The organism is Kitasatospora sp. NPDC089913, from assembly GCF_044748625.1.
Classification (GTDB): domain Bacteria; phylum Actinomycetota; class Actinomycetes; order Streptomycetales; family Streptomycetaceae; genus Kitasatospora.
Map to the genome: position 1 here is coordinate 7,431 of NZ_JBIVGI010000002.1, position 113,644 is coordinate 121,074.

Below are 113,644 nucleotides of genomic sequence, written 5' to 3' on the forward strand. Positions count from 1 at the left end.
GCGGCCGGGGACGGGTTCCCGGCCCGCCGCCCCCCCCCCCGCCCCCCCCCCCCGGGGGGGGGGGGGGGGGCCCCCCCGGCCGACGGCCCCCCCCGGGGGGGGGCCGTCGGTCGGTCGCCCAGCACGCGGACCGGCGTCCGAGGGTCATCGGTCGCCCAGCACGCGGACCGGCGTCCGAGGGTCATCGGTCGCCCAGCACGCGGACCGGCGTCCGAGGGTCGTCAGTCGCCCAGCACGCGGACCGGCGCCCCGGCCAGGAAGGCCGCGATGTCCTCCACCGCCTCGCCGTAGTAGCGCCGGTAGTTGTCCCGCGACACGTACCCCAGGTGCGGGGTCGCCAGCAGCCGGGGCGCCGTCCGCACCGGGTCGTCCGCCGGCAGCGGCTCCTGGTCGAACACGTCCACCGCCGCGCCCGCGATCCGCCCCGCCGCCAGTGCCGCCAGCAGCGCCCCCTGGTCCACGATCGCCGCCCGGGAGGTGTTGACCAGGTACGCGTCCGGCCGCATCAGCGCCAGCTCCGGCGCGCCGAGCAGCCCCCGGGTGCGGTCCCCGAGCGCGAGGTGCACGGAGACGAAGTCGCTCTCCCGCAGCAGCTCCTCCTTCGACCCCGCCCGGCGCACGCCCACCTCGGCCGCCCGCTCCCCGGTGAGGTTGCTGCTCCAGGCCAGTACGTCCATGTCGAAGGCGAGCCCCACCCGGGCGACCCGGGCGCCGATCTTCCCCAGGCCCAGCAGGCCCAGCCGGCGTCCCGCCAGATCCGCGCCCACCGTGCTCTGCCACGGCCCGCCGTTCCGCAGCGCCGTGCTCTCCTCGACCAGGCCGCGGGCCAGCCCGAGCAGCAGCGCCCAGGTCAGCTCCACCGGCGGCGTGGACGAACTGGCCGTCCCGCACACGGTGACCCCGTGGGCGCGGGCCGCCGCGTGGTCGATCACCGAGTTCCGCATCCCCGAGGCGACCAGCAGCCGCAGCCGGGGCAGCCGCTCGAACACCTCCGCCGGAAAGGCGATCCGCTCCCGCAGCGTCACCACGATGTCGAAATCGGCGACCGCCGCGACGAGTTCCGCCACCGAGGCCGGATGCTCGCGGAACGTCACGACCTCCACCCGGTCGGCCACGGGGGACCAGTCGGCGATCGTGGTGGCGACGCCCTGGAAGTCGTCGAGTACGGCGCAGCGGAGTGTCATGCCCGCACTCTTCCAGACCCGCCCGGCACCGCCCGGCCCGGCTCCCCCGTTCCGTCACCGCCTCCCCCGTTCCGTCACCGGCTCTCCCGTTCCGTCACCGTCCCGTTCGACCGGCGCCGTCCGGGCCGGTCCGGGAGACCCCCGGGGGCCGGGCGGCGCCCCGGTGTGAGAGGGTCGGCGGCCGGACGGAGGAGGCGCCGATGCGGACGAGTGGGACCGGGGACACGACTGTCACCGGCGGGCGGGTCCTGGTGGTCGACGACGACGCGGCGATCCGCCGGGGGCTGGAGCGCGGACTTCGGCTGAGCGGCTTCACGGTGTCCCTCGCCGAGGACGGCGGGGCGGCGCTGACCCGGATGGCCACCGAACCGCCCGACGTGCTGGTGCTCGACGTGTCGATGCCCGGCATCGGCGGCGTCGAGGTCTGCCGCCGCCTGCGCGCCCGGGGCGACGACCTCCCGGTGCTGATGCTGTCCGCGCTCGACGAGGCCGCCGACCGGGTCGCCGGACTCCAGGCGGGCGCCGACGACTACCTGGTCAAGCCGTTCGCCCTGGAGGAACTCGTCCTGCGGTTGCGGGCCCTGCTCCGCCGCCGGCCGCCGCAGCCGGACGACCGGGTGCTCGCCGGCCCGCTCAGCCTCGACCCCGGCACCCGCCTGGCCCACCTGGACGGCGAGGAACTCGCCCTCACCCGGCGCGAGTTCGAACTGCTGACGCACCTGGCCCGGAACGCCGGCCTGGTGCTGTCGCGCGAACTGCTGCTGGAGCGCGTCTGGGGCTACGACGTCGAGGTGCGCAGCGACGCCGTCGACACCTTCGTCAGCTACCTGCGGCGCAAGACCGAGGTCGGCGGGCGGCCCCGGCTGATCCACACCGTCCGGGGCGTCGGCTTCGTGCTGCGGACACCCGGCGGACCCGACGGATCGAGGCAGGCCCCGCGGTGAGGCTCTCCACCCGGATCGCGCTCTGGGCGGCGGCCGTGGTGCCGCTGCTGGTGGTGCTCGCGGGTCTGCTGCTGCTGCCGCTGGTCGGCCGGGACCTGCGGCACCAGCAGGACGCCCGGCTCGGGGAACGCGCGGCCGCCCTGCTGCCGAGCGTCCGGGCGCTGGTGGCCGCCGACAGCAAGGGCCGGCCCAAGGTGGAGCAGAACCAGCAGCGCAAGGTGGTGGACGCCGCCCTGGACCTGGGGGTGCGGGTGACCGGCACCGACGGCGGTGTGCTGCTGTCCGTCGGCCCGCAGCCGGACGACGCCGGCGTCCTCCCGGGCGGCGGGCCGGTCACGGTCCGGGACCGCGCCGGCTCCTGGCGGGTCCTCACCCGGGCGGCCGGTGGGGGCGAGAACGGCAAGGGCGCCGGCCTGCTGCAGGTGATCGCCCCCACCGGACCGGCCGACCGGCAGGCGGCCGCGGTGCGGCGGCGGGTCCTGCTCGTGGCCCTGGTGTCGGCCCCGGTCTCCGCGCTGCTCGGCTTCGCGCTCGCCGAGCGGGCCACCGCCCCGCTGCGCCGGCTCAGCCGCCGCGCCGCCGGGCTGGACCCGGCGGCGTCACCCGCCGGCGCTCCGCACGGCCCCGGCGGTCACGGGTTCGTCCCCGAGCGGACCGGGACGGCCGAGGTCGACGAGCTGTCCTCGGCCCTCGCGCTGCTCCTCACCCGCTACGACGAACAGGCCCGGCGGACGGCCCAGGCGCTCGACACCGCACGGGCGTTCTCCGCCGACGCCTCGCACGAGCTGCGCACCCCGCTGATGAGCCTGCGCACCAACCTCGACGTGCTGGCCGCCCACCCGGACCTGCCCGCCGCCGACCGGGACGAGGTGGTGACGGAGCTGCGGCAGGACCACGCGCGACTGCTCGACCTGCTCACCGCGCTCAGCACCCTGGCCCGGGGCGACCTGGTCCAGCTGGACGCGTTCCAGCCGCTCGACCTCGCCGAACTCGTCGACGCGGCGGTCGTGGAGGCCCGCCGCCGCCACCCCGGCACCGAGTTCGCCGTGCACGCCCCGGCCGAACTGCGGTTCTTCGGCTGGGAGTCCGGACTGCGGATCATGCTCGCCAACCTCCTCGGCAACGCCGCCGTGCACGGCGGCGCCGACGGCGTCCCGGCCCGCGTCGCCGTCCGGCTCTCCGCCGAGGGCCCGCAGGCCCGGCTCACCGTGGACGACAACGGTCCCGGGGTGCCGCCGGAGAGCCGGACGGCGGTGTTCCAGCGCTTCCACCGCCGTCGGGACAGTCCCGGTTCGGGCCTCGGGCTCACCCTGGTCGCCCAGCAGGCCGCGCTGCACCGGGGCAGCGCCGCCCTCACCGCGCCGCCCGACGGCGCCGCCGGCTGCCGGGCCGAGGTGCTCCTCCCGCTCCCCCGGCCGGACGCGCCGACCCTCGAACTCCCGGCCCGCCGGGACTGGCTCTCCGGTCCGGGGCACCGAACGGACCCGGGAGGCTGAACGGACCCGGGAAGCCGAACGGACCCGGGAGGCTGAACGGACCCGTTGGAGCCGCGGCCGTTCCACAGGGATTCCACAAGAACGCGCTCTACCGTCCGACCCGACCGCACCGGACCGTCCGGGTCCGGGCCGACGAGAGGACGTCACATGCCCGCAGTCAACCGCCTCCCCTCCGGTCGCCGGGCCGGCGCGCTCGGTGCCCTCGCCCTGGCCGGTGCGCTGCTGGCCACCACGCCCGCCGCCCAGGCCGCTCCGGCGGCCCCGAGCACCGGGCCGGCCGCCGCCACCTCGCCGACCGCCCTGCCGACGCCCACCGGTGACGGGGCCAGGACCATCTGCAAGCGGCTGCCCAGCACCGAGGGGCACCTCACCAACGCGCTCAACCGGCTGAACGGGAACGCCACCGTGGCCGGCTCCGTCGCCCGGCTGGAGCAGCGGGTCGCCAACGCCAAGGCCGCCGGACACACCGAGGTGGAGACCTACCTCAACGGCCGGCTGACCGCCCGCAAGGCCCTGGTCGGCACCCTGAAGTCGCGGCAGGACGACCTCAAGTCCGTGGCGACCTGGTGCGCCGCCCACGGCAAGGGCGCCGGCAAGTGACCCGCCGGCCCGCCGCCGGGGTGCTCGCGGCCGTGCTGCTGGCCGGAGCGGCACTGCTCACCGGCTGCGGCCCCGTCGTCACCCACGGACCGGCCGCACCCGGGAACGCCGCCCCCGGCGCGGCCGCACCCGGTACGGCCGACGACGCGCCGCCCGGGGACCTCCAGCAGAAGCTGGACGCCGCCGAGAGCGCCGCCGCCGCGGCCGACGCCGACACGGCGGCCGAGAACGGCTGACCCGGGGGGCGGGAGGCTGCAACTGGGATGTGGCGGGCCGGTCGTGGGGGCCGGCCCGGCACACCCCGGCCGTCGGACGCCACCGCTCTCAGTGCCTGCGGCGGCCCCACCGCGGCCGCCGGCCGGGCGGCTCCGCCGGCCCCGACAGCCGGGCCGCCAACTCCCGGAGGCCCCGCTGCTCCAGCATCCGCCCGACTTCGGCCACGTCGTCGTCCCGACGGCCCGAGCGGACCATCTCGATCGCCTCCCGGACCGGCGCTCCCCGGCCCGTCGGATCCAGGTGCTGGAGGAAGTCGGCGACGTGCTCCGGAGGCCGGTGGCGGCAGACGGTCACGGTCATCGCGTGGCTGAGTTCCGGCGCCAGATCGACCAGGCTCGCCGCCGCCCGGGCGATCTCCGCACCGGTCCTGTCCCGGGCGGACAGCTCGGTGGCCAGCACCTCGGCGCTCCTCCGCCAGCCCATCCGCAGCAGGCGCCCGATCACATCTGCCACCGAGTCACCCGCCAGCATCCGACCGGCCAGCAGCTCCGCCGTCCCGTTCGACCGTCCGGAGGGGTCACGGTCCGTCGGTCCGACGACCGGCAACGGCGTGTCCAGCAGCGCCGCGACCCGGTCGGCGGGTTCGTCGGCGAGCAGGTGGTCGACGATCCGCTCCGCCTCGGCCGGCCGACCGGCCTCCCGCAGGGCCCGGAGGATCAGGGCGAGTTCCACCGGGGGCCGGGCGGCCGCGAGGATCGCCAACAGCTCGGCCTGCCGCGCCGCCACCGCGGTCCGGGGCGCCGGATCGGGGTACGGCCCCGCGCCGGGCCGCACCGGCGGCCGGTCCGCCAGCGCGGCCAGCAGACCGACCACGTCCGCGGGCTTCCGGTGCAGGGCCGCCGCGGCCAGGGCCGCCCTGACCGGCTCGCCCCGGGCGGCACGGCCGGCGAGTTCCCCGACCGGGCCGTCCGCCCCGACCTCCCGCCGCAGGGCCGCGCGGTCCAGACCGGGCGCCGTCCGGTGCAGCTGCCGGTACCAGGCCACGAGCGGGGCGTCCGGCGGGGCCTCGTCGACCAGGGCGGCCGCGTACCGGAACCAGCCGCGCTCGTTCAGTCCGGCCCAGAAGAGTGGGGTGTGGACCCTCCTCGCGCCGACGCGGAGCAGGGGCATCCCGAGCTGCTCGTCACCGTTCCGGCGCAGGTGGGCGAGGACGCAGTCGGCCTGGTGGGTCGACAGCTCCGGGGCCAGCGTGTCCATCGCGACGCCGCGCGCCTCCTCGCCCCGGGTGGCCAGCGCCGTGAACAGCCGGCCGAGCTCCTCCTCGGAACCGGTCCAGCGGGCGGCCTGCAGCACGGCACCGGCGACCACACCCTGCCGGCCGACGAGCAGTTCCACCAGAAGTTCCGCGAACCGGTCCGGTGGGGTCGCCCGCGCGAGGTGCTCCACGAACCGCTGCACCGCCTGCCCCCGCCGCGGCCGCTCCAGCCGGAAGTTGCGCAGCACCTCGGCAACTTCCGGGACCGGCCGCCCGGCCGCCGCCCGGCACAGCACCTCGAACGCCTCGTCGTCCCGGAGCGCTTCCAGCAGGCCGACGACGACCGGGGGCGGCCGCTCGCTCCCCAGCCGCTCCAGCAGGAGACCGGCCTCCCGTCCGCCGCCGGTCCGGCGCAGTTCGCCGATCAGGGCTCGGAATTCCGGCGGCAGGATCGGCGGCCCGCCGAGGAAGGCGTCCAGCAGGTAGGAGGTGCCCTGCTCGGAGCCGGTCGCCCGGGCCGCCGCGAACAGCCTGGCAGCGTGCGCCCTGAGCGCCTCGACCAGCTGCTCGCCGGGGCGGGATCCACGGTGTTCGGACCCCAGAGCCCCGATCAGCGCTCCGCTCCGCTGCACCGGTCCGGCGTCGAGGAACGTACGGAGCAGCTCGTCGACATCGACCGCCGCACCGGCACCGGGCCCCTGGGCGTCGAGGGCGACGATCAGCTCGGCCACCTCGCCGGGCGATCCTCGCCAGGCCAGGCCGAGCAGGGCGCCCCGGTCCGCGGCCGGGCGGAGGGGAACGGGGTCGGGCCCGGGGGCCGGGGCCGGGGCCGGGCCGGGACCCCGGTGCGGTTCCCGGGGCAGCGGAGGCAGCACCGGCACGGGCTCCCGGGGCGGGGCGGGCGCCGCCGTGCTCGCGACGGGCTCGAGCCGGTCGCGCAGCAGCCGCTCCCCGGCCAGCCCTTTCCGGGCCCGGAGTTCGACCAGCACACCCGCCAGCTCGGCGGCCTCGCACTCGGCCACGACGGCCCGCGCCAGCGGGTCGCCCAGGGACGCGAACCGCTCCTCACCGCAGGCGTCGAGCAGTTCGGCGAGCCGGCCCGGCTCCCGGCGCAGCACGAGGATCCGGCGCAGGAACACATCACGCTCCGTCGACGGCGCCTCCGCCAGCACGGTCAGCAGCTCCAGCGTCGACCGGTCGCGGACCAGGGCGTCCCGGAGCCGGGCCGTGACGGCGGACAGGCGTCGCTGCTCCAGCTCCCCGAGCAGGACGCGCACTTCCTCGGCCGGGTACCGCCGGCCCAGCACCGACACGGCGGCCGTGACCGGGTCGTGGTCCGGCCGCCCCACGGTCGGGAGCTCCCAGACCCGGACCAGGGCGTACGCCACCCGGTCCGGCGGCTCCCCGCACAGCCGCTCCAGGAAGGGGTCGAGCAGTTCTCGCGGCCCGTGACCGCAGAGCAGGACGGTCAGCTCACCCGCGTCCTCCGGCCGCATGAATTCGGCCGCGCGCCGGACGACGGCGACGGCGTCCGCGCGGGCCGGAGCGAGGTCGCGGTCAACGGTGTGCCACAGGACGTCCAGCAGACGATGCAGGGCGCGGGGCTCCCGCTGGGCACACTCCTCACGGAACAGCTGGAGAAACCTCTGCAGGCCGGCCTCGCGGAACACCCTCGGCAGCTTCCGGACCTCGCGGTGACTCACCAGGGCCCGGACGACGGAAGCCGCGTCCCGGTCGAGGCCATCCCGCACCCTCGCGGACCGCAGCCAGTGGGCGACCGACGACACCGGCCACTCCGCCACCGCCGCGAGCGCCGTCGCCCTGGCCTCGACCGCCCCGGCCCGGGACAGCTCCACGAGGAGGCCGTCCACCGCCCCGGAACCGAGCCGGGCCACCCTCGCCCGCACCAACCGCTCGACCTCGGCCGGCAGTTCCTCGGCGTCCAGCGCGGCCAGCAGCGGCGGCAGGTCCTCCACCGGCCTCGGCCCGTCGGACACCCCGGCCGCCTCGGCGGCGAGTCCGGCCCGGTGCAGCTCCACGACGCACGCCGCCCAGCCGTCCACCGGCAGCGCGGCCAGGGCCCGGAGCAGCGTCGACCGCAGCGCCTCGACCGTGTCGGCCGGCAGTCCGGCGGGTCCGGGTTCGTCGACGGGACCGGCGAGCGCGGCCAGTCCGGCGAGCACGAGCGGCAGTTCGGGTACCGGGCGCGCGGCCGCCGCCTCCAGGATCCGGTGCGCGACCTCGCTCCGGCCGGCCGCGCAGAGCGCGCCGACCAGCTCCAGCAGCGGGTCGACGGGGCGGAGGCCGGCCGCCGCGTCCCACATCGCCGCGACCGCTCCGTCCTCCAACCGGGCGGCGAGGTCGAGCAGTTCGCCGGTCGGCCCGAGCGCGGCGTACTCCGCCAGGAGTTCGGTCCGCCCGTAGGACTTCCATTGGAAGAGCGCGCGGCCCACGAGGTCGTGGAGGTGGGGCACGGCCGGCGGGCGGTCCGCCGCGACCGGTTCGTCGTCGACCGGGCCTTCGTCGACCGGGTCGGGGGCGGGCTCCAGCAACGGGCCGGCGACCACGAACGCCGTCCGGTCCGTGTCGGAGAGGACCCGGACCTCCTGCGGGGCGCCCAGCTTGCGGTGCTCCCTGTGGAGCTCCCCGATCCGGTGCTGGACGGCCTCCGCCAGCTGCTCCAGGGTCAACTCGCCGTCGTGCGAACGAAGCGTCTCCAGGACCGCCCGCGAGAACAGGCTGAACGAGCCGCTCCCCGAGGTGGCGAAGTGCGCGAGCCCCCCGGGCGCGCAGGCGTAGAGGCGGGCGACCTGCTGTGCCCTGACGGCCCTGGCCCTCCTGGTCGGCCAGGCCGCCGCTCCGCCCATGGTGTCGTCACCCACCCCCTCCCGGCAGGCGTCGACGAGGAACAGCACCGCCGCGGCACGGCTGCTCTCGATCTCGCGGCGCCAGTCGATGGCGACGCAGCCCTTCCACGGCGGCTTCCGGAACCGGCGCAGGTCCTCCGGCACCAGATAGTCCACGCCCCGGGCGTGCAGGCCGTGTCCGCTCAGGCAGATCAGCAGTGTTGCGCCGGACGGCGCCTCCTCCAGGAAGCGCGTCACCTCGCCGTGCACGAAGTTCCAGCCCGTCCGGCCACTCACTCCAGGCCGCTCGACCCGGAAGCCGCGCGCCCGCAGGGCCCCGTCGAGGCGTTCGAGATCCTGGGGGACGAAGGGCAGTGAGGTGATGAACTCCTCTCCTTCGTAGTCGCTGGCACCGATCAGAAGTGCGGCGAACCCGCCCATCCGGTCCCGCTAGTTGCCGAAGACGAAGGTGATCCCACGGGTGCCCTGGACCTGGGAAGTGCCGACCAGCTGGACGCCGCCCGAGGCGGAGACCTGGAAGCTGAGCTGGACCTCCTTGAGCGGCAACGGGCCGCCGCGGTCGGCGATCTGCTCGAAGAGGGTCTGGAGCGCGTCCACCGTCTCCGTGAGGTTCGAGCGCAGCGCCCCGAGCGGCACCCGGCGCAGGACGGCCTCCCGGTCGCGCCGGAAGACACCCATCGTGTCGCCGTCCTCCTCCTCGTCCTCGGTCACCCAGAACTCCAGGGAGTCCAAGGACTCCGCCTCGTGCGCCACTTCTCCCCCACCCCGCGCGACACACGCGCGTTCCACGCCCCCGGCCGACTCCGGTGTGATCCACCGCAGGGCGAGGATAGCCGCAGGAGACCCGTGATTGAAGGAGATCCGCCGACAGATCACGGCTGTTGACGACGAGTCGGACGGTGACTCCGGTGACGCCGGGGACGACCACGGCAAGGCGCGCCGACGACCCTACTGGCGGGCGGCGAGCCAGCCGGCCAGCTCGGCCGGGCGGTCGGTGATGATGCCGTCCACCCCGAGCGCGTCCAGGGCCTTCCAGCGGGCGGGCGCGTCGACCGTCCAGGCGTTGACCGCGACGCCCGCCGCGTGCAGGGCGGCCACCACCTCGGGGCGGCCGGCGAGGGCTGCGTCGGCGGGATTGTAGACGGACAGGCCGAGGTCCCGCGCGACGGCCACCGGGTCGGCGTCCAGCGAGGCGCGCAGCAGGCCGAGGGGCAGTTCGGGGGCCAGTTCGCGGGTGTAGCGCAGGGCGTCGGTCTCGAAGCTCTGGACGAGAACCCGGCCGGCCATGCCGCGGTCGCGGACGTCCTGGACGATCCGGGCCACCTCGTCGCGGGTGTGCGGGCCCTTGATCTCCAGCAGCAGGCTGCCGCCGCGGGTGCGCAGGTCGTCGAGCTGGGCGGCCAGGGTCGGCACGCGCGCGCCGGCCGCGGCCGGGGCGAACCGGGCACCGGCGTCCAGCGCGGCCAGCTGGGCGGCCGTCAGGTCGCGGACCCGGCCGGTGCCGTTGGTGGTGCGGTCCACCGTGTCGTCGTGCATGACGTGGGGGACGCCGTCCCTGCTGGGCTGGACGTCGTTCTCGATCCAGTCCGCGCCCGCGCGCCGGGCCACCTCGTCGGACAGCAGGGTGTTCTCGGGGGCGGCGGAGGAGGCGCCGCGATGGGCGAACACGGTGAGTGGCGCGCCGGGCTGCCGGAGGAAGGCGCCGGGGGCGAGCGCGGTGACCCTGAGGTCGTCGAAGGACACCCGGGCGCCGTTGACCAGCAGGGCCTGGCCGCCGTCCGCGCTCCGGGCGACCTGGGTGGTGCGCATGACCTCGCGGCCGTCGAGGAGCCACCGGGCCGCGCCGCCGTGCACCTCGACGGCGAGCCGGACGTCCCGGCCGGTGCCCGCCGCGGTGGGCGCGACGGCGGTGTCGGTGACGTTCCAGGCGCCGGCGGGGGTGCGTCGGGCGAACTCCAGACCGTTGGCGGCGGTGGTGCCGGAGCGCACGGTGGCGATCGACCAGGGGGTGGCCCCGTTCGCCGGGACGTCCAGGCCGAGGGCGGTCCAGCGGGCGGCGTCGACGACGCTCTCGAAGCGGGCGGTCACCTCGATGCGGAAGTCGGTGAGGTGGCGGCCGAAGGTGATCCGGCTCTGCTGGTTCCAGTCGGCGGAGGTGCCGACCAGGCGGCCGTTCTCGATCCGCCACGGCCCCTCGACGGCCGTCCAGCCGGTGGGCAGGGCGGGGCCGTCGAAGTGCTCGTCGAGGACGACCTCGCCGGGCGCGGCTCCGGCGGCGGCCTGGGCGGCCCCGGCGGCGGCTTGAGCGGCTCCGGGAGTGGCCGGGGCGGCGCCGGGAGCGGCGGAGGCGGCGTGCGGGGCCGTCAGCGCCACGGTGCCGAGACCGAGCACGGCGGCGAGCAGCGCGGCGAGCGGGCCGGAACGGGCAGTGCGAGCGGCGCGGGCGGTACGTCCGGAACGGGAGGCGCGTCCGGTGCCGGCGGCGCGGGCGGTACGTCCGTTTCGCGGCCCGTCCGGGCCGGCGGAGTGACTGCTGATCATGCGCGGCACGCTAGGGGATCAGGGCCCGGAGCGGAAGCCACGCCGTACGAACAACCGTTCCGACGAGCGGCCGGGGCGACGGAAGGTCACCCCGCCGGCGGCACCCGGCGGCCGGGGGCGAGGTGGCGGGCGAGGGTGGCGAGGGCCTCGGTGACGGCGTGCAGGACGGCCGGGTCCGGGGCGGCACCGTCGGGTCCGGCGAGGGCGGCCGCGAGGGCGTCGTCGACGGTGGCGGTCCGGACCTCGGCGACCCGGACCGAGGGCTCGGCGGCGGGCCGGACGAGCCGTCGGCGGCGGTCGGCGGGGTCGGGCCCGGTCTCGACCGAGCCCGCCTCCACCAGCCGTGCGACGGCGGTGGAGACCTGACTCTGCGGCAGACCGGTGCGCGTGGCGATCTCGCCGACGGTCGTCCCCGGGCTGGCGACGATCTCGCCCAGGGTGACCAGGACCGAGCGGACCGAACCGCGCGAGCCGGTGGCCGGTTCGGGCATGGCCTGCTCGCCGACCTTCATCAGCGTGCGGCCCAGGAGGAACAGCTCGACTCCGTTCATGGCCGCCAGGCTACATCGGCATCGATGCATTGAAGAAGATGCATCAGATTAGATACATCTCTATTGATGCATCTTTCTCGATGCTCTAGTGTCGGTCGGGCCGGCCGAACACCGGCTCCTCCGCTCGAACCGCCGCCGAAGGGACACCCGCCACCATGACCACCACCACCGGTTCCATGACCACCACCGCCGGTTCCGGGACCACCGCCACCGAGGGCACGCTCGACGTCCCCGGCGCCACCCTCCACTACCGGCTCGCGGGCAACGGCCCCGTCCTGCTGCTCTCGCAGAGCGGCGAGGGCGACGCGGACCGCACCGTCGACCTCGTCCCGCACCTCACCGACACCTTCACCGTCGTCACCTACGACCGCCGCGGCCTCTCCCGGAGCACGCTCGACGACCCCGCCCGACCGGTCACCATGGCCGACCACGCCGACGACGTCGCCGCGCTGCTCGCCGAGGCCGCCCGGATCGCGGGCGAGGACGGAACGGTCGGCGGGGCTCCCGAACCCGCCCTGATGGCCGGGTTCAGCATGGGCGCCGCGATCGGCCTCCAGGTGCTGGCCCGTCACCCGGGCGTCCTCGGCACCCTGGTCGCGCACGAGCCCGTGCTGCCGAACCTGCTGCCCCCGCCGGACCGTGCCGAGCACATCGCGGAACTCCTCGCCGTCCGGGCGGCGCACGCCGCCGGAGGCGCGGCGGCGGCCTTCCCCGCGATCGCCCGGCACCTGGGCATCGACCCCCGCCACGACGCCACCGAGGAGGGCCTCACCCCGCAGCCGATGACGCCCCGCCGACTGGCCAACTTCGACTTCTTCATCGGCACCGAGTTCACCGCCGTCACCACGGACGGGCTCGGCCCGGCCGAGCTGGCCGCCGCCGCACGGCACTCCGGCACCCGTGTCCTCCCCGCCACCGGCCGCACCACCCGCCCGGACGTGCACACCTACCGCTGCGCGCTGGCGCTGGCCGAACTGCTCGGCACCGAACCGGTCGCCTTCCCCGGTGGGCACAACGGGAACACCGCCTTCCCCCGTGCCACCGCGCGGACCCTGAAGGCGCTGCTCGGGCGCTGACCGCGCGTCCGCTCGGCGGACACCCCCGATCGGCAGGCGCTCGGCGAACGCTCGGCGAGCGGTCGGCGGACACTCAGCGGGCGCCGTCCGGGCCGGCGGACCGGGACTTCCCCGCCGCATCGGGCCGGGGGACCCCGTCGACGGCGACGCAGATGCCGAAGACCCGGTCGTGTCCGGTCCAGCCGTTGACGCGGCCCCGGTTGTTGCTGATCTGCACCCGCCTCCTGGCGTGGTCGAGGGCCGACACCAGATGCAGACGGACGGTGCCGGCGACCCTGGCCAGCACGATGTCGCCGACCTCCAGCTTCGACGGATCGGCCGGGACCACGCGCACCGACTGCCGACTGCGGATCAGCGGGACCATCGACGAGCCGCTCGGCCGGAACTCCACGTCGGCCCCACCGGCCACCCTCGCCGCCACCGCGTCCAGTGCACCCATCCGGTGATCGTCGCACCCACGCCCCGGACCCGGCCACCGAATTGTCCGCCGGAACAGCCGACCCGGACGGCTCCTGGAGGGCGTGCCCGGCTCCCCCGTCAAGACGCCGCGTCAACGGGCCGCGTCAACATCACACCTGCCGCTCCTCACACCTGCGGTCAGGCTTCACCCGGGTGCCAGGCGGGCCATTCCCAGGGGCGGTCGACCCAGTGGACGCGGTCCGGATCGCGCGGATCGAGGTCGGGGAAGAGCTGGTGGATCCGCGGTTCGAGCTCCTCCGGGGCGAGCGGCTCCCAGCCGTGACCCTCGAAGCGGACCAGCCGGTACCGGCTGTCGGTGCGGAACTCGGCGATCTCGACCAGGGGCTTCGCCGTAGCGGAGGTGCTGTTCGTTTCCATGCCACCCAGCATGTGACGGACCCCCGGGCGGCGCACCCGGGCTGCGGCAGGCAGCGTACGACGACGCCTCGGAGCGCTCCGTGCGCCCGTCGGAACCCTCGGCCGGGTCATGTCCCGCCGTCGGCGGGCTCGTTGGGCAGCGCGAGCGGGGGTCCGCGAAGGCGGCCGCGCGGAGCGGCCCGTCCGGCCCACCCGGCACAGCCCGGCCCTCCCGGCAGGCCACGCGCGGACGGGCGGCGGTGGACGACGGCAGGAGGACGAGGACATGAGCGGACAGGCGGCGGACGGCAGCACCCCGGCGGGCGGCGGACCGACGACCGGCCCGGTCGCGGCGGCGGGCACGGACGCGGCGGCAGGGGCGGGCGCGGGCGCCGGGCCGGCAACGGGCGCCGGGCAGTGGCAGTGGCCGACCCCGGCCTGGCAGCCCCCGCCGGTGCCCGCCCCGCCCCCGGCGCCCGTCCCGACACCGCCCTGGGAGGCGATGGCGGACGCCGCCGCGGCGGAACGGCGACGGCGCCGCCGGACCTGGGCGGCGAGCGCCGCCGGGATCGTGGCCGGGCTCGCGGCGGTGCTGGCGATGTGCGGGCCCGGGTCGGGCGAGGAGTCGTCGGGGGTGGTGGCCTTCCCCGGCCCCTCCACGACACCGCCGCTGGCTCCGTCCCCGGCCGTCTCGCCGACCACCGGCCTGCTGCCGGTCCCGGCGCCCTCCCCGCTGCCGTCACCGACCAGCAACGAGGGCCCGCCGCCGCCCGCACCGGCAGCCGCCGGGACGGACGCGGGCGCGGTCGCGGCGGGCGGTCCGCCGACCGGAGCCGCGCCGGCCCCGGAGGGCGGCGACCCTGCGGGCACCCGGCCGAAGCCCAGCCGTACTCCGCGCCCGGCGCCCACCAGGACGACCCACGCACCCGGCAGCCCGACCCCGGCGGCGCCCGCACCGGCACCCGCGGCCGCCGCCGCGCCCGGCCACTCCCCCACGACCGCGGCACCGCCCACCGCCGCCGCGCCCGCGGCACCCGGCCCGCCCGGGGCGGGCGGAGGCACGATCTGCGACCAGGCCGAGCACTTCGGCCGCTGGCCCGCCGGCTCCGAACAGGCCCGCATCTGCCGGGGCATCTACGGCTGAGCCCGCACCCGCCCACCCGAGCAGCCCAGGACCTGACCACCCGCCCCCGGGGAGTGGGAAGTCGATCCGCCCGACTTCCCACTCCCGGTACGACAGGGCAAGCGGCAGCGGTCATGCCCGTCAACACCCGGTACTGGCACGAGCACGGCCACCCCGTTCCGGTGACCACGCCAGGGGAGAACGACCGGCCCCGGTCCGCTCGAGTGGATCAAGGTCTTCCATCGGGAAATGCCCGATCCGTCCAGCCTCGTGACAGTCCGAGCAGGCCTGACCGCAAGGCCTCGCGCCGGTCGGCGACCCAAAGCTCCACCTGGTCGACGGAGTCCGCGACGGACCGGTCCGTGGTGTCGATCAGGTGGGTGGACCATCGTCGGTCACCGGCGGTCCAGTCGGTCCACCGGTTCCAGACCATCTCGGACCAGCTGCCGTCGGTGATGACATCCGGCCGGTACCGGGGGTCCCGGGCGTGCTGGCGATGCCAGTCGGCCCAGCCGAGGAAGGCCTCGACGGCCGGCGCGTCCCACCGGCCCGGATCGCGTTCGGCGAGTCTGCGACGCCGGATCCCGTCGGACACGTCGACCAGACACACCGCTATTCCCTCCAGCAGTGGTGCCGACGGAACGGCCAGCACCTCACCGAGCGGAGACTGCCCGGTCAGCAGCAGATCGAGTCCGCGCCGCTGGTAGTCCAGTGCACGGCGCACCCACATCTCGGTCGTCCGGTTCCGCCAGATCCGGTCCGCGTCGTCCGGAACACCGACTTCGTCGAAGTCGTGCACGACGACCCCGCCGATCCGTTCACCGACGGCACGGGCGACGGTGGTCTTCCCCGAGCAACTGGAACCCGTCAGTTCGAGCAGCACCCGACCAGAGTTGCAGGTCACCGTCGGCCGTTCCATCTGTTTCCCGGCTCCGCACCGTCCCGCTCACAGCCATTCGTCGACGACCGCGACCAGGACCACCGCCTCGGAGCGCACGGCGAGCTCTTCGCACCGGGTGGCCATCGCACGGGCCGCCGCTCACCCGAACCGAGCGGGCGAAAACCCGTGCACCCCGGGGAGTGGGAAGTCGATCGGCCCGACTTCCCACCCACCGGGTTTCCTCGCCGGAGGCCCCTCACTGCTACGGAGGCCTTCGGGGTGGGGTCGGTCGGGTGATGTGCCTCGGCGTCAGAGCTGCCGTGCGGGAGTCGACGCTCCCGTAGGGCGATCAGGTGTTCAACCGGCTTGAGGTCGGAGTGTTGCCACAGGGGCGGCGGTGGGCTGCCCGGTTGCAGCTGAGGATCGACGGCGAGGACGTGCTCGCGGGCGTGGTCGGAGCCGGTGGCCGCGGCCCGTTCGCGGACGAGGCGTTGCCCGCAGTAGGCCATGGTGCCCTGTGAGCGACCGCGAGGGACAACGCGTGGTGCTCGGGGAACCCGACTGCCCGGGGCGTCCGCCGACGACACCGGGCCGCGCGGTCGCACGACGGCGGCCGTCCGCCCACCGGAGCGGCGGGCGGACGGCCGGGGCGGCGGTGCGGGCGTCAGGAGACGGTGCCCGGGCCGAACAGCGCGTGGTCCAGGCGCGGGGCGAGCACCCGGGCCAGGGTGTCGGTGATGTGGCCGGTGTCCCGGTAGAGGATCACGCCCTCCAGGACGGCCGGGCAGTCCGGGCCGGTGCCGGGGCAGAGCAGCGGGCCGAGGTCCAGGGCCCGGACCCGGTAGCGCTCGGCGAGGCCGCCGTCGAGCAGCGGGTCGCGTTCGAAGGCCGTGGCGCGCGGGAAGAAGCACTCGTCCGAACGGCCGTCGGAGCCGGCCAGGCAGGTCGGGATGTCCTTGCCGGGCATCGGGGTGTCGCCCAGGTAGGCGAGCGGTGCGCCGAGGGCGGTGAGGCGGTCGAGGGTGCGGGTCCAGCCCTCGGTGCGCTCGTCCTGGCCGCCGTACCGGTTGAGGCCCGCCATCAGGACCAGCCGGGGCCTGGGGCCGGAGGTGAGCCGGGTGAAGGTGTTCTCCCGCCAGCGGTCGCACTCCTCGAAGGTGCGGCCGAGCACGTTGTTGCGCACCGTCAGGGTGGCCAGCGGGCAGCCCGGCTTGACCAGTACCTCCAGCGCCCACTGCCGCTGCTCGGCCATCGCCAGGGCGGCGGAGATCCACTGACCGGCGTGCGAGTCGCCGATCAGCACGATCCGGTCGGGGCTGGACTCGGTGCCGAACAGGCAACGCGGGCTGGTCTCGGCGCCGAGCGGGATCTCGCAGCCCTTGCCGGGCGGGAAGTCCTCGCGCGCCCGGGCGAGCGAGGGGGTGAGCGCGAGCACCTTGGTACCGGGGGCGAAGAGGCCGGGGCCGTCCACCGCCCCGGCCGGGGCGACGGTCGCGCGGTCGGGGTCGCCGAGCGCGCGGACCGTGCCGCCGCCCAGGGTGAGGCCGGCGATCAGCGGGATGACCAGGGCGCTGGCGCCGACGGCGAGGCCCCGGCGCGGGGCCGGGCTGCTGCCGTACCGCAGCGGTTGCTCGACCAGCCGCAGGGTGAGCCAGGCCGGGACGGCGGCGGCCGCCGTGAGGGCGACCAGCGTGGTCCAGGGCAGGGCGCCCCAGCGGGCCTGGGCGATGGTCAGCACCGGCCAGTGCCAGAGGTACCAGGCGTAGGAGAGGCGACCGGCGGCGCGCAGCGGGCGGGTGGCGAGCAGTCGGCCGGCGTCACCGGCGCCGAGCGCGCGGTGCGCGGGGCCGGCCAGCAGGAGGGCGGCGGTGCCGAGGACGGGCAGCAGGGCGGCGGTGCCGGGGAAGGGTGTGTCGCGGTCGTACCGGAGGACGGCGGTGAGCAGCGCGGCGGCGCCGGCCCAGCCGAGGACGCGGAGCAGTCCGCCGCCGAGGCGGGCACCGGGGCCGCCGCGGGCGAGCCGGGTGGTCAGGGCCGGCGCGGCGAGGGCGACGCAGCCGCCGACGGCGAACTCCCACAGGCGGCTGGCGGTGGAGAAGTAGCCGAGCGGCGCGGAGCCGGCTGTCCAGCGGACGCAGAGCAGCAGCGAGACGCCCCCGACGGCGAGGGTGGTCAGCGTGGCGGCGGTGACGGTGCGCCGGCGGTGTCCGGCGAACAGCCGGGCGAGGCCGAGCAGCAGGACGCCCCAGAGCAGGTAGAACTGGTTCTCCACCCCCAGCGACCAGAAGTGCTGGAGCGGGCTGGGGTCGTGTTCGGCGGCCAGGTAGTCCGTCTGCCGGCCGACGAAGCGCCAGTTGGAGAACTGTCCGGCGGCGGCGATCAGGTCCCGGGCGAGGTCGGTGCCGCGCAGCGGGTCGAGCAGGGCGCCGCCGGCCAGCGCGGTGGCGACCAGGACCACGGCGGCGGCGGGCAGGATGCGGCGGGCGCGGCGGGCGGCGAAGTCCCACAGGCCGAGGGGGCGGGCGAGGAGGAGTCCGGTGATCAGGAAGCCGGAGACCACGAAGAAGACGTCGACGCCGACGTAGCCGCCGGTGAGGCCGGGGACGGCCGCGTGGAAGGCGAGCACGGAGAGCACGGCGACACCGCGCAGGCCCTCGATGTCGGGGCGGAAGGCGGCCCGCGGCCGCGGGTCGGCGGTGGCGGGTCCGGCCGCGTCGGTGCGCGCGACGGCGGGCTCGGCAGCAGCGGGCCCGGCAACCGCGGGCCCGGAGGAGGACGAGGAGGACAGGACGTCGGTCGGGACGAGGGCGCGCGACGGATCGGCGCCTGGTGGTACGGCCGTGGGCACGGCGAAGCTCCTTGCAGGGGCTGGCAGCGGTGGTCGGGGCCGGCGGGCCGATGGGGCGGCCGGCCGGCAGTCCGCGCCGGTGGGGCGACGCGCAAGGAAGGGTGGAGCGGAACGATCGGGGGAGGAAAGCGATCCGACTCGGCGTCAGAACACCAGCGGGTCGGCCCACCCGGACGCCAGCAGGCCGCAGAGCAGCAGCACCGCGGTGACGGCGACGGCCTCGGCCGGGCCGAAGCGCAGGTCGGACGAGCGGCCGTAGGGACGGTCGGAGGGGAGGGCGGACGAGCGGTTGCCCGAACGGCCGGCGCGCCGGTCCGAGGGCCGGGCGAGGTCCGCGACGGTGGCGCCGTTGCCACCGCGGAGCAGCGGCCGGAGCGCGCCGATCAGCGGAACGACCGTGTAGGTGGTGAGCGCGAGCAGTCCGGCGAGCGCCCAGAAGGGCTGCCAGCCGTAGGAGTTGACGGCGCGGACGAGTCCGACCGCGCCGGCGACGACCACGAGGCCGAGCCAGCCGACGCCGATCCTGGCGACGCTGCGGGCCAGCGCGGTGCCGCCGGAGACGGCGCCGGTGGGCACCCAGTCGGCACTGCGGCGGCGCAGCGCGTGCGCGATCGCGACCACGTGGCAGAGCCCGCCCAGGAGTTGGACCCGGGTGACCTCGAAGCGCCAGTGGGTGCGGGACATCGCGGGGAGCAGGACGAGCGCGACCCAGATCGGCGGCAGGAACGGCAGCACCTGCCACGGGGCGATCTCGTCGGGCCGGAAGAACAGCATGATCAGGGCCGGCAGCGGCACGGCGAAGACGTTCACCGCGCTGGTGAGGTAACCGAGGATGCCGTTCCAGAAGCAGAGCCGGGCCGAGCGGGGAAGCGGGCCGCGCCGGAAGTCGGGGTCCCCGACCAGGGCCAGCGAGCCGAGGCACCAGCGGTACTGCTGGCTGATGAAGGCGGGCAGGCCGGTGGGCGACATGCCCTTGGCGAGCAGCGCGGGCACGTACCGGGTGGTCCACCCGGCGCGGGCGAGCGAGAGGCCGGTGTAGAGGTCCTCGCTGTGGTCGATCTCGGCGAAGCCGCCGACGCGTTCGAGCGCGGCGCGCCGGTAGAGCGCGTTGGTGCCGCAGCAGACGGTGCCGTCCTGGGCGTCCCGGGAGGGCTGGATCCAGCGGTAGAAGATCTCCTGGGTGGCGCCGGCCGCGCGTTCGAGCCAGGACATCCCGGCGTCGGTGTCGAAGCACTGCGGGCTCTGCACGATGCCGATGTCCGGATCGTCGAGGTACGGCACCAGGTGCTGCAGGAAGTCCGGGCGCGGGCAGAAGTCCGCGTCGAGGACGGCGATGATGTCGCCGGTGCCCTCGACCAGGCCGTGGTTGAGGTTGCCGGCCTTCTTGAACCGGCCCCGGTCGGGGCGGCTGCGGTACTCGAAGCCGTAGGACTCGGCGAGTTCGCGCACCTCGGGCCGGGCGGCGTCGTCGAGGACCAGGACGGTCAGTTCGCCGGGCCAGCGGACGGCGGCGGTGTGCCGGTAGGCGTTCTCCAGGACGGCGAGCGGTTCGCCGGCGGTGGGCAGCAGCAGGTCGACGCCCGGGTGCCGGACGGGGCGCCAGGCCCGGACCAGCAGGTCGTGCGAGTCGCGGGTGAAGCGGCGGGAGCGCTGTCCGTCGACGACGGAGAGCAGCCAGGTCGCGGCGTTGAGCACGGTGAGGGCGAGGAACGGCCAGAGCAGTGGGCGGCTGAGCGCGAAGAGGCCGAGCGTCGCGGTGGCGCCGGCGTACGAGAGGGTGGCGCAGAGCAGCACCCAGCGGCGCTGCGGGCCGAAGTACCAGTAGAGCTCCTCGTCGTCGGGCGGACTGGGCAGGCGCGACAGCTCGTCCTCGGCGCGCCGGTCGGCACCAGTACCGGGGGACGCCCCGGGACGGTCGGCACGTGTACCGGGGGACGCCCCCGGACGGTCGGCGAGAAGGCTGTCATGACGGTCGTCGGGCCCGCCGTCGGGTATTCGGCGCCCCGGGTGGTGCGGTTCCCGGTCGGGCGCGGACACGGCGTTGCCATGGTGTGCGGGCATGCGGAATGGCCCCCCTGAGCTGGGACGGAACATGGCCTTTCGCCGGCCAGCCTCTCACGTTGGTCTGGACCAATAGATCATCGGGCCGGACCGTCGGGCATCGTCCCAGGTCAGAGAGTTGACACCACGTCAGATTCGTACACCATCTGACGCCACGTCACCACTACCGAACGGTAATCTCCTTGGTCAGCTTCTCGAACCGGAGGTCGGGGCGGAGCGGGATGCCGAAGCGCTCGTCACCGTACGGGAACGGCGAGAAGTCGCCGGTGCGGCGGAAGCCCCGGCGCTCGTACCAGGCGATCAGCTCCGAACGCTGCTCGATCACCGTCATCTCCATCTCGGCCACGCCCCACTCCTCGGCCGCGTACCGCTCGGCCCGTGCGAGCACGGCCCGCCCGAGGCCGCCGCCCTGACGGCCGGGACGCACCGAGAACATGCCGAAGTAGGCGCGCGCGCCCCGGCGTTCCAGCTGGCAGCAGGCGAGCAGCTCGCCGTCCCGCTCCGCCAGCAGCACCACGCCGTCCGGGTGGGTGACGGCCGCGGTCACTCCCTCGGCGTCGGTGCGCTGCCCGGCCAGCAGGTCGGCCTCGGTGGTCCAGCCGGCCCGGCTGGCGTCCCCGCGGTAGGCGGACTCGACCAGGTACAGCAGGGCGGGCACATCGGCGGAGGTCGCGGCGCGGAAGTCCAGCCGGTCGGTGCCGGCGGCCTCGGAGGCCGCGCCGGTGGTGCTCTCGGGCACAGGGTCCTCGTCTCTGGCGGGCCCGGACCGTGCGGGCCCGGGCGAAGGGGCGGCGGCCGTTCGGCCGATCCCCCGCATCGTGCCACAGCCGCCCCCGGCGCCCACCTGCGCGTACGACCCGGTCCGGCCGCGCGCACCCGGCGCGCACCCCGCCCCCCGGGGGCCAGGACCACCCGCCCCTCCCGACCACCCGGACCGGCCCGGCCCGGAACCGCCCGCCCCCGCCCGACGTCCGCCCGGCCGCCCGACGCCCGTCCGCCCGTCCGTCCATCACCCGGACACCCTCCCCCGAGCGGCACCGCCTCCGGCAGGATGACAGGAGGACCACGAACCCCGCCCGGCACGCCCGGACCGCCCGCCCCGGAGGCCCCATGACGACCGTCGAGATCCCCGGCTCCAAGTCCGTCACCGCACGCGCACTGTTCCTGGCCGCCGCCGCCGAGGGCACCACCACCCTGCTCCGGCCGCTGCGCTCCGACGACACCGAGGGCTTCACCGAGGGGCTGCGGGCGCTCGGTTACCCGCTCACCACCGCCCCGGACCGGTGGACGATCGAGGGCCGCCCGCAGGGCCCCGCGCACGACGCCGAGGTCTACTGCCGCGACGGCGCCACCACCGCCCGCTTCCTGCCCGTGCTCGCCGCCGCCGGCCGCGGCGAGTTCCGCTTCGACGCCTCCGCCCAGATGCGCCGCCGCCCGCTCGGCCCGCTCACCGAGGCGCTGCGCACCCTCGGGGTCGACCTCCGGCACGAGGAGGCCGAGGGCCACCACCCGCTGCGGATCACCGCCGACGGCGTCCGCGGCGGCGCGATCACCCTCGACGCGGGCCTCTCCTCGCAGTACCTCACCGCCCTGCTGCTGCTCGGCCCGCTCACCGAGCAGGGCCTGCGGATCACCGTCACCGACCTGGTCTCCGCGCCGTACGTGGAGATCACCGTCGCCATGATGCGGTCCTTCGGCGCCACGGTGACCCGTACCGGCCGGGTCTTCGAGGTCGCGCCCGGCGGCTACCGGGCCGCCACCTACCCGGTCGAGCCGGACGCCTCGACGGCGAGCTACTTCTTCGCCGCCGCCGCGCTCACCGGCCGCCGGCTGACCGTCCCCGGGCTCGGCAAGGACGCGCTCCAGGGCGACCTGCGGTTCGTCGAGGTGCTGGCCCGGATGGGCGCGCGGGTCGAGGTCGGCACCGACCGGACCACCGTCGAGGGCCCCGCCGGCGGCCGGCTCTCCGGCCTGACCGTCGACATGCGCGACATCTCCGACACCATGCCGACGCTCGCCGCCGTCGCCCCGTTCGCGGACACCCCGGTACGGATCGAGAACGTCGCCAACACCCGGGTCAAGGAGTGCGACCGCCTCGACGCGTCCGCCGAGAACCTCCGCCGGCTCGGCATCGACGTCGCCACCGGGCCCGACTGGATCGAGATCCGCCCCGGCACCCCGCGCGGCGCCGCCCTCGCCTCCCACGGGGACCACCGGATGGTGATGTCCTTCTCCGTCACCGGCCTGCGCACCCCCGGCATCACCTTCGACGACCCCGGCTGCGTACGGAAGACCTTCCCCGCGTTCCACGAGGTCTTCGGCCGACTGCGCGAGGACTGGACCACCACCGGCTGAGCACCACCGGCCGACCCGGGACGCGGCGTCCGGGAGGGGTGCCCTCGCTACCAGAACCGGGCGAGGGCACTCTCCTTGAACGGCTGCGGGGACACACTCAGGTCCCCCGAGAACGGCCGGTCCAGCACGACCACCAGCAGCAGGCTGAAGCCGATCAGCGTGGCCACCGTGCCGACGAACAGCAGCCGGGCCCGCCGGTCGCGCACCCCGTACATCAGGGCGAGCGCGGTCATCACCACGGCACCGCCGAAGATCAACGCCTGCAGCAGCTCGGGCAGGCTCCCCCGGCTGTCGGCGAGGCGGCTGCGCCGCAGGCCCGCGACCTCGTTGAGGCTGTCCAGGGCCTTGCCGTAGAAGGCCTCCTCGGCGGGCGTTTCCGGCTGGTACCCGACGAACACCCGGTACATGCCGTCCACCGCCCGGGTCGTCACCGCCGAGTCCCCCTGCCCCTCCCGCATCAGCGGCCACTGGTCCTCCACCACGGCGTGCACGTAGTCGTGCACGGCCGCGTGCACCGCGTCGCGGGTGGCCGGCGGGAACGCCTCGGCGTCGCGCACGATCTGCGAGACCGCGCTCGCCTCGGTGGCCACGATGTGCCCGGCGTCGTGCAGTTCGGTCCACAGGTTCACCACGACGAACGCCAGGATGATGCCGTAGATCGCCCCGAACATGCCCAGCAGCACCCCGGCCATGTCGTTGTACTCGCCGTCCGCCAGCTCCGGGAACCGGCGCAGCGCCAGCACGCTGCTCCCCAGCGCGACCAGCACGAACCCTCCCACCACCAGTGCGGCCAGCGGCACGGTCGGGACGTGGTTCAGCAGCCACAGATCCACCTGCCTGCACTCCTCGCGGACCGGGCCCCGGCGGGCCACCCGCAGCCATCATGAGCGGTCGACCGCCACCCGCTCGGGATATCCGCCGCTCCGAGCCGCGTGCCGCCCCGGACGACGGGCAACCGTGTGACACCCGGCGTCCCGGCTTCGGGAGGATCCGTGCCCGGGACGCGCCGCGACCGAGGGCTCGGGCCCCTCGGCGCTCCCCCTGCCCGGGTCCGGGTCGCCGGGAGGTGCTCCCGCTTCTGGTAAGCGCTATCCACGCCTCCGCGGGCCCGCCCGTCAGCCCGCGACCGGCCCCGTGCTGCCGCGCACCACCAGGGCCACGCCCAGCGGCGCCTGCCGGGCGGGCGACGCGCCGTCCGCGATCAGCTGGACCGCCCGCTCCCCCGCCTCCTCCAACGGCAGCCGGACGGTGGTCAGCGACGGCCGGAGGTCCACCGCGAACGGGACGTCGTCGAAGCCGACCACCGAGACCTCCGCCGGGACGCTCCGCCCCAGGTCGTCCTGGACGGCGGCCAGCACACCCGCCGCCATCACGTCGTTCAGGGCGAGCACCGCCGTGACCCCCGGCTCGGCCGCGAACAGCCCGAGCGCCGCGTCCCGACCCCCGGCCCGGGTGAAGTCCGCGAACACGACGCGGCGGTCCGGGAGTTCACCACCGAGGCGGGACCACGCCGCCCTGATCCCGGCGAGCCGCCGCCGCACGGTCACCAGGCGCTCCGGACCGGCGACCACGCCGATCCGGCGGTGCCCGAGCTGCCAGAGCTCGGCGGCCGCACGCTCGGCCCCGCCGGTGTGGTCGAGCGGCACGTACGGCTCGACACCCCGCTCGCCGATGCAGGACACCCGGCCGCCGTCGGCCCGGAAGGCGTCCAGCTCGGCCGCCAGCCGTGCCGTGAGGTCCGGATCGGCGACGCCGCTGCCGGCGAGCAGCACCGCCCGCGCCCGCTGGGCCCGCAGGCTCCGCACGTACTCGATCTCCAGCTCGGGGTCGCCGAACGTGGCGGCGATCATCACCATCAGCCGGTGCCGCTTGGCGGCCCGCATCGCCCCGGCGGCGATCGCCGCGAAGTACGGGTCGGCGATGTCGTGGACGACCAGGCCGACGACCGAGGTCGAGGAGCGGGCCAGCGCCTGCGCGGGCGCGTTGGAGACGTAGCCGAGGTCCCGCGCCGCGTCCTCCACCTTGCGGCGCAGCTCCTCCCCCACGGTTCGGGTGCCCCCGTGGAGCACCCGCGAGGCCGTGGCGATCGACACCCCGGCGTGCTCCGCGACGCGCTGCAGCGTCACGGCACCGGTGGAACGGGTGGCACGGGTGGTTGACCTCGGGTTCGGCATGCTCGTAACGTACCCGGCGGAAAGCGCTTACCAAGAATCCCGCGCAGCTCCCCGCGAAAGAAGGTCCACCATGTCCCGCAGGGTGATCGGCATCGTCATGAACGGTGTCACCGGTCGAATGGGCTACCGCCAGCACCTCGTCCGCTCGATCCTCGCCATCCGTGAGCAGGGCGGACTGCCCCTCGGCGACGGCGAGGTGCTGTGGCCCGAACCGATCCTGGTCGGCCGCAGCGCCCGCAAGCTCGAGGAGATCGCCGACCGGCACGCGCTCACCCACTGGACCACCGACCTGGACGAGGCTCTCGCCCACCCGCTGGCCGAGATCTACTTCGACGCCCAGCTCACCCAGGTCCGGGAACAGTCCATCCGCAGGGCCGTCGCCGCCGGCAAGCACGTCTACACCGAGAAGCCCACCGCCGAGTCCCTGGACGCCGCGCTGGAGCTGGCCCGCCTCGCCCGCGACGCCGGGGTCCGCAGCGGCGCCGTCCAGGACAAGCTGTTCCTGCCCGGCCTGCTCAAGCTCAAGCGCCTGGTGGACAGCGGCTTCTTCGGCCGGATCCTGTCCGTGCGGGGCGAGTTCGGCTACTGGGTCTTCGAGGGCGACTGGCAGGAGGCCCAGCGGCCGTCCTGGAACTACCGCGCCCAGGACGGCGGCGGCATGGTCCTCGACATGTTCCCGCACTGGCGCTACGTGCTGGACGGCATCGTCGCCCCGGTCCGCTCCGTCTACGCCCACACCACCACCCACATCCCCACCCGGGTCGACGAGCAGGGCCGCCCCTACGAGGCCACCGCCGACGATGCCGCCTACGGCATCTTCGAGCTCGAGGGCGGCATCACCGCCCAGATCAACTCCTCCTGGGCCGTCCGCGTCGACCGCGACGAGCTGGTCGAGTTCCAGGTCGACGGCACCGAGGGCAGCGCCGTCGCCGGACTGCGCGAGTGCCGCTTCCAGCACCGGGCCGCCACCCCCAAGCCGGTCTGGAACCCCGACCTGGCCGTCACCGAGTCCTTCCGCGACCAGTGGCAGCGGGTGCCGGACAACGCCGAGTTCGACAACGGGTTCAAGGTCCAGTGGGAGCTGTTCCTGCGGCACGTGGTGACCGGCTCCGAGTACCGGTGGGACCTCCTCGAGGGCGCCAAGGGCGTCCAGCTCGCCGAACTCGGCCTGCGCTCCGCCCGCGAGGGCCGCCGCCTGGACGTGCCCGACCTCGCCCTCTGACCCCCGCGCCCGGCTCCCGCCGCCCCGGCTCCTCCCGCTCCCGCCCTGCTCCCACCCGCACCCCGACCCGATTGCTGACACCATGACCGAGATCGACCTGCCCGGCCACGGCCGCCACCGGATGTCCGAGCCGCCCCGCCTCCCGCCCGCCGCCGAGCCGCCGGCCGGCCGCGTCGTGTACGCCGCCGCCCACGTCGTCGCCGACCCGCTCGGCGACAACGCCCCCGGCGCACCCGCGGCCGTCGACTGGGACGCCACCCTCGCCTTCCGCCGCCACCTGTGGTCCCTCGGCCTCGGCGTCGCCGACGCCATGGACACCGCCCAGCGCGGCATGGGCCTCGACTGGCCCGCCACCCGCGAACTGATCACCCGCTCCGGCGCCGAGGCCCGCGCCACCGGCGGACTTCTCGCCTGCGGCGTCGGCACCGACCACCTCGCGCCCGGCACCCACGCCCTCCCCGCCGTCGCCGCCGCCTACGAGGAGCAGCTCGACGTCGTGCAGGCCGCCGGCGCCCGGCCGATCCTGATGGCCAGCCGCGCCCTGGCCGCCGGCGCCCGCGGCCCCGAGGACTACCTGAGCGTCTACAGCGGGATCATCGGCCGGGCCGAGCAGCCGGTCGTCCTGCACTGGCTGGGCGAGATGTTCGACCCGGCCCTGGCCGGCTACTGGGGATCCACCGACCTCGACGCCGCCACCGCCACCGTGCTGGAACTCATCGGGGAGCACGCCGACCGCATCGACGGCATCAAGGTCTCGCTGCTGGACGCCGACCGCGAGATCGCGCTGCGCCGCGCCCTGCCCGCCGGGGTCCGCCTCTACACCGGCGACGACTTCCACTACCCGGAACTGATCCGCGGCGACGAACACGGCCACAGCGACGCCCTGCTGGGCGTCTTCGACCCGATCGCCCCGGTCGCCGCCGCCGCGCTGCACGCCCTGGACGCCGGGGACCTCGACCGCTACGACGCGCTGTTCGCGCCGACCCTGCCGCTGGCCCGGCACCTGTTCGCCGCCCCCACGTACCACTACAAGACCGGGATCGTCCTGCTCGCCTGGCTGGCCGGGCACCAGGACCACTTCACCATGGTCGGCGGCGCACAGAGCGGCCGCTCGGTGCCGCACCTGGTCGAGCTGTTCCGCCTCGCCGACGCCGCCGGGATCCTGCCCGACCCCGATCTCGCGGCCGACCGGATGCGGCGCTACCTCGCCGTGGCGGCCCCGCTCGGCTGAGCGGCGACCGGCCTCCCCTCTCCGCCCTGACCTCTCCGCCCTGACCTCCCGTCCCTCTCCTCCCCTGCCTTCGCCCTCCCCTGCCCGAAAGGAGCCCGGCGCCGTGACCGGACTCTCCCGCCTGTCGCTCAACCAGATCACCACCAAGCGCTGGAGCCTGCCCGAAGCCGTCCAGGGCTGCGTCGACGCCGGGATCCCCGCCATCGGCCTGTGGCGGGACAAGGTCGCCGAGACCGGCCTCGCCCGCTCCGCCAAACTCTGCCGTGATGCCGGACTGACCGTCAGCAGCCTCTGCCGGGGCGGCTTCCTCACCGCCACCGGGCCGGAGGAACGACGGGCCGCGCTCGCCGACAACCTCCGCGCCATCGAGGAGGCCGCCGAACTCGGCACCGACACCCTGGTCATGGTCGTCGGCGGCCTCCCCGACGGCAGCCGGGACCTCGTCGGCGCCCGTCGCGCCGTCTCCGACATGATCGCCGAACTCGCCCCGCACGCCGGCGACTTCGGCGTCCGGATGGCTCTGGAGCCGCTGCACCCGATGTTCTGCGCCGACCGCGCCGTCATCTCCACCCTCGGCCAGGCCCTCGACCTCGCCGCACCCCACCCCGCCACCCAGGTCGGCGTGGTCGTCGACAGCTACCACGTCTGGTGGGACCCGCAGCTCCCCGAACAGATCGCCCGCGCCGGCCGGGAGGGCCGCATCGCCTCCTACCAGGTCTGCGACTGGACCCTGCCGCTCCCGGCCGACGTCCTGCTCGGACGCGGCCACGTCGGCGACGGCCACATCGACTTCCGCACCCTCACCGACCAGGTCTCCGCCGCCGGCTACACCGGCTGGATCGAGGTCGAGATCTTCAACCAGCAGATCTGGGACACCCCCGGCGACCGGACCCTGCGCACCCTCGCCGAACGCCATCTCACCCACGTGGTCCCGGCATGAGGATCGTCCTCGCCCCCGACTCCTTCAAGGGCACCGCCACCGCCGCCGAGGCCGCCCGGGCCCTGGCCGACGGCTGGCACTCGGTACGGCCGGGCGACCAACTCCTGTCGCTGCCCATGGCCGACGGCGGCGAGGGCACCCTCGACGCCGTGGCCACCGCCCACCCCGGCGCGACCGTCCACGAGGTCCCCGGCTGCACCGGCCCCGACGGCCGCCCCGTCCCGGGCCGCTACCTGCTGCTCCCCGACGGCAGCGCCCTCGTCGAACTCGCCACCGCCAGCGGGCTCCCCCTGCTCGAGGGCCGCCCCGCACCGCTCGCGGCCACCACCCGCGGCACCGGCGAGGCGATCGCCGCCGCGCTGGACGCGGGCGCGACCGCGCTGACCGTCGCCCTCGGCGGCTCAGCCTCCACCGACGGCGGGGCCGGGCTGCTCTCCGCACTCGGCCTCCGGGTCCTCGGCCCCTCGGGGGCCCCGCTGCCCGACGGCGGCGGCGCCCTCTCCGCGGCCTGGCGGATCGACACCCGCCGGCTGCGCCCCGGCCCGCCCGGGGGCGTGCGACTGCTCACCGACGTCACCAATCCGCTGCACGGCCCCGACGGCGCGGCGGCCGTCTACGGCCCGCAGAAGGGCGCCGGTCCCGCCGAGATCGGCCTGCTGGAGGACGGACTGCGCCGCTACGCCGGGCTGCTCGGCGGCGACCCGGACCAGCCCGGGGCCGGAGCGGCCGGCGGCACCGCCTACGGCCTCGCCACCGCCTGGGGCGCCCGGATCACCCCGGGCGCGGCAGCCGTCGCCGACCTGCTCGGCCTGGACGCCGCCATCGCCGGGGCCGACCTCGTGGTCACCGGTGAGGGCCGCTTCGACGCCACCAGCCTGCTCGGCAAGGCCGTCGGCGAGGTGATGGCCCGGGCGCGGCGCGCCGCCGTGCCGGTGCGCGTCGTCGCGGGCGACTCCACCGACCACCGGGCGCTCACCCTGCTGTCCCTGGCCGGTGACAGCGGTGACGCACAACGGCGGGCCGCCCACTGGCTCGAGCTGGCCGGGAGGCACCTGGCCCACTCGGTCGGACGCGCGGCGCGCTGACGCACACGGCCGAGGGGGCCCGACGAGGGGGCCGGTGAAGGGGCCCGGCGACGGCGTCGGCGGGGTGGTCGGTGAGGGGGCAGACGTCACCCTGCCGGGCCCGGCTCAGCCGTGCGGGTGTCGGTGGTGGCCGGTTCCGCCGCAGGTCGTAACTTTCCGGACCGCCGTTCTTTGATCCGGACAGCAGTGATTGCAACCGGTTCAGGGCGTGCAGCACCTTCAGCCGGCGCACTGTCGACCACCACCGGGTCGACCAGTGCTTCGAGTTCATCTTGAGAGGAATGCGGAAATGTTCAAGAACACCTTCGCCGCCGCCGCCGGCCTGGCCGCCGCTGCCATCGCGATGTCCGCCGGTTCGGCCTTCGCCATCGCCGACTCGGACGGCGCCGCCGTCTCGTCCCAGGGCAACGGCGGGACCAACCAGACCGGCACCCACGGCGACCACAGCGCCAACTTCCACACCCTCGACAACCCGAACATCTGCCTCCCGGAGGTCCACAACATCGCGGTCGGCGCCGTCATCGGCGTGGCCGTCCCGATCGAGGTCCCGGTCCTGAACAAGACCCCGAAGCAGATCTGCAACGTCGGCCACAACACCCAGTCCTCCGGCGACGGCGGTGTCTCGCACCTGATCGGCTGATCCAGCGGCGTTCCTGGGCCCCGGTGACACGTCCCGGGGTCCGGGTACCGCGCGGGACCGACGCCCGGCCGGGGCTTCCCGGCCGGGCGTCCGGCATCTCCCGTGAGCAGCAGAGGACTTGCGGGCAACGCGAAGAAAGGACGACCAACGTCCGACCTGCGTGCGAAGCCCGGGCGGCGCGGGAGTGCGGACCCGCGCGTCCCCGCACCGCTCGCTGCCCCGGGCCCGGCAGCCCCGCCCCTGGTGGGCACCGGTCCTGCGGATACGAGGCGTCCGGGTGGTCGGAACCATTCCCCTGTGACCCCCGGTCGGAATGTGGCCACCGATACCTGGCGGGCTGGCACGTACATGGCTACCCTGCTGCGGCCGGACACCGTCACCGGCCGTCCCGCAGTCCGCACCCGCCCCACGGGACGTCAGCACCGGACCAGAGGAGTGTCATGCCCAGCACTTCCCGCTCCGCCCGCCCCTCCGGCACCAGCGTCCTCCGGAAGCCCCGGCAGCACCGGCTCGGGGCGTTCGCCGCCGTCGCGACCGCCGTCGCCCTGGCCGTCGGCATCGCCGCCCCCGCGCACGCGGCCGGCGGCCACCTGCCCCCGATCCACCCCGAGCTCGACTTCGCCGGCTCCACCGTGGCCGCCCACGAGGGCCGCGACGGCACCGCCCCGCTCGCCGCCCTCGCCGCCACCCAGACACCCGGGCTCGACGTCGCCAGCTACCAGGGCAACGTCAACTGGCCCTCGGTGCGCGCCAACGGCGCCCGCTTCGCCTACGTCAAGGCCACCGAGGGCACCACCTACACCAACCCGTACTTCACCCAGCAGTACAACGGCTCCTACAACGCCGGGCTGATCCGCGGCGCCTACCACTTCGCCCTGCCGGACCGCTCCTCCGGCACCGCGCAGGCCAACTGGTTCGTCGACCACGGCGGCGGCTGGTCCCGCGACGGCAAGACCCTCCCGCCGGCCCTCGACATCGAGTACAACCCCTACGGTGCCACCTGCTACGGCCTCGGCCAGAGCGCCATGGTGAGCTGGATCCGCGCCTTCAGCAACACCGTCCACTCCCGCACCGGCCGCTATCCCACCATCTACACCACCACCAACTGGTGGGCCACCTGCACCGGCAACAACGCCTCCTTCGGCGCCACCAACCCGCTCTGGATAGCCCGTTACGCCTCCGCCGTCGGCACCCTCCCGGCCGGCTGGAGCTACCAGACCATCTGGCAGCACGCCGACTCCGGCACCTTCCCCGGCGACCAGAACCTCTTCAACGGCGCCTTCGACCGCGTCCAGGCCCTCGCCAACGGCTGAGGCCCGTCCCGGCACCCCTCCCGCTGTGCCGCCCGGACCGGTCCGGGCGGCACAGCGGGAACGCGCAGGGCGCGGCGGTGAGGAGTCAGGGCACGGTGGTGAGGGAGTCGAGGAGGATGCGCCAGGCCTCGGTGTAGGCGGTCGGGTCGTCGGGGGTCGCGTCCGGGGGGCCGAAGGCGACGTGCGGGGCGCCGTGCAGGACGGCGAGCAGGAGTTGGGCCACCAGTTCGGGCGGGCGGGGTGCCATGCTGCCCTCGCCCTGGGCCCGGCGGATCAGGGTGACCAGGCCGCGCTGCACGTCCGAGAAGATGTCCGCCGCCGGGGCGGCCGGGTCCGGGACGTCGGTGGCCAGACGGAGGGCCGCGCGCAGCCGGACGTCCTCCTTCAGCCGCTGGGCGAGGTCCAGGACGAGTGCCTCCAGGACGTCGGCGGCCCCGGCGCCGGGGACGTCGCGGGTCAGCCGCATCTCCTCCCAGACCTGCCGGGACTGCGAGACCAGGGCGCCCGCGAGGGCGCGCTTGGAGTCGAAGTGCCCGTACAGCGCCCCCTTGGTCATGCCGGTGCGCTGCGCCACCGCGTTGAGGGTGGCCCCGCTGTAGCCCTGGGTGGAGAACTCCTCGGCCGCGGCGTCGAGCACCTTCTCCCGCGTACGCCGGGCCCGCTGCTGCTTCATCACGCGGTCCTCCTCGGGGTTCGGAGAACATTCCGTGGCGAGGGAATGTTCCCGGGCCGGCACGGTCACCGCCCGGTTCCGTTCAGGTCCGACCGGGAACATTCATCGGTGCTTCCTCCCCCGAGGTCGCGAACTCCCGCACGGGCCGGCTGCATTGCGGCACCGTCGCGGGCGTCCCGGCTCAGGAACCTACCTTCCGGAAGGATTGGCGTCGAGGCGGGATTCCCGCCGCCCTGTCCAAAACGCCGCCATCGGACGCGGGTCGACGGCCCTGCAGCGGAGCCCCCCACACACCGAACTCCCGCCCCCACCACCGAGGAGCCGAACGTGCCCGAGCCCGATCACCGAAGCAGACCCGGCGCCGGAGCCGAGACCGGAAGCCCGTCCCGGACCGGGACCGGACCCGAACCGCCCGGCCCGTTCCGGGTCCGGCCGATCGTCACCCGGCGGGGTCCCGATCCCCAGCAGGAGCGGGCCACCCGCACCCGGCTGCTCGTCCTCACCGCCGCCGCCGAACTGTTCACGGCCCGGGGCTTCCGGCACACCTCGGTGCAGGAGGTTGCCGACCGGGTGGGGATGACGAAGGGCGCGGTCTACTTCCACTACCCGACCAAGGAGGCGCTGACCGTCGCCGTGGTCGAACAGCACTACGCCCGCTGGCCGTTGCTGCTGGCCGCGGTCACCGCGGAGGGGCACGGACCACTGGAGACCGCGGAACGCCTCTTGGCGGGTGCGGTGCTGGCCTTCCGGGACGACATCCTCGTCCGGGCGGGCACCCGGCTGCAGGTCGAACGCCCGCAGATCGATGCCGAGTTGCCGACGCCGTACGTGGACTGGACCGAGCTGCTGGCCGGACTGCTGGCCCGCGCCGAGGCGCTGGGCGAGCTGCGGGCGGGGATCCGGCCCCGGGCCGCGGCCCGGTCGCTGGTGGCCGCGCTCTTCGGCACCCAGCACATCTCGGACGTCCTGCACGAGCGGGCGGACATCGTCGAACACTGGGCGGAGACGGCCGAGTTACTGTTCCGGGCGATCCGCGCGGACTGACCCGGCCGGGACCGGGGCCGACGACGCGGACGGGACCGGGGCCGGGGCGGGCGACGAGGACGGGGCACCGCCACCGCCTGCCGGCGTCCCGGCACCCGCCACGGCACCGGCCCCGGCCCGGGTACCGGCGTGGGCCGTGGCCGCGGCCACCAGGGCGAGCACGGCCGCCGCGAGCGGGAACCAGCGCCCGCCGAACAGCGCGACGGCCGCGCTGCCGACCGCCCCGCCGGCGGCCGTACCCAGGTACAGGGCGCTGCTGTTGAGCGAGATCAGCAGCTGGGCGCCGCCCGGGTCGAGCGAGGCGAGCCGGTGCGGCAGCGCCACCGACACCGCCCAGCCCGCCAGCGGTGTGACGGCGGCGTAGGCGAGCGCGCCCGGCATCGAGCGCCCCGCCCACGGGAGCGCGGCGAACGCGAGCGCCGCCACCGTGCTGCCGGTGAGCAGCACCCGCCGGACGCCGACGCGGTCGACCAGGCGACCGCCGAGCCAGCTGCCCGCCACCGAGGCGAGGCCCGAGACCAGCAGCACCAGGCTCAGCCGGTCCGCCCGTCCACCGGTGGCCGGGGCGATCGCGGTGGCCAGGTAGATGTAGACGGTCTGGAAGGCGAGGAAGAAGAGCAGGGTGGTGGAGGCGGCGCCGAGCACCCGCCGGTCGCGCAGCGGCGCCAGCCGGTCCCGCAGTCCGGGTGCGGCGACGGGCGCCGGCAGGTCGCGCAGCAGCAGGGCGAGTCCGGCCAGGGCGGCCGCGCCGAGGGCCGTGACCAGCCACATCGTGAGGCGCCAGTCGGTGCGGCCGATCCAGGTGCCGAGCGGGACGCCGAGCGCGGTGGCGACCGTCATGCCGCCGAGCACGGTGGCCAGTGCCCGGCCGCGCCGCTCGGGGGCGACCAGGGTGGTGGCCACGGCGTTGGCCGTCGGGGTGTAGAGCGCGGCGCCCGCGGCGGCCAGGACCCGGGTGGCGAGCAGGGTCCCGTAGGAGGGGGCGAGCGCGCTGAGCGCGTTGGCGGCGGCGAACACGGCGAGCGCGGTGAGCAGCAGCCGGCGGCGCGGCCAGCGCGCGGTGAGCGCGGCGAGCGGCGGGGCGAGCAGCGCGTAGCCGAGGGCGAAGACGGTCACCAGTTGGCCGGCGGCGGCGACCGTGACACCGAGGTCCTCGGCGATCGGACCGAGGATGCCGGCCATGACCATGGTGTCGGTGCCGACGGCGAAGGTGCCGAGGGCCAGCAGGAGCAGTCGGACGGGCACGTGGTTCCCCCCAGGAGCGGACGGCAGCGGAACACTGTTGTTGGACGGATGGGCAACAGTTTGATGCTCGCCAAACAGTACGGATTGGTGGATGATTGTCAAACCGTCCCGTTCGCGTCGCACCAGCGCCGCCCGAGCCCCGAGGAGGCCGCCGGCCATGACCGAAGACGAGCGGCTGCCCCAGCCCACCGCCACCGAGATCGACCTGGTCACCGTGCTGCACGCACTCGGCGACCCGGTCCGGATGCGCCTGCTGACCAGCTACGCCGACGGCGCCGAGCACTCCTGCGACCCGCGCCACCTCGGCCTCGAGCACCTGCACAAATCGACCGTCTCGCACCACATGCGGGTGCTGCGCGAGGCCGGTGTCACCACCACCCGGGTCGCCGGCCGCAACCGCTACGTCTCGCTGCGCCGGGCGGACCTCGACGCGCGCTTCCCCGGGCTGCTCGACGCCCTGCTCACCGCGACCCGGGCCGCCGCCCCGACCGGAGCAGGCTGAGCCCCGCCCGGACCGGGCCGCCGCACGGTCCCGCCACGCGGTCCCGCCGCCCGTCCGGCCGCACCGGACCGGCGCCCGCGCCGCCCGCTCGGTAGCGTGACCGGGACGGCGAGGGCGCGGACCAGCGAAAGGCCGGGCGGGCGCGATGATCGGTGAGGTCGGCGGACAGGCCGGCGGGCGGACCGGCGGACAGGCCGGCAGCGGGCTCGATCTGGAGGGCCTGCGCCGGGTCTACGGCACCACCGGTCACCGGCTCTTCTACACCCTCGTCTGCCGGCGGGCCCGGCACTGGGGCTGGACCGAGCCCGGCCAGTCCAAATGGCGCTGCTGGCGGGCGCAACGGCAGCTGGAGGGGGTGCTCGGCCGCAAGCTCGCCCTGCCGCCCGGCGCCCGGGTACTGGACGCCGGCTGCGGCTCGGGCGTCGTCGCCCGCCAGCTGGCGGCCCGCTTCGGCCTGCGGGTCACCGGCGTCGACCTGATGGACTTCCACGTCCGGGAGGCCCGCCGGCTGAGCGCCCGGGCCGCGCTGGAGGACCGCACCGCCTTCGCCTGGGGCGACTTCCACGAGCTGGACCTGCCCGCCGGCTCCTTCGACGGCGTCTACTCGATGGAGACGCTCTGCCACGCCCACGACCCGGCGCGCGCCCTCGCGGAGTTCCACCGGCTGCTGCGACCGGGCGGGCGGCTGGTCCTGCTCGGCCCCGCCGCCGTCCCGCGCGCGGAGATGCCGAACACCCAACAGGCGCTGCTGGACCCGTACCTGGACGCGATGGTGCTGCCCGGCGCCCGCCGCTACACCACCCGCACCCTGGGCGGACTCGTCACCGGGGCGGGCTTCCGGCTGGAGGAGGAGCTCGACGCCACCCCCTACTACCTGCCCACCACCGAGGCCCTGTACGGGTACTTCCGACTGCCGTACGCCCTGCTGCGCCGCCTCGGCGTGACCGAGCACTGGCTGGGGCTGCGCTCCACCGTGGAGATGTACCAACTGCGCCACCACGTCGCGTGGATGGTGCACACCGCCGTCAAGGACGGCTGACCGGCGCGGCGTTCGCCCTCCGGCGGTCGGGGGTCAGCGCCCGGCGCCCAGCATCCGGAGCACCAGATCGCCGTAGCGGCGGCCGAGTTCCTCGGGCGGCTCACTGCTGCGGTCGGTGTACCAGCGGGACACGTCGATCCCGAGCGAGGTGACCGCGCGCGCCGCGGTCCGTACCTCGGCCACCTCGAACAGGCCGTCCGCGCGCCCCTCCTCGATCAGCGCGGTGACCTCGCGCTCGATGTCCAGCCGCAGTGCCGCGACCGCCGCGTAGTCGTCCTCCGGGAGCGCGTGCAGCTCGTAGTTGACCACCCGGCCGACCGTCCGCGCCCGGGCGTGCCAGGCGGTGAAGTCCTCGACCAGGCGCCGCATCCGGGCCACCGGGTCGCCCTCGCCGGCCGCCGCCGCCCGGACCAGGGAGAGCGCCGCGGCGTGACCGGCCCGGCTGATCTCGGCCAGCAGGGCCGCCTTGGAGGGGTAGTGGATGTAGAGCGCGGCCGGGCTCATCCCGGCGCCGGTGGCGATGTCCCGGGTGGTGGTGGCGTGGAATCCGCGCTCGGCGAAGGACTCGACGGCGGCCCGGAGCAGCCGGTACACCGCCTCCGGGCGGGTGTCGGCGCCGCCGGGCAGGGTGGGCCACAGCTCGGCGATGGGCGTGCTGGTCATGGCGCCATCCTCGCAGATCGGTCGTCCGGGCGGTCGTACGGGCATTCGCCCGGGGCCGGGCCGGCGGAGGACGGGAGACCCAGCCGGGCACCCAGCCGGGAACCCAGCCGGACACCCACCCGGACGCGCTCCCAGGGGCTGTTGACAGGGTGTCGCACCGACACCATGCTGAGCAAGCGCTTAGTCAGCAGTCGCTCCACCGGCAGCCGAGCCACCGGGCCCGTCGGCCGGTCGCCGTCCACGCCGAGAGGATCCCCGTGGTGCACTCCTTCAAGGGCCGGGTGGCCGTCGTCACCGGATCGAGCCGGGGCATCGGCCTCGGCATCGCACGCGAGCTGGTCGCCCGGGGGGCCAGAGTGTGCCTGACCGCGCGCAACGCGGAGCCGCTCGCCGAGGCGGTCCAGGACCTCGGCGGACCCGAGGTCGCCATCGGCGTCGCAGGCCGCGCCGACGACCCGGCCCACCAGGAGGAGGCCGTCGCCCGCACCGTGGCGACCTTCGGGCGGCTCGACCACCTGGTCAACAACACCGGCATCAACCCGGTGTACGGCCCGGTCCTCGACGTCGACGAGGCCGCCGCCGCCAAGATCCTCGCCGTCAACGTGCTCGCGCCGCTCGCCTGGACCCGCCGGGCGCACGCCGCCTGGATGGGCGAGCACGGCGGCTCGGTGGTCAACGTCGCCTCGGTGGCCGGTCTGCGCTCCTCGCTCGGCATCGGCATGTACGGGGTGTCCAAGGCGGCACTGATCCGGCTCACCACCGAACTCGCCGCCGAACTGGGGCCCCAGGGCATCCGGGTCAACGCGGTCGCCCCCGCCGTCGTGAAGACCCGGTTCGCCGAGGCCCTGTACGAGGGCCGGGAGGAGCAGGTCGCCGCCGCCTACCCGCTCGGCCGGCTCGGGCTGCCCGAGGACGTCGCGGGCGCGGTCGCCTTCCTGCTCTCCCCCGACGCGGCCTGGATCACCGGCCAGACCGTGGTGGTGGACGGCGGCGTGACCCTCGGCGGCGGGCTGTGAGCACCCCGAACGGCACCTCGAGCGGCACCCCTGCCGACGCACCGGTCGCCGCCCCCGCCCGGACCGCCTCCGCCCCCGCCGCCCGGCCGTTCGCCGGCCAGGGCGTCGTCGTCACCGGTGCCGGCCGGGGCATCGGCGCCGCCGTGGCCCGCGCCTTCGCGGCCGCCGGCGCCCGGGTGGTGGTGAACGACCTCGACGGTACCGCGGCCCGCGCCGTCGCGGCCGACTGCGGCGGCTCCGCCGTCCCCGGCGACGCCGCCTCCGCCGAAGGGCTGGCCGCCCTGGTCCACTCCGCCCGGGGAGCGCTCGCCCGGCACGGCGCCGAACTCGACATCTGGTGCGCCAACGCGGGCGTCGCCCCGGCCGGCGGCGCGGACGCCGCACCCGAGGCCTGGGCAGCCGCCTGGGAGGTCAACGTCCTCGCCCACGTCCGGGCCGCCGAACTGCTGCTCCCCCACTGGCTGGAGCGCGGCAGCGGCCGGTTCGTCGCCACCGTCTCGGCGGCCGGCCTGCTCACCATGCTCGGCTCGGCCCCCTACGCCGTCACCAAGCACGGCGCGCTCGCCTTCGCCGAGTGGCTCGCCGCCACCTACCGGCACCGCGGGCTCCGGGTGCACGCGCTCTGCCCGCAGGGCGTGCGCACCGCGATGCTGGCGAGCACCGGCGCGGTCGGCGAGACGCTGCTCGCCCCCACCGCGCTGGAGCCGGCGGAGGTCGCGACGGCCCTGCTGGACGCCCTGGCGGCGGACCGCTTCCTGGTCCTGCCGCACGCCGAGGTGGCCGACTACTACACCGCGCGCGCCGGGGAGCCGGACCGCTGGCTGGCCGGGATGAACCGCCTCCAGCGGCAGCTGGAGCAGGAGGGGGCGCTGTGAGGGCCTGGCAGGTACCCGAGCCGGGCGAACCGCGCGCGGTGCTTCGGCTCGCCGAGGACGCGCCGCGCCCGGTCCCGGGCCCGGGACAACTGCTGGTCCGGGTCCGGGCGGCGGCCGTCAACTTCCCGGACGCGCTGCTGGTCCGGGGCCAGTACCAGGTGCGGCCGCCGCTGCCGTTCACCCCCGGGGTGGAGCTGTGCGGCGAGGTGGCCGACCAGGGACCCGTTCCGGAGCAGCCGGGCAACCCCCCGGACGAGCGGTGGCGGCCCGGTGACCGGCTGATCGGCACCCCCGTCCTCCCGCACGGCGCGTTCGCCGAGTACGCGCTGCTGGACGCGGCCGCCGCCTTCCGCGCCCCCGACTCCCTGGACGACGCGGAGGCCGCCGCCCTGCACATCGGCCACCAGACCGCCTGGTTCGCCCTGCACCGGCGCGCCGCGCTGCGCCCCGGCGAGACGCTGCTGGTGCACGCGGCGGCCGGCGGGGTCGGCAGCGCCGCCGTCCAGCTCGGCCGGGCGGCCGGCGCCCGGGTGATCGCCGTGGTCGGCGGCGCGGCGAAGGCGGCCACCGCCCGCGCGCTGGGCGCCGACCTGGTGGTCGACCGCACCACCGAGGACTTCGTCACCGCCGTCCGGACCGCCACCGGCGGCCGCGGCGCGGACGTGGTCTTCGACCCGGTCGGCGGCGCGGCCTACACCGGCTCCACCCGCTGCGTCGCCTTCGAGGGCCGGATCGTGGTGATCGGCTTCGCCGGCGGCGACATCCCGGCACCCACGCTCAACCACGCCCTGGTGAAGAACTACTCGATCCTCGGCCTGCACTGGGGCCTCTATCAGACCCGCGACCCCGAGGCGGTCCGCGCCGTCCACCGGGAGCTCAGCGCGCTCGCCGCCAAGGGCGTCGTGCGGCCCCTGGTGACCGGCCGGCTCCCGTTCGAGGCCGTACCGGACGCCGTGCAGCGGGTCGCCGACGGAACAACCACCGGACGGCTGGTGGTGCTGCCGTGACCCGGCGGGGCCTTCGCCGGCACATCGAGGGACCCCGCCGCACTCCTCGGGTTCTGGGGATCGTCGCAACACCCATGCTGGACCTTTCCCCCGATTACAGCTGCAGACAAGGTTCTTTGACGGTCATTCAGGAAGTCATCATCATGTGAGCAAGTGGACTGCTCACAAGGGGGAGCGAGTGCAACCGACAACGCCGCACGCCGACGGTCAAGAGTCAGGAGCACGAGGTGAGACTCCGGCTGAACGGTCCAGGCGCCCGCTCGGTGACATTGCCGCGCTGATCACGGCGGGCACCGGACTGGTCGGCCTGCTCTTCGGCTACCTGGGCCTCCCGGTCATAGCGAACTCACCGACCGCGGCGCGACCCACCGTGACGAAGACGGTCTCCGTCCCGGAGCCCGCGGTCACCGTGACGGTCACCGCGCCTCCCCCGTCGGTAGCGGCATCCCTGCCGACGGGTTCGCCGAGCGGCGGCCCGGACGGTACGCCGAGCCCGAGCAGCAAACCCCTGCTGCTCACGACGATGAACCCGGTCGCCAAAGGCAAGTACGCATGGCTCAAGGTGGGCAGCGGGACCCTGAACAGCCAGGGATTCGAGACAGCCCTGGTGCCCGACGGTTCCGATTCGAACTGCTCGGGCTCGGCGGAGTACAATCTCGGCCGCCAGTGGGCCACCCTGACGTTGACCGCCGGCATTGACGACTACTCCGCCAATACGGCGTCCCGGCTCGACATCCTGGCCGACGGTGAATCGATCTTCACCGGAGAGGTCAACCTCGGAAAGCCCAAGGAACTCAGCCTGGATGTGAAGGGCCGGTTGCGGCTGTCCATCCGCTTTGCCGACACGGTGACCGGCTGCCACATGGGCAGCCTCGTCCTCGGCAACCCGCTTCTGGCACCCTGAAGCCCGGTTCGGTCGGTATGCCGACGACGAGAACACGCGCTTCCGCGTACTCCTGGCAACCGTCCGACATCCGACGAGCGGGGTCAAGGGTTCATCGGCTCCGTCCGGATCACGACGCTGCCCATTCCGGGGCGAGCCGGAGGACCCTGCCCGCGAGTCGGAGGAACGTCCACAGCTGATCTTGACCGTCGGGACTGTTGGACCGTCCGCCGGACCGGCGGTGCTTCGGGAGCGCTCCGGCGGCGAGGGATGACGTTGTAGCTCGTTCGGAGCAGCGACCGGGACGCGCGGGGTGCGGTTCTCCGTCGAGTCGATTGGATGATTGTGAACCGTCCCGGTTCGCCCCAATGGTGAGGAGCAGTGATGTCCGCTTCCAAGATACGCCGCAGTGTTGCCTCGTCCGTTCTCCTGCTGGCCATGGGCGCTGTCCCGTTGGTCGGTGCGGCCACCACCGCCGACGCCGCGACGGTCGGCAGCTCCAGTTTGCCGAGCACTGGCGCTGCGCGGCCGGCCGACGGTCCCATCCCCTGCGCGACCACCCCGCTTGAGGGTCTTCTTCTGGCGATCGGTCCGGTCGGCGGCCTCGTGAGCGGCATCGTCTGCACCCCCAACTAGCCGGACCCAGCCGGACCGAATCGGCGAAGGTGGCCGGTGCCCGTTCGGGGGCGTCGGCCACCTTTCTGCGTTCGATTGTTGGATCGTGGCCCTGGGCCTACGGGAACGGCCCGGCGGTGAACGCCGGGCCGTCCTGGGGGTTGCGTGTCAGGAGAAGACGACGGAGCGCAGCTTCAGCCTCGGGCCGAGGATCTTGCCGGGGTTCATCACGTAGTAGACGTCGCCCTCGCAGTTGAAGTCGAGGAAGACCGTGGCGGTCGACAGGGTGAGGTTCCGGGGCGAGTGGCCCGGCTCCTCGTCCGTGGCGCCGGGCAGGTTGAGGCACTCCTCGCTCGGCGGGTCGGTCAGCCCGTGGGGCAGGCCGGGGCCGACCTTGTAGAGGAACTCACCGACGGCGGCGTTGGCGGAGGTGGGGAGGGCGACGACGAGGGCGGTGGACGCGGCGGCGGCCAGCATGGCGAGGCGGAGACGACGCATGGGTGCAGCCTTTCGGACGAGCCCCTAGGGACCCGGCGGAGTGAGACGGAAATCGCGCTCAGTTGGCAGTGAAGCACCGAAAGTGAATGCTCGCCTCCGCGCGTTCGGGTGAACGGGAGCGCGTAACGGCGCTCGCCCCACGGCGCGCGCCCTTCGCCGGTCCGCGTGGAATCGACGCACTGACGATGCACGTCAGGGCGGCGACTGTCGGCCGGCGGTGCCGGTCCGGCTGCGGTGACGCGCCCGGGGAACAGCGTGGTTGTGCCCGGGGACGTGGAGTCCTGCGCCCCCGAGGCCCGTTCCACGGAGCTCTGACCGGCCGCCGTCGGCCGGCCGCGTCACCAGGACGCGTCGGTGCCCGCCACGACGACGTCCAGGGCCGGCCGCGGGGCCCGGCCGAGCAGGGCGGCGAGGTCTCCGGGCTTGCCCGGGCCGGCCAGGAAGCCGTGGGCGATCGACGTCAGGGTGCCCACCACCATGGGCACCTGGAAGGACGCCGTGCCCGCGGCGGCGATCCCCGCCCGCGCCTGGGCGAGGGTGCCGGGGCGGTACTCGACCGGAGCGCCGGTGCTCCGGGTGAGTGCCGCGGCGACCTCGGCGCCGCCCACCGCCTCCTCGCCGACCAGCTCGTAGACCCGGCCCGCGTGCTCGGCCGGTGCCGACGCGACCTTCGCCGCGATCTCGGCGAGGTCCTCCCGGGCGACCGCAGCCAGGCGTCCGTCGGCGAGCGGCGCGGTGATCACGCCGTCCGCGTCCGGCCGGGCCAGGACGGCCAGCAGCTCCGCGTAGAGGCCGTTGCGCAGGACGGTCCAGCGCAGGGTGGCGGACTCGCGCAGCCGCCGCTCCGTCCAGCGGTGCGCGAGCGCGTAGGGGAGGTGGTCGCCGTCGCCGGAGAGGCTGGTGTAGACGACGTGCTCCACCCCGGCGCGCTCCGCCGCCTCGATCGCCGCCCGGTGGCGCGCGATCACCACGTCGTCCTCGCCGTAGCCGGCCGAGACGAGCAGCAGGGTCCGCACCCCGGTGAAGGCCTCGGCCAGCGTCTCCGGCCGGTCGAAGTCGACCTCGCGCACCGGCACGCCGGCCGTCCGCACGCGCTCCGGCGTCCGGCTGCCGGCCACCACGCCCTCCGGCCCGCCCGGCCGTTCGGCGAGGCGCTCCAGGACCAGCGAGCCGAGTCCGCCGTTGACACCTGTGACGAGAAGCATGGTTCCTCCGGAAGTCCTGTCGATCCCGTACCGGCCGTGCGGTCCGTCCGCCCGGCCCCGGCCGCCCTGCTCGGCGGCCCGGTCTCCATCCTCGATAACCTGGGCGTTCGACATAAGGAGGCACTTCGATGTCAGTGGGGCACACCGGGGTAACCACCCCGGCCGAGGGAGCGCGGCCGGTGGTCTGGTGCGAGGACGGTGAGGACTGCGGCATCCGTGACCTGCTGAACCGGCTCGGCGACCGCTGGACCGTCCTGGTGGTGGTCGAACTCGCCCAGGGGGTAAGGCGGTTCCGTGAGCTCCAGCGCGGTGTGCCGGGGATCTCGCAGCGGATGCTGACCCTGACGGTCCGCCGGCTGGAACGCGACGGCCTGGTCTCGCGCACCGTCCACCCGACGATCCCGCCCCAGGTGGACTACGAGCTGACTCCGCTCGGACACAGCCTGACCCATCTGGTGCGTGCCATGGCGGACTGGTCGTACGACCACCACGACGCGATCGTCGACTCGCGGCAGAGCTGGGACGACGCCAATCCGGGCTCGGAGATTCGCTGAATCACCGATATGGGGAGCGGAGCTGACGTCGTGTCAGCGCTCGAACCGCATCTCCGGGAAGAGCGGCGAGGGCCCGTCCAGGAGGCGGTCGTCGTGGCCGCGCAGCCAGCGGTCGAGGAACGAGCCGACGTAGGCCCGGGTGGCGAGCACCGCCCGCTCCGGCCGGATGTCGCCGATGTCCGCGCGGACGGCTTCCTCCGGCACGGCCCCCTGGCGGGCGAGCTGGGGCAGCAGCGACTGCGCGTCGGTGTAGGAACCGTGCTGCGAGCCGAGCAGGGTGACATCGGCCTTCCAGCCCCGGGTGTGCTGCCAGAACGCGGCCCAGCCCGGCTGGCCCGGGTAGCCGCCGGAGTCCTCGCTCTCGGTGCCCATCAGCAGGAACGGGCGGTCCAGGCCGTCCTCGGCGACGCTGCTCAGGTGCACCCCGGTGCCGTCGGGGCCGGGGAAGTGCAGTTGGCCGTCCAGGTTGACGCCCGCCTTGATCCGGGGGTCGTCGTGCATGGCCTGGGCGGCCGTGAAGCCGCCGGCGGAGTGGCCGACCATGCCGATCCGGTCGAGGTCCAACGATCCCGCCAGCGCGGGCGGCAGCCGACGGTCGGTGCGCAGCGCGGCCAGCTCGTCCAGCACGAAGCGGGTGTCGGCGACCCTGGTCGCCAGTGCCTTGCGGAGCAACGCGCCGATGTCCAGGCCGGGTTGACCGGCCAGCGCGGGGAGGACGGAGGTGGTCAGCCGGCCGTCCGGGAAGGCCACCTCGGAGGAGTCGGACGGGTGGTCGACGGTGACCACGACGTATCCGCGCGAGACGAGGTCCTCGACCAGCGCGGTTCCCCAGGTGCGGGGGTCGCCGAGCCCCGCCGAGTAGAGCACCACCGGGCGCGGCCGGGCGGCGGGCAGCGCCGGGGCGTCCTGCCCGGCGTGGGTGCGGACCCCGGACCAGTCGGTGCGGCCCGGATCCGTCCGGTAGTTGAAGACGCCGGCGCCGTCCGGGCCGCCGAAGTGCCCGGCGGCGCGCGGCTCCATGTAGCGGGCACGCCCGTCGGCCTGGACGGGGCGGGTGGCGGGGTACCAGACGCTGATCATCAGCTCCCGGTCCCGCCCCGGCTGCCAGGGGTCGTCCCGGCCGTGGTCGACCAGCCGCAGCGCGGTGGTGCCGATCGCGTACGGGCCGGTGGGCTGCGGCAGTCCGGCCCTGGCCAGGCGTTCGGCGACCGCCGGCGCGGCCTCCGCCGGGGCCGTCGCCGCCCCGGCGCCGCCCAGCACGGCCGTGGCCGCCAGGGCGACCGCGACGCCGGTCCGCAGTCCCCGTCCGTGGCCCCGTGCGGCTCGTCCCTGCACCCGCTCGCGCATGCTCCCAGCTCCCCGTGGCGTGCGGCCCGCCGTCCGCCGGCCGGCCCGTACGGCGACAGTACGGGCCGGGGCGGTGCGTGGACGTCATACCGCGGAGCCAACCCGCCGGGTCATACCCGGGTACTACTCGGGCACGACCCGGGCGGGCGTACCGGGGGCGGCGGCCGCCCGGCACCGGAGCGGCGACGGCGCCCCGTCAGCGGTGGCGGCGCCCCGTCAGCGGTAGCGACGCAGCTCGCGCCGGGCGAGCGAGCGCTTGTGCACCTCGTCCGGCCCGTCGGCGATCCGGATCGTGCGGTTGAACGCCCACAGGGCGGCGAGCGGGGTGTCCTGGCTGACACCGGCGGCGCCGTGGGCCTGGACGGCCTTGTCCAGGATCCATTCGACGGTGCGCGGTGTGGCGATCTTGATGGCCTGGATCTCGGTGTGCGCGCCGCGGTTGCCGACGGTGTCCATCAGCCAGGCGGTCTTCAGCACCAGCAGCCGCAACTGCTCGATCCGGACCCGGGATTCGGCGATCCAGTCCTGGACGACACCCTGCTCGGCGAGCGGTCCGCCGAAGGCGCTGCGGTCCAGGACGCGCCGGCAGGTCAGTTCGAGCGCCCGCTCCGCGATGCCGATGGCCCGCATGCAGTGGTGGATCCGGCCGGGGCCGAGGCGGGCCTGGGCGATGGCGAAGCCGGCGCCCTCCTCGCCGAGCAGGTTCCCGGCCGGGACCCGGACACCCTCGAAGGTGACCTCGGCGTGGCCGCCGTGGTCGGCGTCGTCGTAGCCGAAGACGGTCATGCCGCGCCGTACGGTGACACCGGGGGTGTCGCGCGGCACCAGGACCATGCTCTGCTGCCGGTGCGGCTCGGCGCCGGGATCGGTCTTGCCCATCACGATCAGGAGGCGGCAGTCGGGGTTCATCGCGCCGCTGATGTACCACTTGCGGCCGTCGACCACGTACTCGTCGCCGTCGCGCACGATCCGGGTGGCGATGTTGGCGGCGTCGGAGGAGGCGACGTCGGGTTCGGTCATCGCGAAGGCGGAGCGGATCCGGGCGTCGAGCAGCGGTTCCAGCCAGCGTTCGCGCTGCTCGGCGGTGCCGAACCCGGCCAGCAGCTCCATGTTCCCGGTGTCGGGGGCGGCGCAGTTGAGGGCGGGCGGGGCGAGGTGCGGGCTGCGGCCGGTGATCTCGGCGAGCGGCGCGTACTGGAGGTTGGTGAGTCCGGCGCCGTGCTCGCCGGGCAGGAAGAGGTTCCACAGCCCCTGCTTGCGCGCCTCCACCCGCAGGTCGGCGACCACCGGCGGGATCTCCCAGCGCGGCCGGGCCGGGTCGGCGAGCTGGGCGGCCAGCACCGGTTCGGCCGGGTACACCTGCCGGTCCATGAACTCCTCCAGCCGTTCGCGGAGTTCGAGGGTGCGGCGGTCGTAGGAGAAGTCCATCGGTCAGTGTCCCTTCAGCGTGGTGAGGCCGTGCTCGATCAGGACGGGCGCCGCCGTGCCGGCCCGTTCGAACCCGGCGCCGAGGGTTCGGCCCTGGCGGAACCGGTAGTGGATGCCCTCGGCGACGACGGCGAGCTTGTAGGCGGCGAACGCCACGTACCAGTCGAGTTCGGCGGCGTCCCGGCCGGTGGACCGCGCGTAGCGGTCGACGAGTTCGGCGCTGCGCGGGAAGCCGGGCGCGGTGGCCGCGGCCGGGACGAGTCCGCCGCCGACACCGGCCAGTTCGGTGTACATCACCAGCAGTCCGACGTCGGTGAGCGGGTCGCCGAGGGTGGACATCTCCCAGTCCAGGACGGCGCCGATGACGTCCCGCCCGTCGTGCTCCTGGAGCAGCACGTTGTCGAGCCGGTAGTCCCCGTGCACCAGGGCCGGGGCCGGGGAGGCCGGCCGCCGGGCGGTGAGCAGTTCGTGCAGGCGGTCGACGCCGGGCAGGTCACGGCTCCGTGATGCCTCCAACTGCGTCGACCAGCGCCGCAGTTGACGCTCGAGGTAGCCGTCGGGACGGCCGAATCCGGCCAGGCCGACCGCCGCCGGGTCGATCCGGTGCAGGGTCGCGAGGGTGTCCACCAGGGCCTCGCCCACCGCCCGCACCCGGGCCTTGCCGAGCGCGCCGAAGGCCTCGGCGTCCCGGTGCACGACGCCGGGCACGAAGGCCATCAGGTACCAGGGGGCGCCGAGCACCTCCGTACCCGGGTCCAGGTGGACCGTCTCCGGCACCGGCACCCCGGTGCCGCGCAGCGCCGTCATCACCCGGTACTCGCGGCCCATGTCGTGCGCGGTGGCGAGCACGTGCCCGAGCGGCGGCCGGCGCAGCACCCAGTCGTTGACGCCGTCGGTGAGCCGGTAGCTGAGGTTGGAGCGGCCGCCCTCGATCAGCCGCGCCCGCAGCGGACCGGCCACCGTACCGGGCAGGCTGCGCTCCAGGTGGTCGCGCAATCGCCCCAGGTCCAGCCCCTGCGGCGACGCCGAGGCGGGCTCCGGACCTGGCTCCGGTGCGGGCTCCGACCTGCTCTCCGGTGTGCTGTCCGACCTGCTCTCCGGCACGGGCACTCTCCCTCCGTCCGCCGACCGCGTCGTCGACGACCAAGCACTGACCAAGCGCCGGCCAAGCATCGGCCAAGCCCTGACTAAGCGCTTGCTCAGCATTCAGCCGACGGCGGTGCCGTGTCAATGCCGACGGGACGTCACAATGAGCGCCATGAGGTTGATCCACACCGTCGCCGGCGTGCTGCTCCTGCTGCTCACCATCGGCAGCATCCTGCGCACGCTCGTCGTCCCGCGCGGCCTGTACAGCTCCCTGGTGCACGGTCTCTGGCGCGCCCTGCGCACCGCACTGCGACTCGCCGCCGCGCCGTTCGGCACCTACCGCGCGCAGGACCGGGCCCAGACCTGGCTGGCCCCGCTGATGCTGACCGGCATGCTCGCCGTCTGGCTCGGCGGCATGCTGATCTCCTACACGCTGATACTGCACGGCACCTCGGGGCTGGACTGGTCGGTGTCCTTCCGCGAGGCCGGCTCCAGCCTCTTCACCCTCGGCTTCGCCAGCGGCGACCGGCTCCACCTCTCCGTGATCGACTTCATCGCCGCCTCCAGCGGCCCGCTGGTGATCGCCCTGCAGATCGCGTACCTGCCCACCCTCTACGCCGCCTACAACCGGCGCGAACTGGAGGTGACCCTGCTCCAGTCCCGGGCCGGCGAGCCCGCCTGGGGCCCGGAACTGCTCGCCCGGCAGTCCCTGGTGGACACCGAGACCGCCCTCCCCCAGCTCTACCGGGACTGGGAGCGCCTCGCCGCCGACCTCGGCGAGAGCCACTCCAACTACCCGGTGCTGATCTCCTTCCGCTCCCCGCAGCCCAACCGCAGCTGGGTGGTCGGGCTGATCGCCGTCATGGACGCCGCCGCCGTCCACCTGGCGATCAGCCCGCGCAGCGCACCGCCGGAGGCCCGGCTGGTGCTCCGGGCCGGGTTCACCGCGCTGCGCGACATCGGGCGCTCGATGCGGGTCGACTTCGACCCGGATCCGGCCCCGGACACCGCGATCCGCCTCAGCTACACCGAGTTCGACGCCGCCGTGGCCCTCATCACCGCGGCCGGCTTCCCCCACGAACGGCCCGCCCACGAGGCGTGGCCGCACTTCCAGGGGTGGCGGGTGAACTACGAGCCGCTGGCCTACGAGCTGGCCCGCCGCAGCGACGCCGTCCCGGCACTGTGGAGCGGCCCGCGCGACTTCCGGGCCCCGGTCATCCCCCCGGCCCGCCCCGCCGACCGCCGACCGCAGGGCGGCAACACGGGCTGACCCGCGGGCTGACCCGCGGGCTGATCCGCGGGCTGATCTGCGGGCGCGCCGAGGTGCCGAGGCACCTCCCCGTTCGCCGGTCGTCGGGCGAGGAGGGGCGTCGGGGGTGGGCGCCGAGGGCACTTTGCAAAGTGCGCCAGGACTTTGCAAAGTGCCCTCGGGCAGCCTCCGCCCCTCAGCGGGGCACCGTCCTACTTCGGCTTCCGCTGGGTGAACCGCAGCATGTTCCCGGCCGGGTCGCGGAAGGCGCAGTCCCGCACGCCGTACGGCTGGTCGATCGGCTCCTGGAGCACCTCGCCGCCCGCCGCGCGGATCCGCTCGAAGGTCGCGTCGCAGTCCTCGGTGGCGAAGATGACCGCCCGCAGCAGCCCCTTGGCCAGCAGCTCAGCCATGGCCTGCCGGTCGGCCTCCGAGGCGTTCGGGTCCGCCAGCGGCGGTTCGAGCACGATGTCCACCTCGGGCTGCGAGGGCGCGCCGACCGTCACCCAGCGCATGTTCTCGAACCCGACGTCGTTGCGCACCTCCAGGCCGAGGATGTCGCGGTAGAAGGCGAGCGCCTTGTCGTGGTCGTCGACGGCGATGAAGCACTGTGAAAGCTTGATGTCCATGCGCCTCACGCTACGGGCGGGGCGGACGACGCGCTTCTCCGTTCCTGACCGGTCGGGTGTAGAGCTTCGCGTAGCAGGCCGGGATCGCGGCGCCGTCCTCGTGGTCCCGGGCCCGGTAGGCGCTGGGGCTCTCCCCGACCAGCTCGGTGAAGCGCGAACTGAACGACCCCAGCGAGGTGCAGCCCACCGCGAAGCACACCTCCGTCACCGAGAGGTCCCCACGCCGCAGCAGCGCCTTGGCCCGCTCGATCCGCCGGGTCATGAGATAGCTGTACGGGGTCTCCCCGAAGGCGGCCCGGAAGCTGCGCGAGAAGTGGCCCGGCGACATCAGCGCCACCCGCGCCAGCGCCGGCACGTCCAGCGGCAGCGCGTAGTCGCGGTCCATCGCGTCACGAGCCCGGCGCAGCCGGACGAGGTCCTCCAGGATCACCCCTCCACCCTCGCACAGGGCGGCGACAACCGCTCCGACCAGGTCGTTCATGCTCTGCGCCATGTCCTCCGCGCACAGCCCCGCCCACCATGACGCCGCCGCCGGTCACACCTGCGCCTGCTGCGCCGAACAGCACGACGGGCCGCCGCTCTCCTACGGCTCCCCGGCCCCGACGGGCTGGAAGCCGCGTTACGCCCGGCGCCGGGACAGCGAGCTCACCCCCGACCAGTGCGTGATCAAGGGCCGGGAGTTCTACGTCCACGGTCTGATCGAGATACCGGTGCGGGACACCGGCGAGACCTTCTCGTGGGGCGTCTGGGTGTCGCTGAGCGAACCGAACTTCGCCCGGGCCCACGACTCGTGGGAGGACCCGGCCCGGGAGCAGGAGCCCCCGTACTTCGGCTGGCTGGTCACCGAACTGCCGGTCTACCCCGAGTCCACCCTGCTGCTCAAGACGCAGGTGCACACCCGGGCCGTCGGCCTGCGCCCGCTGATCGAGCTGGAGCCGACCGACCACCCGCTGGCGGTGGAACAGCGGGAGGGCATCACGGCGGAGCGGGTGCGCGCGTTCGCGGACCAGCTACTGGGCGGCTGAGCGGTTGGGGGCCGAGAAGCCGAGGGCGGCTCCTCGGCCCCTCGGTCGCCTCAGACGTCGACGGTCGTGCCCGCCGCGAGCGAACGTTCGGCGGCCGCGAGGATCTCCACCGTACGCAGGCCGAACGCGGCCGAGCAGGGGTGGGCCTCGCCGGTGCGGGCGGCGGTCGCGAGCGCGTCCAGCGCGCGGTGGAAGGCCGCGTGCGGGCCCTCCCCGCGCTCCGGCAGCCGGACGGTGCCGGCCTCGCCGCGCAGCTCCATCGCGGTGCCGCCACCGGCGACCGGCGCGGTCAGGCTCAGCGTGAGGGTGCTGGAGGCACCGCCGACGTGGCGCAGCACCAGGTGCACGGTGTCCAGCGGGCCGGGCACGGCGGTGACGGCGGTCGCGTCGCCGAGCACGGGCAGCAGCACCGAGAGGGCGTGCGGGCCGACGTCCCAGAGCGCGCCCTTGTCCTTGCGCCACTGCGAGGCCGCGTACGCGCTGGTGGAGTCGGGGACGAAGACCGAGCCGAGCCAGTCCGAGCGGCCGGTGAACCAGCCGCCGACGGCGGCCTGCTCCTCGATCCACGGCAGCTGCTCGCCACCGAAGCGGACGGTGAAGAACACCACGGAGGCCACCCGGTGCGCCTCGGCCGCCTCGACCACCCGGCGGGCGTCGGGGACGGTGAGCGCGACGGGCTTGTCGAGCAGCAGGTGGCAGCCGGCCTCGGCGGCGCGCACCGCGAGGTCCGCCTGCACGGTCGGCGGCAGGGCGATCGAGACGGCGTCGACCTCGGCGAGCAGCCGGTCGAGCTCGGTGTGGCCGGGGACGCCGTACTTCTCGCCGAGCGCGGCGGCCGCCTCGGGGCGACGGCCCCAGACGCCCGCGAACTCGACGCCGGGGTGCTCCGCGAGGGCGGGCGCGTGCACCCGCTCCGCCCAGGTGCCGGTGCCCAGGAGTCCGATCCGCATGGTGCTCCTACTTTTCTCTTCGCGTGCTGGTGGGGTGTCGGTCGTGCGGTCCCGCGGTCGTGCGGTTCACGGTTCTGCGGTCCACGGGCCTGCGGTTCCGTGCGGGCACGGACGCCGCTGCCCGGAGCAGAAGCTCCGGGCAGCGGCTCGTACGGCTCGTCGGCTCGTACGGCTCACACAGCTCGTACAGCTCGGCGCCGGGCGCCGGCGAGCGGGCGAGCGCGCGAGGCCGTCAGTCGGCGGCGGGCGCGGAAACCGTCGGCGCCGCGTCCACGGTCTTCGCCGCGTCCTCGGCCTCGAGGGCGTGCGCGGCCTTGGCGGCCCGGCGCTTCATGAACCAGGCCGAGAACGCGCCGACGGCGACGGCGAGGAGCAGACCGATCCAGGAGAACTTCGACAGCCACTGCTCGGCGACCTTGCCGACCTGGTAGACCAGCCACGTCGTACCGCCGGCCCAGACCACGCCGCCGAGCACGTTGGCGATCAGGAACTTCCAGTACGGCATCTTCAGGGCGCCCGCCAGCGGGCCGGCGAAGATGCGCAGCAGGGCGATGAAGCGGCCGAAGAAGACGGCCCACATGCCCCACTTCTGGAAGGAGCGCTCGGCGCTGGCCAGGTGGCTGGGGCCGAAGTGCTTGGGGAACTTGCGGCCGAGCTTCTCGAACAGCGGCTTGCCGCCCTTGCGGCCGATCGAGTAGCCGATCGAGTCGCCGATGATCGCGCCGGCGATCGCGCAGACCGCCACCCAGACCGGGCTGACCACGCCGCGCGCGGACAGCAGGGCGGCGGAGACCAGGGCGATCTCCCCGGGGAGCGGGATGCCCAGCGACTCCAGTCCGATGATCAGCGCAACGAGGGCGTACACCGCGCCCGGTGGTACGCCTTCGATCCAGGCGTCGATGTGCAGCAAGGCCAGTACCTCCGTGGCAGGACGAGACCCGCGGCAGGCCCGCCCAGGTCCCGATCAGGTCCCCGCGGCTCGCGCGCCGGTCTCGACAGTCGTCCGAATGGCGGCGCCAGGCCGCTCCCCGAGAGGGCAGCCTAACGTGCCGGGCGGCCCGTCCCCTCGGCCGATCACCCCTGCGTACGACGTGCGGGGCGGCCCGGCGGTTCCGTGCCCGGGGCGATCCGCGGAACCGGGTCTCCGCCGGGGCGTACGCCGGAGCGACCGGCGGCCGCGCGGGCGGGCGAAGCCCGGACCCCGCTTGACGTGCTCGCGCACGCCACCGAATCGGATTGGTCACGGTTCGCCGAACGCCGTCCGAACCGGCTTCCCTCGCCCCCTTCCGGGTCTAACCTCCTTTTCCAACAAGGCAGTTGATATCACTGGGGGACGCCGTGATGATCCGTGCCCGCAACATCCGCAAGCGCGCCGCCCTCACCGCCACGTCCGCCGCCCTGGCCCTGGCCCTCGTCTCCGGGTGCGGCGGCGACGGCGGGAGCCCGGTCGCCGACACCCTCGACACCGCCTCGGCCGGACCGTCGGTGTCCGACACCGCGCCGGCCGTCCCGACGACCGACCCGACCACCCGGGCCCCGGCGCCGACCCCGACCCGTCCTCCGGCCCCCTCCCCGACCGGGCCGGCCGAGCCCGTACCGACCGCGACGGCCGCCCCGAGCCCGGTCCGCCCCAGCAGCAGACCCCCGGCCGCACCGAGCACCACCCGGCCCGCCGCAACGCCCACCACCCGGCCGAGCACCCCCGCGGCCACCAGGCCCGCCACCACCGCCCCGCCCGCCGGGGGCGCGTCCTCGCTCTGGGGCGGCCAGTACCGGGGCACCGCCCGGGTCACGGTCCAGCTGTACGACTACTGCTCGCTCGACGGCGCCCGGCGGCCCGCCGGCTCACAGACGTACTCGATGGCCACCACGCTGTCCGTCGAGCGCCCCCGGGAGGCCGGCGGGCTGCGCGAGAACAACCCCTTCGCGCTGGTTCTCTCCGTCGGCCCGCCGGGGCAGACGGGGGCGGTGGGCCTGGGCACGTCCGTCGCCGTCGCGACCAGCTCGGGACAGCTCCTGCTGACCTACTGGAAGCTGTCCTGGGACAGCGGCACGCTGCGCGGCCAGCTCACCGACAACCACGTGCGCGAGGCCGCCGCCCTCAACCTGATCAACTGGGCCACCCTGCTCGTGCCGTGCCGGCCCGAGCTCGGCACCCTCCCGGGCGGCATGCCGCACTCGGTGGCCGTCGGCGCGAGCCTCTCCGGCAAGCTGACCGCCACCAGCACCTCGCTGACCGCCAAGGGCGCCTCCGACGACGGCCTGGTCGAGTTCACCTTCGAGTTCAGCGGGAGCCGCTGAGTGGACGCGGCCGGGCTGGCCGCCTGGGGGACGCGGGTCGCGGTGATCGCGGCCCCGGACGAGCGGGACCTCGCCCCGTCGATCACCCTCGCCTACGCGGCCGGGGGCAGGGCACGCCGGGACCTCTACCGCCGGGCCGGTCACACCCCGGGCGGCATCGGCGGCGGGCTGGTCACCGTCCTGCCGCAGCTGCTCGACGCGCTGGCCTACGCGGCCCGCGAGGTCGGGGACGTGCTGGGCAGCGCGCAGTTCGGGAACCTGGTCTCGGCGACGGCCCTGCTGGTCAGCCTGCGACGGCGGTCCGACCTCGGCGGGCCGCCCGGCACCGGCCCCGACCCCGGCACCGGTAGCCGTAGCGGCCCCGACCCCGGTGGCGGGCCGGGGGAGCCGACCGCCGCGGCCGTGCACGCCACCGCCCGGCTCGGCGCCCGGCTCCGGTCCCGGGGAGTGCCGCCGCCGGACGCCGACCGCCTGGCCTGCGAGCTGCTGGCCGGACTCCTCAACAGTCCCGACCGGCACGAAGCAGCGGCCTTCCTCGACCGGCTGGTCGCCGCCGAACCCCCCGAGCCCACGGTCCGTCCCCGGCGTCGACCGTTCGGCCGCCGACGCCTGGGACGGGCCACCGACCCGCCGCCCGTGCCGGGGCCCGAACCGGACGACCGCTCCGGCCGCTCCGGCCGCCCCGACAGCCCCGACAGCCCCGACAGCGGGACCGAAGACCCCGGGAACACCCGGTGAGACGTCCGCCCGGGCCGCCGCCCTGGCTGTGGCTGCTGACCGGCCTCTACCTGTCCCAGGTACCGGCGACCGTCACCTGGTGGACCGCCCAGGCCAAGGACCTCCTCGGCCTGGGCGCCTACCCCGAACAGGTCACCACCACCGGCGGCTTCCGCGCGCTGCTGGCACTGTCCGTGGCCCAGCTCGCCCCCACCGCGTTCCTGCTCGCCGGGATCCTCGCCCTGCCGCTGCCCCGGCTGCGGTGCCGGTTCACCGAGTGGCGCCACGACCTGCGACGGCCCCTTCCCGGGGAGCCCTTCGCCGAGATCCAGCGGTTCCTCGCCGACCGGGCGCCCGGCGTCGAACTGCGCGTCAGCCCGACCCGCTCCGACCTGACCGCCCGCGTCTACCCCGCCGGGCCGCGCGCCACCCGGATCGCCGTCTTCGTCCCGCTGACCGTGCTCTGGCGCCGCGACCGGGCGGCCGCCGAGACCCTGCTGCTCCACGAACTCGGCCACCACCGCAACGGGGAGCAGCACGTCGCCGGGCTCGGCAGCCCGTTCGTGGCCCTGCTGCGGAGCTGGCCCTACGTCTTCGCGCTGTGCGGGCTGCTGCCGGCGGGCCTGCTGCTCGTGTCGGGGGAACCGTCCGCGCACCTGATGTTCGCCCAGGTCGTGCTGGTGCTGCTGCGGGTGCCGGAGGTACTGCTGCTGCCGGTCGGCGCGCTGTGGAGCGCCGAGCTCGCGGCCGACCGGCACGCCGCCGCCGCACGGGGCGGGGCGGCACAGGGCGGCGCGGAACTGCTGCGCGTGCTGGCCGCGGTGGAGGAGGCCGACACCGGCCGGCTGGCCGCGCTGCACCACCCGCCCGCGCGGCTCCGCCGCTGGTTCGCGCGCCGGGCCGGGAGCCCGTCGGCGCAGCTGCTGCTGGTGGCGCTGCTGCCCCTGGCGCTCCTCGCCGACCTGCTGCTGACCGTCGCCGGCGCGACGGTCGCGTACCGGCTGCTGGACGTGCCGTGGGAGCGGGCCGCCGGGCGGGCGCTGTCGCTGGCGGACCACCAGGTCACCGCCGGTCCCGAGTGGTGGGCCGTGCTGGCCGTCCTCGCCGTGTGGCCGCTGCTGGCACCGGTCTGGCCCCGGCTCTGGGCACCGGACGGCCGTCCCGGCGGCAGGCTGTCGCCCGGACCCTACGCGACCGCCGTCCTGGTACCGGCGCTGGTCCTGGCCGTGGCCCTGGCGCCGTGGGGCAGCACGGCCGACCCGGTCGCGGCGAAGGCCCCGGCCCCGGCTCCCCCGGCCGACCCGGTCGCGACGGCGGCCCCGCCTCCCGCCACCGACCCGACGGGACAGCCGACCGGCACCGCCATGGCCACCGCCACCGCCTGCCCGACGCCGTCCCCGCCCGCGGCACCGGCCAGGCCGACCGGTCTGCCCGCGCCCGCCACCGCGGCCGGGGAGCTGCCCGCCACCGACCCGGCCGCCGTCCCGCCCGGCACCTTCCGCACCGCCCGGGTGGTGTCCGCCGAACCCCTGCTCGGCACGCCCCGGCAGCTCGTGGACGAGGTCGCCGACCGGCTCTCCGGTGCCCGGTGGACCCTGGCCGCCGACGGCACCCTCACCGACGACACCGGCGAACCGCCCCTGCGGCGCACCGGTGGTCTGCACGGCGAGAAGCACACCACCACCGAGGTGAGCGCGACGGCCGTCTGGACCGACGCCGACCTCCGCCCGGCCCCCGACGCCGACGGCTTGCGGCTGGTCCTGGTCCGGGCGGCCACCGGCGTCAATCACGCGGTGATCGCCTGCCGGGCCTTCGACGCCACCACGACAACCGCCGGCGTCTTCGTCCTGGAGCTCAGCCCGACGCCCTGAACCGCGTTTCCCCGCGCCGCGCCGCCCTGCCCCGCCCCGCGCCGCCCTGCCCCGACGCCCGGGCGGCGGCCGCCGTCTGCCGGAAGTACCTCCAGGACCACCTCGCCGGGCAGGTGCGGGCGAACGAGAACGCCCGGAAGCAGCGGACCTGCCGGAGGATCAGGAACGGTGCGGAGCAGGCCGACCAGTACCTGGAGGGCTTGCGCGCGTCGCGGCGGCGGAACTACGCGCCGCTGTCCCCGGTGTCCCGCGCCGGGCCGTCGGCGAAGTCCAGGACGGTGACCGTCGGACGGTGGGTGGACAGCGGGGGGACGGTGAGGGCCAACGGGAGCAGGGCGGCGGCGAGGCCGCTGCCGCCGGTGGGGCGGACGTCGCGGACGGCGGTGACGGCCGGGCTCGCGGTGCGGAGCTTGTCGCGCTCGCGGGCGTCCATCCCCCACGGCATCGGGGGCGCCTGGTAGCCGGGGGTGCGCATCTTCCCCTCCCGGGTGAGGCGGGCGAACCAGCGCGGGACGGCGTCCAGGACGAGCGAGCCGCCGGGGAAGCGTTCCGCGCAGCCGGCGACGAGGTCGCGGACCTGGGGCGGGGCGAGGTACATCAGCAGGCCCTGGGCGGTGATCAGGACGGCGCGGTCCTGGTCCACCGCCTCGGCCCAGGTGGCGAGGTCGGTGGCGTCGGCGGCCAGGCAGCGCTGTCGCGGCCCGGGGGGCAGGAGGCGTTCGCGCAGCTCCACGGCCTCGGGGAGGTCGACGGAGAGCCACTGCGCGCGGCCGTTGTCGACCCGCCAGTACTGGGTCTCCAGGCCCTCCCCCAGGCAGACGACCGTACCCCGCGGTTCGCGGGCCAGGAAGTCGGCCACCTCGCGGTCGAAACAGCCGACCCGCAGGGCCTGGAGGCGGGACTGCCATCCGCTGGTGCCGAAGCGCTCCGCGAACGGGAAGTCGATCCGGTCGACGAGGGCGACGGCCTCGGGGTCGTGCAGCAGCGCGTCCGGCCGACGGGCCTCGACGGCCCGCTGCCAGAGGGTCCACAGTGCCGTCTCGGGCACCGCCGCCAGGTCCGGACGCTCCGCGCCGCTCATCTCTCGCTCGCTCCCTCGGGTGGTGGGGCCGGCCCCCGACGACCGTGCCCCCTACGACCCGCCGATTCTGACACTGCGGCTGATTCTGACACCGCGGGGGCGTGAAGCCGGGGTGCGTCCGCCCGGCGCGCCGGGCCGCGCTTCCACGCGCCGGTCAGCCGACACTGAACGCGCCGTCCGGCGGGGGCGGGGAGTCGGTGGCGGTGGCGTCGGTGACCGGGGCGGTGCGGCCGGCGAAGGCCGCGAGGTCGGCGCCGTCGGTCAGCCGGGCCGGGAAGATGTCCCCGGCCAGCCGCCGGACGAGGTCCGCGACGGGCAGTGGTCCGGCCGAGCCGACCAGCAGGATGTTCCCGTAGCGGCGACCGCGCAGCACCGGGGGCTCGGCGATCAGGCAGGTCTGCGGGAAGACCGCGCGCAGGGTCGCCGTCTGGGCGCGGGCGAAGGCGAGCGGGGCGCCGTCGGCGAGGTTGGCCGCGTAGAGGCCGCCGGGCCGCAGTACGGCGGCGGCCAGGCGCAGGAACTCCACCGAGGTGAGGTGGCGGGGGGTGCGCGAGCCGTGGAACACGTCCGCGACGACGAGGTCCAGGCTGCCGGGCGCGGTCCGCGCCAGGACGGCCAGGGCCTCGCGGGCGTCGCCGACCTCGGCGGTGATGTCGACGCCGGGCCCCTGCCACGGGAGGTGCTGTTCGACCAGGTCGAGCAGCGGACCGTCCACCTCCACCACGCGCTGGCGCGAGCCGGGGCGGGTGGCGGCGAGGTAGCGGGGCAGGGTCAGGGCGCCGCCGCCGAGGTGGAGGGCGTCCACCGGGCGTCCGGGGCCGCCCGGCCCGTCGCCACGCCCACCACCGGGCCCGTCGTCCGACCCGTCGCCCGACCGGTCCTCGGCCCCGTTCCCGGCCCCGTCCTCGGCTCCGTTCCCGGCCCCGTCGAGCGCGTCGACGAGGTGGCCGAGGCGCCGGGTGTACTCGAACTCCAGGTAGGTCGGGTCGCCGAGGTCGACGTACGACTGCGGGGTGTCGTCCAGGGTCAGCAGCCAGCCGCCGTCGTGGTCGACGTCGGGGAGCAGCTTCGCCCGCCCGAGGTCGGTCTCGCGCAGTACGGGCAGTCGTTCGTCGGCCGGGGAGTCCTCGGACGGTGCGGCGGTCGGGTCGGGCATCTCGGGCATGTCCGCAGCATAGGCGGCGGGCCCGAGTCGCCGTCACGCCCGAGGCTACCGGCCGGTATCGTCAGGGGGTCCGGGCGCCGAGGTCCCGGCGTCCCGCGATTCCGACCGGAGTCCGACCAGAGATTGGGTGCGAGTGGCCATGGAGTTCCGCGAAGACATCCTGGGTGCCCCCTACGAGGCGGCCGAGCTGCCGCTGCGCCCGGACGAGGAGGGCGAGGTCACGGCGACGCTGGTCCGCCGACTGGTCCCCGGCTCGGACCAGGCCGTCCTCTACATCCACGGCTACAACGACTACTGGTTCCAGACCCACCTCGCCGACCACTACGTGGCCGCCGGCTTCTCCTTCTACGCGATCGACCTGCGCAAGTACGGCCGCTCGCTGCGCGCGCACCACTCGCCGAACTTCGTCCGCGACCTCACCGCCTACGACGAGGAGCTGGACCAGGCGGTGCGGATCATCCGCGAGCAGGACGGCCACGGCCGGCTGCTGGTCAACGGGCACTCCACCGGCGGCCTGATCGCCGCGCTGTGGGCGGGCCGCCGGGCCGGGCGCGGCCTGGTCGACGGGCTCTTCCTCAACAGCCCGTTCCTGACCATGCCGGCCTCCCCCGCCGTGCGCACCCTCGGCGCCCCGGCCCTGGAGGCGATCGCCCGCCTCTCGCCCACCCGGGTCCTGCCGTCCGCGCTCAACCCGCACTACGTGCACAGCCTGCACCGGGACTTCCGCGGCGAGTGGGACTTCGACCTGAAGCTCAAGCCGGCCGAGGGCGTGCCGCTGTTCGCCGGCTGGCTGGCCGCGATCCAGCGCGGCCACCGCGAGGTGCGGCGCGGGCTCGGCATCGACGTGCCGGTGCTGCTGATGGCCTCCACCGCCTCGATCGCCACCACCCGCTGGCACGCCGCGCTGCACCACGCGGACGCCGTCCTGCGCGCCGACGACATCGCGGCCGCCGGGCCGCACCTGGGCCGCCATGTGACGATCGTCCGGATCAAGGGCGGGATGCACGACCTGGTGCTGTCCGGCGAGACCGCCCGCACCCAGGTGTTCACCGAGCTCGACCGCTGGCTGGGCGCGTACTTCCCGCTCGCCGTGCACTGACACGACGCACCGGACCGAAGATCCGTTCGGGCCGGACCGAAGATCCGTTCGGGGGGTCGGGGGTGCGCCGCCCCCGGCCCCCCGATCGCTCCCCGTGCGCCTGCTGTGCGCCCGCGAGTCCGTGCAAGGCTACCCGGGCCATTGTCACTTACCTTGCCGAGCAGGCAAGTTGAGGAGCCAGCATGCCGCATGGACACGGCCCGCAGGACGACCGCCCGTCCGGACACAGCGATCCCTCCCTGTACCGCACGCCCGCCGAGGCGATCGCCGCTCCACCGGAGAAGCTCGCCTACGTCGCCGGGTTCGACCGGTCGGCGCAGCGACCGGACGCGCTGATCACCGTCGACACCGACCCGGCGTCGCCGAGCTACGGGCGCGTGCTCAACTTCACCGAGATGCCCGACGTGGGCGACGAACTGCACCACTTCGGCTGGAACGCCTGCTCCAGCGCCCTCGCGCACGCCTGCCACGAGAACCCCGAGCGGCGCTACCTGCTGCTGCCGGGGCTGCGGTCGTCCCGGCTGCACGTCCTGGACACCCGGCCCGACCCGGTCCGGCCCAGACTGGTGAAGACGGTGGCGGCGGAGGAGCTGGCCGCGAGAGCCGGCTACTCGCGCCCCCACACCCTGCACTGCGGGCCGGACGGCGTCTTCCTGTCCTGCCTCGGCGCGGCCGCGGGCGGCGACGGACCCGGCGGGGTCGCCGTGCTCGACCACACCACCTTCGACGTGCTGCGCCCCTGGGAGACGGAGCGCGGCTCGCAGAACTTCTCCTACGACGTGTGGTGGCACCTGGGCAGCAATGTGGGCGTCACCAGCGAGTGGGGCACCCCGTGGATGGTCGAGGACGGGGTCGTGCCGGAGCTGCTGCTCGGCCGCAAGTACGGGCACGCGCTGCACTTCTGGGAGCTGGACACCGGGCGGCACCTGCAGCGGATCGACCTCGGCGACCAGTACCAGATGGTGCTGGAGCTGCGCCCGGCCCACGACCCGCAGGCCGAATGGGGCTTCGCCGGGGTGGTCACCAATGTCGAGGACCTCTCGGCCTCGGTCTGGCTCTGGTACCGGCAGGGCGAGGCGTTCACCGCGCGCAAGGTGATCGAGATACCGGCCGAACCGGCGAAGGCCGAGGACCTGCCGCCGGTGCTCCAGCCCTTCGGCGCCGTGCCGCCGCTCGTGACCGACATCAACCTGTCGGTGGACGACCGCTGGCTGTACGTCTCGGCCTGGGGCACCGGGGAGTTGCTCCAGTACGACGTGTCGGACCCGTTCCACCCGCTGCTCACGGCCTCGGTGCGGCTGGGCGGGGTGACGACCAGGACCCCCCACCCGGCCGAGCCCGGGCGCCCGCTGAGCGGCGCGCCGCAGATGGTCGAGATCAGCCGGGACGGGCGGCGGGTCTACCTCACCAACTCGCTCTACGGCGCGTGGGACGATCAGTTCTACCCGGACGGCATCGAGCCGTGGATCGTCAAGCTGGACGCCGACCCGGAGACCGGCGGGCTGACCGTGGACCCCCGCTTCTTCCCGCACGGCGCGGAGTTCCGGGGGCTGCGGGTGCACCAGACGCACCTGGCGGGCGGCGACGCCTCCTCGGACTCCTACTGCTACCGGTAGCGGCGGCGACGACGGCGGCGGGCAGCACCGGCCGGTCCGAGCGCGGACCGCTGCTCAGAACCGGCCGAGCACCGGGTCGTGGTGGATCCGGGCGGCGGGCAGCCCGGCGGCGGCCAGGCGGGTGCGCACCTCGTCGACCAGGCCCGCCGGTCCGCTGACACAGGCCCGGTGCTCGGACCAGTCGGCGGCCCGGCCGACCGCCTCGGCCAGCCGACCGCCGGGGGCGATCGGGGCCCCGCCGTCCTCGGTGACCGGGACGAGTTCCAACCAGGGCTTGCGGAGGCCGAGTTCGGCCAGCGCCGGCCAGTCGTAGAGCTCGTCCCGGCTCCGCGCGCCGACGAAGAGGTGGACCCGCTGTCCGCGCGGGCGGTGCTCCGCCAGCCGTTCCACGATCGCCTTCATCGGGGCGAGCCCGGTGCCGCCCGCCACCAGCAGGAGGTCCCTGGTGTCGTCCTCCGGCATCAGGGTGCCGCGCGGCGGCCCCAGCCGGAGGCGGTCGCCGACGACGGTGCTCCCGACCAGCGCCGCGCTCACCCCGCCCGGCCCGGTGCGCCGGACGTGGAACTCCAACTCGTTGTCGGCACGCGGCGCGCAGCCCATCGAGTACTGCCGCCAGGTGTGCGGCAGGGCCGGGTGCTCGACCGTCCCGTACTGTCCGGCCCGGTACGGGTAGGGCTCGCCGGTGCGCACCCGGAGCACGGCGAGGTCGTGGCGGCGGCGCTCGTGGCCGACCACCGTGGCGTGCCAGTACGGGGGTTCGGTGAGCGCCGCCTCGGCGCCCGCCACCATCGAGCGGACGGTGAAGCGCAGCATCCGCACCCAGGCCGCCTCCAGCCCGGGGTGCCACCGGGAGCCCGCCCGGTACCGGACCGCCTCGCGGAGCGCCTCTTCGAAGGCCTCGTAGTGGACCGGCCGGACACCGAGCTTCCGGTGGTCGCGGCCGAGCCGGGCGAGGGTCTCGGCGAGTTCGTCCGGCCGGTCCAGCCGCTCGATCACGTACTCGAACATCCGCTCCAGGTGGGCCTGCTGGAACTCCATGGACTCCGGGAACAGCGCGCGCAGGAACGGGCGGTGGCTGAACATGCGGGCGTAGAGGTGGTCGATGAGCTCGTCGAACGGGGCTACCAGGGCCAGGTCCCGGAGGATCAGCCGGCGGTCGGCCGCCCCGTCGTAGCCGCTGCGGCCGTCGGCGCCGGGCGGCGAGGGTGCGTCCTGGGGTGCGGTGGAGAAGGACGGCGCCGGTGCGAGGATCTGTCGGCGCAGCCGCATGGCATGGTGTCGCGCGATCAGCCGGTCGTACTCGGCGGTGGTGCTGGTGGTGTCCATGCCGGGCAGCCTAACGAGCACTGACACCTCGTCAGTCACCCGTCGGACCGGTGCTGTTCACCGTCCCGATGGGCGGCCGGCCGATTCCGGGCAGGCGGCGGCCCGGGGCCGCCGCGGAACCAGTAAACGGCTCCGCCCGGGTGTCGGGACAGGGCCGGTGGTCCCTGGCCGGACGGGACCACCGGCCCCCCGCGGGCTCCGGGAAAAGGACTACCGACCCGTCGACGGGGCTTCCGAACCAGAACCAGAACCAGAACCAGAACCGGAGCCGGCACCCGAGTGCGACTGCGACTGCGCACCGGGGTCGGGCCGGTCCGCGGCCCCCTGCTCGGGGCGGCGCGCGCTCGCGGCGCCCCCGGACGGGCCGGTCGCGATCCAGCTCGCCAGCAGCCGCAGCGACTCGGCCGAGGGCGAGTCCGGCTCGGCGTGGTAGGCGACCAGCACCTGGTCCGGGTCGCCGGCCGGGCGGAAGGTCTCGTAGCGCAGGGTCAGCCGGCCGACCACCGGATGGCGCAGCTCCTTGACCCCGTGCCCCTTGTCCAGGACGTTGTGCGCCGCCCACAGCCGCCGGAAGTCCTCGCTCTTGACCGAGAGTTCGCCGATCAGCGAGGTCAGCCGGGGGTCGTCCGGGTCGCGGCCCGCGTCGAGCCGGAGCATCCCCACCAGGTCCGCCGCCTTGCTCTCCCAGTCCAGGTAGAGCTCCCGGTTGCCCGGTTCGAGGAAGACGTGCCAGGCCAGGTTGCGCCGCTCCGGCGGCAGCGCCGCGACGTCGCCGATCACGGCGTTGCCGAGGCGGTTCCAGGCGAGCACGTCGAGCCGCCGCCCCAGCACGTAGGCCGGGACACCGTCCATCGCGTCCAGCAGCTGCGTCAGCTCGGGCCGGACCTGCTGCGTGCGCGTCGGGCGGCCCCGGCCGGGGCGGCGGCGCACCGGCCGGGTGATCCGCAGCAGGTGCTCGCGCTCGGCCGGTTCGAGCCGCAGCGCGCGGGCTATCGCCTCCAGGACCGCCGTGGAGACGTTGTCGCCGTTCCCCTGCTCCAGCCGGACGTAGTAGGCGGTGCTCACCCCGGCCAGCTGGGCCAGCTCCTCGCGGCGCAGCCCCGGGACCCGGCGGCGGCCGCCGTAGTCGGGCAGGCCGACATCGGCCGGCCGCAGTCGGGCCCGCCGGGACCGCAGGAATTCGCTGAGCTCGGTGCGCTGGTCCATGCCAGCAGTATGGGCCCGCCCGCCGCGGCGGACGGGCGCCGAGGGTGATACTGCCGGTGGTAGGACCGGTGGTCGTACGACGACCACTGGCCTGGCCCGGCCCGAACGACGCGCCGAGGCTTGGGGCATGGCGAACACGACGAACACCACGATCACCGCAGGCACCGCAGGCACCGCAGCCACCGACACCGGCACCGGCACCGGCACCGGCACCGGCACCACCGTCACGGACTCCCCCGACCGGCCCGGCCGGATCGCGGTCTACGCAGCCCCGGCGCCGAAGACTCCGCTGGAGCGCACCACCGTGCCGCGCCGGGCGCTCGGCCCGGAGGACATCCTGATCGACGTCCGCTACGCCGGGATCTGCCACTCGGACATCCACCAGGTCGACGAGGACTGGGGCCCCGGCATCTTCCCGATGGTCCCGGGCCACGAGATCGCCGGAGTGGTCGCGGCGGTCGGCTCCGCCGTCTCGCGCTGGACGGTCGGCGACCGGGTCGGCGTCGGCTGCTTCGTCGACTCCTGCCGGGAGTGCGACAACTGCTCTGCCGGGCTCCAGCAGTACTGCACGGGCGGGGACGGCATCGTGCTCACCTACAACGGCCGCGGCCGGGACGGTTCGCCGACCTATGGCGGCTACGCGAAGCAGCTGGTGGTGGACGAGCGGTACGCCCTGCGCATCCCCGACGCGCTGCCGCTGGACGTGGCCGCGCCGCTGCTCTGCGCGGGCATCACTGTCTACTCGCCGCTCAGCCACTGGGGTGCCGGTCCCGGGCGGAGGGTCGCCGTGGTCGGGCTCGGCGGGCTCGGCCACCTGGGAGTGCGGCTCGCCCGGGCCAAGGGCGCGGAGGTCACCGTGCTCAGCCAGTCGCTGCGCAAGCGGGAGGACGGGCTCCGGCTCGGCGCCCACGACTACCGCGCCACCTCCGACCCGGCGACGTTCACCGAGCTGGCCGGACGGTTCGACCTGATCCTCAACACCGTCTCGGCCGACCTCGACCTGAGCGCCTACCTCGGGCTGCTGCGCACCGACGGCACGCTGGTCCAGCTGGGCGCGCCGGTGAAGCCGGTCGGCCTGGGCGCGCACGCGCTGCTCACGGGGCGGCGGTCGCTCTCGGGCTCGATGATCGGCAGCCTGGCGGAGACCCAGGAGATGCTGGACTTCTGCGCCGAGCACCGGATCGGCGCGGAGATCGAGCTGATCCCGGCCGAGCGGATCAACGAGGCGTACCGGCGGGTCCTGGCGAGCGACGTGCACTACCGCTTCGTCATCGACACGGCGACGATCTGACGCCCGCCGACGGGCTGCCCGGCCGCCGCGGTCCAGCTGCCCGCTCGACGGAACGCACGACGAACGACGCCCCGTCCCCGGCGCTCTCCCTTCGCCGGGGGCGGGGCGCCGGCCCTGTCGGGGGGGGGGGGGGGGGGGGGCCCCCCCCCCCCCCCCCCCCCCCCCCGGCCCCCCCCCCCGGCGGGGGGGGGGGCCCCGGCCCTGTCGGCGGTGGCGGGCGTCGGTCACCGGCCGCGACCGCCGCCCGCCACCGCCTTCTCAGACGCCGGCCGGGTCGGCGGCCTCGCGTCCGGTCCGGTCCCGGCGCAGCCGACGGCGGCGCGGGGGCTGGTCGGGCAGCCACCCGAAGGCGAGGCAGCTGCCGATCACGCCGAACAGCATCCCGAGCAGGAAACCGCCGAGGTTGGAGGTGAGCCAACTGCCCAGCGAGGCCAGTACGGCGAGGATCGAGTAGAACAGCCGCTGGGCCGGGTTGAAGAGGATCAGCAGGCCGCAGAGCGCCATCACCGCCGGCACGAGGTAGCCGGCCAGCCCCTGGATCCCGATGTGCAGGACGACGGGCAGCGGGGCGCGCAGCGTGAAGAGGATCTCGGCGCCGCCGAACAGGACCAGCGCTCCTCCCCAGAACGGCCGCCGGCCCCGCCAGCCGCGCCAGGCCAGCCGGGCCCGGGCGGCCGCACCCGCCCGGGCCTTCGGCGCCGTCCGCGCTCCGGGTCCGGCCGGTGCCCCCGGCTCGCCCCCGGCCTCCGGACCGACCTGTGCGTCCGGCCCGACGTGGGCCTCCGCCTCCGCCGGTGTCCCCGGCTCGGGTCCCGCCACCGTCAGCAGCCCTCGGAGCTGAAGCTCAGCCGGAGGTTGGGCAGCTTGAAGGCGCCCGCGGTGGTGGCGTAGTTGTGCTGCCGGAGATTGCGGATCTTGACCGTGTCGGCCTGCTGGCCGAAGACCCCGGGCAGGCCCTTGACGCCTGCCTTGGTGTAGGTGCTGGCGTCCCCGCCGATCTCGATGTTCTTGAACTCCGCGTCGCCGGAGAGCAGATCGGAGTCGGTGGTGAGGTCGGTGGCGGTGACGGGGGTCCCGGCGTCACCGGCCCGGATCAACAGGTTGATACCGCCGAGCTCGACGCTCTGGCACAGCTTGGTGAGCGAGGCGTCCTTGATCGCCGAGACCGCGACCAGTACCTGTCCGCCGGTGTCACCGGCGTTGGGACTGTCCTCGATCATGTGGTCCAGGCTGCCGAACTGCTCGAAGCCGACGCCGTCCAGGCTGTCGGCGGTGACGACGAACGGCATGCCGGAGATGGCGAACTGGGCGGCGAGCACACCCTGCGCGGTCAGGGCCATCAGCACCGCGCCGGCGGCGACGGCGGGGACGGCCATCAGCGCCGTGCGCCTCAGCCGGACCCGGCCTCTTCCCTGGCCGGGTGACGCGGGTACCTCGGTGTTCTCGGTCGGGTGGGCGGCGTCCTCGGACGTGGCCATGTGTGCTCCCTCGGGTGGTGGGGACGGGCAGGCACTGGCACGTTGTCCTGGCGCGGACAGCGTTCTGCGGCACGGCAGCGCGGGACCACCCCTCGGCAGCGGGGCGGACCGGTCGGGCCGCAGTGGGTAACTGGGAAGCTACTGCCCGGTATTGACCGGGTCAATACGGGTGCACGAAGGATCATCGTCCGCCCCCGGACCGCGTTCCGGGGGCGGTCCGGCCGAGGCCAGGCGGCGTGCGGCCTCGGCCGGACCGAGGAACGGTGCCAGGCAGAACAGGCTCAAGGTGGGCAGCAGGTCAGGGAGTTCGGCGGTGCGGTCGGTGTCGATGCAGCGCTGGAGTGTGGAGTAGACACCGCCGACCACCGCGTCGATCATCGCCTCCACCCCGATGCCGTCCGGGAGTTCGGGGATCTCGGCGAAGAACGCCCGGAACCGGATCAGGAGCTGCTCCCGCTCGCGTCGTCCGGCCGGACCGACCGCGTCCAGTTCGATGACCGCCATGGTCGCGAAGGCCGGCACCCCGGCCAGCAGTCCGAGCATCGCCCGCAGGGCCTCGCGGATCCCGCCGCACCAGTCCGGCGAGGCGGCGAACGCCCGCGCCATCCGCCGGATCACCACCCCGGTGCCGTGCCGGTGGGCGGCGAGGAAGGCGTCCTCCTTGCCGGTGAACAGCTCGTAGAAGACCGGCCTGGTCACCCCGGCCGCGCGACAGATGTCGCTCACCGTGGCGCGCTGGTAGCCGTGTTGCGCCACGGTGTGGACCAGCCCGTCGAGCAGGCGCTCGCGCTGGGTCGCCGCGACCACCCCGGGCGGCAGCCGGCTCGGCCCGGGTTTGATCGATCGGGCCGGGTCGCGCCCGGCGCGCGCACCGGGGATCAGGACCACGTCGGCATTCCTGCGGAGATCCGGGTCCATTGCCATCTTCCGTCCCCAACTCCTGTGCATTGCCTTGACATTGGCGCGACATCAGGTTTACAACACTGGCGGGTTTCCAATCCGCGGCCGAGTCCGCCGGAAGCCCGCACGCGTTCCGACTGCTCAGTATGGCGAACGCATGCCCGGCGGTGGCAGCCGTCGACGTGCACCCTGCACTCCCGCAATCGCGTTGGACCGTTCCACCCCGCCGTACTCAGCCGTACCCGGCCGGTTCCTTCCGGCCGGCCCAGGCCGTGCCGTACCCGCCGCACAACGTCGTGCCGCCGGTACCACGCCGTACGGGCGGGCCCGTGGCGCCGGGCCCGCCGAGTCGCCGTTCGCGGCGCCCCACCTCGCACACCCCCCGTTCCGGCCGGGCGCGGCCGACGATGCCGCGCACCCCCACACCGACCGCACGGGCTCCCCCACCCGACTCGCCCGGAGAGGCACACCCTCATGCGCATCCGCCGTACCCTCGGAGCCACCGCCCTCGCCGCCGCCGCGGTGCTGGCCGCCGGCACCATGACCCCCGCCCAGGCCGCCGGCTCCGCCGTGCTCACCCACACCTCGGTGGGCGGGCCCAACATCGCCGTCGGCGACGTGCTCACCGCCGACCTGGTGCCCGGCAGCTTCGCCACCTTCTACTCCAGCGCCACCGGGACCAGCGGCATCAAGTGCGCCGCCTCCTCCTTCTCGGCGACCGTCACCAGCAACCCGGCCGCGCCCGGCGTGGCCACCGAGCAGCTCAACACCCAGACCTTTGGCTCCTGCACCGCCAACGTCATCGGCGTGACCTCCGTGCAGAGCATCACCGTCAACAACCTGCCCTACACCAACTCGGTCAGCGACGCCCCCGGCAACCCGGTCTCGCTCGACCCCACCTCCGCCGGCCCGCTCCAGACCACGGTGGTGCTGAAGACCATCCTCGGCACCATCACCTGCGTCTACCGGGCCGCCGCCGGCATCAGCGGCACCACCAGCAACGTCGGCCAGACCATCGGTTTCAGCGCCCAGGCCCTGCCCAAGGTCTCCGGCCCGAGCACCTGTTTCGCGACCGGGTACTTCAGCGCCACCTACGGGCCGGTGAAGGACAGCTCGGTGGCCGGCAGCCCGCACGTCTTCATCAACTGACCCTCCCTGACCGTCCCTGTCGTACCGTCCCCCGCCGGGGCCGGTACGACCACCGGGCGGGGTGCGGCCGCCGCCGCACCCCGCCCCACCGGTTCCGCCTGCCCGCCGGGGGCCGGGTGCCGCCGTGTCCGGGACAGCGAAGTGACCCGCGGGTAGGGTGCTCGCGACGGACACCGGAACAGGGACGGCGGGACAGGCATGGTCGGCGAGGGCACGCAGTTCTTCGAGTCGGTGGCCGACACGGCCGCACGACTGGCCGAGGTCGGCTACCTGGCCTCCACGGAGGTCGCCACCACCGTCTTCCTCGCCGACCGGCTCGGCAAGCCGCTCCTGGTCGAAGGCCCGGCCGGCGTCGGCAAGACCGAACTCGCCAAGGCCGTCGCCGCACTCGGCCGGGCCCGGCTGGTCCGGCTCCAGTGCTACGAGGGCATCGACGAGTCCCGCGCCCTCTACGAGTGGAACCACGCCAAGCAGTTGCTGCGGATCACCGCAGGGCGGGACGAGGGCTGGGACGCGGCCCGCACCGACATCTTCGGCGAGGAGTTCCTGCTCACCCGGCCGCTGCTCACCGCCATCCGCGGCGACGAACCGACCGTGCTGCTCATCGACGAGATGGACAAGGCCGACGTCGAGGTCGAGGCGCTGCTGCTCGAAGTGCTCAGCGACTACCAGGTCACCGTGCCCGAACTCGGCACCGTCACGGCGACCCGCCGCCCCTTCGTCCTGCTCACCTCCAACGCCACCCGGGAACTCTCCGAGGCGCTGCGCCGCCGCTGCCTCTTCCTCCACCTCGACTACCCGGAGGCCGAACTGGAGCGCCGGATCGTCCGGCTGCGCGTCCCCGGGTTGGACGCGGCGCTGGCCGAGTCGCTGGTCCGGGTGGTCGGCGCGCTGCGGGCGCTGGAACTGCGCAAGGCCCCCTCGGTGGCCGAGACGGTCGACTGGGCCCGCACCCTGCTCGCGCTCGGCGCCGACACCCTGGACGAGACGGTCGTCCGGGCCACCCTAGGGGTCGTCCTCAAGCACCAGGACGACGTGCTGAAGGCCGCCCAGAAGCTCACTCTCGCATGAGCGTCCCGCCCCCGGCCGCTCCGGGCGGCCCGACCGGTGGGCCGACCGGTGGGCCCACCGCGGGCGCGTCCCCCGGCGCGTCCCCCGGGACCTCGCCCGGCACGTCCGATCCCGCGGACGTGGCCGCCCGGCTGACCGCCTTCGTGCGCGCGCTGCGTGTCCACGGCCTGCGGATCGGGCCTGCCGAGACGGTCGACGCCGCCGCCGTCCTGGCCGTGCTCGGCCTCGCCGAACGCGAGCAGGTCCGGGCCGGACTCGCCGCCGCACTGCTGCGCACCGACGGACAGCGCCCGGTCTTCGACGCCGCCTTCGACCTGTTCTTCCCGCTCGGCGTCGGCGATCCGGAAGCGGTGCGCCGGGCCTCGGCGCACCGCGCCCCGGACCCGGCCGACCCCGCCGACCCCGGCGCTCCGGGTCCCGCTGCACCCGCGGGCCCGGACGCGGACCCGGCCGCGCAGCGCGAGGAGCTCCGGGCGCGGCTCGTGGCGGCGCTCGCCGCCGACGACCGGGCCGCCCTGGCCGGGCTCGCCGGCGAGGCGGTGGCGGCGTTCGGCCGCTACGGCGGCGCCGGCACCGCCGGGCGGCCGGGGAACGACGGCTGGTCGTCCTACCAGACCCTCGGCAGGCTCGCACCGGAGACCCTGCTGGCGCGGGTGCTCGCGGCCCTGCGCGCAGGTGCCGCCGGCATCGGACCGGACCCCACCGCCACCGACCCCACCACCACCGACCTCGCCGACCACGTCCTGCCCGACGAGATCCGCCGCCGCATCCAGGAGTTCCGCGCCATGGTCGCCACCGAGGCGCGCCGACGGGCGGCCGAGATCCGCGGCACCGAACGCCTCGCCGAACGGGCCGTCGCACCGAGCCCCGACCGGATCGACTTCCTCACCGCCGGCCGCGACCAGCTCGCCGAACTGCGCCGCACCGTCCACCCGTTGGCCCGCAAACTGGCCACCCGGCTGGCCGCACGCCGCCGCCGCGCCGCCCGCGGCCGGATCGACCTGCGCCGCACCCTGCGCCGCTCGCTCTCCACCGGCGGCGTCCCGCTGCGCCCCGCCCACCGGCTGCGCCGTCCCGCCCGGCCCGAACTCGTGCTGCTCTGCGACGTGTCCGGCTCGGTGGCGGGCTTCTCCGACTTCACGCTGCTGCTGGTCCAGGCGATGCGCGACCAGTTCAGCAAGGTCCGGGTGTTCGCCTTCGTCAACCGCACCGCCGAGGTGACGGACCTGCTCACCCGCGGCGGCGGCGACCCGGCCGCGCTGGCCCGGCGGATCCTCACCGAGGCCAAGGTGACGGGCCACCACGGCAACAGCGACTACGGCTCGGCCCTCGCCGAGTTCGCCGAACGCCACCTGGACGCCGTGGGACCGCGGACCGCCGTGCTGATCCTCGGCGACGCCCGCAACAACTACCGGGACCCGCACCTGCCCGCGCTGCGGCTGATCGCGGCCCGCGCCCGCCAGGTGCACTGGCTCAACCCGGAGCAGCCCGCCCTCTGGGGCACCGGCGACTCCGCCGCCCCCGCCTACGCCGGGGTGGTGCCGATGCACTGCTGCCGCAACGCCCGCCGGCTGGGCGAGTTCGTCGCCCGGCTGCTGCCGGTCTGAGGCGCGCGACGGACGGCGCCTCGGCGGGCCGGGGCACGGCGGGCGGGGCACAGCGGACGGCGCGCGACGGACGGGGGCGACGGACCGCGCGCGACGGACGGGGGCGGTGCCGAGGCCCCGCCCCCCAGTGCCTCAGCCGTCCAGCTGCCCCAGGAAGTCGAGCAGGGCCTCGTTGACCTCCGCCGGGCTCTCCTGCTGGGTCCAGTGCCCGACGCCCGGCAGCGTCACCCGCCGGTACAGCTTCGGTGCCAGCCGCTCCAGCAGCCCGCGCATCGCCTCCTCCGGGATCAGGGCCATCACCATGTCCTGGTCCCCCGCCACGTAGAGGGCCGGGACCTCCACCGGACGTCCGGCCAGCCCGGCCAGCAGCTCGTTGTTCCGGTCGATGTTGCGGTACCAGTTGAGACCGCCGGTGAAGGCCCGATCGCCGTGCTCGGCGTAGTCGGCGACGAACGCCTCGATGTCCGCCTCGGAGAGCCAGTCCGGCAGCTTCTCCGGCTCGGGGACGCTGCCCAGCAGGGTCTGTCCCTCGCGGATCACCCACGCCCGGGGCCCGCCGCCGTCCGGCCGGGCCCCGGCGCCACTGGACAGCATCCGGCGGAACGTCGAGTGCGGGTCCCGGCCGAGCTCCGCGTCCGCGACACCGGGGCGCTGGAAGTAGATCTGGTAGAAGCCCTCGCCGAACCGCTCCCGGGCCTGGGCCAGCGGCGGCAGACCGAGGGTGGGCAGCGGCGGGACGCTCAGCCCCGCCACGCCGCGCACCAGGTCGGGGCGCAGCGCGGCCGTGCTCCAGGCGACCGGGGCGCCCCAGTCGTGGCCGACCAGGACGGCGCTCTCCTCGCCGAGGGCGCCGATCAGCGCGGTGACGTCGCCGACCAGGTGCAGCAGGGTGTACGCGTCGACCGACTCGGGCTGCTCGCTGCGGGCGTAGCCGCGCTGGTCGACGGCGACGACGCGGTAGCCGGCCTCGGCGAGCGGGGCGAACTGGTGCCGCCAGGAGTACCAGCTCTCCGGGAAGCCGTGCAGCAGCAGGACGAGTGGTCCCTCGCCCTGTTCGGCGACGTGCAGCCGGACTCCGTTCACCTCGACCTGACGGTGCGCGATATGTCCGTACGCCTGCTTGGTCATGCGGCCCTCCTCGTCGACGACGCGTCATCCGGCAGAACGGGCGGCGGCCGACCGTTCGTTCCCCGCGACCGCCGCGTCCGCGCCCTGCCGGGGTCAGTCCCCGCTGTCGCGGCGCGTCCGGCCGCCGCCCTCCCGCCGGTCGAGCAGCGCCGTCGCGGCCGCCAGCAGGGCGCCCACCGCGATCAGTACGAAGTAGCCGGCGGTCCGGTGGTCGGCGGGGACGAGGTAGCTGACGAAACCGAAGACGTGCAGGCCCCACAGGTGGTCGACGAGCAGGCCGTTGATGCCGCCGACGATCAGGACGAAGCTCACGAATCCCAGCAGGTTCTTCATGGTTCCGACGTTAGGCAGCCGGGCCGCCGACCGGATCCGACTTTCGGCGCGACCGGGGCCCACCAAAGTCGCGCATCCGCAGCAGCACGGGCACGGCGGCCAGCGCCGGGGCGGCGGCCAGCGCGAAGCAGAGCGGCAGCGGCAGGTGTCCGACCAGCAGGCCCGCGCCCGCGCCGCCGACGGCCGAACCGGCGTTGAAGGCGGTGTTCACCCAGACGCCGGCCCTGGTCCCGGCCTCCGGGGCGACCGCCTCGTCCGCGACCAGGTAGGAGGTGGTGAGGGCGGGCGAGACGAAGAACCCGGCGACGCCGACGGCCGCGCCGAGCAGGACCGGGCCGGGTGCGAGCCCGGCGCCGGCCAGGGCCAGGCCGAGGCCGGCGGTGAACAGCGGCAGCCGGACGGCGTTCGGCACCGGCCGGTCCAGTGCGCCCAGCCCGAGGCCGCCGACGGCGCTGCCGGCGGACAGTGCGGCCAGGATCCAGCCGACCGCCTCGGGCCGCCCGCGGTCCTCGGCGAAGGCGAGCACCATGAGGTCCAGGGCGCCCAGCGCCAGCCCGGTCACCGCGGAGGCGAGCACGGCGGCGCGCAGCGCCCGTCCGCCGCCGAGCGGTGTCCGGCGGCGGCGGACGGGCGCACCGGGCGCGGCACCGCGGCCACCGTCCGTCCCGCCCGTCCCGCCCGGCGCGTCTGCCGCGTCCGCCGCGTCCGGTGCGTCCGCTCCGGTCGCCGCCACCGGGGAGGCGGCCAGCAGCAGGGCCCCGGCGAGCAGCAGCCCCGCACCCACGGCCACCGCACCACCGGGACCGACGACCGGAAGCAGCAGACCGACCAGCAACGGACCGGTGACGAAGAGCAGTTCCTCCGCGACGCCGTCCAGGCTGAACGCCCGGCGCAGCAGCACCGGGTCGGGAAGGAGCCGCCGCCAGAACGTCCGCATCACCGGACCCAGCGGCGGTGTGCAGGCGCCCGCCGCGACGACGAGCGCGCCGACCGCCGCCGGAGCGGCACCCGGCCGGGCGGTGGCCGCGACCACGGCGAGCAGCAGCGCGCCGTACAGCACGGCCATCGGCGGCAGCACCCGCCGGGGACCGTGGCGGTCGACCAGACCGGCCCGGACCGGTGAGAGGAGCACACTGGCGAGCGCGAACAGGGCCATCGCCGCGCCGGCCGCGGAGAAGGAGCCGGTGGCCTCGCGGACGGTGAGCAGCAGGGCGAGCGGAACCACCCCGTAGGAGAGGCGGCCGAGCAGCGCGGCGGCGAAGGTGCGGCCGGCGTGCGGGGCGCCGAGCACGGCGCGGTAGCCGGGGCGTGCGGACGGGCCGCGCGGAGGCGCGGAAACGGTGGAAGGCACGGTGGACGTCCTCAGGGAGGTCCGGTCCGCGGGCCGGGAGGATCACGGCGGGCGGCACCGGAGGTGCGTACGGGGACACCGGAGGACCGCGCGGACCCTGATCGGTCGGGGCGCGGTCGCGTCGGGCCTGCTACGCACGGAGGAAGGACATGGGCCGCACCGTACCAGGACGCCGCGCCGTGCGGGAGGCCCGGACGGAGCAGCGGGCAGGGCGGGGCGGCGGCCGTCCGGGTACGTTCGCGGTGTGCAGCAGAGGTCACCCCACGTCAGCAGGCGCGCCCGGGCCGGGAGACCGGCGGCGGCCGGTGCCGTCGCCGTCCTGGTCCTCGCGGCCGGCGCGCCCGTCGCCTTCTCGGCCCCTTCTCCGTCGCCCGCCGCGTCCTCGGCGTCTCCCTCCGCGCCCCCGGCGGCGGCCGGAGCCACTGCCGGAGCCACTGCCGCTTCCGGTTCCGGGGCCCGGGCCGGGGCCGGTTCCGCGCAGGACGAGGCCGCCGTGGTCGGCGGCGAGCGGCTGGGCCGGCCCGCCGTCCAGGTCGCCCCCCGGACCGGGGCGCCCGAGCTGCCGGCCACCCTCACCGGGCGGTCCTGGCTGATCGCCGACGCCGCGACCGGCGAGGTGCTCGCCGCGCGCAACGCCCACCTCCCGCTGCCGCCCGCCAGCACCCTCAAGATGCTGTTCGCCGACACCGTGCTGCCGAAGTTCGACCGCGGCCTGGAGCACAAGGTGACTCCCGCCGAGCTGGCCGCGCTGGGCGCGGGCAGCAGCCTGGTCGGCATCAAGGAGAACCTGCCGTACCGGGTCGAGGACCTCTGGCGGGGCGTCTTCCTCGCCTCCGGCAACGACGCCGTGCACGTGCTGTCCCACATGAACGGCGGTCTGGCCCGCACCGTCTCCCAGATGCAGGAACGGGCCACCGCGCTCCAGGCGAAGGACACCCGGGTGGTCTCCCCCGAGGGCTACGACCAGGACGGCCAGGTCTCCTCGGCCTACGACCTCACCCTGTTCGCCCGCGCCGGGCTGCGCAACCCCGACTTCCGCGGCTACTGCGCGACCCGCACCGCCCGCTTCCCCGGCGCGGTGGACAAGGCGACGGGGCAGCGGTCCGCGTTCGACATCGCCAACACCGACCGCCTGCTGGGCAAGTACCCGGGCCTGATCGGGGTGAAGAACGGCTACACCACCAACGCGGGCGCCACCTTCACCGGTGCGGCCGAACGCGACGGCCGCACCCTGCTGGTGACGGTGATGCACCCGGAGCAGCAGGCCAAGGTCTACGACGAGGCGGCCGCGCTGCTGGACTGGGGATTCGCGGCCGCGGGCAAGGTCGAACCGGTCGGACGCCTGGTCGAGGAGGAGGCCGCGCCCGGCGCGTCCGCGGCCCCCGCCACCGAGGCCCCGGCCACCGGCGTCCTGCCGCACGCCATCCAGCAGGCCGACCACGCCCTCGGCCCGGCCGGCTGGACGGCCCTCGCCCTCGGCACCGCCCTGGCCCTCTGGGCCGCCGGCCGGGTGCGCTCGCGCCGCCGTCCGCACCCCGCCGCGGTCCCCGTGCTCCCCGTACTCCCCGGCGGCCTCCCGGTCCCGCCGCGACCGGACTACGCCCCGCACATCGCGTACTCCGTACCCACCGGGACGGCACCGGCCGCTCCCGCCCGCCGCGGCGCCACCGCCGTCGGCGGCGCCACAGCGGTCGGCGGCACCACCCGCCGCCGCCTCACCCGCCGCGCCCGCTCCCTGGCCCGCTCCACCCGCGCCCGCCTCACCGCGACCACCACCCCCCGCCGGGGCCGCCGTTCCTGAGGCCCGTCGGGCACCACCGGTCAGACGGCCACGAGACTGTCCGGCAGATGACCGGCGGCCCAGACCCGCAGGAAGTCCACCAGATCCGCCCACGCCCCCGTCAGCAGCATCACGCCGACGAGCACGAGCATGCCTCCGCCGAACCGCACGACCCCGCGATGGTGGCGCCTCACCCAGCCGAAGGTTCCCATCGCCCGCCGGAAGACCAGGGCCGACACGACGAACGGGATCCCGAGCCCCGCGCAGTAGAAGAGACCCAGCAGGGCCCCCCGGGCCGGATCGCTCTCACTGAGTGCCAGGGTCTGGACGGCGGACGCGGTCGGCCCGATGCACGGCGTCCACCCCACACCGAAGACGATGCCGAGAACCGGCGCCCCCGCCAGCCCGACCGCCGGCCGGTACCGACTGCGGAGCTCCCGCCCGGAGATCCCGGACAGCACTCCGGAGAAGAGTCCGGAGAACACGATTCCCATCAGGATCGTCACCACTCCGGAAGAGATCTCGACCGTACGCCGGTGCTCCACCAGGGTGTTGCCGAAGTAGCCGAACAACGCACCGGCGGAAACGAACACGGCCGTGAAGCCGAGGACGAACAGAACCGTCCCCAGGACCAGCTGTCCGCGCTTCCTCCCGCCGGCGTCCGCAAGGTCGGCCGCCGAGAATCCGGTGACGTAGGACAGATATCCCGGGACCAGCGGAAGAATGCACGGCGAGAGGAACGAGAGCAGCCCCGCCAGCGCGGCGACCGGAATCGCCAGAACCAGAGCCCCCGTGAAAACGGCCTGAGATCCGTCGACGGCCGTTGCGACCGGTTCCATATGCACGTGACACCTTCCCGGACGCACCCCGACCCGATCCGGGCGTTCGTCGGCGACGAACGCCCGTGGCCAGCCTCGCAGAGGCCGTTCCGGCGCTCGGCACCGGCCGGGGCGGCGCGGAGTCGGCCCTGCTCCCGGGGGGTCCGTGCCGGGCGAGCCCTAGAATCCCCCTATGAGCGCCACTCCCCACCCCGACCCGCACCGGCAGGAACGGCTCGAACGCCTGGTCAGCCTCTCCTCCGGCAGCTATCTGCTGGTCACCACCTTCAAGAAGGACGGCACCGCCGTGCCGACGCCGGTGTGGGTGGTGCGCGACGGGGAGGCGCTCGGCGTCTGGACCGTCGCCGACTCGTGGAAGGTCAAGCGGATCCGCAACCGCCCGGACGTGCTGGTCGGCCCCTGCGACGTCCGGGGCAACCCGACCGGCGAGTCCGTCCCGGCGACCGCCGAGATCCTCGGCCCCGAGCGCACCGCCGCCTACCGGACGCTGCTGCGGCAGAAGTACGGGCTGGTGGGCGTCGTCACGGTGCTCGGCAGCCGGCTGCGGCGCGGCGAGCGCGGCACCGTCGGCATCCGGCTGACCCTGACGGACGGCTGACCCTGACGGACGGCTGACCGGGGCGGACGGCTGACCGGGGCGGACGGCTGACCGGGGCGGCCGACGGCCGCCCCTTCCGCCCCGCGTCCCCCACGACGCGTCCGGATCCTCGTCCGGTTCATGCCAGGGAAAACGTTCTTCCGTTGGACGCCTGGTCGTTCGCCGGAGCGCGCGGTACGGCATGGGTGGCGCTGTAGAACACACAGCGCCCGCCCATCCACTGCTGCACGCCCGTCAGGAGGACGCCCATGCGGCGAACCGATCGAGTCCGGCTCCGCGCACTGGCGGTGGCATCGGCCGCCACCGTCGTCGCAGCGCTCACCGCGCTGCCCGCCGGCACCGCGCAGGCCGTGTCCCCGGACCTCGTCATCAGTCAGGTGTACGGGGGCGGCGGCAACTCCGGCGCGCCGTACGCCAATGACTTCGTCGAGCTGTACAACCGGGGCACCACCCCGGTCAGCCTCACCGGCTGGACCGTCCAGTACGCCTCGGCGGCCGGGTCCTCCTGGTCGAAGACCACCCTGTCGGGCACCGTCGCCCCCGGCAAGTACTACCTGGTGCAGGAGGCCGCCGGGGCCGGTGCCGGCGCCGCGCTCCCGACGCCGGACGCCACCGGCACCATCGCGATGGGCGCCAACGCCGGAAAGGTCGCGCTGGTCACCAACTCCACCGCGCTGACCTGCGCCACCGGCTGCGCCGGCCAGCCCGGGGTCAAGGACCTCGTCGGCTACGGCACGACCGCCTCCTCCGCCGAGGGCTCGCCCACCGGGAACCTCGCCAACACCACCGCGGCGGTACGGGCTGGCGGCGGCGCCACCGACACCGACAACAACGCGGCCGACTTCGCCGTCACCGCCCCCACCCCGCGCAACTCGACCTCCGGCGGCGGGACGGGCGGCACCCGCATCCGCGACATCCAGGGCGCGGCCCGCACGTCCCCGCTGGCGGGCCGGCCGGTCACCGGCGTGCCCGGTGTCGTCACCGCGGTCGGCCCGAGCGGCTACTGGTTCCAGGACCCGCAGCCCGACACCGACCCGGCCACCAGCGAGGCGGTCTACGTCTACACGGCGAGCGCCCCCGGCGTGGCGGTCGGGGACTCCGTCCAGGTCGGCGGCACCGTCAGCGAGTACCGCCCCGGCGGCACCGGCGGCACCACCAACCTGACCGTCACCGAGCTCACCTCGCCCAGCACCACCGTGCTCGCCCACAACGCGGCACTGCCCGCCGCCACCCTGGTCGGCTCCGGTGGCCGGGTGCCGCCGGCCGCGGTGATCTCCAGCGTCACCACGGGCGACGTCGAGACCGCCGGCGGGTTCCAGCCGGCCACCGACGGCCTGGACTTCTGGGAGTCGCTGGAGGGCATGCGGGTCCAGCTGAACAACGCCGCCGTGGTCGGGCCGAGGGCTTCCGTCGGCGAGATCCCGGTCGTCCCGCAGGGCTCCGCCACCAGGACCGCCCGCGGCGGCATCCTGCTGCAGGCCGCGGACGGCAACCCCGAGCGGGTCCTGCTGGACGACGTGCTCGCGCCGACCCCGGCCGCCAACGTCGGTGACACCCTCTCCGGCGCCACCGTCGGCGTCCTGGACTACTCCTTCGGCAACTTCAAGCTGCTGGTCACCGCCACCCCGACCGTTCTCCCCGGCGGCCTCGCCCCGGAGACCACCGCCGCACCGGCGGCCGGCGAGCTGTCCACGGCGACCTTCAACGTCGAGAACCTCGCCCCGAGCGACCCGCAGGCCAAGTTCGACGGCCTCGCCGCCGCCGTGGTCACCAACCTGCGCTCGCCCGACCTGGTCGCCCTGGAGGAGATCCAGGACAACTCCGGCGCCACCGACAACGGCGTGGTCGCCGCCGACCAGACCCTGGCCAAGCTCACCGCCGCGATCACCGCGGCCGGCGGCCCGGCCTACTCCTACCGCCAGCTCAACCCGGTCAACGACCAGGACGGCGGCCAGCCGGGCGGCAACATCCGCCAGGTGTTCCTCTACCGCACCGACCGGGGCCTGAGCTTCACCGACCGCCCGGGTGCCGGCTCCACCACCGCCGACTCCGTGGTCAACACCGGCGGGGTCCCCTCCCTCGCCTACTCCCCCGGCCGAATAGACCCGACCAACACCGCCTTCAACGCCAGCCGCAAGCCGCTCGCCGGCGAGTTCCGCTGGAACGGCCGCCCGGTGTTCGTGATCGCCAACCACTTCAACTCCAAGGGCGGCGACCAGCCCCTGTTCGGCCGCTACCAGCAGCCGGCCCGCCCCTCCGAGACCCAGCGCCACGCCCAGGCCACCGCGGTCAAGGCCTTCACCGACCAGATCCTCGCCGTCGACCCGAACGCCGCCGTGATCGTCCTCGGCGACCTCAACGACTTCGAGTTCTCGCAGACCGCCGACCTCCTCACCGCCGGCGGCTCCCTGGTCGACCTCCCCCGCACCCTCCCCCTCGCCGAGCGGTACACCTACGTCTACGAGGGCAACTCCCAGGTGCTCGACCACATCCTGATCTCCCCCGCCCTCGCGGCCCGCGCCTACAGCTACGACATCGTCCACCTCAACAGCGAGTTCGCCACCCAGCTGAGCGACCACGACCCGCAGGTGGTCCGGATTCCGCTGCCGTAACGCGCTCCCCGCACCCGCACGCCCCGCTGCCCCGGCGTCACCTCCCCGACGCCGGGGCAGCGTCGCGTCCGCCGACCCGTGCCCGGAAGGTGACGATCCGATTGCGTGCACACAATCTGCTCGAATTCCGATCACACCAGCAGGTCAAACGGCTAGGCTCCCTGCTGGCCGGACCGGGCACAGACCGACGGCACCACTCGCGGCTGCGCCCACGCCGACGGCACAGCCCTGCTCATCTGGGGGACATCCGTGCAGGAAATGGTCAAGGGCGCCAACGTCGGACTCGCCGCGCTGAGCGAGGGTGACGGGAGCGTCGACGCCGTCACCGTGATCCTGGGCTGGAGCAGCCCGTCCGGCGACGGCGACGCGGACGTCTCGGTCCTCCTCCTGACCGACGAGGGCAAGGTCCGCGACAACGCCGACTTCTTCTTCTACAACAACCCCACCGCCGCGGACGGCAGCGTCCAACTGCTCGGCCAGAGCCCCACCGAGGTCGGCACCGAGGACCGCATCCAGCTCGATCTCACGGCCGTCCCGGACGGCATCGAGCGGCTGGTCATCGCTGCCAGCCGGCACCAGCGGGCGCCGTTCGGACAGTTGGACAACCTCCGGCTCGAACTCGCCGACCTCGGCGGCGAGCGGCTGCTCGGCTTCTCCATCACCGACGCCGACTCCGAGAGCGGCTTCGTGTTCGGCGAGATCTACCGCCGCAACCAGGAGTGGAAGTTCCGCGCCATCGGCCAGGGCTACGACACCGGCCTCGCCGGTCTGGCCACGGACTTCGGCATCGAGATCGAGGACGACGCCGCCGAGGAGGCCGCGGCCGAGCGCCTCGCGGCGGACGGGGCGGACGAGGCAGCGGTAGCGGTGCCGGCTTCGGGCACGGCGGCGGCGGTCGCCGCCGAGGCCGAGGCCGAGGGCGCCCCGTCCGCCCCGACGGCCGGCCCGACCGCCGAGACGCCGGCGACGACCCCCGGTCCGGTTGCCGGCAGCGCCCCGGCCACCGCCGACGCCGCGACCGACTCCACCGCCGCCGACTCCGCCTCGGCCGCGCCCAAGCGGCTGCGCACGGCGCGGAAGAAGGTGACGCTCCCCAAGGCCGCCAAGCCCTCGCTCGCCGAGAACGACGCCTGGAACACCGCCCGGCTCTTCCCCGCCAGCGCGCTCAACCGCGACCGCGAGCGCGAGGTCCGCGCCACCTCCGTGCTGCTCTCCGTGATGGCCCAGGTCCCGGAGTTCGGCCGACGGCTCACCGCCGCCTTCGGCGCCCCGGCCGGCCGGATGGAGACCTTCACCGAGGTCTCGCTCCCGCACGGCGAGACGCCCAAGCGGCCCGACGGCGTGATCCGCGTCGAGCGCGCCGGACGGCTCTGGACCGCCCTGGTCGAGAGCAAGACCAACGGCAACCCGCTGAAGGCCGAGCAGGTCCAGGACTACATGGACATCGCCGCCCGGCGCGGCTACGAGGCGGTCATCACCCTCTCCAACGACGTCGCCCTCGAAGGCAGCCCGCTCGTCCAGGTCAAGATCGACGGTCGGCGCAAGCACAAGGTCCTGCTCGCCCACCTGTCCTGGGCCGAGGTCGCGTACCAGGCGAAGATGCTGATCCGGCACGAGGGCGTCGGCAATCCCGCCCACGCCTGGCTGCTCCAGGAACTGCTGCACTACCTCCAGCACGACAACTCCGGCTGCCACGGCTTCCAGAACATGGGCCCCGCCTGGGTGCCCGTCCGCAAGGGCATCGACGACGAGACGCTCGCCGCGGGCGACGAGCGCGCCACCCTGGTGGTGGAGAGCTGGGAGCGGCTGGTCCGCCAGGTCTGTCTCCAGCTCGGCGGCGAACTCGGGGTCAAGGTGCTGCCGGTCCAGCGCACCCGTCGCGGCGAGGACGCCCGGGCCCGGCGGACGGCGCTGGCCGACCGGCTGTGCGCGGACGGGCGGCTGGACGCGGAGATCAGGATCGAGGACGCGCCCGGCACCATCGTGATCGCGGCGGACCTGCGGGTCGGGAAGCTGCGGACCTCCGCCGAGATCCCGGCCCCGGAGCAGGGCTACCCGCTCAGCTGGGCCAAGCGGCTGGTCCGCCAGCTCGCCGAGGCGCCGGCCGACCTGCACATCGAGACCCTCACGGACGGCGCCGCCGCGGGCCCGCGCGGCACCCTGGAGAAGCTGCGGCCGGAGCCGGGCGACCTGCTGCCCAAGGACTCCGCGCGGATCACCGGCTTCCGGCTCTCGCTGGTCAAGGGCATGGGGAGCACCCGGGGGAACGCCGAGAGCGGCTTCATCCGGAGCGTCGACGCCGCCGTCGAGCGTTTCCGCACCGGGGTCCTGGTGCACCTCGACCAGCGGACGGCGCGCCGGGTGTAGGGCGCAGGGCGTCAGCTGCCGGGCGGGTACCGGCCCGGGCCCGCCCGGCACCCGCCCCGGCCCCGGACCGGGCTCCGGCGCTGGGCCGGACGGGGGATGTGATCCGGGTCATTCGGGGTGGGCGGGAACCCGGCGGGGCGGGGGCACGACTGGTGGGGCGTGAGTGGGATGTCGCCGGGTGCCCGGCCGTTGAGTGTGCTCGCGGGGTTCGCCCTGCTGCTGGTAGTGGTGTTCGTCGTGGCGTTCGCGGTGGGGCGCGGCGCCGGGCCGGTGACGCCCGGGCTGACGCCCGGTGGCGGAGGCGGCGGGAAGCCCGGCATGGGGCACGACATGGGAGCGGCCCGGTGAGGGCGGCCGCGGAGTCCGACGCGCTGGTGTCCACCGACCTCGCGGTCGGCGGGATGACCTGCGCCGCCTGCGTCAGCCGGGTGGAGAAGCGGCTGGCCCGGATCGAGGGCGTGAGTGCCGGGGTGAATCTCGCCACCGGGCGGGCCCGGGTGCTGCACCCGGCCGGGGTGGGCCTGGACGATCTGGTCTCGGCGGTCGAACGGGCCGGTTACACCGCCGAGTTGGCGCCGGAGGGCGTGCCGTCCGCCGGGCCGGCGACGGAGGAGGCCGGGGAACGGTGGCGGCTGCTGGTGACGGCGCTGCTGGCGGTTCCGGTGCTGGTGCTGTCGATGGTGCCGTCCGCGCAGTTCGCCGGCTGGCAGTGGGTCTGCTTCGGGCTGGCCCTGCCGGTGGTGAGCTGGGGTTCGGCCGGCTTCCACCGCCGGGCGGTGCAGGGACTGCGGCACGCGGCGGCGACCATGGACACCCTGGTGAGCCTCGGTGTGGTCGCCTCCTTCGCCTGGTCCGCGTACGCGCTGCTGTTCGGCGGGGCGGGCGAGATCGGCATGCGGATGCCGTTCTCGCTGACCGCGGACGGCGGCGGCACCGCGCACGTCTATCTGGAGGCGGCCGTCGGGGTGCCGCTGTTCGTGCTGGCGGGGCGCCTGCTGGAGGGCAGGGTGCGGCGGCGCAGCGGTTCCGCGCTGCGGGCGCTGGCCGAGCTGGGTGCCAAGCAGGTGTGCGTCCGCGATCCGGGGAGCGGTGAGGAGCGGCTGCTGCCGATCGAACAGCTGCTGCCCGGACAGGAGTTCGTGGTCCGTCCGGGTGAGCGGGTGGCCACCGACGGGGTCGTGGTCGAGGGCGGCTCCGCGCTGGACCTGAGTCTGCTGACCGGCGAGTCGGTGCCGGTGGAGGTCGGGCCGGGCGACCGGGTGGCGGGCGCGACGGTGAACGTCGGCGGGGCGCTGGTGGTGCGGGCGACGGCGGTCGGCGCGGACACCCAGCTCGCCCGGATCACCGCGCTGGTGGCGGACGCCCAGGCCGGCAAGGCGCGGGCGCAGCGACTGGCGGACACCGTCGCCGGGGTGTTCGTGCCCTGTGTGCTGACGGTGGCGGTCTGTGTGCTCGGCTTCTGGCTGGGCGCGGGCGCCGACCCGCAGGCGGCGGTGACGGCGGCGGTCGCCGTGCTGGTGGTGGCCTGCCCGTGCGCGCTGGGCCTGGCCACGCCGACCGCGCTGCTGGCGGCGACCGGGCGGGGCGCCGAACTGGGCGTCCTGGTCCGCGGCCCGGAGGTGCTGGAGAGCCTGCGCCGGGTCGACACCGTGGTGCTGGACAAGACCGGCACCCTGACCACCGGTCGGATGGAGCTCGCGACGGTGGCCGTGGCCGCCGGCGCGGGCGTCGACGAGGAGCGGGTGCTGCGGCTCGCGGGAGCCGTCGAGCACCGTTCGGAGCACCCTGTCGGGCGGGCCGTCGTGGGGGCGGCCCGGGCCCGGTGCGGCTCCGACCCCCTTCCGGTGGTGGCCGGGTTCGCGGCCACCACCGGGGTCGGGGTGTCCGGCGAGGTCGAGGGGACCGCTGTGCGGGTGATCCGCCCGGACGAGGCCGCGGGGCCGCTGCCGACCGAGCTGACGACGGCGCTCGCGGACGCCTCGGCGGCGGGTCGCACGCCGGTGGTGGTGGAGCTGGACGGCCTCCCGGTGGCGGTGCTGGCGGTCGGCGACACCCTGCGTTCGGGCAGTTGGCGTGCCCTGCACCGGCTGCGCGGGATGGGCCTCGAGCCGGTCCTGCTGACCGGCGACGGGCCGGGGGCGGCACACGCGGTCGCGGAGGAGCTGGGCATCGAGCAGGTGCACGCCTCGGCCTCCCCGGAGCGCAAGGCGGAGGTGGTGGCCGAACTGAGGGCGGCCGGGCGGACCGTCGCGGTGGTCGGCGACGGGGTCAACGACGCGGTGGCGCTGGCCTCGGCGGACCTCGGGGTGGCGCTCGCCTCGGGCAGTGACGCGGCGATCGGCGCGGCCGGTCTGACCCTGGTGCGCGGGGACATCGAGGTGGTGGTGGACGCCGTCCGGCTGGCCCGGCGCACCCTGGCGACGATCCGGACCAATCTGGTGTGGGCGTTCGGCTACAACGTGGTGCTGATTCCGCTGGCGGCGGTGGGGCTGCTCAACCCGATGCTGGCGGCGGTGGCGATGTCGCTGAGTTCGCTGCTTGTGGTGGGCAACAGTCTGCGGCTGCGGACCTGGCGCCCCGGGCGCGGTGGGGCGGACGACCGGGGGGCCGGTCGGTCCGCTCGGCCGGTCCGGGCGCGGCGCCCGGCGGGTGCGACGTGGTGAGCGGCCGGCCGACGGACGGGGCCGCGGTTACGCGACCGGAGGCGGGACGGCGGACGGTCGAACGGCTCAAGGCGGGGCGGGCGGTCGAACGGCTGAAGGCGGGGCGGGCGGTCGAACGGCTCAAGGTGGCCGGGCCGCCGGTCGGGGCCGCCCTGGTGGCGCTCGCGCTGCTGTCCGGCTGGACGGCGATCGGCGGTGCGGGCACCGCGCGCCCGGTCGAGGCCGGACCGGGCTGGCTGCTCCTGCCGTCGGCGGGCGGGGTCCCGTCCACCGCGGCCTTCTTCACGGTTCGCAACCCCGGCGACATACCGGACGAACTCACCGGCGCCAGCTGGGAGTTCGGCGGCAAGGTGACCCTGAAGCGGCATCTGCACCAGGGCTCGGCGGGCAGCTGGGCGCCGGTCACGGCTCTTGAGGTGCCCGAGCGGGGCGAGCTGGCCATGTCCCCCGAGGATGCCGATCTGATGATCATAAATCCGCCCGCGCTGAAGGTCGGCCAATGGGTGGAGTTCACCCTGACCTTCCGCAACAGCCCCGAGCTGAGGGTCAAGGCGGAGGTGCGCCCGCCCGGCGGCCGCCGCGACTGAACTCCGAGGAGGACCGGCCCCCCGTCCGGCCTCCTCGGACCCGCCGGGTGGGCCGGCCGCATCGAGGGGCGGCCGGCCCACCCGGCGAGGGATCCCGGGACCGGGCGGCGGGGCCGGGTGGCGGGTGACGGGGCGGGGTGACGGGGTTGGGCGACGAGTTGCCGGTCGGGCCCGGTAGTTTGTGGACCGTCCTTCCAGGGGCCGCCGGGAATTCGGATGCCCCGAGCAGGGAATCCGTGCTTTCCTGTGTCACCCCGTCACCCCGATACGCCGTTACGCGGTCACCCCGTCACACCTCACCCCGTTCACGGAGCGGGTGGCGGTGGTGGCCGCACGCCCGGCAGCACTGCCCCGCACCGAGGAGTTCTCCCATCAGTACCGTGATACGCCGGTCCGCCCGCACCGCCCTGGCCACCGCCGCCTGCGGCGCCGTCCTCGCCGGCGGCCTCGCCGCGTGCGGGACCGTCCAGCAGCTCAACGCGGCCGACAAGGTGTCGAAGGCCTTCGAGACCTTCGGCAACGGCAAGTCCTTCAGCGCCAAGCTGTCGGTCGACGCCACCCCTGCGCAGATCGAGGCCTTCGGCGCGGCCACCGGCGAGGAGATCGACAAGGACAGCGCGGCCGCGCTGGCCGCTGTGAGCCTGTCGGTCGCCTTCAGCGCGGACAAGCCGCTCAAGGAGATCCGGCCGAGCAAGGCCGCCGGTTCCGGCAGCGGCGCCGCACCGGCCGCCGACCCGTCGGTCGCGGCCTCCTACACGCTCACCGGCAAGGGCGGCGCACCGCTGCTGGAGCTCCGCCAGGTCGGCGGCAAGGCCTACGCCCGCGGGGACCTCGCGGGCTTCGCGAAGCTCGTCGGTGAGAACGCCGCCGAGGTCGAGGGTCTGGCCGAGGGCCTGCCCACCGCCCTGGGGAACGCACTGAAGGGGCAGTGGGTCAGCTTCGACACGAAGGCCCTCGGAAGCACGGGCGGCACGGGCGGCACCGGCGGTGCGGGCGGGGCAGCGACCCCCAAGCCGAGCCTGGACCCGAAGGCCGCCGAGAACCTGAACGCGTCGCTCAAGGACATCCTCACCCACGACCTGTCCTTCGAGGACAAGGGCAAGCAGGACGGCAAGGACCGGATCACCGTCACCGCCCCGGCCCGCAAGCTGACGGAGGACCTGCTGAAGGCCGTCGAACCGCTCGCCAAGGACGTCCCGAGCCTCGCCAAGCTGCCCAAGGCCGGCCCGTCCAAGGTGCCGGACCGCCCGCTGGCACTGGACCTCTACCTCGACGGCGGCGCGCTGTCCGCCGTGACCTTCGACCTGGCCCAGCTGGAGGAGAAGGCCGGTCCCGGCACGCCGCTGCCGCTCCGGATCGCGTTCGGCCACGACACCCCGGCCGTGCAGGCGCCCGCCGGCGCCACCGAACTCGCCACCGAGGACATCAGCGGCCTCCTCGGCGAGCTCGCCTCCGCCGGCGGCGGCGCGGGTGGCGCCGGTGGCGCCGGTGGCGCGGGCGGACCGGCCGCGCCACTCACCGACGCCCAGATCAAGGAGCTGACCCGGGACGGCGCCATGAACGAGGAGCAGGTGCGGCTGTACAACGCGATGGGCCTGGGTTACCAGGACATCAAGGACCTCGCCGACCTGAAGTCCTGAGGTACTGAGGTACTGAGGCACTGAGGCCCCTGGGGCACCGGGGCTCCAGGGGCCGGAGATGCCGAGAGGCTGACCGCTCTGTCGGCGCGCCCCGGGCAGGATCCGGCTACGCCGGTGACGGCCCGGGGCGCGCCGACAGGTCCAGCACGTCCTCGACCGGGCGGCGCGGGGTGGCCGCACCGGCCGGGCCGTAGCCCAGCCGCAGCACCAGCTGCACGTGGCGCGGCCCGTCGGCGGGGTCGCGCAGGCGCCAGCGCAGGTCGGGCCACTCCACCGGCTGGTGCCACACCGTCAGCCGCAGCCCGTGCACGGTGGCCAGCAGCCAGACGCGCTCCAGCGCCTGCCCCGCCCTCAGCCAGTCCGCCGGGCCGTCCCCCGGGGTGCTCAGTGTGCAGAGCCGGGGCAGCGCCTCGAACCGTTCGGAGGGCTGCGCCGGTCCCTCGTGGTGCGGCGGCCGGCCCGCGTACTCGCGCACCGGCACCCGACCGTCATGGTCCTGCGGTCCGAGTGCCGCGTACGGCAGACCGTCGACGGCGGCGGGTGCGGAGGCGTCGGCCCCGGAGTCCGGGCGCAGCCAGGAGCGGGTCTCGGTCTGCCGGGCGGGGTCGTGGGCGATCCGGTCCTCGGCCTCCGTGGTGACTCCCAGCACGCGGCGCACCGCCGCCTCCCCCAGGACGGCGAGGGCCACGCCCTCCTCCCCGGCGGCGGTCACCAGTTCGGCCGCGACTTCCTCCGGCACGTCGCGGTCGGTGAACGGCCGACGACTGGAGCGGCGCTCGGCGATCGCGGGGTAGAGGTCCCGGCCGAACGGCCCGGCAACGCCCGGTTCGGCGGGCCCGGCGGGAGCGGCGGGCCCGCCCGGTTCGGCGGGCCCGCCCGGTTCGGCAGGCCCGGCGGGAGCGGCCGTCCCGGACAGGTCCAGAACCGCGAGCAGCTGCGGATCCGCCGGATCGGGCAGCAGACGGACGTCGGCCGCACGGCCGAGCCGGGCGCCGGCGACCCGCAGATTGAACAGCGCCGCGCCCACCGCGATGTGCATGGCGGCACCGCTCGCGTCGGCGAGCGGGACGGCCCGGCCCTGATCCGCGTACACCTCGACCCCCCAGCCGTCCGGGGTCGGCCGGAAACGCCACGGCTGACTGTTGTGCAGCGACGGCGCCGCGCCACCGGCGGCGGCGAGCAGCCGCAGGTCGGCCGGAGTGAGAGCTGACTGGGTCATGGTGATCCTCTCCTGGCCTCGACACCCTCGGGGCCCGGCCTCGTCGGCCGTACGCCCCGGTACCACCGAGCGTGCTCCCGCCCCGTCCCCGCCGACAGGGTCGAACGGCCCGCTTCACGTCCCGCGTCCCGGCGCTGCAGGCGGAACGGACGGTGCGCCGAGAGCGCGCCGAGGATGCGCTGTCGGCGGCGGGAGCTGCTCTCCGCGCTCACCGTCGAACAGGAGGACACCGTGGACGGGCGGATCGACCGGCCGACGGTCAGGGAACGGGTCGTAGCCCTCGAGACCGGGCGCCGACCGGGCAACCCGGAGGTGGGGGCGGGGACAGGGGCGAGGGGCGAGGGCGGGGACAGGGGCGAGGGCACCGTACCCGGTCTTCGAACCTGTGCTGACTCCCGCCGAGCTCGCCGAAGTGGAGGCGCAGGACGGCGTCCGGCTGCCGGACGAGTACCGCGCGTTCCTGACCGAGGTCGGCGCAGGCGGCCCGGCCCCGAGTTCGAGCTCACTCGTTGCGCCGGGTCGGCGGTCGGCGGTCGGCGGGCGCCGGGGATGGGTCTGGGACGACGAGGCCGATCCCTGGCTGCTCGAGCCCGGCGGTCCGTTCGTCGAGACCGTGAGCCGGCCCGCGCGGCAGGCGGCTACCCTCCGCGCCGCCGGGTACGAGCCCACCGGCCGGAGTGCGGAGGGCCACGGCCACGACAACCGCCTGGACGACCACCGAGCCGCCTTCGGTGAGGACGGCGACGAACTCCGGCACCTGGATCGCGACCGGGGCACGGTCCGGATCAGCGACAACGGGTGGGGCATGACCAGGCGGCTCGTCCTCGTCGGCCCGCACGCCGGCGAGCTCCGCCACCGGGACTGCGTGCTCGACCCGCCCTTCGAACCGGCCCTCGACGCGCCGGGGAAGCAGCACGGCTTCGGATCATGGTTCCTGGAGTGGCTGGAGCGCCGCGAGCGGGCGGTCCGATGACTGCGGCGGCCGCTCCGCCCGCCGCCCGGGACCGGGGCAGGGGTGAACCTCGGGACCGGGTGCGCGTCGGGCTCGGGCCCACGTGCCGGGCTCGGGCGCACGTGTCGGGCTCGGGCGCACGTGTCGGGCTCGGGCGCACGTGTCGGGCTCGGGCGTAGGCACCGGGTTCGGGCAGTGACCGCCGCGAACTCAGTCGTGCGGGACGACGGCGACCGGCGGGCGGGCGTGGTGGAGGACGGCGTGGGCGGTGCGGCCGAGGCGCGGGGCGAGGTCGTGGGGGCGGCGTCGGCGGCCGACCACCAGCAGGGCGGCGTCCGCGGTGCCCTCGACCAGGGTGCGGGCCGCCCCCAGCCCGACCTGTTCGACGACCTCGACCTGCGGGTGCCGGGCCCGGTGGCCGGCCAGTGCGGCGGCCAGGGCCTTCTCCTCGGCGGCTTGGAGCTGCGCCGTCTCGGTGCCCGACGGCAGGAAGCCGACCACCGCGAAGGTCGCCGGGAGGTTCCAGCCGTGGACGGCGCGGAGCCGGGCACCGCGCAGTTCGGCCTCGCGGAAGGCGAAGTCGAGCACCGTGTCGCTCGGCGCGCCCGCGTCGACACCGACGACCACCTCGGGCACGACCCCGGCCTCCCCGGCGCTCCCCGTGCCGGTCCCCCCGGCGCTCCCCGTGCCGCTCTCGGCACCGGTCTTTGCGCCGCTCTCCGGCCGCCGGACCACCACCACCGGGACGGCCGCTCGGCCGGCGACCGCCATGCTCACCGAACCGACCAGCAACCCCTTGAAGCCGCCCAGGCCGCGCGAGCCGAGGACAAGCAGATCCACGGCCTCGGTCGCGTCGGTGGCGTCGGTGGCCTCGGTGGCCGCAGCGACCTCGGTGACCGCGGTGGCCGCGACCAGGCCGTCCACCGCGGCGTCGAGCACCACGTCGGTCCGCATCGTGAGGCCCGGGTGCCGGGCGCCGATCTCCTCCGCCACGGCGGCCAGCATCCGCTGGGCGGCCACCGGAAGGTCCTCCGGGTCGGCGAACGAGGCGCGGCCGTCGGTGAGCCACGGCCAGGCGTGCAGCAGCCGCAGCGGAGCGCCTCGCCGGAGCGCCTCCCCGGCGGCCCAGTGGGCGGCGACCGTGCTCTCGGGCGAGCCGTCGACTCCGGCCAGGACTGCGGGCGTCATGGGTCTTCCTTCCGCTGCGGGTCCGCGGTGCGGGGCGCACCGTCGGGTGGCACTGCCGGGGCAGCGCGTCCGGGCACCGACCGGGCCGCCACAATTGGCCACTGGACCAATAATGCTATTGGCCATCCAACCAATAACTCTGGCCGGCCAATTGGCCACCCGACCAATTGGCCGAGGGGATGCAGCGCGAGCCTCTATTGGTCATATGGCCAATATCAGCTCGCACTCGGACTGACGTACCGTCGGCACCCCCACCCTCGTCGGCGGACCCCTCCGGCAACCAGGGGCCACAAGACCCTGTCGGTCGGGTCTTAGGGCCTGGATCATGACGGGGGCGCAGGGCGCGGCCGACGAGCGGCGCACGGACAACCGCGCGCACCTGTCCGACCCGCTCGTGACCGACCCCGGCGTCCCCCGCACATGCCTGCGGCACTAACGTGAATCCGACAAACCACCTGATCGGACCATACGTCCATCAGGCCGTCAGCCTGACCCCGGCAGATCCGGACCAGCGGCACGAACACACGAGGAGGACGCCGGTGGGCGGCGCGGAGGACACGCGGACGGGCACCGGCGGAGACCAGTACGGACGACCCCCCGGCACCCCGCCGCCCGGCTGCCCCGCCCACCAGGGGCAGCCGCCCCGCTCCGACCGGCCGCAGCCGTCCGGACAGCCGCAGCAGCCCCGAGCGACGGGAGACGCGTCGCCGCCTCACGCACCGTCCGCCGTCGGCCCGCGGATCCCCCAGCTGCGCCTGGACGAACTCCTCGAGGAACTCCAGTGGCGGATCGACGCGGCGCGCGGCACCCGGGACCGGGTGCACAGCCTGCTGGAGGCGGTCCTCGCGGTCGGCCGCGAACTGGACCTCGCCCAGGCGCTGCACCGGATCGTCGAAGCCGCCGCCGACCTGGTCGACGCCCGCTACGCGGCACTCGGCGTGATCGGCGCGGACGGGCACTCGCTCTCGCAGTTCCTGACGGTCGGCCTGAGCCCCCGGGAGATCGAGGCGATCGGCCCGCAGCCGACCGGCCGGGGCATCCTCGGCGAGCTGATCCGCGACCCGCAGCCGCTGCGGTGCCCCACACTCTCCGAGCACCCGGCCTCGGCGGGTTTCCCGCCGAACCACCCGCCGATGCACACCTTCCTCGGGGTGCCGGTCCGGGTGCGCGGCGAGGTGTTCGGCAATCTCTACCTGACCGACAAGCGGGGCGGACTGGACTTCGACGCGGACGACGAGGCGGTCATCTCGACGCTGGCCGTCGCGGCCGGGGTCGCCATCGACAACGCCCGGCTGTACGAGGAGGCGCAGCGCCAGCAGCGGTGGTTGCGGGCGAGTGCCGAGATCACCCGCAGTCTGCTCTCCGGCGCGCCCCGGCTCGAGGTCGTGGAGCTGATCGCGCGCCGGGCCCGGGAGATCGCGGGCGCCGAACTGGCCGATGTGTCAGTGGCGTTGGCCGATCCGGGTGAGCGGGCGGCGGAACTGACGGTGGAGGTCGCGCTGGGCGGGCGGCCGGAGGCCCGGCTCGGGGTGACGGTGCCGGTGGACGGCACGCTGTCCGGCGCCGCCTATGCCTCGGGGTCACCGGCGACCAGCGACGAGCTGGAGCACGACGAGCGTTTCCCGGCGGGGCCCCGGGGGCGGTTCACCGGGCTGGGTCCGGCCGTCGCGGTGCCGCTGGGCACCGGCGGGGGGTTCGGTCGCGGTGTGCTGCTGCTCGCCCGGGCGCACGGGGAGCCGCCGTTCACGGCCGAGGAGACCGGCCCGCTGCTGGGCTTCGCCGACCAGGCCGCGCTGGCCCTGGAACTGGCGGAACGGCGGCGGGACGCGGAGCAGTTGACCCTCCTGGAGGACCGTGACCGGATCGCCAGGGACCTCCACGACCTGGCCATCCAGCGACTCTTCGCAACCGGCATGACGCTGCAGAGCGCGGGGCGGCTGATCGAGAGCCAGAGCGCGGCCGACCGGGTGAGTCGCGCGGTCGCGGACCTGGACGAGACGATCAAGATCATCCGCTCGACCATCTTCGGCCTTCGCGCCCACAGCGAGCCCGACCGGGGCCTGCGCGCCCGCGCCACCCGCGCCGTCGGCGAGGCCCAGGCCACCCTGGGCTTCGCGCCGCGGCTGAGCATGGAGGGGCTGCTCGACACCGATGTGCCGCAGGAACTGGCCGAGCACGTCATGGCCGTGCTCGGCGAGGCGCTCAGCAACGCCGCCCGGCACGCCCGCGCGAGCCGGGTGGAGGTGGCCCTGCGCGCGGCCGGCGGCACGGTGACGCTCACGGTGACGGACGACGGTGTCGGCGTCCCGCCGTCCGGCCGCCGCAGCGGGCTCCGCAACCTCGCCGAACGCGCCGAACGCGCGGGCGGCACCTTCGACCTCGGCCCCGCCGAGGGTGGCGGTACCCGTCTGGTGTGGGAGGCCCCGCTGGGCGTGTAGCGGGCGCGGCCCGGACCGGACTCAGCCGGCCGCGCGCTTGGCGAAGACCGTGATCCTGCCGATCGCGGCGGCCGTGGTCACCGACACGTGGTCCGTGCCGGGACCCCCGTCGGTGACGGTGATGCACAGCGGGGTGCCGAGCAGGGTGGCGCCCTCGATCTTGGTGATCGTGTAACCGGGGTAGCTCCCGACGAAGCTGCCGGAGGCCTCCAGGCGCGTCTGGATGAGGAAGTCGCCGGACTGCCGGCTCCCGACCTCGTTGCAGGCCGCCAACCGGGACGCGGGCGCGGAGGTGGCGGCGGGGACGGCTGCCGAGGCCGCCGGCGCCAGGGTCAGGACGGAGAGGGCGGCCGCGGCCGCGAGGCAAGCACTTCGTGTGCGTATGGCTGTCATGCGGCGATCGTCCATCGCGGCCCGTCGGCGCGCGAGCGGGCCGGGCGGCCGACTGCTCCGAACGCCTGGCGCCGCGCGCCCCGCCCCCCGACCTCGCGCCCCGACCTGGCCCGCGCCCCGACCGCGCGCCCCGGCCTGGCCCGCGCGCCCCGACCTCGCGCCCCGACCGCGCACCCCGGCCTGGCTCTCAGGCCGCGTCGGGGGCCAGGTGACGGCCGACCACCAGTTCCGGGGCGATACGGATCTCCGCGCGGGCGCCGGGCACCGCGGACGGTCGGCGGACCTCCGCGCGGCCGAGGACGGTGACGCACCAGCCGGTGCCGTCGGCGCCGTCCACCTCGTCGGCCTCGAAGGCGATCACGGCGCCGTCGACGGCTCGGGCCAGCTCGGAGCCGGGCTCCGTCGAGAGCAGCACGCCGCCGATCGGGTCCAACCGGAAGCGCACCGGGAGGACGGCAGGCAGGGCGCCGACCGTGTAGACCACCCGGCCCACTCCGGCCCGGCGCAGCAGTTCCAGTGCGCGGGCCTCGTCGAGGCCGGGCGCCGCAGCGGCACCTCCCGGCACGGCACCTCCCGGCGGCCGCCCGAGGGGCGGCTCGACCTGCACGGACGCGGCTTCACGATCGGCGTTCATACCTGCGATCGTCACCCGTCGGACAGGGCGGAGCGAGGGCCGATGGTCCCGCCGGGAGTCCCTGCCTCCCCAGGGCGGCCGTCAGCCGCGCACACCGTGGCCGAGGATCCGGGCATGGTGGGCCGACCGCTCCGGGACCCGCTCGGCGGCCGCCGACTGCCGCAGTTCGGTCGCGATCAGCGCGGCCTGGACGCGCCGCTCCACACCCAGCTTGGCGAGCAGCCGGGAGACGTGGTTCTTGACCGTCTTCTCGGCGAGGTAGAGCCGTTCGCCGATCTGACGGTTCGTCAGTCCCTCGCCGATCAGGGCGAGCACTTCCTGCTCGCGGGCGGTCAGCTCCGGTCCGGCCGCGCTCGGCCGCTCGGGTTCGGCCTCGCTGCGCAGGCGGTTGAGCAGGCGGGTCGCGGCACCCGGGTCGAGCATCGAGCGGCCGGAGGCGACGGTCCGGACCGCGGTGACCAGATCGGTGCCGCTGATCTGCTTCAGCACATAACCGGCCGCGCCCGCCATCACGGCGTCGAGCAGCGCCTCCTCGTCGTCGAAGGAGGTCAGCATCAGACAGGCCAGGTCGGGCATCCTGGAGCGCAGTTCGCGGCAGACGGCGACACCGTCGCCGTCACCGAGGCGCACGTCGAGCACGGCGACGTCGGGGCGGAGCGCCGGGACCCGGACCAGGGCCTGCTCGGCGGTGGCGGCCTCGCCGACCACCTCCAGGTCGGGCTCGCCGTCCAGCAGGTCGTGCACCCCTCGGCGCACCACCTCGTGGTCGTCCAGCAGGAACACCCTGACCGGCGCCGCCGCGGCGGTACCGGTCGTCTCGCTCGCCATGTCGCGACTCCACCCTCTCCCTGTCCGGCGCATCGCACGCCGGGTCCACCGCATCATCCCCCGCAGCCCGCGCCGGCCCCAGGGTCGAACGGCCCCATTTCCGGCGGACGAGGCTCGACGGACGGACAACCGGGCGCACGGGCGGACGCACAACCGGGCGCACAGGCGGACGGGCGGACGACCTCTCCGCGCGGGCACGCCCCGTCGGCGGGCGGCGTCACGACGTGCTCCCGGCGGCGGGGCGTCCCGCCGCCGGGAGCAGGCCGCGGAGCGCGTCCTACTCCGCCGGGCGGAGGGCGCCGAGCAGCCGCTCGACGGCGCCGAAGGCGACCGCGCCGTCCAGGGGGTTGGTGTAGACGCGGGACCAGGTGATCAGGCCGCCCCGGACACGGGCGAACATCACCGAGTCGAGGGTGTAGCGCTTGCCCGTGGCCAGCACCTCGCCGTGCAACCGGTACTCGGCGACGGCGAGTTCGGGATCGGTGGTGCCGTACACCTCGATGTGGTCGACGGCGTCGAAGCGCTGTATCGCGGCGCCCCGCTGGAGGTGGGTGAGGAAGGCCTCCCTGCCCGGCTGCTGCGGCGGCACGCCGGGTGTCAGGTAGGGCAGTTCGAAGACGGCGTCGGTGGTGACCAGGTCGACCACCGCCAGGTCGGGGCCCTTGCCCATCAACTGGACGAACTGGTGCAGGACTTCGCTCGGCGAGGCGGTGGCGGTCATCGGACGTTCCTCTCGACAGGGCCGGGGCGCTGCCCCGGTGGGCTGATTGGTTTCCGGGCCCGGAGTTCCTCGCGCAAGGGTACGGCGAAGGGTCGGTGACGCTTCGTCAGGGTCGGTGCCGGTGGGCGTTGCCGAGGCCGAGGAGCAGGAAGGCGGTGGAGACGACGACCGCGCTGCCCGCGGCGGCGGCCAGGCGCGGTGCGAGCGGGCCGCCACCGGCGAGCAGGATCGAGGCGGCGCCGAGCGAGGCGGTCACCAGGCCGACGAGCAGCCAGCCGAGCAGGGCCCGTGCGGCCGGGGGGCGAGCCGTCCGGGGCGCCGGGAGCGGTTCGAGCAGGGCCCAGCGCTCGGCCTCCTCCCGCTGTTCGGCGTGGTGCTGGAACTGGGAGCGGATCCGGAGCAGGACGCCCGCCACGAGTCCGGCGAGGGCGATCTGCGCGGCGGGCTGCCAGGCGGGGACGGCCAGCAGCAGGCCGCCGGCCAGGGCCAGGCAGGCCCACCAGGTCACGCAGGCAGCCGCGGCGGTACGGGCCGAGCGGGGGCGGTCCTCGCCGGCCTGGAGGTCGGCGACGGCGGGCAGGTACCAGACGCAGCCGGACGCGGTGATCGCGGCGGTGCCGATGGCCAGGACGATGTGCGACATGGTGCCGTCCACTCCTATGAGCGTCGGTGGGAGGGGCCGCTCCCGCCCGTCCGGGGGTGGAGACACACGGGCGGGAGCGGCGTTCGGGGGGCCGGCGTTCGGAGCCGGCGTTCGGGGCCGGCGTTCGGGGCCGGCGTTCGGGGCCGGCGGGGCCGTCAGCCGACCCGGTCGGCCCCGTCGCCCCGGTCGGCCCGGTCGGCCCGGTCGACGGAGCGCTCGCGGCGCGGCAGCGGGGCGTCGTACGCGGCCGGGGTGACGCCGGCCAGGTACGTGGCGGGCTCGCCGTGGCATTCCAGGAAGTCGCGGGCGGCGATGTCCGGGTGGTGCAGGTCGAAGGCCGGGGATTCGGAGCGGATCCGCGGCAGGGAGGTGAAGTTGTGCCGCGGCGGCGGGCAGGAGGTCGCCCACTCCAGCGAACGGCCCCAGCCCCACGGGTCGTCGACGGTCACCTTCTCGCCGTACTTCGCCGTCTTCCACACGTTGTAGAGGAACGGCAGGATCGACAGGCCGAGCAGGAACGAGCCGATGGTGGACACCGTGTTGAGGGTGGTGAAGCCGTCGGAGGCGAGGTAGTCGGCGTAGCGGCGGGGCATGCCCTCCGCGCCGAGCCAGTGCTGCACCAGGAAGGTGCTGTGGAAACCGACGGTGAGGGTCCAGAAGGTCACCTTGCCGAGGCGCTCGTCGAGCATCTTGCCGGTCATCTTCGGCCACCAGAAGTGGAAGCCGGCGAACATCGCGAAGACGACCGTGCCGAACAGCGTGTAGTGGAAGTGGGCGACGACGAAGTACGAGTCCGAGACGTGGAAGTCGATCGGCGGGGCCGCGAGCAGCACGCCGGTGAGGCCGCCGAAGAGGAAGGTGACCAGGAAGCCGACCGTCCAGAGCATCGGGGTCTCGAAGCTCAGCGAGCCCTTCCACATGGTGCCGACCCAGTTGAAGAACTTCACCCCGGTCGGGACGGCGATCAGGAAGGTCATGAAGGCGAAGAACGGCAGCAGCACCTGTCCGGTGACGTACATGTGGTGCGCCCAGACCGTCACCGACAGGCCCGCGATCGCGATGGTGGCCGCGATCAGGCCGGAGTAGCCGAACATCGGCTTGCGGCTGAACACCGGGATCACCTCCGAGACGATGCCGAAGAACGGCAGCGCCAGGATGTAGACCTCGGGGTGGCCGAAGAACCAGAACAGGTGCTGCCAGAGCATCGCACCGCCGGAGGACGGGTCGAAGACGTGCGAGCCGAACTTGCGGTCGCACTCCAGCGCCAGCAGCGCGGCGGCCAGCACCGGGAAGACCAGCAGCACCAGGAGCGAGGTCAGCAGCACGTTCCAGCAGAAGATGGACATCCGGAACATGGTCAGGCCGGGGGCCCGCATGCAGATGATCGTGGTGATGAAGTTGACGGCGCCGAGGATGGAGCCGAAACCGGAGAGCGTCACGCCCATGATCCACATATCGGCGCCGACGCTGGGCGAGTGCACCGCGTCGGACAGCGGCGCGTAGAGGAACCAGCCGAAGTCGGCGGCGCCCTGCGGGGTGGCGAAGCCGGCGGCCGCGATCAGCGAGCCGAACATGAACAGCCAGAAGGCCAGCATGTTCAACCGGGGGAAGGCGACGTCGGGGGCGCCGATCTGCAGCGGCATGATCCAGTTGGCGAAGCCGGTGAACAGCGGCATCGCGAAGAGCAGCAGCATCACCGAACCGTGCATGGTGAACGCCTGGTTGAACTGCTCGTTGGAGAGGATCTGCGTCCCCGGCCGGGCGAGTTCGGCGCGCATGACCAGGGCGAGGACGCCGCCGATCAGGAAGAACCCGAACGAGGACACCAGGTACATGGTGCCGATCGTCTTGTGGTCGGTGGTCGTCAGCAGCCGGACCAGGGCCGAGCCGGGCCGGTCGGCCCCGGCCTTTCCCGGTCGGGCGGCGGACGGCGGCGGCGGCGCGCTGTCGCCCCGTGCCTCGATGGCGCTCAAGGACGCACTCCTTCGAAACTTCTGCGGATGGGTGGCGATCCATGATCGGAACGCACCGCCCTTCGCCCCCAGGGCCGTTGGACCCGGTGGACGGGGGCCGGTGGGCCCCGGATCCGGTCCACCGGGCGGGACCACCGGGCGGGACCACCGTCCGGTCCGCGGCCGCCCCGGGCCGAAAGCTCCCGGGTGCCGACGACGCCGAACGGCCGGTGCGGCCGGGAGAGTCGACGCTCCCCCGGCCGCACCGGCCGTACCGGATCCGAGCCGGCCACCGCCGCGCCCGGCGCATCCGGCGCACCGGACCCCGTGGCGGCCCACCGCACCCCGCTCCGCGGAACCCGGGTCAGGAGGCCGCCGCGGTCCCCGCGGTCAGCCGGTACCCGGCCACCAGGTCGGGCTGGATGGCCACCATGTGGTCCATCGAGCCGTCCACCCAGGGACTCAACAGCGCCCGGTAGCGCGCGAGTCGGGCGGGGTCGGTGACCGGCCGGGCGTAGCCGGTGACCACCACGCTCCAGCCCAGCCTGGTCACCGGGTCGATCGCGTCCGCCTCGTAGGCGACCACCACGCCGATGTCGTCGTCCCCGAGGGCGGCCGCGGTGAGCGCGGCACCCTCGTGGGTGCGGATCACCACGGTGTCGTCCACCAGGAGGTGGTTGACCGGACGGATCGCGGGCAGCGCCCGCACCGTGAACACGATCCGACCGAACGGTGCGCCGCCCAGCAGTCGCAGTGCCTCGGCCCGGTCCAGTGGCACCAGTCGGCGGGGCGGCGCCTCGGCGGGCGGCCGGGGGTGCGGCGCCGGACCCGGCCGGCGGAGCGACGGTGGCGGGCCGTCGGAGCGGCGCAGCGCCCGCAGCCGGCGGCGGACGGACTCGTCGCTCACGAGGCGGCCGCGATCAGGCCGAGGCCACCGTCGAAGCGCCGGTAGAGCACCCGGCCGCGCCCGGAACCGGGCTGGGCGAAGAACAGATGGGGCAGTTCGGCGGCGGTGAGCCGTTCGACGGCCTGCTCCTCGCTCAACTCCGGTGCGCCACAAGGGCTGAGGGTCAGGGGGACGGCCGGTCGGGTGGGCGGACCCGCGGCCACCGTGCGGGCCAGCCGGTAGCCGGTCGGGCCGACCCGGTAGACGACCGCGTCGGTCTCGGTGGCCGGATCGGTGAACAGGTGGATGTCGTAGTCCATCGCGTCCATGGTGCGGGCCGCCGCGTCCGGGGAGCACCAGACCAGTTGCGGCCGCTTGTGCCGGACGATGCGTCGGAGCGGCTCGGGCGGGCAGGGGACTTCGAGGCGCGCGACGGCCCCGACGGGTGCCTCGGCCCCGACCGACGGCTCGGCCCCGGCGGGTGGCGCGGCCCCGGCGGACATGGAGGCTCCGGCAGGCCTGAAGGCTCCGGCGGACATGGAGGCTCCGGCGGACGTGAGGGCCCCGGGGGCGGCCGGCAGCCCCCGGGTGCGGGTCCGGCGCGGCCAGGGCCGGGGTGTCCACCCGGCGGTAACGGCGCTCATCCGGGTGCGCAGGCCGTCCACGAGCCGGTCCAGCACCTCGCCCGGGTCGGCCGCTGCCGCCGCCTCCTGGACTCGGATCCGCCGGCCGTCCACCTCGGCGTTCACCTGAGCCACCACCCCCGGCGGGCCCGCGGAACCCGGGGCGATGCCCGGGAGGCCCGCCGTGCCGAGCGTCCCGATCCGGACACGCAACGACTCCACCAGGGCGTCCGCCCCGCTCACCACGGCGGCGATCCGGGTTCTCGCGTCGGCGGCGAAGCCCCGCGAAATCCCCTCGCACACCCGCACCGTGACCAACTCGCCCACCTCAGGCCTCTTCCCGTTCCGCCGCGCTGTCGTCCCGCCCGCGCCGACCCGCTCCCGGCGGGCCCGCACACCGGCGCGGCGCTCACGATCCCTCCCCGCCGAAGGAGCGGGAAGGGCCGAACGGCCCCATCGGCCCACGCCCACCGGCCCCGCCGACCGGCAGGGGCGCCGGCACCCGCACCACCCGCCGCTCCCCGCCTCACCCGCTCCCGGCCTCACCCGCCCCGCGCCGCACCGTCCCGCTCCCCGCGTCGCCCCGCCTCACCCGCCCCGTGCCACCCCGCCCCGTGCCGAACACGCGCCCCCCACACCCCCGGCGCACCACCGTCACCCGGGGCGTGCCATCATCGGGCCATGTCGGCACCTGACGACCAGTCCGCGTACTGGAACTCCACCGGGACCACCAAGACCTTCGGCCACCCCCTCAACCCCGTCTGGGCGGCCAGGATCGATCCGGCGGCCGCCCTGCTCGACTACGGCTGCGGATACGGCCGGCTCACGGGCGACCTGCTCGGCCTCGGCTTCCGCGACATCGAGGGCGTGGACGTCGCCCCCGGGCTGATCGCCCGGGCCCGCGCCGAACAGCCCGCGGCCCGCTTCACCGTGCTGACCGATCCGCCCCGGCTCGACCGGCCGGACAACAGCTACGACGCGGCCTTCCTGTTCGCCGTGCTCACCTGCGTGCCCGACGACGGCGCCCAGCGCGCCCTGGTCGCCGAGCTGCACCGGGTCCTGCGGCCGGGTGGGCTGCTGCACGTCAGCGACTACGTCCTCCAGCCGGACGAGCGGAACCAGGAGCGCTACCGGCGCTCCGAGCCGCGCTTCGGCCGGTTCGGCGTGTTCGAGACCGGCGACGGGGCGGTCTGCCGTCACCACACCCGGGACTGGCTGGACGGGCTGTTCGCCGGGTTCGACCCGGTGGACGCGCGGGAGATCCCGGTGCACACCATGAACGGCCACCCCGCCACGGCCACCCAGTTGCTTCTCGCCCGCCGCTAGCCGACGCCGGCCCGCTCCGTCCGGCCCGCTCCATTCGACCTTCTCCGTCCGACCTTCTCCGTTCGGGTGGCCCGGACCGCGGCCGACCTGCGGCCCGGCCACCCGGAACGCCCCCCTCCATCGGCGGGGGTACGACGGACGTCCGGCGGATCATGCGGGCCGCACGGCACAAAGATGGGGGCACGTCCCCCATGTCCCGGCAACCGTCCCAACGACAGGATCAGCAACGAGGGCAGCGCCTTCGACGGCAGCGCGGCTCTCTCCCGGCATCGGAGGTGCGGTGGTGGCTGAGGTGAACGCCGTGCGCAGCACGCGCCCCGACGGGGGCGCAGGACCGGTTCAGGGCCCGGTCGCACCGGTGGTTCCCTCGGCCATACCGTTCCCGCACACTCCGATGCCCGGCGACTTCCCCGCACCACCCGCCGTACAAGCACCACCTGCCGTACAAGCACCACCCGCCGTATCCGCACCACCCGCCGGCCCCGCGCCGACGGCGGAGACGGCGGTGCCCGACCCGAACCGGCCCGACCCGAACGAGCTCCGCACGAACGAGCTCCGTCCGAACCAGCTCCACCCCTCCCAGACTCCCCGTTCCCACCACGCTCGCCTCCGGTCCCCCCGTGCCGGCGGTCCGCCGTGGTGGGAACGGGGCCTGACCCCCGGTCGGCCGGCGCCCGCCACCCGCCCGGACTGGGCCGCGTTCACCGAGGCAGCGGTGGCCGCCGCGCCCGTCCGCCCGGTCGTGCCGCGCGCCGCCTACCCCGGCCTGAGCGGCTTCGCGCTCGTCCTCCAGCCCTTCGCCGACCGGGCACAGGTCCGGCTGCTGACCGCGCTCACGCCCGCCGTGCGGGCGGCCGACCAACTGGGCCGGATCGACCTCACCGCCCTGCGCGCCGAGTTCACGGCGCGGCTGACCGAACGGCTGGCCCGGATCGCCGCCCGCACCCTCGTCCTGGAGCTGCACACGGCCCGGGCGGCCGGGCGGCTGGCCGGGGGCACCCCGCAGGAGCGGTTCCGCTCCTTCCTCGCGCTCACCGCCCGCCGCGAGGGCCTGGCCGCGCTGCTGCGCGACTACCCCGTGCTGGCCCGGCTGCTCGCCCGCGCCTGCCTGGACGCCGCCGACGCGCACGCCGAACTGCTGGACCGCTTCACCGCCGACCGGGCGCTGCTGGTCGCCGGGCTGCTGCGCGGCCGCGACCCGGGCATGCTGCTGGCCGTCACCGCCGACGCCGGCGACCGCCACCGTCGCGGCCGGGCCGTCGCCGTGCTGCACTTCGCCAACGGCACCGCCGTCGTCCACCGCCCCCGGCCACCTGCCGCGCACCGGCACTTCAACACCCTGCTCGGCTGGTACGGCACGCAGCCCGGGGTGCCCCGGCTTCGCGCGCTCGGCCTGCTCGACCGGGGCACCCACGGCTGGACCGAGTACGCCGAGGCCCGGCCGTGCCTGACCCACTACGACGTCGAGCGCTTCTACCGGCGGCTGGGCGCGCTGCTCGCGCTGCTGCACGTCCTGGACGGCACCGACACCCACTTCGAGAACCTGATCGCCTGCGGGGACCATCCGGTCCTGGTGGACGTCGAGACGCTGTTCCATCCACCGGCGGGCGAGCCCCGCCCCGAAACCACCACCGGCACCACCACCGGCTCCGGCACCCGTCCCGACAGCCGCAGCGGCACCGGCTCCACCCCCGCCTCCGGCACCCGTCCGGACAGCCCCGACGAGGACCCGGCGGCCCGCGCGCTCGCCGAGTCCGTGCACCGCGTCGGCCTGCTGCCGCAGTTGCTGATCGGCGACGACGGTGCCGCGGACGTCTCCGGCATCGGCGGCGGCGGCACCGGACGGCGGCTCTCCCCGGTCGACGGCGTGGACTGGGCCGGCGCCGGCACCGACGAGATGCGGCTGGTGCGGCGCCCGCGCCCGTTCGGCTCCGCGCACAACCGGCCGCGGCTCGGCGGCGCGCAGGTCGAGCCCGCCGAGCACACCGAGTCCCTGGTGGCCGGGTTCCGCGCCGGGTACGCGGCGCTCGCCGCCGGCCGCGACGACCTCACCGGCCCGCGCGGGCTGCTGCGCTCCTTCGCCGACGCCGAGGTCCGGGTGGTCCCCCGGGCCACCCGGGTCTACGCCCGGCTGCTGGACGAGTCCACCCACCCCGACGTCCTGCGCGAGGCGGGCGCCCGGCAGGCCGTGCTCGACCTGCTGCGCACCGACGCGGTCGACGACCCCGGCCGTCCCGGGCTGGCGGAGCACGAGATCGCCGACCTGTGGACCGGCGACGTACCGCTGTTCACCACCCGGCCCGGCACCCGCGACCTGTGGACCTCCGGCGGCCGCCGGCTGCCCGGGGAGCTCGCCGAACCGGGGCTGGCCCGGGTCGAGGCCAAGCTCGCCGCGCTCGGGGCGGTCGACCGCAAGGACCAGGAGTGGATCGTGCGCGCCGCCATGGCCGGCGCCGCCGACACCCCCGCGCACCGGCCCGGGCGCCCGGTGCCGGAGAACGTCTGGGCGACCGCGCCCGAGTCCGAACGGCTGCTGGCCGCGGCCCGCGGGATCGGCGACCAGCTCGTCGCCGCCGCCTACCAGGGACGTTCCCGCACCAACTGGCTCGGGCTGGAACTGCTCGCCGACCGCCACTGGCGGGTCCGGCCGCTCGGCGCCGACCTCGCCGGCGGGTACACCGGCACCGCGCTGTTCCTCGCCCAGCTCGCCGCGCTCACCGGGAGCGACCGCTACGCCGAGGTCGCCCGCCGGGCCCTCACGCCCGTCCCCGGACTGCTCGACGCCCTCGGCGCCCACCCCGGGCACCCGGCCGCCGTCGGGTCCGGCGCCTTCGCCGGCCTGGGCGGCATCGCCTACGCGCTCGCCGAACTCGCCCGGCTCCTGGACGATCCGACGATCGCCGGGTGGGCCGGGGCATCGGTGGCGCTGACGCTGGCCGCCGCCGAGGGCGAGAGCGACCCGGGCGTGCACAGCGGCACCGCCGGCGGGCTCGCGGCCCTGCTCGCCGTCCACGCCGGAACTGTTCACGCCGGAACTGCTCACGCCGGAACCGTCCACCGGGCCGGCCCTGCCCCTCGGGCCGAGGGCTCCCCTCTGACCGAGAGGGCCCACCCGACCGAGGGGACCCGCGAGGCCGAGACCGTCCGCGCCGAGGCCCGGGCGGCCACCGACGTCTGGGCCGCCGCCGTCCGGTGCGCCGAGCGGCTCACCGACCGCCCCCTCCCCGCCACGGCCGGCTTCGCGCACGGTTCGGCCGGCGTCGGCTGGGCGCTGCTGCGCTACGCCGAGGCCACCGGCGAGCCCCCCGAGGGCCCGCACCACCGGGCCGGTCTGGCCGCCCTGCGCGCGGCCACCGCCGTCCGTTCCCGCGAGGGCTCCTGGTGCCGTGGCCGTCCCGGGATCGCGCTCGCCGTCCTCGACAGCCCGCTCGCGCTCGCCGACCGGGAACTCGCCGACCGGGCCCAACGGGCCGTCCGGAACACCGCCCGGGCCACCCCGCTCGGCGACCACAGCCTCTGCCACGGCGAGCTGGGAGTGCTGGAACTGCTCGGCCGGCACGGGCCCGCCGCCGGCCGCACCCCGTGGGTCCGGCGGGCCGGCGCGCTGCTGGCCGCCGTCGACCAGGACGGCGCGCGGTCCGGCACGCCCGACCACGTGCCGCACCCGGGACTGCTCACCGGGCTGGCCGGGATCGGCCACGGACTGCTCCGCCTCGGCTTCCCCGACCAGGTGCCGTCGGCCCTGCTGCTGCGCCCCCGCGCCCCGGCGGCGACCGGCCCCGCCCCGGCGACCCACCGGACGGCGCGGCCCTTCGACACCGCCCTCCCCGAGCCCCCGGCCGTCCCGGCCACCGCCGCTTCCCTCCGCGCCCTCGGCGGACCGCGCAGCCCGGTCGCACTCCGCTGACCGCCCCCGGCGGGCCGTCCGGGCCCCCGGCCACCCCCGACCGAACCGGCGCCGCCCGCACCACGTCCTCCTTCCCGAACCGTCCGGCATCATCGTCACCACGTCATCATCACCACCACCACCACGAACGGAGCACCCGACCATGCACAACCACGACGAGCGGCTCACCCTGCCGCACACCGCCGTCCGCCCCGGCGAGACGGCCGACCACCCCGCCGGCGAGATCCGCCTGCGCGCGGGCGGCGGCCTGGGCCTGCGTTCCAACCTCCTCGCCGGAACGGGCGGTGCCATCCCGCCGATCATCGAATTCCCGACCATGACCACCCCCTTCTGATGTCCCACCGGCTCTTCTGATCCCTTGTCACCCCTTCCCGACCCCGCTCATCCCTGTTCGAACACCTTCCGGACACATTCGGATCCGTTCAGAACCGGTTCGGACTCGTTCGGGAACAGCCCGACCGTGAGCACCACCCCGGCCAGCCACCACCGGCCGGACCGTCCGCCGCCGAGGACCGGGCAGCCCCTCGGCGGCGGACCCCGCCCCACCCCGCACGCACCCCACCTCGCGCGCACCCCACCCCGCACGCACCCGGCCGCACACACCTGACCGCACACACCTGACCGCACGCACCCGGCCCGTCGACCGGTGACCGCCCCGCGCACCGATTGTGGTCGTACGGCAACCACCCGGTGCTGACACGGTGTCTGCTTCGTGATCGATTCAACACACTTCAGAACGGAATCCCCGTCAAGTAGCCTGCGCCCATGGTGCGCACCACGTCGTCGATCACCGTCGGCCGCGCCGCGGAGCTCGCTGTGCTCGGCGGCGCGCTGGCCGCTGCCCGGCAACGGGCCGGCGGAGCGGTCTTCCTGCTCGGCGAGGCCGGCATCGGCAAGTCCCGACTGGCCGGGGAATGCGCCTTCCACGCCTACGGACTGGGCCTGCCGGTGCTTCGCGGGCGCGGCAGTTCGACCGGCACCGTGACACCGTTCCGCCCGTTGATCGAGGCACTGTCCTCACGGTTCCGGGCCGCCGGTCCCCCCACCGACGCCGAACTCGCCCCCTACCGCCCCGCGCTCGCCCGACTCGTCCCCGAGTGGCGGGACGCCGCACCGGCGGCCGGCGCCTACCCGGAGACGGTGGTCGAACTGGCCGAGGCACTGCTCCGGCTGCTCGCGGTGCTCGGCCGCGACCAGGGCTGCGTGCTGCTGCTGGAGGACCTCCACGACACCGACGCCGAGACCGTCGCCGTCCTGGAGTACCTGGTCGACAACCTCGCCGGCCTCCCGGTCCTGCTGCTCGCGACCCTGCGGGCCGAACCGGGCCCGGCCCTGGAGCTGGTCCGGGCCGCCGAGCGCCGCCGCGCCGCGACCGTCGCCGAACTCCCGCCGCTGCCGCCCGCCGAGGTGGCCGCGCTGGCCGCCGCCATCCTGGAGGACGCCACCGGCGAACTCCCGGAACCCCTGGTCGAGCACCTCGTCGAACGGGGCGACGGCTGCCCGTACCTGATCGAGGAGCTCCTCTCCGACCTGCTGGTCCGGGGCGCCCTGCGGCGCGGCGAGGACGGCCGCTGGCTGCTGGCCGAGGGCTCCCGGCCCGGCGTGCCGAGCACCATCGTCCGCAGCTGGGGCCACCGGATCGACCAACTCGACCCCCAGGTACGGGAGCTGCTCCTGACCGCGGCCACCCTCGGCAGCCGGTTCTCGGTCACCACCGTCCAGCTGATCACCGGCTACGACGACCGGACCCTGTTCAGCCACCTCCGCTCGGCCTGCGAAGCCAACGTGATCGTGCCGGACGGCTCCGCACCCGACCGCTACGCCTTCCGGCACGCCCTGACCGCCGACGCCGTGACGGCGGCCCTCGCCCCCGCCGAACGGGCCGCCCTGGCCCGCCGGGCGGCCCGCGCCATCGTTCGCGCCGACCCCGAACTCGCCGACGAACGACGCCAGTTGGTCGCCTCCCTACTGCTGCTGAGCGGCGACCGGGCGGGCGCGGCCGTGCACTTCGCGGAAGCCGGCCGACGAGTGCTGGAGGCCGGCGCGGCCGGCTCCGCCGTGGTCCTGCTGGAACGCGCGCACGAACTCGCCTCCGACGCCGAACGGCCCTGCGTCACCGAGCGACTGCTCCCGGCACTGGCCGAATCCGGGCAGCTGGACCGGGCGTTCGAACTCGTCCGCACCCTGCCGCCGGTCCCGCAGCCCGCGACCGCCGCGTCCGGCCCCGGTTCCGGTTCTGGTCCCGGCGAGGGGCGGGGGTCGCTCCCGACCCCGGCCGTGGAGCGCCGGATCGAGCTGCACACCCGGCTCGCCTGGGCCGCCGTGATGGCCGAGCGCGGCGCCGACGCGGTGGCCCAGGTCGCCGCCGCCCGGGCCCTCACCGCGGGCCGCCCGCGCCCCGAACAGGACGCCGCGCTGGCGGTGGTCGAGGGCCACCTCGCCCTGCTCCCGGACCACACCCCGGACCCGGCCGACGACGGCGGGAACGGCAACGGGAACGGGAACGACAACGGCGACACCGGGGACGGCCGGGAAGTCGCCGCCCCCACCGCCGCCCGCCTCGCCGAGGCCGAACGCCGCGCCCGCCGCGCCGCCGAAGTGGCCGAACACGCCGGCCTCCCCGTGGTCGCCTGCCAGGCCTGGCAGCTGCTCGCCCTCCTCGCCCGCGAACAGGGCTTCGACGCCGCCGACGCCTGCCTGGAACGCATGCTGGCCGTCGCCGAGGCCAACGCCCTCCCCGTCTGGCGGGTCGAGGCGATGCTCCGGCTCGGCGCCAACGCCTTCATGCGCACCGGCGACGGCACCCGCCTGGAACGCGCCCGGGAGGCCGCCGCCGGACTCGGCGCGATCGTCCTCACCCAGACCCTCGACGGGCTGCTCGCGATGAACGCGGTGATGCGCGGCGAGTGGCACACCGCCCGCACCACCGTCGACCGCTGCCTCGACGCCACCGCCCGGCTGCACAACCTGGCCGCCCACCGCTACCTGCTGCTCTCCTCCGCCACCCTCGCCGCACACCTCGGCCGCACCCGGGAGATGGAGCACGAACTCGCCCGGTTCCGCCAGGCCGGCGGCGAGGATTCCTTCCTGACACCGCTGCGCTACGGGCTGTGCCGGGCGGTCGGCGCCCTGCTGGCCGAGGACCGCCCCGGCGCCCGCGCCGAACTCGCCGCCGGACTGGCCTGGGAGGAGGAACACCCCAGCGTGTTCTACCTCGCGGGCCGGCACGGCCTGCACCCGCTGCTGGAGGTGGTCGAGGGCCGCTGGGACCGCGCCGCACTCGACCGGGCCGCCGCCGTACCCGCCGCCGAACTGGCCTGGAACCGCCAGTTCCTGCGGTTCGCGGACGCGGTGCTGCTGGGCCGCGAGGGCCGCCCCGACGAAGCCGCCCGCGCGGTCGCCGGGACCGGCCCGGACGCCGCGTCCTTCCCCCTCGCCCACCACCTCGCACTGCGGCTCGCCGCCGAGGCGGCGCTCACCGACGGCTGGGGCGACCCGGTCGCCTGGCTGCGCACCGCCGAGGAGTACTTCCACCAGTTGGAGGTCCAGCCGGTGGCCGCCGCCTGCCGGACCCTGCTGCGCCGGGCCGGCGCCAGCGTCGCCCAGCACCGCGGCGGCCGCGACGCGGTCCCGGCCGGACTGCGCACCTGCGGGGTGACGGTCCGCGAGTACGAGGTGCTCGTCCTGCTCGCCGACCGCCCGGGCAACCAGGAACTGGCCCGCAAGCTCTCCATCTCACCGCGCACGGTGGAGAAGCACCTGGCCAGCCTCCTGGCCAAGACCGGCCACCCGGACCGCGCCGCCCTCTGCGCCCTCGCCACCGACCTCCACACCGGCGCCTGACCGGCACCCCGCCCGGCCCCGGACGGCCGGGGCCGGGTGCCGACCCCGGTCCCGGTCCCGGTCCCGATCCCCTAGACGGTGAGCCGGGCGATCGCGCCGAGCTCCAGGGCGACGTGCACGGTGCCGTCCGGGGTGACGGCGATGCCGTGCGGTTCGGTGGCCTCGCCGGCCTCACCGCCGCCCTCGCCGCCCTCGCCGCCGTCGAGCTCGTACCCGGTGTACACGCCGTCGGGCGTGAGGGAGCCGATCCGGCCGGCGGCCCACTCGGTGAACCAGAGCCGCCCGTCCGGGCCGGTGGTGACGGCGTGCGGGCGGGCCTCGCGCTCGGGCAGCGGGAACTCCGTCACCTCGCCGTCCACGGTGATCCGCCCCACCTGGCCGGCGCCGATCTCGACGAACCAGAGCGCGCCGTCCGGACCCGCCGTGATGCCGACCGGGGCGGCACCCTCGGTGGGCAGCGGGTGCACGGCGGTCTCGCCGTCGACCGTGATCCGGCCGATCGCGTTGCCCTGGTTGAGGGTGAACCAGAGCGCACCGTCCGCGCCGGCGGCGATCATCGAGGGAAAGCCTCCGGCGACCGGCAGCGGGTACTCGGTGACCTCGCCGTCCACCGTGATCCGCCCGATCCGGTCGGCGTTCATCTCGGTGAACCACAGCGCGCCGTCGGGGCCCGCCGCGATGCCGTACGGCCCGCAGTCCACGGTGGGCAGCGCGAAGGAGACCGCCTCGCCGTCGACGGTGATCCGGCCGATCCGGTGGTCCCGCATCCGGGTGAACCAGAGCGCGCCGTCCGGGCCCGCCGCGATCACCGCGGGGCCGCAGTCCTTCGAGTCGAGCGGGAAGCGGCTCACCGTCCCGTCCACCGCCAGCCGCCCTATGCCCCCGGCGTGCACCAGGGTGAACCACACCCCGCCGTCGGCCCCGAGCGCCACCCCGTACGGCCCGGCCGCACCGTCCGACACCACGACCCGTTCGATCGTCATCAGTCGCCCCGTTCATCACTCTTGACACTTCGACAACAAAACCGTGCGCGAAGCACTCTCCCCCACCCTCCCCGCCGGGGGCAAACCCACGGCTCACCGCCGATTGTCGGTGGGGTGGCCTAACGTCCTCGGCATGGGCATCTATCTGGTGAGTGTCGAGGCCGACGACTGGCGCGACGAGGAAGTCCTCGGGCCGGTGGCCCAGGAACTGGACACGGTCCTGGCCGGGCGCGGGCTGCCGCCGTTCGCCTGCCCGCCCGTGACGGAGTTCCGGGCCGGGTCGGGGCGGCACTTCGAGGTGAAGCTGAACCGGCCGATCAGCGGGTTCGAGGCGTTCTGCCGGGAGCTGGGCGACGGCACCGTGGAGGCCCTGCTCGGCTGGGACGTGCTGATCCCGGTGGAGCTGGAGGCGCCGGTCCTGCTGCCGGTGGAGTGTTCCTACAACGACATGACGGCGGTCGGCGACGCGCACCGGGCACTCGCGGCCGCCCGTCGGCTGGCCGAGCTGCTGGCACTGCCGGCCGGCATACCCGAGCACTGCGACAACCTGGAGATCAACGGCTGGTTCGAGGAGCACGCGGCCGCCGCGGCCGCCGCCTCCCCGGGCCCCTGGACGGAGGACCTGGACATCGCCTTCCACGCCGCGCTCTTCCTGCGCGCCGCCGAGTACAGCCTGCGCCGCGGCCGCCCGCTGTCCTACTCCTGACGCCCGCCGGCGACCGGACCGGCGGTCGGACCGGCCGACAGGCCCGCTGCCGGCCCCGCCGCCGCGGTCCCGCCGTTCCGGTCGCCGCGACGACCCCGCCCGGGATCGCCGCGCAGCACGGACACCACACCGAGCCCGGCGGCGCAGATCGGCACGGCCAACAGGGCGCCGATGATGCCGGCGATCCCCGCGCCCGCCACCACCGCGACCATGATGGTGCCCGGGTGGAGTTCCACGGTGCGGCTCTGGATCAGCGGCTGGAGCACGTTGCCCTCGACGGCCTGCACGGCGACGACGATGCCGAGCGCCCACAGGGCCGTGCCGAGGCCACCGTCGGCGAGGGCGACCAGGACGGCGACCGCGCCGGAGAGGAAGGCCCCGACGAACGGGATGTAGGCGCCCATGAACACCAGCGCGCCGAGTCCGGGCGCGCCGGGGACACCGAGGACCAGCAGTCCGACGGTGATGAAGAGGGCGTCGATCAGGGCGATCAGGGTGGTGCCGCGCATGAAGCCGGCCATCGCCTCGAAGGCGCGCTCCGCGCACAGCACGACGGTCCGCGCGCTGCGGGCGGGCAGGTACGCGTGGACGACCTCACCGGTGCGGTGGCCGTCCCGCAGGAAGAAGAAGACCAGGGCGAGGGCCAGCACGCCGCCGGTGGCGATCTGGGTGGCCAGGCCGAGGCCGGAGAGCACGCCGTCGGTGACGGTCGAGACGAGCGAGTTGGTCTCGCCCTGGGCGTTGGCCAGCGCGTGCCGGATCTTCTCGCCGACGGGTCCGAGCCAGTCGGCGATCCGGTTGCCCGCCTCCGGGAGCGCGTGGGCGATCTGCGGGGCGCTGTGCACCAGTGAGTTCACGAGCAGGGCGATCACCCCGCCGACGGCGGCGACCAGGACGGCGCAGGTCAGCCCGGCGGCGAGCGAGCGGCTGATCCCGCGCCGGACCATCCACGGCATCACCGGCTGGAGCAGCGAGGTGCCGAGCAGCGCCAGGATGACCGGCACGGTCGCGGCCCGCAGTTCGACCAGGGCGAAGACGATCAGCGAGGCGACGGTGATGAGCAGCACGACCGCCGCGGACCAGGCGGCGGCCGCCCGGAGCGGGGGCGGCAGCATGAGGTAGGGGCGGCGGTGGTCGACCGGCCTCGGCTCGGGTGGGTTCTCGCCCGGCATCCGTTCCTCCCGTCGTCCGCCTTCCGCCCCGGTCGGGCGATCGGTCCAGGTCTGCCCCATCCCAACAGATGATCAGATCGAACGCGCGTTGTGCGCCCGCCGCCCGGGGGCTGGACCGATTGAAGCCAGCCCCCCGGGTGCGGGTACAGAGCACTCGCCGTCGGACCACCCCAATGAGTCACCCCACCGCGAACGGCCGTCCGGATACCGGACGCCAGCACGACCGCCGCTCCGCACGGCCCTGCTCGCCGCTACCCCGCGGCCTCGAAACGGACCTCGCCGTCGCCGCCCGCGAAGGCGAGCACCCGTTCGGCCTCGGCCAGGGCGGCGCGCCGGTCCGACGGGTCCAGCGGCGCACCGAACGGGCGGACCGTCAGCGAGCGGGCGCCGGACCGCTCCTCGGCCAGCCGCCAGCTGCCGGCCACCAGGCCGTCCACCAGCAGGGAGCCGAGCACCATGCCGTTCTGGGTCATCACCCGGGGCCGGTACTCCTCCGGCAGCACCCGGGTGCGGTCGGCGTGCGACAGCAGCAGGTTGTCGAACGGGGCGACCAGCCGGACCGGGGCCGGGGTGTCCGGGTCCGGCCGGGGTGCCTCGGGCAGGTCGTGGAGCAGTCGGCCCTGCTCGTCGCGGAAGGTGACCAGGCGGGGGGCGAGCCGCTCCAGGACCGGGGCGAGTCTGCTGAGGCCGCACCACTTCTGCAGGTCGGCGGCGGTGGCCGGGCCGAAGGCGGCCAGGTAGCGCAGGGCGAGGTCGTCGAGCGAGGGCTCGGGGTCGAGCGGCCGGCCCAGCCAGGCCTCGGCGGTGGTGTGGGCGGCGGGTCCGCCACGGCCCCAGACGCCGCGCGGCGGGACCTGCACCAGCGGGAGCAGGGCCCGCGCGGCCTGGGCGAGCGCGGCCGGGTCGCGGTCGGGGCGGGTGGCGGCGAGTTCGGTGCCGAGCGACTGGAAGGTGTGCGGCTCCGTGTCGACCAGGACGCGGGCCTCGGCGGCGAGCGCGTCGAGGTCGAGACCGACCAGCCACTTGCCGAAGGCGGCGCGCAGGCCCTTGTCGAGCACCGGCTGCAGCAGCGGGCGCAGGGTCAGGCAGTCCTCGGCGGTGACCAGGTGGATGGTGCCGCGCTGGAGGGCGATCCGCACGACCCGGCGGCTCTCGATCAGCTCGCTGAGGGCCTCGGGGGCGAAGCCGTCGAGGCGGGAGAGCAGACCGAGGTAGGGCGGCTGCGGGGCGGCCTGGGCCTGGAGGCCGCCGAGGTGCTCGATCATGGCGATCGGGGTGGCGGCGGTCCGCTCCAGCAGGTGCTGGCGGGCGAGCAGCGCCCGTCCGAGCGCCCGCCGCCCCAGCACTCCGCCCTCGGCCGCCGCGCCGTCGCCCCGCTCCCGCGCACCCGTCGGGCTCACCGGCGGCCGTCCAGGACGGCGCGCAGCAGGGCGATCCGGTTGGTGGTGATCGAGTCGACGCCGGCCGCGCCCAGCTTGCGCATGGTGCGGCGCAGGTCGGCGGTCCAGGTGGAGACCTCCAGCCCGGCCCGGTGGGCGGCGGCGGTGAACTCGGGGCTGGCGAGGCCGAACGGCGGGTTGATCCAGCGGGGGCGCAGATCGTCGAGCAGGGCGCGGGCGGGCAGCCGGGGCTGCTTCCAGGTGAGGGCGATCTCGGCCTCGGGGGCGAGTGCCCGGACGGCCAGCATGGCGGTGGCCGGGCCGCAGAAGCCCACCCGCCGCTCGGCGCCGAGGCCGACGACCACCTCCCAGGTGGCGGCGACCGGGCCGGCGTCGTCGAGGTCGAGGAGCAGCCGGCCGCCGGGGGTCTCGGCGGCGGTCTTGAGCGCCTCGGCGAGGGTGGGGACGCGGTGGCGGCCGCCGCCGATCCCGTCGAGCTGCTCGGCGGTGAGCCGGGAGAGCGGGCGCGGGTCGTCCCAGAGCCGCTCGAGGGTGGCGTCGTGCAGCAGGACGGGGACCCGGTCGCGGGTCAGCCGGACGTCCACCTCGACGGCGTCGGCGCCGGCCGCGAACGCGGACTCGACGGAGGGGAGGGTGTTCTCGCGGTGGCGGTAGGGGTCGCCGCGGTGGGCGACGGCGAGCACGGGGCGGCGGGCGGCGGAAGCGGTCATCGGTCCGTTCATCGTTCGGCTCGTCGGTGGGCTGGTCGGTGGACTTGTCGATGGGCTGGTCGGTGGGCTGGTCGGTGGGAGCGTCAGGAGACTCGTCGGTGGGAGCGTCAAGGGGCTTGTGGGGGGGCTCGTCGGGGAGCCGGCAGGTGGACCCGTCGGCCGGAGGGGCGGTCGCGGACGCCCGGTCAGCGGATTCTCCTGGTGAGCCAGGGCGTCAGGGTGAGCGCGGTGACGGGCTCGCGGTAGCTCGGCTCCCCCGGCACGGTGACGATCATGGTGCACGAGGGCGGGAAGACACGTTGCCGGACGTGGACCAGGCCGGTCCAGACGGAGTTCAGGAAGGCCGGGACGCTGTCGCGGGGCACGTCGAACGGCACGTGCTCCACGGTGACG

General features: G+C 75.2%; 99 protein-coding genes (1 of these 99 running past the window's edge). 48 read left to right on the forward strand and 51 right to left on the reverse strand.

What is annotated here, in order from left to right:
* Positions 1-221 precede the first annotated feature (221 nt).
* The gene (locus tag ACIPYS_RS04260; RefSeq protein ID WP_093863521.1) at positions 222-1,184 is read right to left on the reverse strand and encodes a D-2-hydroxyacid dehydrogenase family protein; all 963 of its coding nucleotides are present in this window, start codon (positions 1,182-1,184) and stop codon (positions 222-224) included.
* Positions 1,185-1,384: 200 nt separating this feature from the next.
* On the opposite strand from ACIPYS_RS04260, the gene ACIPYS_RS04265 reads away from it, so the two are divergent.
* From ACIPYS_RS04265 to ACIPYS_RS04280, 4 genes are all read left to right on the forward strand, one after another.
* Entirely contained in the window at positions 1,385-2,128 is a 744-nt protein-coding gene (locus ACIPYS_RS04265; protein WP_400742908.1) for a response regulator transcription factor, read from the forward strand.
* A complete protein-coding gene (locus tag ACIPYS_RS04270) occupies positions 2,125-3,624 on the forward strand; it encodes a sensor histidine kinase (RefSeq protein ID WP_400742911.1) in 1,500 nt (499 codons plus the stop codon). Before ACIPYS_RS04265 ends, ACIPYS_RS04270 begins: the two co-directional genes overlap by 4 nt.
* Positions 3,625-3,771: 147 nt before the next feature.
* Positions 3,772-4,224 carry a hypothetical protein gene (locus ACIPYS_RS04275; protein WP_400742914.1) on the forward strand — a complete coding sequence of 151 codons (453 nt, stop codon included), beginning with the start codon at positions 3,772-3,774 and terminating at the stop codon, positions 4,222-4,224.
* Positions 4,221-4,460 (forward strand): hypothetical protein, encoded by a 240-nt coding sequence (locus tag ACIPYS_RS04280; RefSeq protein ID WP_400742917.1) that lies wholly within the window; start codon positions 4,221-4,223, stop codon positions 4,458-4,460. Before ACIPYS_RS04275 ends, ACIPYS_RS04280 begins: the two co-directional genes overlap by 4 nt.
* A gap of 88 nt (positions 4,461-4,548) precedes the next feature.
* Here ACIPYS_RS04280 and ACIPYS_RS04285 read toward each other — a convergent pair whose 3' ends face one another.
* The 4 genes from ACIPYS_RS04285 to ACIPYS_RS04300 all read right to left on the reverse strand — a co-directional run bounded on the left by ACIPYS_RS04285 (position 4,549) and on the right by ACIPYS_RS04300 (position 11,654).
* Positions 4,549-8,982 (reverse strand): caspase family protein, encoded by a 4,434-nt coding sequence (locus ACIPYS_RS04285; protein ID WP_400742920.1) that lies wholly within the window; start codon positions 8,980-8,982, stop codon positions 4,549-4,551.
* Positions 8,983-8,991: 9 nt separating this feature from the next.
* Positions 8,992-9,315 carry a hypothetical protein gene (locus ACIPYS_RS04290; protein ID WP_093863515.1) on the reverse strand — a complete coding sequence of 108 codons (324 nt, stop codon included), beginning with the start codon at positions 9,313-9,315 and terminating at the stop codon, positions 8,992-8,994.
* Positions 9,316-9,510: 195 nt separating this feature from the next.
* Complete coding sequence (locus ACIPYS_RS04295) at positions 9,511-11,103, reverse strand: glycerophosphodiester phosphodiesterase (protein ID WP_400742923.1); 1,593 nt, start codon at positions 11,101-11,103, stop codon at positions 9,511-9,513.
* Positions 11,104-11,189: 86 nt separating this feature from the next.
* Positions 11,190-11,654 carry a MarR family transcriptional regulator gene (locus tag ACIPYS_RS04300; protein ID WP_400742926.1) on the reverse strand — a complete coding sequence of 155 codons (465 nt, stop codon included), beginning with the start codon at positions 11,652-11,654 and terminating at the stop codon, positions 11,190-11,192.
* A gap of 155 nt (positions 11,655-11,809) precedes the next feature.
* Here ACIPYS_RS04300 and ACIPYS_RS04305 point away from each other — a divergent pair, with 155 nt between their 5' ends.
* Positions 11,810-12,730: an alpha/beta fold hydrolase gene (locus tag ACIPYS_RS04305; protein WP_400742929.1), complete on the forward strand. Its 921-nt coding sequence runs from the start codon at positions 11,810-11,812 to the stop codon at positions 12,728-12,730.
* A gap of 73 nt (positions 12,731-12,803) precedes the next feature.
* Here the strand turns inward: ACIPYS_RS04305 and ACIPYS_RS04310 are convergent, their stop codons facing one another.
* Together ACIPYS_RS04310 and ACIPYS_RS04315 are read right to left on the reverse strand one after the other, a co-directional pair.
* Complete coding sequence (locus ACIPYS_RS04310) at positions 12,804-13,169, reverse strand: S26 family signal peptidase (RefSeq protein ID WP_400742932.1); 366 nt, start codon at positions 13,167-13,169, stop codon at positions 12,804-12,806.
* Between the two features lie 158 nt (positions 13,170-13,327).
* Positions 13,328-13,567 (reverse strand): hypothetical protein, encoded by a 240-nt coding sequence (locus ACIPYS_RS04315; RefSeq protein WP_400742935.1) that lies wholly within the window; start codon positions 13,565-13,567, stop codon positions 13,328-13,330.
* 265 nt (positions 13,568-13,832) lie between these two features.
* On the opposite strand from ACIPYS_RS04315, the gene ACIPYS_RS04320 reads away from it, so the two are divergent.
* A complete protein-coding gene (locus tag ACIPYS_RS04320; RefSeq protein ID WP_400742938.1) occupies positions 13,833-14,690 on the forward strand; it encodes a hypothetical protein in 858 nt (285 codons plus the stop codon).
* Between the two features lie 208 nt (positions 14,691-14,898).
* Here the strand turns inward: ACIPYS_RS04320 and ACIPYS_RS04325 are convergent, their stop codons facing one another.
* The 4 genes from ACIPYS_RS04325 to ACIPYS_RS04340 all read right to left on the reverse strand — a co-directional run bounded on the left by ACIPYS_RS04325 (position 14,899) and on the right by ACIPYS_RS04340 (position 21,197).
* Positions 14,899-15,573, reverse strand: coding sequence for a hypothetical protein (locus ACIPYS_RS04325; protein ID WP_400742941.1), 675 nt, complete (start codon positions 15,571-15,573; stop codon positions 14,899-14,901).
* A gap of 640 nt (positions 15,574-16,213) precedes the next feature.
* The gene (locus ACIPYS_RS04330; RefSeq protein WP_400742942.1) at positions 16,214-18,397 is read right to left on the reverse strand and encodes an acyltransferase family protein; all 2,184 of its coding nucleotides are present in this window, start codon (positions 18,395-18,397) and stop codon (positions 16,214-16,216) included.
* Between the two features lie 144 nt (positions 18,398-18,541).
* Entirely contained in the window at positions 18,542-20,458 is a 1,917-nt protein-coding gene (locus ACIPYS_RS04335; RefSeq protein ID WP_400742945.1) for a glycosyltransferase family 2 protein, read from the reverse strand.
* 163 nt (positions 20,459-20,621) lie between these two features.
* The gene (locus ACIPYS_RS04340; protein WP_400742947.1) at positions 20,622-21,197 is read right to left on the reverse strand and encodes a GNAT family N-acetyltransferase; all 576 of its coding nucleotides are present in this window, start codon (positions 21,195-21,197) and stop codon (positions 20,622-20,624) included.
* Positions 21,198-21,568: 371 nt separating this feature from the next.
* On the opposite strand from ACIPYS_RS04340, the gene aroA reads away from it, so the two are divergent.
* Entirely contained in the window at positions 21,569-22,813 is a 1,245-nt protein-coding gene (gene aroA, locus ACIPYS_RS04345) for a 3-phosphoshikimate 1-carboxyvinyltransferase (RefSeq protein WP_400742950.1), read from the forward strand.
* A gap of 47 nt (positions 22,814-22,860) precedes the next feature.
* Here the strand turns inward: aroA and ACIPYS_RS04350 are convergent, their stop codons facing one another.
* Together ACIPYS_RS04350 and ACIPYS_RS04355 are read right to left on the reverse strand one after the other, a co-directional pair.
* A complete protein-coding gene (locus ACIPYS_RS04350) occupies positions 22,861-23,646 on the reverse strand; it encodes a DUF4239 domain-containing protein (protein WP_400742953.1) in 786 nt (261 codons plus the stop codon).
* A gap of 282 nt (positions 23,647-23,928) precedes the next feature.
* Complete coding sequence (locus ACIPYS_RS04355) at positions 23,929-24,939, reverse strand: LacI family DNA-binding transcriptional regulator (protein WP_400742956.1); 1,011 nt, start codon at positions 24,937-24,939, stop codon at positions 23,929-23,931.
* 118 nt (positions 24,940-25,057) lie between these two features.
* Here ACIPYS_RS04355 and ACIPYS_RS04360 point away from each other — a divergent pair, with 118 nt between their 5' ends.
* The 6 genes from ACIPYS_RS04360 to ACIPYS_RS04385 all read left to right on the forward strand — a co-directional run bounded on the left by ACIPYS_RS04360 (position 25,058) and on the right by ACIPYS_RS04385 (position 31,418).
* Entirely contained in the window at positions 25,058-26,209 is a 1,152-nt protein-coding gene (locus ACIPYS_RS04360; protein ID WP_093863504.1) for a Gfo/Idh/MocA family protein, read from the forward strand.
* An 82-nt stretch (positions 26,210-26,291) separates the two neighbouring features.
* Positions 26,292-27,440 (forward strand): dihydrodipicolinate synthase family protein, encoded by a 1,149-nt coding sequence (locus tag ACIPYS_RS04365; protein ID WP_400742959.1) that lies wholly within the window; start codon positions 26,292-26,294, stop codon positions 27,438-27,440.
* Between the two features lie 103 nt (positions 27,441-27,543).
* A complete protein-coding gene (locus ACIPYS_RS04370) occupies positions 27,544-28,380 on the forward strand; it encodes a sugar phosphate isomerase/epimerase family protein (protein WP_400742962.1) in 837 nt (278 codons plus the stop codon).
* The gene (locus tag ACIPYS_RS04375; RefSeq protein WP_400742964.1) at positions 28,377-29,465 is read left to right on the forward strand and encodes a glycerate kinase; all 1,089 of its coding nucleotides are present in this window, start codon (positions 28,377-28,379) and stop codon (positions 29,463-29,465) included. Before ACIPYS_RS04370 ends, ACIPYS_RS04375 begins: the two co-directional genes overlap by 4 nt.
* Positions 29,466-29,754: 289 nt before the next feature.
* Positions 29,755-30,105, forward strand: a complete 351-nt coding sequence (locus ACIPYS_RS04380; protein ID WP_030396522.1) for a hypothetical protein — start codon at positions 29,755-29,757, stop codon at positions 30,103-30,105.
* Between the two features lie 440 nt (positions 30,106-30,545).
* On the forward strand, positions 30,546-31,418 hold the full coding sequence (locus ACIPYS_RS04385; protein ID WP_400742969.1) for a lysozyme: 873 nt from the start codon (positions 30,546-30,548) through the stop codon (positions 31,416-31,418).
* Positions 31,419-31,503: 85 nt separating this feature from the next.
* Here the strand turns inward: ACIPYS_RS04385 and ACIPYS_RS04390 are convergent, their stop codons facing one another.
* On the reverse strand, positions 31,504-32,091 hold the full coding sequence (locus ACIPYS_RS04390) for a TetR family transcriptional regulator (RefSeq protein WP_400743935.1): 588 nt from the start codon (positions 32,089-32,091) through the stop codon (positions 31,504-31,506).
* Positions 32,092-32,418: 327 nt separating this feature from the next.
* Between ACIPYS_RS04390 and ACIPYS_RS04395 the strand changes: the two genes are divergently transcribed.
* Entirely contained in the window at positions 32,419-33,135 is a 717-nt protein-coding gene (locus ACIPYS_RS04395; RefSeq protein ID WP_400742972.1) for a ScbR family autoregulator-binding transcription factor, read from the forward strand.
* Here the strand turns inward: ACIPYS_RS04395 and ACIPYS_RS04400 are convergent.
* The gene (locus ACIPYS_RS04400) at positions 33,106-34,380 is read right to left on the reverse strand and encodes an MFS transporter (RefSeq protein ID WP_400742975.1); all 1,275 of its coding nucleotides are present in this window, start codon (positions 34,378-34,380) and stop codon (positions 33,106-33,108) included. The genes ACIPYS_RS04395 and ACIPYS_RS04400 overlap by 30 nt on opposite strands.
* A 157-nt stretch (positions 34,381-34,537) precedes the next feature.
* Here ACIPYS_RS04400 and ACIPYS_RS04405 point away from each other — a divergent pair, with 157 nt between their 5' ends.
* Entirely contained in the window at positions 34,538-34,882 is a 345-nt protein-coding gene (locus ACIPYS_RS04405; RefSeq protein ID WP_400742978.1) for an ArsR/SmtB family transcription factor, read from the forward strand.
* A gap of 145 nt (positions 34,883-35,027) precedes the next feature.
* A complete protein-coding gene (locus ACIPYS_RS04410) occupies positions 35,028-35,921 on the forward strand; it encodes a class I SAM-dependent methyltransferase (RefSeq protein WP_400742979.1) in 894 nt (297 codons plus the stop codon).
* A 33-nt stretch (positions 35,922-35,954) separates the two neighbouring features.
* On the opposite strand, the gene ACIPYS_RS04415 is transcribed toward ACIPYS_RS04410, so the two are convergent.
* Complete coding sequence (locus ACIPYS_RS04415) at positions 35,955-36,584, reverse strand: TetR/AcrR family transcriptional regulator (RefSeq protein ID WP_400742982.1); 630 nt, start codon at positions 36,582-36,584, stop codon at positions 35,955-35,957.
* 257 nt (positions 36,585-36,841) lie between these two features.
* On the opposite strand from ACIPYS_RS04415, the gene ACIPYS_RS04420 reads away from it, so the two are divergent.
* From ACIPYS_RS04420 to ACIPYS_RS04440, 5 genes are all read left to right on the forward strand, one after another.
* Positions 36,842-37,600, forward strand: coding sequence for an SDR family oxidoreductase (locus ACIPYS_RS04420; RefSeq protein ID WP_400742984.1), 759 nt, complete (start codon positions 36,842-36,844; stop codon positions 37,598-37,600).
* Positions 37,597-38,475, forward strand: coding sequence for an SDR family oxidoreductase (locus ACIPYS_RS04425; protein WP_400742987.1), 879 nt, complete (start codon positions 37,597-37,599; stop codon positions 38,473-38,475). Before ACIPYS_RS04420 ends, ACIPYS_RS04425 begins: the two co-directional genes overlap by 4 nt.
* Positions 38,472-39,482: an NADPH:quinone oxidoreductase family protein gene (locus ACIPYS_RS04430; protein ID WP_400742990.1), complete on the forward strand. Its 1,011-nt coding sequence runs from the start codon at positions 38,472-38,474 to the stop codon at positions 39,480-39,482. Before ACIPYS_RS04425 ends, ACIPYS_RS04430 begins: the two co-directional genes overlap by 4 nt.
* 178 nt (positions 39,483-39,660) lie before the next feature.
* Entirely contained in the window at positions 39,661-40,386 is a 726-nt protein-coding gene (locus ACIPYS_RS04435) for an NPCBM/NEW2 domain-containing protein (protein ID WP_400742993.1), read from the forward strand.
* Positions 40,387-40,749: 363 nt separating this feature from the next.
* Positions 40,750-41,001, forward strand: coding sequence for a hypothetical protein (locus tag ACIPYS_RS04440; RefSeq protein WP_400742996.1), 252 nt, complete (start codon positions 40,750-40,752; stop codon positions 40,999-41,001).
* 147 nt (positions 41,002-41,148) lie between these two features.
* Here the strand turns inward: ACIPYS_RS04440 and ACIPYS_RS04445 are convergent, their stop codons facing one another.
* Both ACIPYS_RS04445 and ACIPYS_RS04450 read right to left on the reverse strand, forming a co-directional pair.
* A complete protein-coding gene (locus tag ACIPYS_RS04445; protein ID WP_400742999.1) occupies positions 41,149-41,478 on the reverse strand; it encodes a hypothetical protein in 330 nt (109 codons plus the stop codon).
* A 338-nt stretch (positions 41,479-41,816) separates the two neighbouring features.
* On the reverse strand, positions 41,817-42,683 hold the full coding sequence (locus ACIPYS_RS04450) for an NAD(P)H-binding protein (RefSeq protein WP_400743002.1): 867 nt from the start codon (positions 42,681-42,683) through the stop codon (positions 41,817-41,819).
* A 128-nt stretch (positions 42,684-42,811) separates the two neighbouring features.
* On the opposite strand from ACIPYS_RS04450, the gene ACIPYS_RS04455 reads away from it, so the two are divergent.
* Positions 42,812-43,237, forward strand: coding sequence for a helix-turn-helix domain-containing protein (locus tag ACIPYS_RS04455; protein ID WP_093863485.1), 426 nt, complete (start codon positions 42,812-42,814; stop codon positions 43,235-43,237).
* Between the two features lie 33 nt (positions 43,238-43,270).
* On the opposite strand, the gene ACIPYS_RS04460 is transcribed toward ACIPYS_RS04455, so the two are convergent.
* The 3 genes from ACIPYS_RS04460 to ACIPYS_RS04470 form a co-directional block, all read right to left on the reverse strand.
* On the reverse strand, positions 43,271-44,584 hold the full coding sequence (locus ACIPYS_RS04460) for an alpha/beta hydrolase family protein (protein ID WP_400743007.1): 1,314 nt from the start codon (positions 44,582-44,584) through the stop codon (positions 43,271-43,273).
* Between the two features lie 216 nt (positions 44,585-44,800).
* A complete protein-coding gene (locus ACIPYS_RS04465) occupies positions 44,801-46,012 on the reverse strand; it encodes an acyl-CoA dehydrogenase family protein (RefSeq protein ID WP_400743010.1) in 1,212 nt (403 codons plus the stop codon).
* 3 nt (positions 46,013-46,015) lie between these two features.
* Positions 46,016-47,116 (reverse strand): phosphotransferase family protein, encoded by a 1,101-nt coding sequence (locus ACIPYS_RS04470; RefSeq protein ID WP_400743012.1) that lies wholly within the window; start codon positions 47,114-47,116, stop codon positions 46,016-46,018.
* Positions 47,117-47,270: 154 nt separating this feature from the next.
* On the opposite strand from ACIPYS_RS04470, the gene ACIPYS_RS04475 reads away from it, so the two are divergent.
* Complete coding sequence (locus tag ACIPYS_RS04475) at positions 47,271-48,368, forward strand: hypothetical protein (RefSeq protein WP_400743015.1); 1,098 nt, start codon at positions 47,271-47,273, stop codon at positions 48,366-48,368.
* Between the two features lie 191 nt (positions 48,369-48,559).
* Here the strand turns inward: ACIPYS_RS04475 and ACIPYS_RS04480 are convergent, their stop codons facing one another.
* On the reverse strand, positions 48,560-48,976 hold the full coding sequence (locus ACIPYS_RS04480) for a VOC family protein (protein WP_093865354.1): 417 nt from the start codon (positions 48,974-48,976) through the stop codon (positions 48,560-48,562).
* Positions 48,977-48,986: 10 nt separating this feature from the next.
* A complete protein-coding gene (locus ACIPYS_RS04485; protein WP_093863481.1) occupies positions 48,987-49,406 on the reverse strand; it encodes a helix-turn-helix transcriptional regulator in 420 nt (139 codons plus the stop codon).
* 61 nt (positions 49,407-49,467) lie between these two features.
* Here ACIPYS_RS04485 and ACIPYS_RS04490 point away from each other — a divergent pair, with 61 nt between their 5' ends.
* A complete protein-coding gene (locus ACIPYS_RS04490) occupies positions 49,468-50,001 on the forward strand; it encodes a DUF2199 domain-containing protein (protein ID WP_400743018.1) in 534 nt (177 codons plus the stop codon).
* Between the two features lie 50 nt (positions 50,002-50,051).
* Here the strand turns inward: ACIPYS_RS04490 and ACIPYS_RS04495 are convergent, their stop codons facing one another.
* Positions 50,052-50,951 (reverse strand): Gfo/Idh/MocA family protein, encoded by a 900-nt coding sequence (locus ACIPYS_RS04495; RefSeq protein WP_400743021.1) that lies wholly within the window; start codon positions 50,949-50,951, stop codon positions 50,052-50,054.
* A gap of 232 nt (positions 50,952-51,183) precedes the next feature.
* The gene (locus ACIPYS_RS04500; RefSeq protein ID WP_093865352.1) at positions 51,184-51,858 is read right to left on the reverse strand and encodes a DedA family protein; all 675 of its coding nucleotides are present in this window, start codon (positions 51,856-51,858) and stop codon (positions 51,184-51,186) included.
* Between the two features lie 434 nt (positions 51,859-52,292).
* Between ACIPYS_RS04500 and ACIPYS_RS04505 the strand changes: the two genes are divergently transcribed.
* The 3 genes from ACIPYS_RS04505 to ACIPYS_RS04515 are packed head-to-tail and all read left to right on the forward strand — an operon-like array spanning position 52,293 to position 55,840.
* Entirely contained in the window at positions 52,293-53,252 is a 960-nt protein-coding gene (locus tag ACIPYS_RS04505) for a hypothetical protein (RefSeq protein ID WP_400743024.1), read from the forward strand.
* On the forward strand, positions 53,253-53,990 hold the full coding sequence (locus tag ACIPYS_RS04510; protein WP_400743026.1) for a hypothetical protein: 738 nt from the start codon (positions 53,253-53,255) through the stop codon (positions 53,988-53,990).
* Positions 53,987-55,840 carry a hypothetical protein gene (locus ACIPYS_RS04515; protein WP_400743029.1) on the forward strand — a complete coding sequence of 618 codons (1,854 nt, stop codon included), beginning with the start codon at positions 53,987-53,989 and terminating at the stop codon, positions 55,838-55,840. Before ACIPYS_RS04510 ends, ACIPYS_RS04515 begins: the two co-directional genes overlap by 4 nt.
* A 223-nt stretch (positions 55,841-56,063) precedes the next feature.
* On the opposite strand, the gene ACIPYS_RS04520 is transcribed toward ACIPYS_RS04515, so the two are convergent.
* Together ACIPYS_RS04520 and ACIPYS_RS04525 are read right to left on the reverse strand one after the other, a co-directional pair.
* Complete coding sequence (locus tag ACIPYS_RS04520; protein WP_093863477.1) at positions 56,064-56,921, reverse strand: class I SAM-dependent methyltransferase; 858 nt, start codon at positions 56,919-56,921, stop codon at positions 56,064-56,066.
* A gap of 154 nt (positions 56,922-57,075) precedes the next feature.
* Positions 57,076-58,077 carry a spermidine synthase gene (locus tag ACIPYS_RS04525; protein WP_400743939.1) on the reverse strand — a complete coding sequence of 334 codons (1,002 nt, stop codon included), beginning with the start codon at positions 58,075-58,077 and terminating at the stop codon, positions 57,076-57,078.
* Between the two features lie 148 nt (positions 58,078-58,225).
* Between ACIPYS_RS04525 and ACIPYS_RS04530 the strand changes: the two genes are divergently transcribed.
* Entirely contained in the window at positions 58,226-59,185 is a 960-nt protein-coding gene (locus tag ACIPYS_RS04530) for an alpha/beta hydrolase (protein WP_093863476.1), read from the forward strand.
* Between the two features lie 182 nt (positions 59,186-59,367).
* Positions 59,368-60,801, forward strand: a complete 1,434-nt coding sequence (locus ACIPYS_RS04535; protein ID WP_400743033.1) for a selenium-binding protein SBP56-related protein — start codon at positions 59,368-59,370, stop codon at positions 60,799-60,801.
* A gap of 54 nt (positions 60,802-60,855) precedes the next feature.
* Here ACIPYS_RS04535 and ACIPYS_RS04540 read toward each other — a convergent pair whose 3' ends face one another.
* Both ACIPYS_RS04540 and ACIPYS_RS04545 read right to left on the reverse strand, forming a co-directional pair.
* On the reverse strand, positions 60,856-62,127 hold the full coding sequence (locus ACIPYS_RS04540; RefSeq protein ID WP_400743036.1) for a globin domain-containing protein: 1,272 nt from the start codon (positions 62,125-62,127) through the stop codon (positions 60,856-60,858).
* Positions 62,128-62,337: 210 nt separating this feature from the next.
* Positions 62,338-63,333 carry a helix-turn-helix domain-containing protein gene (locus tag ACIPYS_RS04545; protein WP_400743039.1) on the reverse strand — a complete coding sequence of 332 codons (996 nt, stop codon included), beginning with the start codon at positions 63,331-63,333 and terminating at the stop codon, positions 62,338-62,340.
* Positions 63,334-63,460: 127 nt separating this feature from the next.
* On the opposite strand from ACIPYS_RS04545, the gene ACIPYS_RS04550 reads away from it, so the two are divergent.
* Positions 63,461-64,624: an NAD(P)-dependent alcohol dehydrogenase gene (locus ACIPYS_RS04550; protein WP_400743042.1), complete on the forward strand. Its 1,164-nt coding sequence runs from the start codon at positions 63,461-63,463 to the stop codon at positions 64,622-64,624.
* A 258-nt stretch (positions 64,625-64,882) separates the two neighbouring features.
* Here ACIPYS_RS04550 and ACIPYS_RS04555 read toward each other — a convergent pair whose 3' ends face one another.
* The 3 genes from ACIPYS_RS04555 to ACIPYS_RS04565 all read right to left on the reverse strand — a co-directional run bounded on the left by ACIPYS_RS04555 (position 64,883) and on the right by ACIPYS_RS04565 (position 66,990).
* Positions 64,883-65,284 (reverse strand): DUF6114 domain-containing protein, encoded by a 402-nt coding sequence (locus tag ACIPYS_RS04555; protein ID WP_093865351.1) that lies wholly within the window; start codon positions 65,282-65,284, stop codon positions 64,883-64,885.
* 161 nt (positions 65,285-65,445) lie between these two features.
* Positions 65,446-66,102 carry a DUF6230 family protein gene (locus ACIPYS_RS04560; protein ID WP_231978033.1) on the reverse strand — a complete coding sequence of 219 codons (657 nt, stop codon included), beginning with the start codon at positions 66,100-66,102 and terminating at the stop codon, positions 65,446-65,448.
* 138 nt (positions 66,103-66,240) lie between these two features.
* Positions 66,241-66,990 carry a TetR/AcrR family transcriptional regulator gene (locus ACIPYS_RS04565; protein ID WP_400743045.1) on the reverse strand — a complete coding sequence of 250 codons (750 nt, stop codon included), beginning with the start codon at positions 66,988-66,990 and terminating at the stop codon, positions 66,241-66,243.
* A 486-nt stretch (positions 66,991-67,476) separates the two neighbouring features.
* On the opposite strand from ACIPYS_RS04565, the gene ACIPYS_RS04570 reads away from it, so the two are divergent.
* From ACIPYS_RS04570 to ACIPYS_RS04580, 3 genes are all read left to right on the forward strand, one after another.
* The gene (locus tag ACIPYS_RS04570; RefSeq protein ID WP_159425116.1) at positions 67,477-68,151 is read left to right on the forward strand and encodes a Tat pathway signal sequence domain protein; all 675 of its coding nucleotides are present in this window, start codon (positions 67,477-67,479) and stop codon (positions 68,149-68,151) included.
* Between the two features lie 198 nt (positions 68,152-68,349).
* Complete coding sequence (locus ACIPYS_RS04575) at positions 68,350-69,222, forward strand: AAA family ATPase (protein ID WP_400743049.1); 873 nt, start codon at positions 68,350-68,352, stop codon at positions 69,220-69,222.
* A complete protein-coding gene (locus ACIPYS_RS04580; RefSeq protein ID WP_400743052.1) occupies positions 69,219-70,829 on the forward strand; it encodes a VWA domain-containing protein in 1,611 nt (536 codons plus the stop codon). Before ACIPYS_RS04575 ends, ACIPYS_RS04580 begins: the two co-directional genes overlap by 4 nt.
* Before the next feature lie 132 nt (positions 70,830-70,961).
* Here ACIPYS_RS04580 and ACIPYS_RS04585 read toward each other — a convergent pair whose 3' ends face one another.
* The 3 genes from ACIPYS_RS04585 to ACIPYS_RS04595 all read right to left on the reverse strand — a co-directional run bounded on the left by ACIPYS_RS04585 (position 70,962) and on the right by ACIPYS_RS04595 (position 73,641).
* Positions 70,962-71,957, reverse strand: coding sequence for an alpha/beta fold hydrolase (locus tag ACIPYS_RS04585; RefSeq protein ID WP_400743055.1), 996 nt, complete (start codon positions 71,955-71,957; stop codon positions 70,962-70,964).
* 93 nt (positions 71,958-72,050) lie between these two features.
* Positions 72,051-72,290 (reverse strand): hypothetical protein, encoded by a 240-nt coding sequence (locus ACIPYS_RS04590; protein ID WP_093863467.1) that lies wholly within the window; start codon positions 72,288-72,290, stop codon positions 72,051-72,053.
* A 10-nt stretch (positions 72,291-72,300) separates the two neighbouring features.
* Positions 72,301-73,641: an MFS transporter gene (locus ACIPYS_RS04595; protein WP_400743058.1), complete on the reverse strand. Its 1,341-nt coding sequence runs from the start codon at positions 73,639-73,641 to the stop codon at positions 72,301-72,303.
* A 244-nt stretch (positions 73,642-73,885) separates the two neighbouring features.
* Here ACIPYS_RS04595 and ACIPYS_RS04600 point away from each other — a divergent pair, with 244 nt between their 5' ends.
* The gene (locus ACIPYS_RS04600) at positions 73,886-75,442 is read left to right on the forward strand and encodes a D-alanyl-D-alanine carboxypeptidase family protein (protein WP_400743061.1); all 1,557 of its coding nucleotides are present in this window, start codon (positions 73,886-73,888) and stop codon (positions 75,440-75,442) included.
* Between the two features lie 20 nt (positions 75,443-75,462).
* Here ACIPYS_RS04600 and ACIPYS_RS04605 read toward each other — a convergent pair whose 3' ends face one another.
* A complete protein-coding gene (locus tag ACIPYS_RS04605; protein WP_400743064.1) occupies positions 75,463-76,260 on the reverse strand; it encodes a cytochrome c biogenesis CcdA family protein in 798 nt (265 codons plus the stop codon).
* Between the two features lie 172 nt (positions 76,261-76,432).
* Here ACIPYS_RS04605 and ACIPYS_RS04610 point away from each other — a divergent pair, with 172 nt between their 5' ends.
* The 7 genes from ACIPYS_RS04610 to ACIPYS_RS04640 all read left to right on the forward strand — a co-directional run bounded on the left by ACIPYS_RS04610 (position 76,433) and on the right by ACIPYS_RS04640 (position 86,727).
* On the forward strand, positions 76,433-76,858 hold the full coding sequence (locus tag ACIPYS_RS04610) for a PPOX class F420-dependent oxidoreductase (protein WP_400743067.1): 426 nt from the start codon (positions 76,433-76,435) through the stop codon (positions 76,856-76,858).
* Between the two features lie 248 nt (positions 76,859-77,106).
* Positions 77,107-79,470 (forward strand): lamin tail domain-containing protein, encoded by a 2,364-nt coding sequence (locus ACIPYS_RS04615; RefSeq protein WP_400743070.1) that lies wholly within the window; start codon positions 77,107-77,109, stop codon positions 79,468-79,470.
* A gap of 258 nt (positions 79,471-79,728) precedes the next feature.
* Positions 79,729-81,837, forward strand: coding sequence for a TerD family protein (locus tag ACIPYS_RS04620; RefSeq protein ID WP_400743943.1), 2,109 nt, complete (start codon positions 79,729-79,731; stop codon positions 81,835-81,837).
* A gap of 189 nt (positions 81,838-82,026) precedes the next feature.
* Positions 82,027-82,185 (forward strand): hypothetical protein, encoded by a 159-nt coding sequence (locus ACIPYS_RS04625; protein ID WP_159425115.1) that lies wholly within the window; start codon positions 82,027-82,029, stop codon positions 82,183-82,185.
* A gap of 53 nt (positions 82,186-82,238) precedes the next feature.
* Positions 82,239-84,500, forward strand: coding sequence for a heavy metal translocating P-type ATPase (locus ACIPYS_RS04630; protein WP_400743945.1), 2,262 nt, complete (start codon positions 82,239-82,241; stop codon positions 84,498-84,500).
* On the forward strand, positions 84,497-85,087 hold the full coding sequence (locus ACIPYS_RS04635; RefSeq protein ID WP_400743074.1) for a copper chaperone PCu(A)C: 591 nt from the start codon (positions 84,497-84,499) through the stop codon (positions 85,085-85,087). The genes ACIPYS_RS04630 and ACIPYS_RS04635 overlap by 4 nt, the downstream gene beginning before the upstream one ends.
* A gap of 380 nt (positions 85,088-85,467) precedes the next feature.
* Positions 85,468-86,727 (forward strand): hypothetical protein, encoded by a 1,260-nt coding sequence (locus ACIPYS_RS04640; RefSeq protein ID WP_400743077.1) that lies wholly within the window; start codon positions 85,468-85,470, stop codon positions 86,725-86,727.
* Positions 86,728-86,833: 106 nt separating this feature from the next.
* Here ACIPYS_RS04640 and ACIPYS_RS04645 read toward each other — a convergent pair whose 3' ends face one another.
* Positions 86,834-87,946, reverse strand: a complete 1,113-nt coding sequence (locus ACIPYS_RS04645; protein WP_400743080.1) for a hypothetical protein — start codon at positions 87,944-87,946, stop codon at positions 86,834-86,836.
* A 385-nt stretch (positions 87,947-88,331) separates the two neighbouring features.
* On the opposite strand from ACIPYS_RS04645, the gene ACIPYS_RS04650 reads away from it, so the two are divergent.
* Entirely contained in the window at positions 88,332-88,919 is a 588-nt protein-coding gene (locus ACIPYS_RS04650; protein ID WP_400743083.1) for an SMI1/KNR4 family protein, read from the forward strand.
* 189 nt (positions 88,920-89,108) lie between these two features.
* Here the strand turns inward: ACIPYS_RS04650 and ACIPYS_RS04655 are convergent, their stop codons facing one another.
* On the reverse strand, positions 89,109-90,086 hold the full coding sequence (locus ACIPYS_RS04655; protein ID WP_400743086.1) for a universal stress protein: 978 nt from the start codon (positions 90,084-90,086) through the stop codon (positions 89,109-89,111).
* 740 nt (positions 90,087-90,826) lie between these two features.
* Here ACIPYS_RS04655 and ACIPYS_RS04660 point away from each other — a divergent pair.
* Positions 90,827-92,524 carry a GAF domain-containing protein gene (locus tag ACIPYS_RS04660; protein ID WP_400743948.1) on the forward strand — a complete coding sequence of 566 codons (1,698 nt, stop codon included), beginning with the start codon at positions 90,827-90,829 and terminating at the stop codon, positions 92,522-92,524.
* Between the two features lie 21 nt (positions 92,525-92,545).
* Here ACIPYS_RS04660 and ACIPYS_RS04665 read toward each other — a convergent pair whose 3' ends face one another.
* The 8 genes from ACIPYS_RS04665 to ACIPYS_RS04700 all read right to left on the reverse strand — a co-directional run bounded on the left by ACIPYS_RS04665 (position 92,546) and on the right by ACIPYS_RS04700 (position 99,531).
* A complete protein-coding gene (locus ACIPYS_RS04665; protein WP_400743089.1) occupies positions 92,546-92,917 on the reverse strand; it encodes a hypothetical protein in 372 nt (123 codons plus the stop codon).
* Positions 92,918-93,104: 187 nt separating this feature from the next.
* Positions 93,105-93,551, reverse strand: coding sequence for a pyridoxamine 5'-phosphate oxidase family protein (locus ACIPYS_RS04670; protein WP_400743092.1), 447 nt, complete (start codon positions 93,549-93,551; stop codon positions 93,105-93,107).
* Between the two features lie 81 nt (positions 93,552-93,632).
* Positions 93,633-94,379 carry a response regulator gene (locus ACIPYS_RS04675; protein WP_400743095.1) on the reverse strand — a complete coding sequence of 249 codons (747 nt, stop codon included), beginning with the start codon at positions 94,377-94,379 and terminating at the stop codon, positions 93,633-93,635.
* 277 nt (positions 94,380-94,656) lie between these two features.
* The gene (locus ACIPYS_RS04680; protein WP_400743098.1) at positions 94,657-95,100 is read right to left on the reverse strand and encodes a nuclear transport factor 2 family protein; all 444 of its coding nucleotides are present in this window, start codon (positions 95,098-95,100) and stop codon (positions 94,657-94,659) included.
* A gap of 106 nt (positions 95,101-95,206) precedes the next feature.
* Entirely contained in the window at positions 95,207-95,743 is a 537-nt protein-coding gene (locus ACIPYS_RS04685) for a hypothetical protein (protein WP_159425113.1), read from the reverse strand.
* 155 nt (positions 95,744-95,898) lie between these two features.
* Positions 95,899-97,716, reverse strand: a complete 1,818-nt coding sequence (gene ctaD, locus ACIPYS_RS04690) for a cytochrome c oxidase subunit I (RefSeq protein WP_400743101.1) — start codon at positions 97,714-97,716, stop codon at positions 95,899-95,901.
* A gap of 343 nt (positions 97,717-98,059) precedes the next feature.
* Positions 98,060-98,476 carry a pyridoxamine 5'-phosphate oxidase family protein gene (locus ACIPYS_RS04695; RefSeq protein ID WP_231978908.1) on the reverse strand — a complete coding sequence of 139 codons (417 nt, stop codon included), beginning with the start codon at positions 98,474-98,476 and terminating at the stop codon, positions 98,060-98,062.
* A gap of 122 nt (positions 98,477-98,598) precedes the next feature.
* Complete coding sequence (locus tag ACIPYS_RS04700; RefSeq protein ID WP_400743104.1) at positions 98,599-99,531, reverse strand: sigma 54 modulation/S30EA ribosomal C-terminal domain-containing protein; 933 nt, start codon at positions 99,529-99,531, stop codon at positions 98,599-98,601.
* A gap of 354 nt (positions 99,532-99,885) precedes the next feature.
* Here ACIPYS_RS04700 and ACIPYS_RS04705 point away from each other — a divergent pair, with 354 nt between their 5' ends.
* From ACIPYS_RS04705 to ACIPYS_RS04720, 4 genes are all read left to right on the forward strand, one after another.
* A complete protein-coding gene (locus ACIPYS_RS04705; RefSeq protein ID WP_400743107.1) occupies positions 99,886-100,530 on the forward strand; it encodes a class I SAM-dependent methyltransferase in 645 nt (214 codons plus the stop codon).
* 715 nt (positions 100,531-101,245) lie between these two features.
* Positions 101,246-104,437 carry a type 2 lanthipeptide synthetase LanM family protein gene (locus tag ACIPYS_RS04710; RefSeq protein ID WP_400743111.1) on the forward strand — a complete coding sequence of 1,064 codons (3,192 nt, stop codon included), beginning with the start codon at positions 101,246-101,248 and terminating at the stop codon, positions 104,435-104,437.
* Positions 104,438-104,579: 142 nt separating this feature from the next.
* Positions 104,580-104,771, forward strand: a complete 192-nt coding sequence (locus tag ACIPYS_RS04715; protein WP_093863449.1) for a hypothetical protein — start codon at positions 104,580-104,582, stop codon at positions 104,769-104,771.
* A gap of 434 nt (positions 104,772-105,205) precedes the next feature.
* Positions 105,206-108,280 (forward strand): AAA family ATPase, encoded by a 3,075-nt coding sequence (locus ACIPYS_RS04720; protein WP_400743950.1) that lies wholly within the window; start codon positions 105,206-105,208, stop codon positions 108,278-108,280.
* A gap of 71 nt (positions 108,281-108,351) precedes the next feature.
* Here the strand turns inward: ACIPYS_RS04720 and ACIPYS_RS04725 are convergent, their stop codons facing one another.
* Positions 108,352-109,263 carry a virginiamycin B lyase gene (locus tag ACIPYS_RS04725; RefSeq protein WP_400743115.1) on the reverse strand — a complete coding sequence of 304 codons (912 nt, stop codon included), beginning with the start codon at positions 109,261-109,263 and terminating at the stop codon, positions 108,352-108,354.
* A gap of 133 nt (positions 109,264-109,396) precedes the next feature.
* Between ACIPYS_RS04725 and ACIPYS_RS04730 the strand changes: the two genes are divergently transcribed.
* Positions 109,397-109,969 (forward strand): hypothetical protein, encoded by a 573-nt coding sequence (locus ACIPYS_RS04730; protein WP_400743118.1) that lies wholly within the window; start codon positions 109,397-109,399, stop codon positions 109,967-109,969.
* Here the strand turns inward: ACIPYS_RS04730 and ACIPYS_RS04735 are convergent.
* The 4 genes from ACIPYS_RS04735 to ACIPYS_RS04750 form a co-directional block, all read right to left on the reverse strand.
* Complete coding sequence (locus ACIPYS_RS04735; protein WP_400743120.1) at positions 109,960-111,141, reverse strand: AI-2E family transporter; 1,182 nt, start codon at positions 111,139-111,141, stop codon at positions 109,960-109,962. The genes ACIPYS_RS04730 and ACIPYS_RS04735 overlap by 10 nt on opposite strands.
* Before the next feature lie 251 nt (positions 111,142-111,392).
* Entirely contained in the window at positions 111,393-112,541 is a 1,149-nt protein-coding gene (locus ACIPYS_RS04740) for a winged helix DNA-binding domain-containing protein (protein WP_400743122.1), read from the reverse strand.
* Positions 112,538-113,251, reverse strand: coding sequence for a glycerophosphodiester phosphodiesterase (locus ACIPYS_RS04745; protein WP_093865341.1), 714 nt, complete (start codon positions 113,249-113,251; stop codon positions 112,538-112,540). Before ACIPYS_RS04745 ends, ACIPYS_RS04740 begins: the two co-directional genes overlap by 4 nt.
* Before the next feature lie 185 nt (positions 113,252-113,436).
* Positions 113,437-113,644, reverse strand: the 3' end of a protein-coding gene (locus tag ACIPYS_RS04750) for a hypothetical protein (RefSeq protein WP_093863445.1). It continues 248 nt past the right edge of the window; the window shows 208 of its 456 coding nt (coding positions 249-456); its start codon lies beyond the right edge, outside the window; the stop codon is at positions 113,437-113,439.

Excerpts from the sequence above, each read along its gene's own strand:
- ACIPYS_RS04260 (WP_093863521.1), bottom strand. The coding sequence starts at position 1,184 with ATGACACTCCGCTGCGCCGTACTCGACGACTTCCAGGGCGTCGCCACC.
- ACIPYS_RS04265 (WP_400742908.1), top strand. The coding sequence starts at position 1,385 with ATGCGGACGAGTGGGACCGGGGACACGACTGTCACCGGCGGGCGGGTC.
- ACIPYS_RS04275 (WP_400742914.1), top strand. The coding sequence starts at position 3,772 with ATGCCCGCAGTCAACCGCCTCCCCTCCGGTCGCCGGGCCGGCGCGCTC.
- ACIPYS_RS04285 (WP_400742920.1), bottom strand. The coding sequence starts at position 8,982 with ATGGGCGGGTTCGCCGCACTTCTGATCGGTGCCAGCGACTACGAAGGA.
- ACIPYS_RS04295 (WP_400742923.1), bottom strand. The coding sequence starts at position 11,103 with ATGATCAGCAGTCACTCCGCCGGCCCGGACGGGCCGCGAAACGGACGT.
- ACIPYS_RS04300 (WP_400742926.1), bottom strand. The coding sequence starts at position 11,654 with ATGAACGGAGTCGAGCTGTTCCTCCTGGGCCGCACGCTGATGAAGGTC.
- ACIPYS_RS04305 (WP_400742929.1), top strand. The coding sequence starts at position 11,810 with ATGACCACCACCACCGGTTCCATGACCACCACCGCCGGTTCCGGGACC.
- ACIPYS_RS04310 (WP_400742932.1), bottom strand. The coding sequence starts at position 13,169 with ATGGGTGCACTGGACGCGGTGGCGGCGAGGGTGGCCGGTGGGGCCGAC.
- ACIPYS_RS04315 (WP_400742935.1), bottom strand. The coding sequence starts at position 13,567 with ATGGAAACGAACAGCACCTCCGCTACGGCGAAGCCCCTGGTCGAGATC.
- ACIPYS_RS04320 (WP_400742938.1), top strand. The coding sequence starts at position 13,833 with ATGAGCGGACAGGCGGCGGACGGCAGCACCCCGGCGGGCGGCGGACCG.
- ACIPYS_RS04335 (WP_400742945.1), bottom strand. The coding sequence starts at position 20,458 with ATGCCCGCACACCATGGCAACGCCGTGTCCGCGCCCGACCGGGAACCG.
- aroA (WP_400742950.1), top strand. The coding sequence starts at position 21,569 with ATGACGACCGTCGAGATCCCCGGCTCCAAGTCCGTCACCGCACGCGCA.
- ACIPYS_RS04360 (WP_093863504.1), top strand. The coding sequence starts at position 25,058 with ATGTCCCGCAGGGTGATCGGCATCGTCATGAACGGTGTCACCGGTCGA.
- ACIPYS_RS04365 (WP_400742959.1), top strand. The coding sequence starts at position 26,292 with ATGACCGAGATCGACCTGCCCGGCCACGGCCGCCACCGGATGTCCGAG.
- ACIPYS_RS04375 (WP_400742964.1), top strand. The coding sequence starts at position 28,377 with ATGAGGATCGTCCTCGCCCCCGACTCCTTCAAGGGCACCGCCACCGCC.
- ACIPYS_RS04380 (WP_030396522.1), top strand. The coding sequence starts at position 29,755 with ATGTTCAAGAACACCTTCGCCGCCGCCGCCGGCCTGGCCGCCGCTGCC.
- ACIPYS_RS04385 (WP_400742969.1), top strand. The coding sequence starts at position 30,546 with ATGCCCAGCACTTCCCGCTCCGCCCGCCCCTCCGGCACCAGCGTCCTC.
- ACIPYS_RS04390 (WP_400743935.1), bottom strand. The coding sequence starts at position 32,091 with ATGAAGCAGCAGCGGGCCCGGCGTACGCGGGAGAAGGTGCTCGACGCC.
- ACIPYS_RS04405 (WP_400742978.1), top strand. The coding sequence starts at position 34,538 with ATGACCGAAGACGAGCGGCTGCCCCAGCCCACCGCCACCGAGATCGAC.
- ACIPYS_RS04410 (WP_400742979.1), top strand. The coding sequence starts at position 35,028 with ATGATCGGTGAGGTCGGCGGACAGGCCGGCGGGCGGACCGGCGGACAG.
- ACIPYS_RS04415 (WP_400742982.1), bottom strand. The coding sequence starts at position 36,584 with ATGACCAGCACGCCCATCGCCGAGCTGTGGCCCACCCTGCCCGGCGGC.
- ACIPYS_RS04440 (WP_400742996.1), top strand. The coding sequence starts at position 40,750 with ATGTCCGCTTCCAAGATACGCCGCAGTGTTGCCTCGTCCGTTCTCCTG.
- ACIPYS_RS04445 (WP_400742999.1), bottom strand. The coding sequence starts at position 41,478 with ATGCGTCGTCTCCGCCTCGCCATGCTGGCCGCCGCCGCGTCCACCGCC.
- ACIPYS_RS04450 (WP_400743002.1), bottom strand. The coding sequence starts at position 42,683 with ATGCTTCTCGTCACAGGTGTCAACGGCGGACTCGGCTCGCTGGTCCTG.
- ACIPYS_RS04455 (WP_093863485.1), top strand. The coding sequence starts at position 42,812 with ATGTCAGTGGGGCACACCGGGGTAACCACCCCGGCCGAGGGAGCGCGG.
- ACIPYS_RS04460 (WP_400743007.1), bottom strand. The coding sequence starts at position 44,584 with ATGCGCGAGCGGGTGCAGGGACGAGCCGCACGGGGCCACGGACGGGGA.
- ACIPYS_RS04465 (WP_400743010.1), bottom strand. The coding sequence starts at position 46,012 with ATGGACTTCTCCTACGACCGCCGCACCCTCGAACTCCGCGAACGGCTG.
- ACIPYS_RS04475 (WP_400743015.1), top strand. The coding sequence starts at position 47,271 with ATGAGGTTGATCCACACCGTCGCCGGCGTGCTGCTCCTGCTGCTCACC.
- ACIPYS_RS04480 (WP_093865354.1), bottom strand. The coding sequence starts at position 48,976 with ATGGACATCAAGCTTTCACAGTGCTTCATCGCCGTCGACGACCACGAC.
- ACIPYS_RS04490 (WP_400743018.1), top strand. The coding sequence starts at position 49,468 with ATGTCCTCCGCGCACAGCCCCGCCCACCATGACGCCGCCGCCGGTCAC.
- ACIPYS_RS04495 (WP_400743021.1), bottom strand. The coding sequence starts at position 50,951 with ATGCGGATCGGACTCCTGGGCACCGGCACCTGGGCGGAGCGGGTGCAC.
- ACIPYS_RS04505 (WP_400743024.1), top strand. The coding sequence starts at position 52,293 with ATGATCCGTGCCCGCAACATCCGCAAGCGCGCCGCCCTCACCGCCACG.
- ACIPYS_RS04520 (WP_093863477.1), bottom strand. The coding sequence starts at position 56,921 with ATGAGCGGCGCGGAGCGTCCGGACCTGGCGGCGGTGCCCGAGACGGCA.
- ACIPYS_RS04525 (WP_400743939.1), bottom strand. The coding sequence starts at position 58,077 with ATGCCCGACCCGACCGCCGCACCGTCCGAGGACTCCCCGGCCGACGAA.
- ACIPYS_RS04530 (WP_093863476.1), top strand. The coding sequence starts at position 58,226 with ATGGAGTTCCGCGAAGACATCCTGGGTGCCCCCTACGAGGCGGCCGAG.
- ACIPYS_RS04535 (WP_400743033.1), top strand. The coding sequence starts at position 59,368 with ATGCCGCATGGACACGGCCCGCAGGACGACCGCCCGTCCGGACACAGC.
- ACIPYS_RS04540 (WP_400743036.1), bottom strand. The coding sequence starts at position 62,127 with ATGGACACCACCAGCACCACCGCCGAGTACGACCGGCTGATCGCGCGA.
- ACIPYS_RS04545 (WP_400743039.1), bottom strand. The coding sequence starts at position 63,333 with ATGGACCAGCGCACCGAGCTCAGCGAATTCCTGCGGTCCCGGCGGGCC.
- ACIPYS_RS04550 (WP_400743042.1), top strand. The coding sequence starts at position 63,461 with ATGGCGAACACGACGAACACCACGATCACCGCAGGCACCGCAGGCACC.
- ACIPYS_RS04560 (WP_231978033.1), bottom strand. The coding sequence starts at position 66,102 with ATGGCCACGTCCGAGGACGCCGCCCACCCGACCGAGAACACCGAGGTA.
- ACIPYS_RS04570 (WP_159425116.1), top strand. The coding sequence starts at position 67,477 with ATGCGCATCCGCCGTACCCTCGGAGCCACCGCCCTCGCCGCCGCCGCG.
- ACIPYS_RS04575 (WP_400743049.1), top strand. The coding sequence starts at position 68,350 with ATGGTCGGCGAGGGCACGCAGTTCTTCGAGTCGGTGGCCGACACGGCC.
- ACIPYS_RS04580 (WP_400743052.1), top strand. The coding sequence starts at position 69,219 with ATGAGCGTCCCGCCCCCGGCCGCTCCGGGCGGCCCGACCGGTGGGCCG.
- ACIPYS_RS04585 (WP_400743055.1), bottom strand. The coding sequence starts at position 71,957 with ATGACCAAGCAGGCGTACGGACATATCGCGCACCGTCAGGTCGAGGTG.
- ACIPYS_RS04590 (WP_093863467.1), bottom strand. The coding sequence starts at position 72,290 with ATGAAGAACCTGCTGGGATTCGTGAGCTTCGTCCTGATCGTCGGCGGC.
- ACIPYS_RS04605 (WP_400743064.1), bottom strand. The coding sequence starts at position 76,260 with ATGGAACCGGTCGCAACGGCCGTCGACGGATCTCAGGCCGTTTTCACG.
- ACIPYS_RS04610 (WP_400743067.1), top strand. The coding sequence starts at position 76,433 with ATGAGCGCCACTCCCCACCCCGACCCGCACCGGCAGGAACGGCTCGAA.
- ACIPYS_RS04615 (WP_400743070.1), top strand. The coding sequence starts at position 77,107 with ATGCGGCGAACCGATCGAGTCCGGCTCCGCGCACTGGCGGTGGCATCG.
- ACIPYS_RS04620 (WP_400743943.1), top strand. The coding sequence starts at position 79,729 with ATGGTCAAGGGCGCCAACGTCGGACTCGCCGCGCTGAGCGAGGGTGAC.
- ACIPYS_RS04630 (WP_400743945.1), top strand. The coding sequence starts at position 82,239 with ATGACCTGCGCCGCCTGCGTCAGCCGGGTGGAGAAGCGGCTGGCCCGG.
- ACIPYS_RS04645 (WP_400743080.1), bottom strand. The coding sequence starts at position 87,946 with ATGACCCAGTCAGCTCTCACTCCGGCCGACCTGCGGCTGCTCGCCGCC.
- ACIPYS_RS04655 (WP_400743086.1), bottom strand. The coding sequence starts at position 90,086 with ATGACGCCCGCAGTCCTGGCCGGAGTCGACGGCTCGCCCGAGAGCACG.
- ACIPYS_RS04665 (WP_400743089.1), bottom strand. The coding sequence starts at position 92,917 with ATGACAGCCATACGCACACGAAGTGCTTGCCTCGCGGCCGCGGCCGCC.
- ACIPYS_RS04670 (WP_400743092.1), bottom strand. The coding sequence starts at position 93,551 with ATGAACGCCGATCGTGAAGCCGCGTCCGTGCAGGTCGAGCCGCCCCTC.
- ACIPYS_RS04675 (WP_400743095.1), bottom strand. The coding sequence starts at position 94,379 with ATGGCGAGCGAGACGACCGGTACCGCCGCGGCGGCGCCGGTCAGGGTG.
- ACIPYS_RS04680 (WP_400743098.1), bottom strand. The coding sequence starts at position 95,100 with ATGACCGCCACCGCCTCGCCGAGCGAAGTCCTGCACCAGTTCGTCCAG.
- ACIPYS_RS04685 (WP_159425113.1), bottom strand. The coding sequence starts at position 95,743 with ATGTCGCACATCGTCCTGGCCATCGGCACCGCCGCGATCACCGCGTCC.
- ACIPYS_RS04705 (WP_400743107.1), top strand. The coding sequence starts at position 99,886 with ATGTCGGCACCTGACGACCAGTCCGCGTACTGGAACTCCACCGGGACC.
- ACIPYS_RS04715 (WP_093863449.1), top strand. The coding sequence starts at position 104,580 with ATGCACAACCACGACGAGCGGCTCACCCTGCCGCACACCGCCGTCCGC.
- ACIPYS_RS04725 (WP_400743115.1), bottom strand. The coding sequence starts at position 109,263 with ATGACGATCGAACGGGTCGTGGTGTCGGACGGTGCGGCCGGGCCGTAC.
- ACIPYS_RS04730 (WP_400743118.1), top strand. The coding sequence starts at position 109,397 with ATGGGCATCTATCTGGTGAGTGTCGAGGCCGACGACTGGCGCGACGAG.
- ACIPYS_RS04735 (WP_400743120.1), bottom strand. The coding sequence starts at position 111,141 with ATGCCGGGCGAGAACCCACCCGAGCCGAGGCCGGTCGACCACCGCCGC.
- ACIPYS_RS04745 (WP_093865341.1), bottom strand. The coding sequence starts at position 113,251 with ATGACCGCTTCCGCCGCCCGCCGCCCCGTGCTCGCCGTCGCCCACCGC.